The sequence below is a fragment of the Myxococcus sp. NMCA1 genome (assembly GCF_026810205.1).
Taxonomy (GTDB): Bacteria; Myxococcota; Myxococcia; order Myxococcales; family Myxococcaceae; genus Myxococcus; species Myxococcus xanthus_A.
Map to the genome: position 1 here is coordinate 6,090,392 of NZ_CP113950.1, position 111,755 is coordinate 6,202,146.

Below are 111,755 nucleotides of genomic sequence, written 5' to 3' on the forward strand. Positions count from 1 at the left end.
CCCCTCGGTTCCACGCCCAGGACGTGGTCCAGCAGTCCCCCACCCCGCCGCCCGGGCTGCTGGACCTGCTGAGCGACTTCCTGACCACCATGGCCGCGACGCCGCGCAACCCGTACCCGACTGAGGACGACCCGCGCGCGGCGGGCTGGGCGGACGCACTGGCCGCCATGCGCGAGGGGGCCAACGCCCTGACTGGCGCGCTCAACGCGGCCCGTGCCTCTCGCCTGTCTGCGCCGCCCAGGCTGCTGGAAGGAACCGATGACCGAGGACAAGCGGAGGCGGGCCCGGGACGGGCTCAAGGCGCGGATGAAGCGGCTCGCGAAGGCGCGGACGTGCCCGAAGTGCAAGCGCAAGGCAGCCGTGACACGGCACCAGCTCGACCCGTGGACAGCGGTGCGTCGGTGCCGATGGTGCAAGTGGGAGGCTCCGGCGGAGACGTGACGCCGCCCGGACTGCTGAAGGCGGTGGTGGAAAAGTACGCCGAGGGGCAGACGCGGCTCGCGGACGAAGCGGAGGCGAAGTCGGAGCGCGAGGACGACTCCCACTACGCCGATGCATGCAACCGGGAGGGGCGTGCCGCCGGAGCTCGCGAGGTGCTGCCCCTCCTCCTCGCTGCCTTCGACACCTCCCTGACGGCCACGGTTCAGCACGGGCTGCTGGCGGCGGTGGTCCCTTTCGTCGCGATGGCCTACCTCATCGGCCGCGTGGCGGACCTCCGGCGCTACGACGAGTCGCATGTGCTGGTCACGCTGTACGCCGATGACGGGCGCGTGGCGAAGGTCACGATTGGCGACTTCCGCCGCCTCCGCGACGCCTTCGATGCCGCGAGGGGCGAGTCGTTGGCTCCCCCTCTGTATGCGGTCAAACGCGCAGTGGCGGCAATGCCAAACGGCCCCGACCGCCACGCGCTTCTGGCGACGCTGGGCGGCCTGGACGCCACGTCCCACTGCGACGCGGGGAAGGGCGCGACTCCGGCCCTTGAATCCGGCCTGGCCGAGGAGCGCGGAGACACGCTGGAGGTGCTGGCGGACCTGCTCGACTGCGCCATGGACCGGGATGCCCTGGTTGCCGCCACGACGGCCGCGCAAGAGGACGCCGAGGCGTGGCGTCGGATGCACCGCCTGCTGGAGGACGCGCGCGCTGTGGAGGGAGTATTCTGGGCCGCACTGCGCGAAGCGGACCCGACGCTGGACCTGGACGGCAAGGCGCGGACGGCCGTCGAAGAGGCGCTCGCGAAGGCCATCCGATGGGCTGCGAACATCGACGGTGCGTCCGACGGAGAGTACCCCGCCGCCGACGACGACACGCCCCCGTCCGGGCCGGGAGGTGGGGAGTCCCCCTCCCGTGACGACGTGCTCAACGCCTTCGCCGTGGAGGCGGACCCCACGGGCGTGCTGGAGCGCTACCAGCGCGAGCACCCTGCCCTCGCCCAGGAACTGGCGGAGTTGGCCCGCGCCCTGGCCCAGCCCCTGGTGGAGCAGGAGGGCCCGCTGCCCGCCGACGACGAGGCGCTCATCGACGAGGCGTGGAAGCGGCACGCCGCCATCGGCACTCCATCCCGCGCCCGCATCGCCCCGACGCCCACGGCGGAGGTGCCGGCGCTCACGGCTGGCGCCGAGCCCGTCGACACGGGCGCTCTGCTGGAGCTGGACGGTGTGCGCTTCCTGTCCGATGGCACGCCGCAACTCAACGACGGCGGAACGTGGCGCCCGGCCGTCGACTTCCTCCGCCTGGACGTGCAGACGCTGACGAACATCGGTCGCGCGCTCGCCGACGCCCTGCGCACCCTCGACATCACCGGCCGGGCGACGTCCCAGGCCGTCCTCCACGCCGCGCGGCTCGGCGCCGAGGAGATGCGAGGGCAGGTGCAGGAACTGCTTCGCTCGCTGGCCGGTGACGAGAACATCACCGCGACCGGCAAGATGTGGCTCGTCCGGGCCGAGGTCGACGTCCGCGCCCTGCCCCTCCTCGGGAAGGCGGTGCGCCGTGGGTAAGTACGCCGCCGGCACGAAGGTGGCCGTCTCCAAGACGGAGGCCGAAATCAAGGACCTGCTCCGCAGCCGCGGGGCCACCCGCACCGCATTTGCCGAGGAAGAGGGCCGCGCGGTGGTGCTCTTCGACCTGCAGGACAGGCGCGTGAAGTTCACCATGCCCCTGCCCCTCCCCGTCCACCGCAACTTCACCCACGACAGGCGCGGGAAGCAGCGGCCCCAGGCCGCCGCCACCCGCGCATGGCAGCAGGCCTGCCGCGAGAAGTGGCGGGCTCTCTACCTCACCATGAAGGCCAAGTTCGTCAGCGTGGACAACCAGGTGGAGACGTTCGAGGAGGCATTCCTCGCGCACATCGTCACGCCCAGTGGGAAGACGGTGGGGCAGCACGCCTTGCCCGCTGTTGCCGAGGCGTACCGAACGGGCACCATGCCGCCGCTGCTGCCAGCCGGGGAGGTGGACCGTGGCTGAGACCGCCATCGAGTGGACGGACGTCGTCTGGAACGTCACCAAGGGCTGCAGCCGGAAGTCTCCCGGGTGTGGAGGTGGCACCTCGGGCCCGCGGAAGGGTGGTTGCTACGCGGAGCGGATGGCCATCCGCCTGGCCGGGCCAGGGCAGCCGTATGAGGGACTCGTGGAATCCACACCGACCGGTCCCCGGTGGACTGGCAAGGTGGTGCTCGACGAAGAGCTGCTCGACGCGCCCCTGCGCTGGAAGAAGCCGCGCCGGGTGTTCGTCAACAGCATGAGCGACCTCTTCCACGAGTCGCTGTCCTTCGAGACCATCGACCGCGTCTTCGCGACGATGCGATTGGCCGAGAGGCACACCTTCCAGGTGCTGACGAAGCGCGCGGACCGGATGCGCGAGTACGTGGAGTGGGCCCGCGCCCGGTCCATCGTCGAAGGGCTGGAAGTCGTGCCCGGCAGGCCCATCACCTGGGAGCGCGCGCACCCCAACGTGTGGCTGGGCGTGTCCGTGGAGGACCAGCGCCGCGCCGACGAGCGCATCCCCCACCTTCTGGCGACGCCCGCGGCCGTGCGGTTCCTGTCGTGTGAGCCGCTCCTCGGGCCCGTGGACTTGGAGCGCTACCTCAAGCCCACCCTGCACACGACGGGCGGCGAGCGACTCCAGCATCCCGACCCTCGCATCCCGAGCGAAGGCGGCCGGTGGGAATGGGGCGTATCCTGGGTCATCACCGGCGGCGAATCGGGCCCCGGTGCACGCCCCATGCACCCTGAATGGGCGCGTCGCCTGCGGGACCAGTGTGTCTCGGCTGGGGTGCCCTTCTTCTTCAAGCAGTGGGGAGCGTGGGCTGTCAGGGACTACCTCGTCCACGGCGACATACCGAAGGAGCCCGTCATGCGTCTCGGTGAACACGGCCGGGACACGCGCGACCTCGCCAACGTCCTGGACGCAGGCGCCGAGGTGTACATGCAGTGCGTCGGGAAGAAAGCCGCCGGCCGCGTCCTAGACGGGCGCACCTGGGACGAGTTCCCCGGGGAGGTGGCCAGTGGCTGAGCCGACCGTCTACCAGTACCGGCTGCGCACCCCGGAGGGCTATTGGCTCGCGGACGTCGTCATGCGCAGCGACGGCTACTTCTCCACCGTGTCCGACTGGGGGAACTACGCCTTCCGCTGGACGAACCCGGGCTGTGAGTTCCGCGCCTTCGTCGCACGCCTGGAGAAGGACCCCGGCTACGTGTGCAGCAAGCTCGGGCGCAGCGACTGGTGGGATGGCAAGAGAACGTTAAAGGCCATCCGCGAGCACATCATCGAGTATCGCCGCGACGGCTCGTACTCGAAGGAGGAGGCGAAGGAGGCGTGGGAGTCCGTCGTGAAGGCGCTCGGCTGCTGGCACCGCCGCGACGCGCGCTCCATTGACGAGATTGACATTGGCCAGTTCGCGGTGTGGTGCGCCGGCACTGAGGTCGAAATGCCATACGAGTTCGCTCGGAACGACTACCCGCCCGACGTGCGGAGCTTCGCCCGCGAGGTGATGCCAGTCCTGGCCGCCGCCATCCGCGAGCAGCTCAAGGCCGAGGCCGCCGCAGTCCCTGCGACGGGAAGCGAGGCGGCCCATGGCTGAGAGCACTTCCCCGTTCACCATCAAGAGCGCAGCGCCCAGGAAGACGCGCATCCGCGACCTCGTCAACGTCTACAGCAAGGCGTCATGCCGGGTGTGGCTCACGCTGGACCGTCGCACGTTGGAGTTGGTGGAGGCCGATTCGCTGGGCAAGCCGATGGACGTGGGCACCCCTCCTGAGTGGCTGACCTACGAGTTGGAGCAGGACGGCTGGGACAACCTGGTGGACTACCCCTATCGCGAGGCGGAGCGCGTCGGGTGGGCACTGGCGCGCGGCATCGCGCCTGGCCAACCCTTCCTCGTCGAGGTGGACCCGCCTGTGCACAGCAATCACTGGACGGACTGTGGCTACGAGTACGACACGGACTACAGCTCCGAGCTCGTCCGCGTGACGCCGCTGCCACCGGAGGACGTGGCCAGGCGCTGGGAGGTGTGGCTGTGGTGGGCGGCGCTGGACTGCGACGCGCGCGAGCGCGCCGCCGCAGCCCAGAAGGCGACGACGGAGGCACAGCGCGCGCTCGCACTCGCGGACCCGTCCGCGCTCTTCATCACCTCTGACGTCTACTTCGGCCCCCGCGATTCCATCGACTACATGCCGAGCGGCCTTCGCATCTACCTCAACAGCGCCCACCTTGGCCGGGGTGGCGGCGTGCTCGTGTCCGGCGAGGACGACAGGGGCGACCCGGGCAAGGCATGGGCCATGTTGCTGGAGCGCGCGGCCACGGTGCTGCCCAGCGTGCGGCCCGACTATCTCCGTGCGCTGCCGTGGCACCGTCCGCATATCAACCGGGAGGAGGTGCGCAGTGGACTGGACTGATGAGTCGCACCGAAGCCCCTGCGCGAAGTGTCCGTACCGCAAGGACGCGCCCCTTCGCCTGTGGCACCGGGACCACTTCCGGAAGCTGCTGCGCGACGATGAGAACGAGGTCGGCGGCCCGCTCTACGGTTGCCACAACGACGGCAAACGCCCGCGGGATGAGGTGCGCCCTTGCGTCGGCTGGCTGCTGGACCAGCGCCGCCGGGGCACGCCTTCGATTCAACTCCGTCTCGCGCTCGCGGGGAACAAGGTGGCGCAGGACATGTATTCGCGAATCAGCAACGCGGGGCTCAGGCTGTACGCGTCCATCCAGTCGATGTGCCGCGCCAACGGAGTGCGACGCAACGGAGGTGTCAGGTGAGCGCGCGCCCCATCGAGGTGACGGTGCTATCCGCCGTGGGCGAGCCCCTCGGCACGTGGACGGGTACGCCCACCAACGCCCTCTGGCGGGCCACGCGCCAGACGCCGCGACTCACCGTGTCTGGTGCCACGCGGCCGTGCGAGCGCCACGGCGAGGGCTGGGCGCTCCGACTCCGCGAAGGGGAGCGCCCGCCCAAGAACAACGGGAGGGCCCGCTGATGAGCGCCCCCCTCGGAGGCTCGTACCGGTACACGCGTGAGGGGCGCGGCGTGTTCCACTTCCCCCTCGCGCGGCCGTGGACCTGGGCCCTCACCCACCACGGCATGTGGTCGGTGTTCGTGGCGGACGTCGAGCCCGCCCGCCAAGGAGTCCCTGCCCGGCGCCACCCGCTGCACCCGCCCGCCGAGCTCATGGGCTGCTGGCTGGCCATCTACGCGACGCGGGAGTACGACGCCGAAGCGGTCCGCTGGCTGCGCGCAGCCCATGGCTTGGAGGTGCCCGCCGGTGACGTGCTGCCGGCCGACAGCTACGTGGCGGTGGCCCGGCTCGCCGAGGTGTCCACGGTGGGCAATGACTACCGGGCATTCGGCCGCGACCCGTGGTGGGCGCCGCGCAACGCACCGTTCTGTCGGGGCACCATCGCATGGTGGCTGGAGGAGATTCAGTACGTGGAGCCGCTGCCGTCCGCGCCCGCGAAGCGCCTGGCGCCAGTGGACCCGGGGCTGGTGCCGGAACTGCGCGAGCGGATGCGCTTGGCTCGGGACAAGCTGTGGCGCCCGGAGGTGTACGCGGTACCGGCATCCCTTCCCATCCCCCCGCCAGCGCGGGTGGAGGAACCAGTCCCGGCTCCGCCCCCTCAGCCGCCCATCCTCCCGGCACCGCCGCCGCGAGCCATCATCGACGACAGGCCGGTACCGCCCATGCTCGCCGAGCCGGAGCAGCTCGGCCTGTTCGGCGAGGCGCCCCGGCGCGAGGAGTCCACCACCAGCACGCCCCTCATGCAGGAAGCCCCACCGGCGGAAGCCGTGTCCGAGGCAGCCACACACCAGGACGTCCTGGACACCCTGCACCAACTGCAGCCGCACTGTCGCACGCCGCCAGCGGTGCTGATGGAGGGCGCTCGGCGCGTCCGGGCGCTCCTCTCGGACGGCAAACCGCACGAGTGGCGCGAGCTGTGGGCGGCGGCCACCATCGACCCGGCACGGGGCAGCCTCGCCTATCGGGTGACGGAGACGCTCGCCGTGCACGGCCCGCTGCTCCCCTGGAGGGTGCGCACCACCGGCACCTGTAAGAGCGACGGCTATGCGTGGTTCACGCTCGCGGAGGACGTCTCGTGCTCCGCCACACCCTGACGCACGCGCTTGAGTCTCTGCGCCACCGGGTGGCCGCGGGCTCGCCCAGCCTGACGGCGGCGCTCCGCTACGTGCAGCTGTCGGACAGGGCCCGCGTCGAGTTGGACAAGCTGCTCGACGCCACTCGCTTTGAGGTGCCGTGCGAGCAACTCGCGTCCCCCTTCGCCGGCCGCGAGGGCCAGGTGCCCACGCGCCAGTTCGTGAACTGGGTGGAGGCCAAGAAGGCCGTCTCCCACTGCGAGGGGCCGCGTTCCGCCGGAGGCCTCGGGCTCAAGGGCTGGGAAGACGTGGGCGGGCTGACGCGCCTGGAGGCGGTGGGCCTGCTGACGATGGCCCTGGAGCGGCTGGAGCGCACGCCAGAGGTGGGCGCAGGTCCGCTGTTCCCAGGTCTGACATCGTCGAGGCGCTAACCGGCCACGCGCTCCTCACGGGTGCCCACCTTGCACAACGTCACCTCCCGCCTGCTGTAGTACACGATGCCGGCGTAGTAGGTGCCATGCCCACAACAGACCTTCGCGGTTTCCACCTCGACGGCAGAGCGCGGAGTTCTCCACCGCTTCATGTTCGCATCGTGATGGCGCCCCGCCTCATGGGCAATCACCCGCACCTGCGCTTCAACATGCTCGCGGGTGGTTGGCGAGAGGGACTCGAAGTGCTTCTGCACTTCATCGCTCATAGCGATGCCGTATGCAGCCACGTCATTCATTTGATGTTCCTTGGCTCGCCCTGGGCACGAGCGCCCGTGGGCTGAGCCAATACACATATAGGCCAGCTCCTCGACGTGCAAATCCGTCTGTCTTTCCTCGAAACCGGAGGAAACAGGCGGAGAGGTTCAGCCGCACACCGAGTGAGAACCGGCCACGCTACCCCTCCAGCACCAGCCAGTCGCCGCGGCAGGTGGAGCACTCACGCCTGGTGAGTCCTGGCACGGCCACCACTGTGGTGATGCGCGCCTCATAGGGCGAGCACTTCCCGCAGCCCTCCGCCATGGTGCGCACCGGAAGCGTGTGCTCGTGCGGCGGCAGGCGGAGCATCTTGAGCCACTCCTCCACCCAAGCTGCGCTCACCTTGAGGTCCAGCGTGTGCTCCGGGCCCTCCACCACCAGGTTGTGCTGGAGCGCCAGCCAGTACAGGCGGAACAGGTCCGTGACGCCCTTGAGCGCCGGCCCGTGGGCTGCTGCCTCGCGACCCAACTGCTCCAGGTGCTGCTTCAGCTGCTCGCGTGTCACGGCCGCGGAGAGTGCCACGGGGCGGCAGGTGGCGCGAGCAGACGCCCGTGACCACCTTCCCGGCAGGAGGCCCCATGCCCTGCCTGCCCTCACGCCTGCCAGTCGTCCGCCAGCACCTTACCGCCGCCGTGTCCCTCTTCGCGGAGGCGGCCCAGGCCAACGGAATGCCACCCGCTCGCGTCCAGCGCGTGGCCTTGCTGGTGGACGAGTCCCTGGCGGAGCTCGACGCTCCCGCGCAACCAGTGGACGTGCGCGGGCTGGCGCCCGAGGACTGGCACGCGACCAGGTAACAACCGCGACGGAGCCTCCCGCTCACTCGCGCACCAGAGCCGCCTGACGCCCGTTGTCCCGATCATCCCGACTCGCTTACGGTGGGGGAATGGATTCACCGATGACGCTCTACCTGATTGGAGTCGGCGTCTCCCTCTGCTTCACGGTTGTGCGCTACGCGCACGCCGTCCTCGTCCGTACGTTCTCCACGTACCACCTCAACCTGAGGAAGATCGGCGTGCGGCTGAGCTTCATTCCCGGCGTGAGTTGGACACGCACTGGAGAGTGGAGGGAGGAACTCCCCGTCGCTCTTTTCTTCAGCGCCGTGCTGGTGGCGCTGAGTTGGATTGGCGTCGTGCTCCCTCTCATTGAGGGAGTCGCGTCATGGTGGAAACGCATGACAATGCCGCCGCGGCTCAAAGAGATCGACTGGCGCATGCACAACGTGGACCTGGATGCCGCAGAGGTCGAGCGGCTCGACTTCGAGATAATCGAACTAACGCTCGGCGCAGAGGCTGCAGCGCGCGTGCGCGCCGATCTTGCCGAATGGAAGTCAGCAAGAGCGAATCGCTAACTTGCGACCAGGGCCGCCGAAGCGCTCATTTGGCCGAGGTCTTCTCGTGGTCGGTTGCGAGGCGGGTGCGCGGAGACGCGCTGGCGCCCTTGCGGGCGACCTCTGCCGCATCTTTCTTCGCCTCGCTCTGTCGCTGGAACTCAAGGAGGCGGCGCCAATACACCTCAAGTGGCACGACCTCCACATCGACGGAGGGGTCATAGTTACGTAAGAACAACTGGTATCTCGTCTCCAGGGTCGCGGCGATGTCACTTCGGACGGGCATCCAATTCCCGCCCGTGACAATTGCCCGCTGCTCCGCCAAACGCTCTGGATCCGCGAACGGCTTGCGTGCGTCGCGCTCTAGGTCCTTGAGCGCCTCCGGCACAGCGTCCGAATGGAAGCGCATCTCCCATGTTGGACCATCGCGCCGCCGAAGCGCGAACAGGTTGTAGCCATCTATCCCCGGCCAGTCGTTCACGTGGTACGCATAGACCACCAGCATCTCTACGAAGTCGAACGTCCACGACCAGTGGAATACGTCCTTGCGCTCGTCAATCTCGACTCGGCGGATGGCGACCAATCGCTCGTTGCGACGATTCTTCCACACGGAGCGCGCCCACAGCAGAGCGAAGGCCCCCGCGACCACATAGCCGAGTTCCATGTAGGCCATCGTCGCCCAGTGGGTTGGGTAGTACCACTGAGCGGCGGTTCAGGCACTGGAAGCGACAGGTCCACAGCCAGGGACCGGTGCCCGAGGACTGGCCGGTGGCGAGGTAACAACTGCCGCGCCTCGCGTCCTACTGGCGTGAGCACTACCACCTACCGATGCCCTGGCTGCGGCGCCCAGCTCGAGCGCCGTGGCACCCTCCTCCTCCTCTGCTCCAACGACGGCGCGCACCCGCGGGACCGCACCACCCGTGCCTACCACGCCGGCCGCCACGGGCGACTCGTGCCCGCCTCCCGCGCAGCCATGCCCGCCTGGCGCGCCGCCGTCGCCCGGCTGACGGGTGAGCACGAATAGTCGCCCGTCCGTCAATCCCTCTCGGGAGGGATGGCCGCCCCTGCGCTCCACTGGTAGCGTCCGTGTCGTGCCCAGTACGGGCGCACCTGGCCTCGCAGTGACGCCTCCGAGCGTTGAGCATTTGGTGTCTGCCCAGGTGCGGTTGAGGAGTTGCAGCCTCCCTCGCAGTGATGCCGCAAGGCGTTGGGCCGGGCCTCTTACGGGGCCCGGCCCTTGTAGTTTCAGATTGTTACGACGCCACTCCGGAAATAGACCCATGCCTATTTACTCCAGATAGGACTGGGCCTATAACTCATACCATCGACAGCGGCACTCACGCCGCGGCGAGCCCAGGAACCGTCATGTACGACGTCGAAGACATCTCGCCGAACTGCATTGCCCCTCCGCACGAGGTCCGAGACGAAGCGAAGCTGGCCGCGATCCGGGAGTCGATGCGCGCCAGCGGGTGGCAGGGGCGCCCGCTCCTCGTGCTGGACCTCCAGGACGGCCAGTACGTCGCGCTGACGGGCTCGCACCGGACGGCGGCGGCCCGGGGCACGCTGGACACGGTGCCCTGCGTGGTGGTGGCGCTCTCCGAGCGCCTGACGGCGGACAACAATCTGCACTGGGGCGGATACGACGTGTGCCTCGACGGCGTCCGTCTGCACGAGGATGAGGCCCGGCTCGCGGCGATGCAGGAGTTGGGGTTGGACGAGGCTGCGGACCTGCTGGCCGCTGAAGTCGAGTCGAACGACGCTGCGTAGGTTGCGGAGGCCCACCCCGGGCCTCATCGGGGCCGACTACCGGGCGATACCCGGTACCAAGCAGCACACACCACGCAGTACGCAGGGGGACACCATGGCCACCGTCACCACCATTATCGCTGAGAACCTGGAGGCGATTGTCTCGCCCAGTCTCCACACCGTCGCGAAGCTCGCCCTGGCCCAGGGGCAGTCGGTGGAGTTGTACCGCGGAAAGTGGCGGCACTCGCAAGCTGTGGAGACCCTGGTTGTGGACGGGGACCGGGCCGGGCAGTGGGCGGGCGGCGACGCCTCGTGGGGGGACTGGAACGAGGCGACCAAGACGGTCGCGCTCGACGAGACCGCCCACGTCATGAACCTGGACGGGGAGGACGTGAGCGAGGGCGCCTGAGAATCGATACCCGGCCGCGCTGGAGTTTCCGCGCGGCGGACGTCTCTTACAGTGATGCCTTCGGGCGATTTCTCGCAGTCCCCCCGGCGCGGACGGGAGGAGTCGAAGATGAAGCGCACGACAATCGCTGCGTATGTAGGGAAGGACCTGTACGGCGCGGACGTCTGGCTGCCGCTTGTGGAAGAGGACCAGAACGGCGTCAGGCGCGCGGTCGTGAGCGCCTCGTCCCGCTGGGAGCTCATCCCCACTGGGCGCCTCCAGGACGCGCAGCAGGCGCACGAGACGGCTGTTGAGTTGTTCGGCGCGCCGCCAGAGCCCCCTGCCAAGCCGTTGGCGAGAAAGGCACGCCTCGACGCGATGGATGAGCTTTCGCGGCGCGTCGAAGAGTGGGCGCTCGCGGACTATCGCGCTCGGCAGGGCTCGAACTAGCAGTCTCACTCGCTGTCTCCGGCTGAGCCGGGAGGGAGTTCCGATGCCTACTGTGCGGGACACGTTTCGAGGTGCTGAGGTTGAGTGGGCCGGGCGCCTGCTTCAGGCCATCCCACTGGGGAGCCACGGGGACAGGGAGTTGCTGTGGCTGCGCCGCGCCGATGATGGGCTGTCGCTGGGTGTCGTCGCGTATGACGGTGCAGACTTCCTGGATTGCGGCCCTCGGGCCGTGGAACTCCCCAACACCCCCGTGGCGTGGGCTGACTGCGCCCAACCTGCCTGGGCCACCGCGCTGCTTGGGGCGTTGGCCGCGGCCAACCCGCCGCCGCCCATGCTGAACGAGGACTTCGAACGGGCGGTCCAGCAGGTCCACGCTGACGCCCAGCGCCAGCGTGAAGCGGTCTACCGCTAGCCGCCGTCTCCTCGCGGGCCGCTGGCCCGATGCCGCAAGGCGATACCGTCCACACCCTGACGGCGTGACGGGCTCCCTTCCTCACTCCCGGCTGGGACGTCCAGCCGGGCCACCTGGACTCCATGGCACGACACGACTCCTCGAAGACGCCTCCCTCCCTCCGTCGGACGCCCAAGGGCGAAGTAGCCCACCGGGTGGAGGTGGGGCTCACCGCACGCAGCGAGAGCGCGCGGAAGTACCTGGTTGCGCACCTCGCCCGCGAGCCGCTGGAGGGCGTCCCCGCCAACGGTACCGGGGCCGTCAACCTCGCGCTGGAGGAAGCGGCGAAGGCCCGTGGGTGGACGCCGCCGAAGCCGGAGGGCGAGTCCTAATGCAGGCCCTTGACTGGCCAGGACCGCCGCCCGCGGCACGCGGCTACTGGCGGCGTGGCGGACTGGAAGCAGCACTCGCAGCTCTTGAGGAGGACGCGGCCGCCGGCCGCATCCCCACGACACAGGCGGACTTGGTGTTTGGCTCCCTCCCCTTCCTTGCGTTGGAGGACGCGGTACGGCGCCACGGGCCCACGCGAGTCAACGACGCCATCACCGACGCCGAAGTCCAGCGCGCCCTGGCGCGTGTCACAGGGGGGCCCGACCACCGCGAGAACTACAAGCTGCTCTGCATGGAGCGCTGGTTCGGCCTGGTGTACGTGGCCCACGGGCGCCACGACTACGAAGTGTCGCCAGGACTGGCGCAGCGCCTGCGACACACGGAGTTGCGCGGGCTGTCCTGCGATGACCTACACCTCCCGCACCCGTGCATCCAGTTGAGGGTGCCCATCGAGGCCGGCATCACCCTGCCCGACACAGCCGGGCCCGACCTGCCGGTGACGGGGCTTCTCCTCGCTGAGGAGCCCGAGCCTGGGCGCTGCTGGCGCCTCTGCGTGGAGGCCTCGCGGCCCGACGGCCAACGCACGCTCAACCTTATCTCCGTGTCCCTGCCGGCCGGGCAGGACCTGGACACAGCACTCGACTCCCACGAGAGCAAGGCTCAGCACGCCGGCGAGCATTGGCGCGCCATTTGGGCTTGGGCGATGAACGTCGTCCTCTACGCCACCAGCGGAGGCGTGCGCGATGAGGTGTGGCGCAACCGCGAGGCTCGGCAACTCCGTGACCGGCTGGAGAAGCTCCCTAAGGGCCCGAAGCGGGACAAGCTGCGTGAGCAACTCAAGGCCATGGACGTGCAGCGGCGCGTCGTCCTTGGCCCCGGTGCCGTCCCGCTTGAGACCCCACCGCAAGGCACCACCGGCCGCCCATTGGTGGTGCGGACGCGCGTGTCCGGCCATTGGAAGCGCCAGCCTCACGGCCAGGCACTGGCGGAGCGGAAGCTCATCTGGGTCCAGCCCTACTGGCGTGGACCAGAGGATGCCGCCGCGCCGATCGGCACGACTCACGGGCTGGTGTGACACGCGGCGCGCAGACGCCCACCGCCCAACACTCGCCCCGCGGGGGCACGCCACCCTCCGCGCAGCGTGGTGCAATGCCGGGACGTTCGCAGCCAGGGGGGACCATGCTGCTCGCCGCGCTCAATGACTACGCCCGCCGTCGAAAGCTCGTAGACGCGGTGCTCTGGCCAGAGAAGCCTGTTCACTTCCGCCTGCACATCACCACGGAGGGGAAATTCCGCGCCCTCGTGCCCACGTCCACGGATGGCGCCGGTGTGCCGATGAGCATCCCCCGCCCGCCGCAGCGCGCGTCGAACGTCGCAGCCGGGTTCCTGGTGGACAATCCCAAGTACGTGCTGGGCCTGGCTGACGGCAGGGAGGCACAAAGGGTGAAGGCCGACGCTCGCGTCGCTGCATTCCGTACGCTCGCCTCTGAGTCCGCTGAAACCACGCGCTCACCCGTGGCCGGCGCTGTGGCCGCGTTCGTCGCGGACGCCAGCGCGCGGACCCAGGCGCTCGCCGCGCATCCAACCGGTGCATGGACAGGTGGGGAACTGATTGCCTTCGTCGTCGGCGACGACACCGCGCACGCCCATGAGTCGCCGCCCCTCCGAGCATGGTGGGAAAGCCGCGGGGAGGAAGAAGCAGCCCAGGGCAACGTGGGGCAGTGCCTGGTATCGGGCGACGTGACGGTGCTGGCTCGGCTGCACGAGCGCGTCCGGGGTGTCCCTGGGACGCTGGCCATGGGCGGGCGCCTAGTTTCAGCCAGCAACGACGCGTTCACGTCCCACGGCCTGGAGCAGGGAGGAAACGCGCCCATCGGCAAGCAGCCCGCCCTCGCCTACGTCCTTGCGTTGAACCACCTGCTGGAACCGACGGCGACACGCAACTACCGCCACGGGATTCGCCTCGCCTCGGACACCGTGCTGGTGCTGTGGACGGACGGGCCTCCCGAAGAAGCGGAGCAGTTACTCACCCTCCTCGACCCGACCACGCCGGAGTTGAAGCGCATCCCCCCGGATGGACCACAGGTGCCCGAGGTGCGCCCGGGAGCGCGGCTATTCACCGTGACGCTCTCGGGCAACTTGGGGCGTATCGCCACCCGGGACATGCTGGAGATGCCGCTCGCCGTCGCCTTCGCGAACATCCGGCGTTTCCTTGAGGAGGTGCGCCTGCCCAACTCCCCCGCCCGGCCGCTGCCGGTGTGGCGGCTGCTCAGCGCACTGGAGGACGGTGCAGAGAATGGCGTCCCCCCGGACCTGGCGACGCGCATGGTCCGCGCCATCCTCACCGGCAGCGCCTTCCCGCAAGCGCTCCTCACCGCTGCGGTGAAAGCCATGGGCGTCCAGCGGCCTGGTGATGGCGTCGACGGGCTGCACGTCACGACACGTGCGCAGCTCATCCAGGCATGCCTCCGTCGCACAGGAGGCACCGTAGCGGCCGCGCTCGCCGCCTCTCCGACGGTGGGACCGCCTACGTCCCTTGTACTGGGACGCATTCTCGCCGTCCTTGAGAGGTTCGACGCCGGCGAGGGGTTCCGCGCGCGCCACTTCACCCGGTTCTCGCATTCTCCCGCCACCGCCTTCCCTCCCCTGCTCCGACGGGCGATGGCACAGGAGAGGAAGCACCCACGCCTCATCAGGCTCGTGGGGGAGCTCGTAGCAGCGCTCCCAGGTTCGGGCTTTCCAGGCGCACTCGGGCTTGAGGACCGGGCGCTCGTTGCGGTCGGGTACGCACAGCAACGCGGTGCAATGTAAAGGACGCCTCGTTACGCGCCTGCTGGTACGCCTCCTGCTGTGCACGGCGGGCATGACCAGGAAACAGCGGGAGGCGCTCGCGCAGCGCCTGGGAGCGGCGGAGAGGGAACTGCAGGCGGCAGTAGCGGGGCTGGACGGGAGTCCGAAGGCAAGGACGAGATACGCCCACGCACGCGCGGAACACCAAGCAGCCGCCGCGCTGACCATCCAGGAACTACAAGGCCCGGCGCCTCGATGGTTGCGCCGGGCCCGTGCACTTACACAGCGGACTCAGGCCGCGTCACGAATCCCCTCTCGGGCTGCCGCCTCCAGTCGGCGGGCGGCGGCCTCGCAGTAGCGCTCCTCGAGCTCCACGCCCACGGCGCGGCGGCCGAGCTGCTGCGCAGCGACGAGGGTGGCGCCGGTGCCGGCGAACGGGTCCAGCACCAGACCGCCCTCGGGGCACGCGCGGGACACCAGGAAGGCCATCAATTCGACGGGCTTCTCGGTGGGGTGCGTCCGCTTCTTCGGGGTGACGGGCGCGAAGGCGGGCAAGACTGCGCCGTGTCGCTTCCCCATCAGCGGGCGGCGCTTCGCCCCGCAGGCGTGAAGCACCACCTCGTAGTCGGGCGCGAAGCTTCCCGTGCAGTCACCGGTACCACCACGGTTCTTCCACCAGATGAGCGCGCCCTTTGAATTCAGGTGCGGAGCCATCGCGTCGTGGAAATCCGGCCATGAGGCCCAGTGGCAGAAGACGAATGCATGCGCATCGTCGGCCAGCATGGGCGTCGCCGCGGTGAGTGCCTGGCGGAACACCCGCATCCCCTGGCGTGCGCCGTCAGCGCGGACGGGCGCTGCACCCTTTGTCTTGGGCTGCCATGCCATTCCGTAGGGCGGGTCGGTGAGGAGCAGGTCCGCGGACTGAGATGGGAGGTCCAGGAGCTGCTCGCGGCAGTCGGCGTGGTACAGCTTGACGGTGTCGTTCTCGTAGTAGGGCTTCACGTTGTCGTGCTCGTTGCGCTGAGGGTAGGACTGCAACTTCAAGCGCAATGCACGTGCGGTGCCGACATGCCGTCCCGTCACCTGTCAGCCGAGGGCACTCCGAAATGCAGACCAATCTGGATGACGCGGCCCTTGAAGGGCTTCTTGCGTGGTACCGCCAATCGGGAACGCCCTTCGTCCCGCACGACTTCCGCCACGAAGGGAAGGAAGTCTGGCGCACCCTCAAAGCCCTGCTCTGGCGCATCGCGAACACGCAGAGCGTCGCGCCTCACATCGTGGAGACCTTGAGGTCCATCCACTGCCCTCTCACCGAGGACGAGTACGTCTTCGAGCGGAACTTCCACCGCCTGCTCTGGTACGCCCGCGCTACCCGAGGTGCCGCGATGCCGAAGTCTTCCGACCTCGGCAGGTGGGTGACGACGTTTCAGACGCTGGACGGGGTGCCACCGCGAAAGCTACCTCCTGAACTCCGCGCTCGATTTGAAGCCGTCCCGGGCTGGACGTGGCAAGGGACACCGAAGCACCACCGCTCCAGCTCCAGGTAGGAGGAACTGCGGCCCGCTCCAGCGCACTGGAGCGGGCCGCCATGCCTCACCAGCCGAACGTGTAGCGTGCGCCGACGCCTGCCATCCGCTCTCGCTGGTTGGCTTCTGCGAACCCGAAGAGGCCCACGTGCTGCGTCAGCCGCGCGCCCAGCTCGCCGCGCACGTAGGCGCCAGAGAGGCTGGACACGCCGGCCTGTGCTTCGAGATAGCCGGTACGGACGGGGACGCGAGACAGCACCCCGTCCAGCCCCGCAGCCACGGCTCGCCGCGGGGCATCTAGGGGCCCGACGCCACAACCTCGACGCTCAGCTTGCTCGACGCAATGAGCGCCGCGGCGGCGGCATTCGCGCGCACCTTCTCCTCAGCCTTCTGCGCGCCGTGCATGGCGGAGAACTCCATCTTCGCGAGCGCCTGCTCGTGCGGCTTCAGCGGGCGCCAACCGTTGGCCTTCAGCCAGTCATCGGCCATCTTCAGCCCCTTCGCCGCCTTGTCCGCGAAGTTCTCCTTCGGGTCCTCTGCCGCGACGTCCTCAACGATGTTGTACGCATGGTGGAAGGCCAGGGCGATGCGGCGCTTGCGCGTGGCCGTCAGCCACGTGCCGGCGCCGAAGAGTCCGACCGCCCCAACGAGGACGCCCAACGCGGTGCCGATGGCGGAGGGGGTGAGCAGCGAGTCGAGGATGGAGACGGACGTGCCCGGCTCCGCGGTGGTGGCCAGGGCAACGGCGGGCCCGGACAGCACCAGCGCCACGGTGGCGATGGCGAGCAGCTTCAGTTTCTGTTTCATGGAGCACTCCTGGGACTGCGGGGGAAGCCCAGCGCCGAGACGCCGGGCGGGGAGACATGTGCGGGCGCTCAGGCGCCAGACGCAGCGGGCGTGGGCGCGGAGCCAGCGAAGCGCTCGCGCCGCGAGAGGACGTCTCTGGCGTAGTCCTGCCCGGTAGTGACGCTGTCCACCATGGCCAGGCGGTGTGCATCTGTGGCATCGGCCGGGAGGCGTGCGAGCACGGAGCGCACCCGGCCCAGGCCAGCGTTGTAGGCCGCGAGAGCGCCGACCACGTAGCCGTCCAGGGCGTCCAGATTGCGACGAAGGAGGCGGCAGCCGTACAGCACGTTGACGGCAGGGTCCTGCCACAGCGGCCGGCCCAGGTCGTCCACGGCCGCGACGAAGCCCTTGTGGGCCCTGTCATCTACCTGCATCAGCCCGCGCCCGTGGCCGTGGTCCCCAGTGCCGCTGGGTCCCTTGGGCGTGAGCGCGTCGCCACCCAGGGACTCCCTATCCATGACGGCGAACACCAGCAGCGGGTCCAGGTTGTACAGCGCGGCGATGGGCTCCACGGTGGGGAGCCAACGCGAGAGACGAGCGGGGAGCTGAAACATGGGGACTCCAGGGGAAGAGGACGCCAGGGACGACGAGGGCTACGCGCCGACGGCGGAGCGGCCGATGGCCGGCCCCTTCGCGCCGGGGAGGTACCAACGGTGGGCAAAGGCGTCCCAGACGTGCTCCGGGGTCGGCTGGGGCGGACGCTCCGACGTCGACACGTCCGTGGCCAGGACCGCACGCGCCACGGCAATCCAGCCCGCGCGCACCAGCACCGAGCAGGCGGAGAACTGGGGCAGCGGCGCGCCCGTCACCGCGGAGCGGCCACCCGTCACTCCGCCGTAGACGACGTACAGGCGTTCGGCTTGGGCCATGTCCTCGGGGCTCGCGCCGGCCACGTCCCGCTCGGCGGAAGAAACGAGTTCAGGCGGCGGGGTGTAGGGCGGCGGAGTGGATGGCTGAGACATGCGGTGCTCCTGGGGTGCTGCGAGTGAAAGGGAAGCGCGGTGCGCAACCACGGCGAGCGTGGCGACGAGAGCGCGCGGAGGGCGCAGGCTCACGGCGTGGACCTCGCCGCCTTCTGCGGGTCCACGAGGTTGGCCGTGTGCTGGACACGGAGCGCGTTGCGCTCGCCCATCAGCGTGTGCGAATCGTGGGCTGCGCGAGCGAGCTGCGGGCGGGCCTCGGCCTGCCACGTCTCCAGTGCCTTAAGGCGCAGGTCCACCAGCCGCAGTGCGGACTCGTGCTCGCCCACCCGGCGCAGGTCCGCCTTGATGTCCTTCACGTCTGCGGCAACGGCCCCCATTTGCTGGACGAGGATGGGCACCTGACCGGCGTCCAGCCGCTCCTGCTCCAGCGCCTTGAGCCGCTGCTCATGTACGGGCACCTGCTCGACAGCCGCCTCGTGCTTGGCATGCCGGCGGGACAGCAGCGCATTGAGCAACGGCGCAGCGATGTTGCTGGCCGCGAACATGGCGAACGCGGCCTCGGGGGTAAGCTCCATGAAGCCGCATCGTCACGGGATGCGAGGACGCCGTCCGGTGAGCCCGGAGAATCGACGAAACGCCGCTCTATCCGGTCTCGGTGTCGCGAACTGCGCTCCGGTGGGGCTCGTCAGCGGAACGCCGACGAGTCTCCCCACTCCGCCACGGGGATGAAGCGCAGCCCTTCCGGCGGCGGCGACAGGGCGAGCACCCGCTCAACCACCGTCCGGTGAAAGACGTGGACCACGGACTCGGCGAGCCGAAACGCCAGTCGCTCTTCGAGCGGCACCTCACCGAGCACGGACTCGTCGAGGAACAGCTTGTCGAGGCTCAGCAGGAGGTCGCCGTCCTCGTCGAACTCGAAGCGCGAGCGCACCCTGTCCATGCAGGGAAGCCGTCGCCACATGTGGACCAGCCAGTAGCGCAACACGGAGTCGCCCACCTGCACGTCCGCGGGAACGAGCTGGACTCCTGGCAGAGCCGCCGCCTCGAAGGAATCCTTCAGCCGCGTGGAGACGACAGGCGCCGGCAGGCTGTGAAAGTCAGCCATGACGGGCCGGGGCGGGACCGGCTCGCCCAGCTTCAGCTTGACGGGCGCTGCAACCTTCACAGGACTGGGCCGAAAAAACGGAAGGCACTCCTGGTCCCACGACAGCAGGGGATGCTGCTGGGAACGCGCGCGCTCGAGGACGAAGTAGTCGTCTTGCATGGCTACTCTCCCACCTGAAGCGCCCGCCGCTGGAGTGCCGTCCCAGTGCCTGGGTGCATCGTCCGATGCCTCCGGCCGGCAGGACACGGCCGACGTGGCTTGTCCTGAATAGACATCGAGCCCGCGCACCCCTGCCCTCCAGGAAGGTAGTCCAACCCATCCGTCGTGAGGGTCCACTTCCCGCTGGCCACCTTCCCCAGAATCGTGCGGCTTATTCGGTCCATCTTGGCCGTAAGCCCCTCGGGCTTCGGGCAGAAACTGCCACTCACGGCCTTCTCGATAACGCCCGCCAGCAGCCGCTTCACGGCATCTGGGTACGCGAGGTTCATGTCGAAGGCCCAGCCCCCTGCATGGGGGCCTTTGTGAATCGGCACGTGGAGTTCGCAGGCGACGGCCATCACCATCGGCAGCATGACGCCATTCTCTCGCCGGTTGATGTCATACCCGAAGTCCCGGCAGAGCGGCGCCCACGGAGCATCCTCAGCCATGGCCTCGGAGCAGATGAGGTGGTGAGCGGCGATGGACCAGCGCCCCGTGTACCAGGGGTGCTCCTTCGCCTTGCGGCCCGCGAGGATGTTTTCCCGCAGCTCCGTGGGGTTCCCCAGGTGCTCGCCCCATCGCCTTGCGAGCGTGTGCCACGGCCCCCCGCAGTACTCGCAAGGTGGCAAGTCCAAATGCTGCGGCCATTCCTTGGGCTCGGAACCGAACGGCCGAAGTGGTACGCAACGAGAGAGGGCGGGCATGCCCGGAAGCACACACCCAGCGCGCCGACTATTGAATGGCACGAGAGCGCAGGCGAACGCGCACTTTCCTACAGGACACCGCAGCTCACGTACCGGCGCCGATGCTCTCGCGCTGCCTCACCGCGCGGAGGAACTGCAAGAGAGGAGTCGGCGCCCCCAGCACCTCGAGGATTTCCTCCCGAGTGGCGAAGCCGCGCAGGTGGATGCCGTTGAGGCACCCGTCGCAGATGAAGTCAGCGTCCGGAACGAGCCCCCAGGACTCGCGCGTCGCGGGCGGCACCATGGACACGTCCGCCATCATGTCCGCCTGCTGCCGCCGCCCGCATGGGCATGGCCGCAATGGGTTCTCCGGCTCCTCCACCTCCGTGGGCCGCAGAATCTCCCCGGCGGGCCCACGCGCCGGCTCGCCCGTCATGGCGCGGAGAGACGCGGGCGCCGAGCGGGTACGCCGAGCGTCGAGGTGGTCCTTCAGCGTCTTCAGCTTCCAGCTCATGCGTCCAAGGCCTCCCAATAGAGCATGTCGCCCACGTCCGGCGTCTTCGACGCGTATTGGTCCGTCGAGGTGCTGTAGGTGACGCCCGCCCCAGCATCCACGCTGGAGTGCCAGACGTGCGCGGTGGGCTGGTTACTTCCCGGCGGCACGGACACGGACTTGATGCGCAGGCGCAGCCGGTCCGCTGCGCCCAGGCCCGGAGCCGCCGCCGTCAGTACCTCGCCGATGTGCGTGTTCACGGACTGCACCCAGTTGACGGTGTTGTTGTTGGAGTTGGCCCACAGGGTGGTTGTCGCGCGTTCCACCCAGGACTGCCCCACGTCCAGGCTGTCCAGCGCCACGACGATGCTTCCCTGGGCGGAGCCCGGCTCCCAGCTCCCGCCCGCCCCCATCTCGCCGGTGCGCGGCGGCGTGAGCAGGTAGATGATGGCGTTGAAACGGAGCGCGTACTGGTCGTTCGTCGCCGGGGCGTTGCTGAGCACCACCTCCACCGTGGAGCCAATGCCGGTGGCAAGGTTGGAGGAGCTGGCGGGGTTGTTAGTCCGGGCAGTGACGGTGCCGCCGCGCTGGCGCAGCCGAGCGCGCAGCGTGAAGCCGCTGCCCCCATTCATGATTGCCTGGGTGTCGTCATACGTCGGCAGAGCCGTGTTGTAGGCCCCCGTCTCGCTGCCGCTGCCCGTTGCTCCCCACTTCGCCCGCGGCTCGTGCGTGAGTCCACCGCGCAGCAGCACCATGGGCGTGTTCTGAAACGGCGGGTTGAAGGCCACGTAGGCCCCGTGCGCGGCGAGCTGCGCCTGGCGGCCCTTCGCGATGGTGCGCGGCGCCCCGCTCCCGTCGGAGATGCCGACGTTGTAGGAGATGCTGCCGTCCGGATTGAGGGCCGTGTACACGCGCGGCGTGGCCGACTCGTCGAAGACGTCCACCACTGCGGAGTCGAAGTCCGTCACGCCGTTGCCGGCGTCCAAGTTGGCGATGAGCACCAGAGACACGTAGCGCGTGGCCTGGTGCATGGGCCGGGGGTTGCGCGGGTCCTGCGAGGGCCAGTTCTCCGTGACGTTGGCCGACAGCCCCTTCACCCAGCCGGTGAATTCGCTGTACCCGGTGGACGCGGGCAGCACCGCCCCGGAGATGCAGTAGTAGTGCTGGCTGCCCAAGTCATTGAGGCCGGCTGCGTTCACCATGGTGACGCCGTCCGCCGCCCAACCCACCAGTCCGCAGTACACCGCCTTCCCGCCGGACGTGGGCTCCTGGAACTGCCGCACGCGGCAGCGCAGGCGGTACAGCTTCGTCGGGTCGTACGGCAGCTTCACCGTGGAGTAAATCCACACCGCGTTGGTGCACCGCAGGACGTTGCCCCCGGAATAGCCCTGGCCGGAGACGAGGGACGCCGCCGGCGGCGCCAGCAAGGGGTTGCGCTCCCAGTTGCCCAAGTCGAAGGGCGAGCGCTCGAAGGACTCGGTGAAGGCGCCCACGGCATTCCGGGACGCCTCCTGCGCGGCCGCAGCGGGGACATTCTTCAAATCCGCGGTGGCCAGCTTCACCATGTCCGGGTCCGCCGCCACCGCGCCCCCGAGGACGCGCCAGCTGCTCTGCGTGCCGTTGGAGTACAGGGCCTGGACGGCGCACTTCACCTCCACCGTGGTGGCCACGCGCAGCGACACCACCGCGCGGCGCTCCGAGGGCCCCACGCGCACTGGCTCCAGGAGGTAGGCGTCCGTGTTGTTGGGGTCATCCCCTTCGTAGACGGCCACGCTGAAGCCCAGCAGGAGGTGCGTGGGCAGCGTCTCGACGTGCGTCCAGCGGATGTCGAAGTACCGCGGCTTGAGGAGACGGGGGTTCGGCTCGCCCGGCGTGACGTCCACGTCGATGCCGCCCTGAAGCTCTTTTTCGCGTGAGCGCATGCTTTCTCTCTACGGCGGAGGGGTGGAGGACACCGTCATGGTGACGGACGCGGGCGTAGTGGGCGCCGCGCGGACGGTGACGGTGGTGTCGTTGGTGGAGGGATTGCCCGTGGTGTCGATGGCCTTCACGCGCACGACGTGGTCCGCAGGCCCAGGCACGGGCCATTCGTGCGCGGTGGCGCGCACCTTCGAGATGGGGGTGGCGTTGTTCCAATTCGTCCCGCCGTAGCGCAGCTCGTAGGTGTCCCGGTCCAGGTCCGGGATTTCCGTCCACCGCAGCGTGGCCGTGTTGCCGTTGAGTGTGTAGCCGAAGCCCACGACGTCCGAGGGTGGCGCCCGCTTGCCTCGCACGTTGAGGGAGGCCTCGGAATAGGCGGTGACGAAGCCGTTGAGGACGGCCGCCACCTGCACGGAGTACGCGCCGGGGTTGATGTCCAGCAACTCCCAGAAGTGCGACTGCACCCCCGTCACCGTCGTCCAGTTGCCCCCGTCCACCCGCCAGCGCACCACGTACTCGGTGGCGCTGGGGCGCTGCGCCCACCGGGCGTTGAGCGACACCTTCAGTCCGCCGTTCGTCGTCTTGTAGAGGCTCTCCCCCAGCACGAGGTCCGCGGGTGGCGCCGAGGAAGGCAGCACGGAGGTGGGCACCGGCTGCAGCTTCACGCCGAGCTCCACCTCGTCGTACTTGCCCGGGTGGTGGCGCAGCGCCGTGACTTCGTAGAGGTGCGGCTCCACCTCGGCCACGCTGAGAATGCGCCACGTCGTGGGCGCCAAGTCGGACGCCGCGAGCACCCAGACGGCATTCCGGGCGGGCGCCACGGGGAAGGGCGTGGCGACGGTGAGGGCCCGGTACGGCGCCGGCGCCGCGGGCGCCAGCTCGCGCTCCACCGCCGCCCCGTCCGGCATCACCACGGAGAGGGAGTACGTCTTCCCCGCCTCAAGGGTGACGTCCGCGTCCAGCTCTACCTGGGTGGCGGTGGCGGCCACCACCCGCCCACCCCAGCGGCGGCCGGCCCGGTACGGGTCCTGAAGCTTCACCACCGCGCCCGGGTTGCGCAGGGCGCCCTCGAGGCCCGTGCGGAACACCACCGTCTCCGTCTCCAGCCTCTCGGTGAAGAGGAGCCACCGCCCCACCCGCTGCGCCTGGCCGCGCGAGGTGCAGCCCAGCGCCACCACCTCGGTGGGGTTGTAGCCGTACTCGCGCAGGCCGTCCTCGTCCGTCACGTACTCCTTCGCGGACTTGTAGTGGTTGGCCGGGTCGTTCCAGGTGACGAGCGCGACGGTGTGGCGCGCACGCCGGCCGCTGCTGGAGTACGTGAAGAGGCCGTCCACCACGTTGGCCGGGGTGAAGAGGTACTCGGCGTCCCGGGGCGCGTCCTGGGCGACGTACACCGCGCCGCTGGCCCAGTACGTCATGCCTCGGAAGACGGAGGCGAGGTTGTTCACCACCTGGTACGCGTCCGCCTGCGTCTGGAGGTAGAGGTTGCAGCGGAAGCGCGGCTCCTGGCCGCCCTTCCCGTCCGGTACCAACTCGTCGCAGTAGCGGCCGATGGTGTACAGCCCCCACTTGTCGACGTGGGACTCATTGAGGAAGCGGCCCAGGCCGTAACGGCGCGTCGTCAGCAAGTCGTAGAAGCACCAGGCCGGGTTGTCCGTCCACTCCACCTTGAAGGTGCCGTCCCAGGTGCCCGAGTACTCCCGCGTCAGCGGGTTGTAGTTGCTGGGCACCCGCACCTTCAGCCCCCGAATTCGGTACGAGCGCGTGGGCACCGTCTGAAACTGGTGCGCGGACACCTGGAGGGCGCACAGCGCGCTGTTGGGGTAGCTGAGCTTCTCGTCGATGAGGGTGGCGTAGGACTTCCACAGCGTCTTGTTCTGCAGGTTGGCCTGCGTGCTGTCCGCGGTGAGGCGCCGCACGCGGATGTCCCACGGCGCGCTGCCGGTGAGCTCCACACGGTACGTCCGCTCGTAGGGGCTGGTGCACTTGCCGGCGATGACACCCGCTCCCTCCAGGTCCTGCTCAACGAAGCCGCCGCCGTTGCTTTGCACGTCGATGCCGATGAGCACCATGGATGGCATCAAGTCGCCGGTGAGCGCACTCTGGAAGGTGAGCTGCGGCACCTGCACGGTGATGCGCACCGCGTCCACGTTGGCGTCGCTGACAGTGCGGACGACGGGCTCGTAGCGCTTCACCTCCGTGTTGACGGAGAACTCCGCCTCCGCGGAGGGAAAGCCGGGGATGTACTCCTGCCCCTGCGTCCCCTGCACGTCGTAGAGGGTGACGTCGCGGAAGTTGTAGGTGTCGTTGGGATTCTGGACGACGACGCCGTCCAGGTAGACGGACTTCAGCTTGTCCACGAGCCCGACAATTTCCCCCTCGCAGAGGAGGTCCAGCACGCGGGCGTAGTTGGTGGACTTCAGCGTGTCCGGGAGCTCCACGGGCGTGCGCTGCGCGCCGCCACCGCCCTTGCCCCCATTTGCCCCGCCGTAGCCGATGAGGGGGGCCGGCTCAGATTTCGACTTCATGCGGCGCCTCCGGGTCTGCGCGCTTGGCGTTGTGCGAGAGGAAGCTCAGCGTCTGGTACGTGTGCGCTCCCTCCACGGTGATGCGCACCACGGGCCCGCGGCCGCACGCCGCCACCTCCCGCACCACGCCGGGCTGAGCGCCCAGCAGCAGCGTCCCGGGCACCAGGTGCCGCAGTTCCACCCAGTCCGCCTCGGCGCGCACGCGGTGGTTGTACGTGCCGACGAATACGCGCCCGTCCTCCAGCTCCAACCGCCAGCACTCCGCCTCCAAGAGGGCCACGTCGGTGACGAGGTACGCGCCCCACCGCAGCGTCGTCTCGTGCTGGGTGAGGACGCGCATGCCCACCTCCACCTCGCCGGCGGGCACCTCCCGCCCGTCGGCAAGGAGAACGGGCACCCACGGCGCCGGGCACCCGCCGCCCGAGGGCCCCTGCCCGCCCGGCCCCGTCTGCCCGCTGCCGTACTTGCCGCCGAAGCCGCCGCCCTCGCTCCACTCGGTGACGATGCCCGCGGAGATGACGCAGCTGCCCACCTCCAGCTCGCCGTAGCAGATGGGCACCGGATGTCCCTGGGCCAGGGTGTTAACGGGGCCGTTGAAGGCGTAGTTGGGCTTGTTCTTCGGCTCCTCGTCCGGGGCCGCAGGTGCGGGCGGTGCGAAGAGCATCTGCGACACGCCGCCCACCACCAGGGACGCGCCCATGGTGATGAGGGGTGTGCCGACGCCGAAGCCGTAGGCTGAGAGCACCGCGCCGCCTGCGATGAGGACGGCCCCCATGACCACCTGGAAGACGCCCGCCTTCGCCCCAGCCAACGCGGGCATGACGGTGATGACGGGCGCGTCAGCCGGGCGCGACAGCTCGTCCTGGCCCACGTCGCGCTTGCCGACGAAGACGTGAAAGCCCGGCTCGCTGTGCGTCACCAGGTAGCGCGCGAAGCCCTCGCACACCGCAGAGAGAGCGCGAACGGCCTCGGCGGGCGAAGGCACGCTCAAGTCCAACCGCCAGACGCGGCCGAAGCGCCGGCCCAGCGGACCTCCGAGTACCACCGTCGTCAGCATAGGGTGCGGTGTCGGACGACCTTCCGGGTGATTCGCTCCCAGAAGCCCGAGTACGTCTCCCTTCCAGACAGGCGATTCTGGAGGTGGTGGAGGACGACGTCCGCCCCCAGGTAGACGCCCGCGTGGTTGGGCACCTGCGCGCGCAGCTGCATGAGGAGGACGTCGTGCTCGCGCAGCGCCTGGCCGGTGACGTCCACGAAGCCCGCCTGGGCGTACCCCTCCAGGTAGAGGTTGCCGCCCTTGTCCCACCAGCCGTCCGGCCGGTGGAAGTCAGGCAGCTCGAGGCCCAGCCGCTCCTGGAAGTAGTCGCGGATGAGGCTGAAGCAGTCCAGGACGCCGTGGCTGAAGGGGCGGCCCACCAGCGGCGGCCGGTACCCGGTGGGGTGCCACACGCGCCAGTGGCCCACGGGCACGTTGATGATGAGCCAGGGCAGGCCCCAGCGCTCCATGCTGACGCGGTCCGCCTCGCTCGGCTCCGGGGCGGCGTTGGGGTGGGAGTGCACCACCGCCAGCACCTCCCCTTCCGCCTCCGCCCGTGCGTAGTCCTCCGGGTGGAGAATGAAGTGGGCCTGCCCTTCGGCCTGGTTGCGACAGGGCACGTACCGCTGCTCGCCGGATGCGGCCACCACGAGTCCGCACGCCTCGCGGGGATACTCGCTCCGGGCGTGAACGAGTGCGCCTTCAACAATGAGGTCGAGAGGGCCCAGCGACGGTGGCACGCGCATGCACACGATGGTCGCGCGTGCCGTGGACAACATCCGGTCCGGGCCTTCTGACTCCTGGAATCACCTGCGCCGGGGCGCACACCCTGGCGCCCCGGCGATTGGGGTTAACTGAACCCATACCTCGCAGGTGGTATTGAAATGCCCCCACAAGCTTCGCCCTAATTCAGGAGTTTCGCTGTTTCGGACTCATCTCAATGGGGGGAACCATGGCATTGGTGAAGTGCAAGCAGTGTGGAAGCGACGTCGCGAGCAACGCAGCCGCATGCCCGAAGTGCGGCGCACCTCCACCGCGCGGGCCATCCGCGCTCAAGGTCACATTCCTCGTCCTGGGTGGGCTCTTCTCTCTCTGCTTCTTCGGCACCTGCATGGCGGGCGCGATTGGCTCTGCGAACAAGGGCGCGAGCCGAACGGGTGCCACCTCGGGGAGCTCGCCTTCAGCGGCAAGCCGCCCGCCTCCGAAGGACGTAGAAATCCGGTCCCTTCTGTCCGAGTACGCCGACAACGAAGTGCGCGCGGATGCGAACTTCAAGAACCACGTCATCCAAACGGCCGGCGTCGTGGACGACGTGAAGAAGGACATCATGAACTCCGTCTACATCACCGTCGGAACCGGCCGGCAGTTCGAGATTCCCCAGGTCCAGTGCTTCGTCGCCGACAACCAACTGAACAAGGCAGCGAACCTCTCCAAAGGCTCGCGCGTCAGGGTCCGCGGCCGGGTGCAGGGACTCATGATGAACGTCCTGGTGAAGGACTGCGAAATCGTCGACCTCTGAGTCCTGGTGCGGCTGCTATCGGCACCGAGAGCCATCGAACTGGTCAACTCCGGGAATCCTCCGTGCAGCATTACGGAGGCCTCCCGTCGCGAAGCCGGCTGATTCCCGCTTGCTCCATCCAGCAACCCAACGCGTCGCGAAGACCGCGCTGCACGCCATGAGGAATATGATGACCGACAACGCCCCCACCGACGTTCAGGCTCAGCCTACCCCCAACTTCGACCCACGGTTTACCAACGACGCAACGGCGCTCGCGCCGTACCCTTGCGCGCGATGTGGCGAGACCATTCCACAGTTGCGCCGAGCGCACACGTCCTGGGCGGACCGCAGCAAGTACATCTGCGAGCTCTGCGCCAGCGACGAGTCCACATCACTTCAAATTGCCCACCGGCTGATTGAAAAATACGGGACCATCCTCTTCACCGAACGGACGCTACGCCCCGAGTGGATTCCAGAAGACGCTCCTCCCATCCATGGGCTTCGCAAGTTCACGCAACTGCAAGTCGACCGCGCACTGCGCCGGATAAAGGCTGGGGAGGGCACGGAAAGCGACCGACAGCTCGTTCATACCTCTGCAATGGAGAAGTTGCCGACCGCTGTTGGCCGTCCGAAGAAGCGGCGCTGAACGGGGGCAACTCCGGGGACTTCATCGCAAGAGTCCAACGCCGGGGAAGCCTCCGAAGGGCAAAACGGCGGTTTCTCCGTAGCGCAGCTTGCAGCTCCCCAGCCGCTTCCCGCACCGGTCCTCCGCTGGCGACGTCGTCGGGCTGTCGTCTACCCTCGCCACCGGAGGGCCCGCGTACCCGCACCCCTCCTTCCGGTACTCCCACCCGCACATCTGCGTGATGACGCGCAGCGGGATGCGGATGCCGTCCAAGTCACACCGCGCCGCGAGCGCGAACTCGATGAAGTGCTTCGACTCGGACGTCTTCTGGTCCACCACGAACTCGTCATCGGGGAATGCCTCCACCGGGCTGGCGGTGGGGTTGACGCCTCCAGGGAAGTTCACCGCGTCGAGGTAGCGGACGAAGGTGCGCTTGCGGAGGACTCGCGCGCCCAGCAAGTCATTGAAGTCCCGGGCCAGCGCGCCAATGGTGCCCGCCACGTTGGCCATGGTGAGCGTGGGCCGCGGTAGTCGCCCCGTCCCAGACTTCTCGAAGCCGCGCGCCTCCACGGGCCAGGGCTGGTACTCCGCGCCCTGCCACACTACCGGCCCGCCCAGCCCGTTGGTGCCCGCGTGGAAGTAGCTGATGCCCCCGCCAGGTATCGACGTGGCGTCGAGGACGAAGAGCTCCACGAGGGCGCCCGGCTCCAGCTTCTGAATGTCCTCGGCGATGCTCACTGAGTGCCCCCGCGCGAATCGGGCGGAGCACCCAGGGGCAGCATGGCGTTGGCGAGGAACCGCGCGATGAGGACAGGGGCGCCGTGGAGCATGCCCCTGTCTTCACACGCGCGGTGGACGTCGTCCGGGATTCATCCCACCTGCGAAAGTTGAGCGGCTTCGGGCGCCCGGGGAGCAGTTGCAGCCGCATCGGCAGCTCGCCGCGTGTTCGCCTCGATGGCCACCTGGCACAGCGCCGACTGCGCTTGAAGCTGGAGGGCGAACGCCCTCCCCCGGCCGATGCTGAGTAACAGCTCGCCTCGCCCCGTCTAGACGGGGCGAGGATAAGCCCCCGCCCGGCTTCGATGGGCGCGGTGGCGTCAGTCGGAGCTGGCCGGGAGCGCGACGGTACCGGGAGTCTCGATGGCGGCAAGGGCGGCGCGCAGCAGGTAGCATCCCGGGTCTTCACCGCGCAGGCGAGCCGTTTCCCCCAAGCAGGGGCGAGGCCGGAGCCGGAGGAAGAGAGCCCGCCCTTTGCCGCGACGAGGGAGGAGCCGAAGAGGGAGCACACACCACGATTGGACTCTCGCCAAGCTGCTACGCAGGACGGAAAGCGCTGGACGTGTTCGCTTGCTCGAAGTGTGGAAACAGGAGATGCGCTCATCCAGCGCGCCTTCGCCGCCCTTTCAAAATGTCTCGAGGAAGGTCTTCATCTCGCGCAGCACCTCGTCATGGTTGGTGAGCCAGACGTAGTGCCGCGCGTGCTCGAGCTTGATGCCCTTCCAGTTCGGCATGCTCATCACGCTCAGCATTTCGGCGTCCCGCTGGAGCGCCCTGGCGCTCAGGGTCCTCAACTTCTCCTGCACGGGAAGGTCCATTTGGGAGAAGCCTGGGATGTCCTCCACCCGCCCGAACCGAGGCTGATCCACGTAGAGGAAGAGCACGGGCGCCGTCACGGCCGCGAAGTCCACCTTCGAGAAACCCTTCATCACCCGCGCCTCCGCGTGCGGCCACTTGCGGTCGCGCAGGTAGTGCCCGGTCTTCGGATCGAACTCGCTCGCCTCGTCGATCTCGTGCGCGGGGAACGCTCCTCCGACGTCACGCGCGACCGCGGCGGCGACCGCGGCGCGTGAGGCCACGTCCTCGGGAGCGGGCTCGCTCGGAGGAGGCATGGGCAGGACCGAAAGGAGCTCCGCCAGCAGGTCACCGTTGGTCCTCACGTCCAGGTAGACCACCTTCTCCACGCGCTCCGGGTGATGGGTTGCCACCCAGGTGAGCTCTGGCCCGGCGGCGGAGTGGCCCACGAATGACGCCTTCGCGATTCCCAGCCCTTCCAGCACCCGAACGACGTCCTCGCCCAGGGTGGCGGTGTCGTAGCCCTGCTCGGGCCAGCTCGACGAGCCAAACCCCCGGCGGGTGACGGCGTAGACGTGATGGGCCGCGGTGAACTCCGGCGCGAAGGTGTCGAACACGTGGCCCGTGTTGCCCAGGCCCGACAGGAAGACGAGCGCGGGTCCCTGGCCTCCGAAGTCGAGCAGCTCGAGCTCGACCCCCTCGGCCACCTTCACCCGCTTCACCTGATGCAACGCGCTGGAGTCGGCAGAAGCCGGGACCGGGACGGACTTCGTCGTCACACAAGCGAACAGCGGCAAGCAGAGGAGGAGGAGTTTTCGCATGGACTGACTCAACTACAGGAATGCGGAGACCACCAGGGAAGCCCATGGGTCACGAGCGCGGCCCACCAGACTAGAGAGGCAACCTGCCCCCGCCTGGGTGCGCCATACCTCCCAGGGGGGATGCTGCTACTCCCTCACCCTGCCTCCTCCTGAAACTCGGCGGAGACGTCGTAGGCGTTGAAGCCCTTCAGGGTGCTCGTCCACCGCTCGCAGACGACACGCAGCACCTGGGCGCCCGCCGCAGTGAAGGTGAGCTGGGCGCCTGCGGGCGGCGCTGTCGCGAAGGTGACGAGCCCGGAAGCGGCGAGGGAGTAGTCGGCCCCCTCCGCCAGCAACACCCCGTCGCGGCACAGGAGCGGCGCAGCCTCCCACCCCACGGCGGGCACCAGCTCGCCCACCGTCGCGTCCGGGGCCAAGGGGCGCTGCAAGAAGAACTGCGTCCTGGCCCCGTCCCCGGCGCCAAACGGCTGCCCAGTGACGCCCCAGGCGCTGTCCGGCACCACGAACTCGAAGGCGGCCACTCCGCGGTGCGCGCGGAGGAAGGCGTCCACCCCGTCTGCCTCTTCCTTTCGGCGCGCGGTGAACTGGAGAGACCAACGCTGGAGGAGTCCTCGAGCTCCGTCCTCCGAGCGCTGGGAGTAGCCGTCGCCGAACTGTGCCTTCCTCACCCGAGGCTGGCTCTCAAGCTGGGCGCCCCAACTCGGCGTGAAGGGGAAGCGTTCCATTCCACCAAGCCTCTCCGAGGGTGCGGACGGCGTCCGCACACTTCACATGCGAGCGCTGTTTCAAGGGGGACCGCGCGGCCGAGTCACGCCTCGTCCCAAAGGTCCGCGACGTTGCGGTGGCGCACGGAATCATCATGCTCCTTGAGCTTGCTGTGCAGTCCGCGCAGCGCGCGCACCTGCGTGGTGTACGCAGTAACTTTTTTGAATGTCTCCTCCGTCCACATGCGGGGCGGCATCGGGTGTGTGTAGCCGTACCGTGAGAGGATTGAACTGATGTGCTGGATGACAGGGATGTCCACAACCCCCGCAAATGCCGCCGGCGGTACACTGTCGCCATTGGGGAGTATGCACATGCCGTCGGTGAATGAGCGATGCTCGACTCCCAAGCGATGCGGCCAAAAGCTCAAAGTATCGAGAGAGTCCCGCACCATCTGCGTGAGCTCAACGGTAGCAACTTCCAATTCTCGCTTGAGCAGAGACAGTCGCCCCTGCTCGTGTAGACGCCGCGTATTGTCAGGCTCCAAGTTGACGGAGACTGCCTTGGAGCCCTTGGCGATACCCAGCTTAATGCCGTCCACAACCGCGTCACGGAGCTCGATGGCCCTCGCCTCTGCGAGCTCATGCGCCTGGTGAATCTCTGCCTCTATCTTCCGACGCGCCTCGTCCACTTTCATCCCGTACACCCACAGGTAAGGCCAAATGGCCACGGCATCGTAGGTGTGCTCGGGTCGGATCAGCAACTCAACCTTATCGTCGCTTCCTCTCGTTGGCGTTGTAGATGACGCCGCCGGGCTGGAGCTGCTCCACCATCAGCTTGAGTACGGTGGCCTGGAGCTGCCGGGCCATCGCCCTCGACTCTTCCTTCGCGCCTGGCGCCTGGACGTTCGTGGACACCGAGCCGTCCTGATTGAAGGTGAAGTGGAAGGACATGGCCGGTACACCGCCGGCCGCGGGCGCGCTCGGCATCGGTGGAGTAACCAGCTTCGGCGCACCGTCCGCGTAGGGTGCACCGCTCTTCATGACGGCGGGCGCGGACATGTCGAACGCGGACTTGCCCGCCGCGACGCCTGCCCCTGCAGTGGCTCCTCCCGCGCTGAAGCTCGCCCCCGTTATGCCGCCCAGGAGAGCCGTGGTTCCGATGTCCACCAGGGCCACGAAGGCCTTGTGGGCCAGGAGCCGCGACAGGTCCTTGAGCATTCCATCAATCATGCCGCGCCAGGTGAACTGCGTGGAGGTGGCGAAGGTGGTGATGGCGTCTTCCATATGCTGGGCGGCGAACGACACCGCGTCCTGGGCAATGGAGAAGCCGTCGCTCATCTGACTGTGCAGCCGCACCATCTCCTTCTGGTACGCCTCCATGCTGATGCGCTCGTCCTGCAACAGCTTGTTCAACAACGCGACGCGCTTCCGCACCTCCTCCAGTGGGTTGAGCTGCTTCTGGAGCAACTCCATGTCCTTCACCAGCTGGGCTTCCTCCTTCCCCTCCTTCGTCCAGAGGGTGCGGGCCTTGGCGAGCTTTGCTCCATACTCCTCCGCCTTGATGGTGCCCGCAGCCAAGCCGGCGTTCAGTGCCTCCACGGCCTTCGCCATCCGGTCCGCGTCAGCGTCCCCGAGTTGTTGATTCAGTTGCTCAAGGGCGCGCGCGTGCTCCTCCGCCCTTTTCTTGGCTTCCTCGTCGGCCTTCTTCTTCGCCTCAAACGCTGCAATTTTCTCAAGTGCAGCGTCTGCGACTAGCCGCTGCGCGTAGTTCAGAGATTTGTACTCAGCCGTGAGCTTCTCGGCCCCCTCTCGCGCGAGCCCCAGCGTAGCCGCCTCTTCCTCGAGCTTCGCTAGATACCTCGCAGCGGATTTCGCCAGTTCCGCCCTGGCCTTTTCCTCGTTCTGGAGGCGCTCCGCCTCCTGTTCGCGAGCACGCGCGGTGGCCGCAGCGGCATCCGCCGCTCGCTGTTCGCCCTCCGGGTCCTTCGCGGCTGCCTCCCTGACGCGCGCGAGCGCCTTCTCCAGTTCCGCCGAATCCTGCATGGCGGCCTGTAGGTCTTCCCGGAGGGTCTTGATGATTTTTGGTGCCCATCCGCCCATTTCATAGCCCTTCACGACCTTGTCGAGGCGTGGATCGTCCTCGTCCATCCGCACCTTGTTCCGAATTTTCGTGCGGAATTCCGCCTCCTCGGCTTGGAGCCGCTCCTTGATGCTCTTCACACGAGTCTGATTGAGCTCCGTTTCGCGCTTGGCCACCTTCTCGAAGACAGCCAGCGCCTGATCCGCCGTCTTGACCTCATCGGTCATCATGGTCTGGTAGTCGCCACCAAGCGCCGCCAGTTCCTTCCGTGCGATGGACAGCACTTGAGCAGCCTTCGCTGCATCTGTTGTCGCACGCGTCTGTTGGAGCAGGTCGGACACAATCGAGGCGCTCTTCCCGACGCTGGTAGCAGCAGCCGTTCCAAGCTCCCGGGCCTTCACTGCGGCTTCATCCGCCCTGGCGATGTACGCGGAGACGCCAGCCGTGAGGAGGCCAATCGCGGTGATGGCGACGCCGATGGGCCCACCGAGCGCGGCCATGGCCCCCTGGAGTACTCGACCGGCCCCCGCAGCTCCGTACATCGCTTGCGCGGCCCGCACCTGCGCCAGCGCATTGTCATTCGCGGCAATCGCGGCCTGGGCATGCGCGGCCCGCATGAAGGGCGCCGTCTGCTGGAGGGATGACTGGCGAGCCTCAAGCTGGACGGCCGCGTTCCGCAACGCAGCCCGGGAGCTCTCGTTGACTGCCTTGACGTAGCCCGCTTCGGCGAGCGCCGCATTCGTTGTCGCCTGCCGGCTCTGGACCAGCGCGGATGCCTTCGCGGCGGCGCTCTTCACCCATTCAGCCGCCCATGCGCCGCCTCTGGCTGCCAGGAGAATCCCCACGGCCTGGGCCGTCGCGCCAGCTGAACTCGACAGCGTGGTGAAGTTACTGGAGAGCAATTCGATGCCGGGCATCAACTGCGCCAGGAGCCCCTGCCCCACCGCGATTTCGAGGTCGTCGAACTTCGCTTTCAGTTGGTCCAGGGCGAACTGAGGCGTCTGGGCCATCTTGCTGAAGGCGACCTCGGTGCGTCCTGCTGCCGACTCCATGTTCTTCAACGACGTTGCGAAGTCGCCAGCGCTGGACCCGGTCAGCGTCATCGCAGGGAGCAACGCTTCCACGCCACCTACGAGCTTGGCCAGCAACTCCGTGCTCCCCCCCGTCTGGACCTTGAGGTGCTCCAGGAACCCTGCGAGTCCCCGCGCCTTCAGCCCTGCCGTGTTGAATTCGATGCCGAGGGCGCGCGCCAGGTCCCGAGCTTCATTCGAGGGCTTCGCCACCTGGGCAAGGATGGCGCGCATGCCCTCCATGGCCGTCTCGGTCTTGATGCCGGCCTTCGTGAGCGCAGCGTTCGCGGCAAGCAGTTCCTGGAGCGACACGCCCGTCTGCGCGGCGATGGGCGCGATTTTACCGATGTGCCGAGCAATGGCCTCAATGGACGTTTTGCCATCCGCAGCGGACACGAACATCGCGTCGGCGGCCTCCGTGGCATCCCGGAGCTGGGAGCCGTAGCTGGCCATGATGGATGTGAGTCCGTCAGCAGCAACCCCCACCTCGGTGACGCCGCCAATGGCCAGCTTGTTTGAGACGCGAAGCAAATCCGTTGCCTGAGAAGCATCGCTCGCACCGGCGCTCATGATTTCGTAGAGCGCCTTCACCTGCTCCGTAGGGGCTCGTCCAAACTCCACCCCCAATTCGCGCGCGCGGTCGGCGAGGGCCCCCATCATGTTGACCTGGTCGCCCTCCAGCAGGGTGCTCACCTGGGCCATGGCCGTGTCGAAGGCAAGCGCCTCTGAAGCGGCACTCGTGAGCGAGGCGATTACCGTGGCGATGACAGCGGCAAGCCCGAGGAACGACTTCACTAGGCCGCCGAGTTCCTGCGAGAGCCGATTGACCGGTTTCTCGACTCCTTCAACTGAGCGTTTGACGTCCTGCACAGACGTCGCGGCTTGGGAGGACTCGACCTGCATCCGTGAGAGATGGGTGCTGGCCTTCCCCAACTCCCCCATAAAGCGGCTCACAGCAGAGGTGTCCGCGAAGGACGCGTGGAGTTTGACCGCGGCGGCATCCAGTGCCCCGATCCGCGTCTTGAAGCCATCCAGACCAGAGGCGTCCTTCAACGCGCCCTGGAACGCGGTCGCTGCGGCCCCCATCGCCTCCATGTCCTTGATGGAGGTCCTCATTCGGGCCAGCGCCTGGTTCGTTTCGTTCGCCTCCTTGACCATCCGCGCCAAGCTCTTCGAGTACTGCTCGGTCGCGGTCTCGGTTTTCTTGGTGGCCGTCTCCGTCTTCTCGGCCGCCGCGCTAAATTTCGTCAGCTCGACGGAGCCCGCCTTCGCGTCGGACGTGTCGATACGGACTGAAAGCGTTGCGAGGTCCGTCCCACTAGACATAGGGGTTCCTCTTCACCACCACGTGGTGGCGTAGTACGGCGCTGTAACAGCCTGAACTAACGAGTAGTGGCAGGTCATGGCCTAGATGTGCTGGCCTGCGGGGCCATGCGTATGCTGCTCGCCATGATGGCCACCGTCGTAAGTACGACCTCCCTCGGCGCTGACTACCGCCCCCTGGCGGCGCTTGCAGGAGTAGAGGGAGTTGCGGTTTACGTCAGCCTTCCAAGTGCCTTCGCCGAGAAGGGTGAAGCGTCGTTGATGTGGAAGGAGCGCACCGAGAAGCTTCTCGAATCGCGTGACGTCCCGCTCGTTCACCCCCGTGAGGGAGTTGACGATCCACCTGTTCTCAACGTTGTCGTAAATGCTGAACCCAACCTCGACGACACCGTAGTGTCGCTTAATCTCTCGCTGACCCGGCTCATCCCACTCAAGAGCGCAGGCGCCACAGTTCGCATGGAGGCGTGGCGACAGCATCTGTTATTTCGCGTGCCAACGGCTAGGTCTGGCGAAGCAACGTGGGAAACAACCAGTCTATGGGTCCATAAATTCATCACCGACCTCCACGAAGCTCGGAAATTGGCTGATGCATTCGACCCCAAACGCACCTCACGCGAAGGAAGGGCTGTGAGTGGCAATAAAGTGAAAGCCAAGCCAGCGACAGGCGAGAACCAACCGGAGAGCACTGATGGGCCTCCTATCAAGTACAAGAAGGCGTTTCTAAATGGATGTTCCACGGCAATAGGGATCACTTGCTGCTCCTACCTTGGAGAGAGCTGTGCGTACACGCTGTGCCAGGACAAGCCGGGACAGGATTGGCGCCAGCAAAACTGGTCCTGCATGTAGCCTTCGACGTACCACCCGTTCGGCCTCCCTCACTTCTTCGGCGTCATCTCCACGCGGAACGCGTCGTCGAGTTGCCGGAGGAGTCCCACCTCGGAGGGCGTGGGCTGTGCCCCGGTGAGGCGCGCCCACGCCTCCATGTCCTGGTAGCTGATGGGTGCCAGGGCGAAGGCCCCAGGCGCCCTGGCGTTGCTCAACTCGCAGAACCACTCCCAGACGTGGGCGAGTGCTTCAGGTAGCTCGTCCTCTCCCACCAACTCGGCCGGCACCTCGCCGGTGGACTTGACCACCTGCTCCAGGTGCGCCCTGAGAGAAACCCCGGACGCGTCCTGTCGGCTCAGTCGGAACTGGTGCTGGGCGAAGCCGAGGAGCTGCTCGGCGACGAGGCGAAAAAACTGGCGGCGTCCGTGACGGCCGTGTCCACCTGGCGGCGCAGCCAGGGGTGCTCCTCGTACACCCGGCGAGCGTTCTCCTTCGAGAAGGGCAGCGGCTGGCCATTCTCCGTGAAGCCCTCCCAGGAGGCCGTGCAGCGCACCAGCAACTCGAGCCCGTCCGCGTCGGTGCCCTCCGCGGTGATTTTCGTATTGCGGCCGGAGTGCTGCAGCTTGTGGAGGCGGCGGTTGCGCAGCGCGCGGTCCACTTCACGGTAGGTGGGCGAGTCCACGCCGTGCACCACCACCTTCATTCCCGTCGCGTCGCCGGAGACGGGGTGGAGAATCTCCACGATGGTGGTGTCGCTGCGCTGGAGGCTTCCGATGTCGAAAGCGGCGGTAGTCATAGGGGGTTACTCCTTCTGGGAAGTGAGTGGAGGCGCGGGAGCGCCGGTTACGGGTTGCTGCGCTGGTAGAGGATGGTGGCGCCGCTGGTGGCATCCAGCAGCGCGGTGAAGGGCATGCTGACGGTGACGGGGCCCGAGTTCGGGTTGTCGACGTCGCCGCCCGTGTACTTGATGCGTGGCAGGTAAATGCGGTGGAAGTCCGTCCCGTTGACGTCCTCCAGGAGCAACTCCAGGCTGGACTCTTCCTCGTTGATGAAGCGGTTGAGCAGCACCGCGTCCTTGAAGTAGGCGGAGATGCTGCCGGTGACGACGAAGGCGCCCTCGTGAACCTCCTGGGGGCTCTTGTGGCCGACGACGCCCTCGACGCTGCGCCCGTTGGCAATCTCCAGCTCCACGGCCGTCACGTTGGCCACCCGTTGCCCGCCCTCGTACAGCGCCCCGGTGAAGGCGTCGAAGGGGCTGCCGGTGCCAGCCGGAGTCAGCGTCACCGCGTGGGTGGCCGTGGCCTGCACCATGTCCTTGCCGAGGAAGCCCATGGTGCCCGTGACAATTTCGCCGGGGGACACGGAGAGGGAGAGGCTGTCCACCGCGCAGCCCCGGTACAGGAGGAACTGGCTGATGTCGGTGAAGGCCCGCTCCAGCCCGAAGCTGACGAGCTCGGTGCCGTTGGCCAGGCGCTGGCCCACCAGGGCCACCTGCGCAGGGCCAACCCCGGAGGGTTCCGCAATGAGGGCCCTGTCCACCTCAAGGCGCAGCGCGGACACGGCCACCACCTTCGCCCGGCCATTGTTGCCCGCCTCGTCGAAGCCGGAGCCCGCCACCACGTCCCCGGGCAGGAAGCCGTCCTCGAGGAAGCTGCCGGCGCCGCGGACGTAGGCATCCACTTCAGCCCCCACGGGCGCTCCGCCTGTCGTCACCGCGCGCCATGTGCCGCTGAGGGCGGCAGCGAGGAGGACGTCGAAGGTGCCGCGGGAGAGCTCGAAGGAGAAGTCGCCGCCCACGCTGCGCATGCCGTGGCGCAAGTCGGCCGTCTGCCTGTCGTCCCGAACCTCGTTGGACTGGTACGTCTCCTTCGCCAGGTTGAGGCTGGTGTCGGTGAAGCGGAGCACCGAGTAAGCCGTGCTGGGCACGCCGTACTCAGTCTCCGGTGCGAAGCGCAGCGCGGTCCGCTGCCCAGAAGCTGAAGCCATGTTTCTTCTCCTGCCGCCCGCAAGGGGCAGCTCAGTCCAACGAGTGCACCAACCAAAAAATGCTGACGGGCGTGGCCCACCAGGGCTCGTCTCGCAGCGCGGGGCCGACAGAGGCGGAGTGGATGCTCACCACCGTGTCGTTGCGCCCCAGCCGCGTCCCCCGCTTGAAGGCGTCGCACAGCGCCTGGGCCACGGTGAGGCTGGCCGCCGTCCCCTCGCCCACCGGGTGGAAGAGCAGCACCTGGAAGACACCCGGGCGCCGCGTGTGCGAGTCCACCCCGGCGCCGGCGGGCGACGTCCGCGCGGGGAGGCAGTCCAGCCGGGCCCAGGGCACGCCCGGCGTGGGGGTGAAGACGACGTTGGGGTAGGCGAGGTTGCCCTCGCCCAGCAGCGGCGCCAGCACCTCCCGCGCGCGCAGCTCCAGCGCCTGGGGGATGTCGAGGAGGGGCGGACTCACGGCGCACCGTCCCCCTTCCCTGCCTCCTGCTTCGCCTCGCCCACGGCCTCCCCGAGAATCTCCTTCAGGTTGGCGAGGGTGCCGCGCACCATGCCGCTGGGCGCCTGCTGGCTGTGGCCGAACTCCAGCCGGCGCGCGTACGGCAGGTTGTTGGCGACGTACACCGTGTCGCCCAGCTTCGCGGCATCCAGCGCAGACGCAGCCGCGGTAATGGTAGCGCCGCCGTCCTTGTCCATGGCCTCCACGGTGCCGTCTGGCCGAGCGCCCACGCCCGCGCGCCAGTTGCCCCGGAAGTGTCCGGTGTCCACGGGCGAGGCGGTGACGACGTTGGCCAGGATGCCCAGCGCCGTCTTCCGCACCACCTCGTTGGCGCGCTCCTCCGTCGTCTGGACGAAGGCCTGCACCTGCCGCGTGAAGCTGGCACCACGCCGTACGCGCGCGTCCGTCTTCTTCAGACTCATGCGACCACCCGAAGTACGTAGATGATGGGGGTGCCCTGCAACTGCACCGGCGGGTCCGTCCGGAGCACCCTCCAGGAGAGTCCGTCCAACGCGATCCCCACTTCGTCACCGGGGCCCGGCGTCACCGGCAGCCCAGCCGCGGCCACCAGCAGCTTGCGCCGGCCAACCTTCACCGTGCCTGAGGGCACCAACTCCTGCCCCTCACCCCGCCCGCTGTCGGCCTGCACCAGCACCTGCACCGGATGCGTGGTGATGGTTGTCGGCGCCGTGGAGAGAGCCGGGTCGTACACCCCTGCCGTGCACCGCAGGAGGGTGGCGGCCTGGCCGTAGCGATGAAGCAGCGCGAGGGCCTTGCGGGCCAGTCTGTCTGCCTGGGCGCTCATCCCCGGAGGAGCCCCACTGTGCCAATGCCGCCCACGCGGGCCCCACGGAGGAAGGGGCGCAGCAGCGTGGCCACCTGCTCCGGAATCGGCACGTGCCGCTCCGGAGACGTCTCCAGCGGCCCCACCTTCACCCCCTCGTCCACAATGGGCCCGAGTCCAGCCGTCCAGTCCTCCCCCATGAGGCGGAAGGCGAACTCCGCCGTGGCGCCGCGCACGCGCAGCGGCACCGCGGTGGCGGGCAGCGTCACCCCGTCCAGCACGACGCCGCGCCGGGGCCAGGCCAGGGCCTGTTCCGCCTCGGCCCGGCTGCCCACGTAGCCGAAGTGGGTGTCCAGCAGGCTAGTGGCCCACATGAGGTGCCGCTCCTTCGCATCCTGCGTGGCGGACTCCCACGCGGCGTTGTGGCCGCGCGCAGAGTGGTAGGCGTCCGCCTCCACCACCGTGCAGTACGAGTTCGCGGACGGGCCGCTGGGCGTTGCGTCGAAGGGCATGGGGCGTCCTCCAGGGGCTGCCGGCTACTCGGCCTTCGCCTTGGCCCTGCCCTTCGGGGCGGGCGGCTCCTCGGCGGGGGCAGGCACAGGCGCCGGAGTCGGCGTGGGGGCCGGGGTCACAACCGTCGCGTCGCGCAGCTGCGCCTGCGCGGTGCGCAGTTCGGCCCTCACGCGGTCCAGTTCGGACGTCACCTCCTCGAAGGCCTGCCGTTGCTCCTGCCACAGGGCGTCCACCTGCGGGTACTCCGGCTGGGTGGCCCCCCGCGAGTGGTGCGCGTCGTCGGCGCCGCCCATTCGTGCCCGCTCGTAGCTTGCCGCCGCCTTCCGTCCCTCGATGCTGCCCTCCGGGTACGCGCTGTAGTAGCGCGAGAGGAGGCGCTGCGCGGGCCCGCTGCTGCGCGGCGGCAGCACCAGCGCGCCGCCCTTGAAGGTGAAACCCCCGAGGGTGATGTCCTTGCCCTCGTTGGGGCCCACCAGAATCATCCGAATGCCGTCCATGACTGCTCCTGCGTAGAAAGAGGGAGCGAGGAGGCACCACGCCTCCCCGCGAAACGTGAAGGGACGTGGCTCAGGGAGGCAGCGGCGCCGTGCGGACGCCCTTCACCACGGCGAGCGCGTGGTCGTTGAAGACGGCCGTGCCGCAGTACCAGACGACGCGGGTGATGCGCTCGTCCCGCTCCTGGTGCTCGCCCACTTCCTTGATGTGGATGCCCGCCGCCTCACCCGGCGCCGTCAACCCGGCGATGCCCACGCTGCGGCTGCCATCGTCGAAGCACCCAGCGGCGATGCTCGTGCAGTCCGTCGCCGTCCCCTCCGTCTGGTTGGTGGGGATGTAGTCATTCACGAAGATGGGGATGCCGCGGTACGCCGGCACCGTCTTCCCGCTCGGCAGGGTGATGACCTCGCTGATGCTCGCGCCGCCCAGCTTGCGCAGGTACGCGTAGTGCCGGTTGAGCAGCACCTCCGCCATGGTGATGAAATCCACCTCGCCATCCTTGGCCTTCACCTTGGAGATGAGGTCGTCCAGGAAGCCAACGTCGTAGAGGGCACCATTCTCGCCCGCCACCAGCGTCTGCCCCGCGGCAACCTGAGCCAGCAGCCCGGGGAACTCGTTGCTGAGCCCCGTGCCGTTGATGAACATGCTGCGGAACTTGCGCCCGGCGGACTTGGCCTTGGAGACAATCTGGTAGCCCTCCTGGTCATTGACGTTGGAGCGCGTGGCCTGGATGAGTCCGTCCACCTCGGCGTCGCCGATGATGCGCGTCAGCGTCGCGGTGTCCTGCTCGACGGTGGCCGGGTTCTTCGCACTGATGGTGCCGCCGACACCCAGCACCTGGACGTCGCCCATCACCGTCTCGCGGTTGAACGTGAAGGAGTTGCCCTCCAGCTCATCGAAGGGCAGCCGCTCAAAGAGCCGGTCCGTGGTGACGATGGTTTCGATGACGCCGGAGACAAGGGCGTCGGTGGACAGCTTTGCGGATTCAGCCAGAGTGATTGAAGCCATGGGGTGTCGCTCCTCCTCGGTGAGAGGGAGACTGAGAGGGATTGCGGACGCGCCAAGGGCGGAGAGCAGCGTCAGCCCTGGAGCGCACGTGTAGTGTGGAGTCGAGAGAGGACAGCGGCCGAGCATCCCGCTCGGTTTGCCTCCGGCCGCATCCCGCGCACCGAGGGCTACTTGTTGCGTCGAGCTGCCAGGGCCGCCGCGATGCGCTGCGGAGCATTGAGCTGCTCGGTACCGCCGGGCTTCCCGCCCGTTTTGCCCCCCGTAGGCGTCCCGCCACCGGAGGAACCCGAAGCCTCGAAGGCCCGAGCGAAGTTGGTGTCCTTCTTGAGCTCCGTGACGAACTCCCGAATCGTCATGAAGCCGCCCTTGCCGTTGCCGCGAGGATCCCCCTCTGCGTCAACAACCCGAGCCAAGAAGTTGCCACCTTCCTCAATCACTTTCACATGCTTCTGGACGTGAGGCAAGAGGAGCACTGCACTCCCTTTCAGCTCGGCGATGGCGGCCGTCGCCTCCGCCTCCACCAGGTGCTTGTGGAGGCTGCCCCGCATGCGCTCGACGACGGTGTCACGCTCCTTGAGCGCGTTCGCGTGGCCGGACTCGAGGTCGGCCTTCAGCTTCTCGAAGTTGGCCGCGCCGTCCTTCCCCTCCTGCGCCTTGGCGAGTGCAGCCTTCAGCTCTCCGAGTGACTTCTCCACCTCCTCGGGGGCCTTGCCCAGCTTCGTCCAGGCCTTCTGCGCCTCCGCGAGCACCTTGTTGTTCTTCCGCTCCTTCTCCAGGGCGGTGTTGAGTCCCGTGGTGTCCATGCGCTTCGCCACGTCGGCGTCGAGCGCGAACTTCCCGCTGTCCCCCTTCGCGTACAGGTTGCGGAACTTCTCGGGGACGATGTCCACCGCGTCCAACTCCGTCTGCCACTCGAAATCCATACCGCTTCCCTTCTCGGCCCAGTGGGCCGGTTACAACTTCGCCTTCTTGAAAGCCTCGGCCTCCGCCTCGCGGAGCGCCTCCAACGTCAACGTCTTGCCGCTCGCGTCGGTGAATCGGTCCACGCTGAGCCCGCCGTTGCGGAAGAGCTGCCCGCGCGTGGGGCCCAGCACCTCGTCCTGGAAGCTGGCGGACTGACGGCGCAGCCAGTCCTCGTAGGACAGCCCCTTGGGCACCTGGCCGATGTTCTCCCGCGCCCACTTCTCACGGACGCGGGCGATGGCACCGCGCCGCTCCTTCTCGGACATGTCCTTCCACGCGGCCCCGGCCTTCGCCTTCGCCTCCGCGCGGAAGTCGATTTCCCGCTGGCGCCGGGTGCGCGCGTCGGTGACGGCCGGCCTGTCGCCCACCAGCTTCACCCCGTTGATGACCGGCACCGTTGAGGAGCGGCACCCGGGGTGCCTGGGCGGTCGCGGGCCTTCGCGCGTGGGGAACGTCTTGCCGTCCAGTGCGATGCAGCCCAGCGTCGTGCGGCCGTCCAGCGTGGCCACCCAGCGCACCTCCTCGATGATGTCCTCGTTGGCCCGGTACACCTCCTCACGGGCCTGCGTGGAGGCGTGGTTGAGGGAGGTGCGCACCAGCGTCTCCGCGCTGCGCCGCGACATCTCCACCACGCCGTCCGTGTACGAGGCCCCGCGGGTGCCCACCACGCTCCGGACAATCTGCTGCGTCGTCTGCCCCTCCACGACGCCCACCTGGACGGCCCGGGAAATCCGCTCCAGGTCGGCGGGCTGAAGCGCCTCCACCCAGTGCTCGAAGACAGCGCCGGCGAAGGGGCGCTCGAAGACGGCCGCGCGCAGCACCTCCGCGGACGGGGCCACGACGCCCAACTCGACGATGAGCGTCTCTTGGAGCAGCGCCGCCTGCCACTGGGCCTCGTAGGCGGCGAAGACGGACAACTCCTCGCGGAGGAAGCCGGCCGCCGCGGCGTATGCCTCGGCGCGCACGCCGCCCACCACCTCCAGCAGTTGCTGCAGGCGTGCGGTGGTTTCCGGCCCAGCATCGAAGCCACCCGCTGCGAGGATGCGCTCCACCCGGACGGCCAGCTGCGCTTCGAGGCTCTCCTCGGTGGCGTTGAGCAGCTCCACCACCCGGCGGACGGTGCCCGCCTTGTAGCGCTCCACCTGCACGGAGTGCGCGATGGTCCGCTCGAGGATTTCCTCGTTGGCCGTGCGGCGGGTGGTGGCCACCTATGCCCCTCCCCGCTCGCGGCGGCGCACTTCGTCCACCAGGTGGTGCACCGCGCGCAGCGCCAGCTCGGCGCCCCGGACTCGCCAGGACTTGGGCTTCGGCTCCTCCGCCTGGCGCGTCACGTCCACGCTGGCCACACGCGCCCCGTCCGAGAGGGCCTTCTCGATGACGGTGTCCCGCTGCTCGTGAATGGCCGCCCAGATGTCCCGGCCCAGGGGCTCGGCCAGGGTGATGGAGGTGCGCGCGAAGCGTCCGCCATCCGGCTCTTCGCCGTAGCGGAAGTTCTCGTCCAAGACGAGGACGACGCGCCCCTCGGCGTTGCGCTGCACCTCCCAACTCCTGTCGAGGCGGACGGGCGTCACGCGGCACCTCCGCCCTTGGCGAGTACCTGCGGCACCGTGAGGGCCATGAGGAACGTCTCGCGGGTCAGCACGAGCCCCTCCCCGAACACCCACGCACGGGCATTCCTCCCCTGGAAGAGGCGAACGAGGGCGCCCTGGTGCCACTCGCGCAGGGCGCGGCGCACCTTCCGCACTCCCCTCCGGTTCCCCTGGACCACGTAGGCATCGCGGTCCATCACAGGAGCAAGGCACGTGAGTCCCTTGAATCGGGCCATGCCGCCCAGCTCTCCGTCGATGAAGACCCCATCCAGTTCCTTCACGCGGCACCTCCTGAAGCGGGAGCGGGAGTTGGAGCGGCGGCTGGCGCTCGCCCAGCGCCCAGCGCCGAGGGGGCGGGCCGGAAGGTGCCCAGGGCCGGGCCCTCCGCCTCCAGGCGCTCCGCGTCCATGGCCACGTTGAAGTCCGGCGCGAGGACGCCCCGGCGCTTGAGCTCGGCGAGGAAGGCCTCGCGGGAGACCTCCCGAGCCGCCCGAGCCTTGAAGAGGATGTCCAGGTCTTGCTTGTCCTCCGTCGTCAGCCCGAAGTCGGTGTGGACCCGCACCCTCAGGTCGGTGTCCTCCACCTGGAGACGCTGCCACCGCGCCGCGAAGTGGAAGCCCAGCTCGAGGGCGTCCCCGAAGCTCTCCGCCATGGCCTGGAGCTCGCTCTGGCTCTTCGCCTCGTTGATGGACTTCTCGGTGGCCGTGGCCGTGCCGGAGCGCTTGACGAGCAGCTCGATGCCGAGCGCCGCCATCTCGTCCTTCAAGTCCTCCAAGTCGAGGCGGCCAGCGGCGATGGCCGCCCCGCCGTGCTCGACGTAGTAGAACTTCCCTTGCGGGCTCTCCGTGGTGAGCAGCGTGTGCGGGCCGACGGTGAGCTTGTTGCTGTCCTCGCCCTGGCCCTCCCCACCCGACGGCGGCGACACACCAGACGCCGCGAGCATCGGGAAGCGCGCCACGGTGAGGACGTTGCGCTGGTCGCTGGCCGACTGCCAGTGCTCCACATTCTTGAAGGCCAGGTCCAACAACGGCGGCCGGGCCTGCATGAGCGCCTTGCGCTCGCCGGCGTACCAGGTGACGAGGGGGATGAAGCCCAGCTGGTTCTCCCCGCTCTCCACCTTCGTCCAGCCGCCGTTGCCTATGCGCTCGTGCACCTCCCACTTCGTGGGCTCCAGGACACGGATGCGCTCCACCACCACCTCGGCGTAGCCCGCCATCCGCACCTCCGTCTCCCGGAAGCGCACGTGGGTGAGGTGCTCCACGCCGTCCACCACTTCGGAGTACGCGGCAATGAGGGCTTCGGCGGGGATGTGGACGAAGTAGGGGCGGACGCCCGCGCGCTGCTCGTCCTCCAGCGTCTTCACCCTCTCCGGGTCCACCACCGGGTAGTCGACGAGGAAGTGGGTGAAGCCCTTCGCCAAGCCGTCCGCGAAGACGGGGCGGGCCCATGCCGTGAGGTCATGGCCCTGCCGGTCCACGTCATCCGCCAGGGCCTGCAGCTCTTCTGGCGCAGCGTCGCCCAGCCGCACTGGCTTGGCGAAGGGCTTGGCGGCGAGGCTCCCCAGCACCTTGGTGAAGTAGTTGAAGAGGAAGGTGCGGTTGAGTCGCGCCCGGTACTCCTTCGGCGTCTCACGGGGGTGGCGCGGCAGGTGCCTCTCTCCGGCCGCGCGCATGGCCCGGGTGCCGCCCATCAAGTCCAACACCAACTGCCAGTCCGGCAGCATGTCCCTATACGCGCTGCTCTGCGCGTTCACCTTGTTCGCCGCCATGTCAGGCCCTCCCCTCTTCCGCGTTGCCCTGGCGCCGCAGGTGGACGTAGGCCCAGGTGTCCGAGGCCAGGCGCGTCAGCCGGCGACGGTGCGGGGCCTCCAGGTGCGCGGAGAAGCGCACCACCACCCAGACGGAGTCACGCCGGGCCGCCCGAGGCAGGCCTCGGCCGCGCAGGCGCCGGCCACTCCCAGGACGGTGACGGGCGGCCTTCACTGGCCACCTCCCGTCATGCGCAGCGGGGCGTCCTCGCCGCGCACCATGGTGAAGAGGGCCACCTCAACGGACTCCATGCCCGGCGGGCCCGCCAGCAGCAGCTCCAGCAACTCCGGCCTGTCCGGCGACAGCGACTCGCGCACTGAGGCGACATCAGTGGCGGACAGCACGGCATGCCCGCCCGGGTGCGTGTGCCAGTCGCCCAGGTAGCGCAGGCGCGGCCACACGCGGTGCACCAGCCGGTTGTTGTGGGCGCCGTCCCCCTCGAAGGTGCAGCGGCCGTGCTTTGCCTGGCGCCCTGGTCCCGTCACCGCGAGGACGTGGGCCTCACCGTCCACCACCTGCCCCAGCAGCATGCCGCCCGTCTCCAGCGGTGCCGCGGCACGCGCCAGGCGGGCCGCCTTCGCCACGGCAGAAGGGGCCAGCCACGCCCGGTACCCGTCCGCCACGTACAGCGTGGCAGTACTCGCCGCCTGCTTCGCGCACGCGCCGGGCATCAGTACCTCCCCACGTTCATGGTGTTGGACGTCGTGCCAAGCATCAACTCCGTCATGGCCCACACCAGGGCGTCCATCCGGTTGGGGCTCCAGTCGGACTCGCCGGGCACCCACGTCGTCAGCTCGTCCTCAAGGGCAGGCAGGCGCCCCACTATGTGGGCCATGCCACGCTCGAAGAGGGCCGCTACCGGCTCGGCGCGCTTGGCCTTCCCGCGCGAGGCCGTCACCACCTTCACCCGGACGTGCTTCTTCATCTCCCGGGCCTTCACGCGGACGTTCGTCTCCACCATGTCGCCGCCGAAGTTCTTCTCGCCGACGATGGCGTCCGCGCTCTCCTGCTCGTAGACGGCCAGTGCCTTCGCGGCCCACGCCTCCGCCGAGTACTTCTTGGAGTCGTCCCGCCACGCATAGGCTTGGCCGTTGCTGGCCTTCCCCGCGCAGACGATGCCCACCTCGTCGTTGTTGGGCCCGTCTCCGCCTGCGGGGTCCACCGCCACCACCACGCGCAGCATGGGCAGCGGGTTGCCCTCGGTGTCGCGCGGCAGCTCGGGCCTGCGGCTGTTCTCCAGCACGTCCACCGTCCACAGGGCGCCCACCGCGGCGGCGGCAAAGGCCTCCTCCACCGTCGCCGGGTACTCGCGCCGGAAGTCGTGGACGCCCTTCTCGTAGACGGCAATCTTCCCGCGCCGCCAAGCCAGTTGCTCGTCGTCCAGCTCGTAGCCGTGGGACTCCTTGCAGAGGGCGGCGTACTTGTCCTCCTCCGAGGTGCGCTCGAAGCCCGCCGGCACCGGGGAGCGGTACTCCGGCTGCCAGAACCACGGCACGAAGATGAGCTCGTAGTCGCCCTCCCCCGCCGCTGCCGCCATGCACAGCCGGTGGAAGAGTCCCTGGGGCCCGTCGCTGGTGGACTCGAGGATGACTTCGGTGCCCGCGGCGTTGGGTACCGCCTCCAACACGCCGCGCATGTGGGTGCTGGCGTTGGGCCAGAAGGCCACCTCGGAGCCGTGGAAGTACTGGATGGTGCTGCTGCGCCCCGTCCCCTTGCTGCCCGCGGTGCCCACCTTGTAGCCCGAGGACAGCTTGTCGAAGACAATCTCCTTGGCGTTCGAGGCCCCCAGCGACGGGCGCACCAACTCCGGACAGTTGTCGTGGTACCGCTTCGCCATCTCGAAGACGTTGGCGGTGGCCGCGTCCTCGTGGGTGAGGATGAAAGCGCGCACGCCCATGCGGTGCGACACCTTCCAATAGAAACGCGCCTCCACGTAGGTGGTGCACCCCTGCTGGCGCCCCTTGAGGATGATGGCGCGCACCCTCCCCGTGCGCTTCAACTGCGCCTCCAGCCTCTCGTGGATGTAGAGCTGGGCCGGGTTCAGCTTCAGTGACGGCAACTCCCCGCCCGTCACCTCCTTGGGGCGGATGCGCAGGCACTTGGCCGCGTAGTGCTGGAAGTCGTCGCGCAGGCGCTTGCGGATGGCCTTCTCGCGCGGCGACAGCTGGGGCTTCTTCTGGGCCGACTCGTGGCGCCCCTTGCGCGCGCGGAGCTCCCGGGGCTGGCGTCCTCGCGCCACCTGCTGGTGGAGGGACGGCCGCGGGCCAGTGGGGCGCACCGCCATCATTCCAGGTCTCCCAGGGCGTCCTCGTGCGACACCCTCACGTCGCCGCCCAGCTCCACCTTGTCGGTGAGCATCTTCAGGAACTTCGCCAGCAGCTCCAGCGCCTTCTCCTTGGACCAGAGCTTCAACTTCGTCACGTCGCCAATCTCGACGCGCTCCGAGCCCTTGCCCTCGAATAGGGCCTCCACCTCGATGCTGCTGATGGCCCGGCGGGCCTGGGGCGACATGTCCTTCAGCGGCAGCACCCTGCCGTCCGGCCCCACCATGTCGCCGATGTCGGAGAATGCGATGAGGCGCAGCTCCCGCAGCACCTCGACCACCTCGACGGTGACGGCGTCCTTCACCGCCTCGTCCACCTGGGCATCGGACTCTTCGATGGCCGCCGAAACCTTGGGAATCCTTAGCAACTTCGAGGCCGTCACCTCGGCGGAGTGCTCCGAGTAGCCAGCGCGGATGGCGGCCTGCTTCCCGTTGTGGTCGACCAGGTACTCGCGCACGAAGGCCCGCTGCTTCGCCGTCAGCTCGCGCGACGACTCAGCAGGTGCCGTCTGGCCCGCGCTGGCGCTGGGCTGCCTGGGACGCTTGCTTGCCACGGGGAGGAGTCTCCCGGGCAGTGTGGACGGCGTCCGCTGGCCAGAAACTCACCGCTCCACATGGAGGAGGTATCGTCCTGCGTTCCCCTTGAAAGAGGAGTACACAGATGTTCGTCGACAAGCAGGGCATGCCCACGGACCCCACTCTCGATTTGCCGTCACAAACGTTGGTGTTCGACCGAAAGCGGCAACGCAACATCGCGTGGCTCAACGGGCTTGTGAGCCTCCCGGTGGGCACGGAGATCGAGTTGGTCAACCCCAACATCACTGCTGTCGTCACGGGTAACCGCCTGTTCCTCGGCCACCCTGGGGGGGACTCCCATGCCGCGCTCCCAACAGGCATGTGCATTGACGTGGAGGTACCAGAGGAGTGGTGGAACGAGGCCTCTTAGTCGCCGTCACTCCGGGCGGCGCCTCCCCACAGGTCAAGCTGCGCAGAGGTAGGCACCTTCCGGACCTGGGGATGCGGCTTCCGAACGGGCGGCTCCGGATTTGCGCCTGCATAGGCCAGGGCAGCCTTGCGCAGCCTGTCCCGGGCCTTGGCGAACTCCTCCTCGTCGTCGCTGGCGTCGGCGTAGGCCAGGGCAGCGGCGGTGAGTCGCTCCCAGGGGGACTCATATGCCGGCGCCAGGGGCGTCGACATTGACTGGCCCCGCGTCACCCGCTTGAGGTGCGCCCAGCACCGCTTGTGCCGGGGCGCGGCCGCGTTGCGGCAGTCTGCCTCGGAGCATTGGGCAGGAGGTTGGGAGCAGGACGGCATGGCGCCTCCAGTATCACCCGGAGCCGGGGGGCGCATGAGAGGCGCCCCGGGGCTGCGTGGCGGGTATGAAACGGCCCCACTTGGCGTGCGCTGGGGCGCGGAACAGGAACCGCGGGCAGCCACAGCCCAGAGTCCTGCCACACAAGCGGCACCGGGGCGGGCGGTGGACGTGGGGGTTCACTGGCGCGCCCTCGTCCGCTCCAGAAATGCCTGCCGCTCCTCCTCGCTCATCCGAGCCAGCGACCTACGGATGTCCGGGTCGTGGAGGATGCCCAACTCCGGCGCGTGCCGAGGCGCCACGTCCAGGCACACGCCATCCGCAGGTGTTCGGCCACGCAGGTGGGGCGGGACACCGCGTCGGACGCGGTGCGCGAGCGCCGACGTCTGGCGGATGGCCCATCTGAGGCAGGGGAACCCCTCGACGGCATCAATCAGGCCCCAGCACCAAACCACCCACATGCCAAACCCCATCATCACGATGGTGCCCGGCGTCATCGGCTCTCCCTCCTATGGCTGGGGCAGTAGTCCTTCTTCCCGATGCGCTGGGAGCACTCCGCGCACAGCGTGTTGTCGCAGGTGTGCCGAACCTTGCCCCGTTCCATCCGTGGCGGCACTGGTGCGTCACAGAGCCGCGTGGCCACACGGCCCGCGCAGAAGACGCAGACGACATGGGGGCCGTCCGCGTCATTGAAGGTGATGTCCCGGTACGCGAAGCGCCCGCCCGGGTCCTCTACTTCCACGGGTTCCGTCACCGCTCGTCCCTCCGGAGCAGGTACGCACGGCACCGCCATGCGTGGTGAAGCGCCGAGTCGTACAACTCCCAGTCCTCGTACTTCCCCGTCGCCTCCGCCTCCTGGCGCCAGCACACCGCTCCGTCCAGGGCTACCCGGTAGGCATTCCCGGCCGTGTCACCCTCCGCTCCCGGGGTACCTCCTGCCCGCAGGCCCTGGGCAGGCCGAGCCTTGGCGTCCAGGACCAGCGCCTCCCACGCCGTCCGCCCAGGACCAGCACCTGCCGCCCGAGCTCGCACCTCGCAGTCCTCCGCGAGCAGGGCCCACGCCGCGGGGGACGAGCTGGCGCCCGGGAGGGCACGAATCCCCACGTCCCCTGGCAACGTCCACACCGCCACGCGCTCTCCGCTGCCCTCCACCACCTCCGCCTTGCGGACGACGACGGCGCCCAGGCGATTCAGCGCGCACGACACCCGCGTCCGGTTCGTCACGTCGCGTCCCTTCCCGCCTGGCACCCCTCCGCAGGGCACGCACGGTCCCCGAAGAGCTGTCCCGGCTTCTCGAAGAGGCACGGCACCAACCCCGTGTCCTTGCAGGTCCTGCACTTCACGTCTCCGTAGGCCGAGCGCTCAGTGAGCGGGAATCCCTCTTCCCGACACCGCACACACCGGCCCCAGTCCTCGTCGCCGGGCACGGGCTGGACGTCGTGGTCGCAGGTGGGCTCCAGCATCTCGCCCAGGCCCGCGCCCTTCCCCTTCCTGAGCAGAGGCAGCCGGGGGACCAGCGCCCTCGCCCTCTCCACCAGTTCCTCGACGATCAGGGTTCCGTCCAGACGGTGAACCGTCCCGCCGGAGGCCTCGACGCGCGCCAGGGCCTGGGCGTACCCCGCGGCGGCGGCGCGCGCCCGCTCCAGCGTCTCGAAGGCATCCGCTCCCCGCTGGCCGGCCAGTCGAGCCAGGCCAACCTCCGGCGGGGTGTCGACGAAGAGCAGCAGGTCGGGTGCCAGCGCGTGCGCGTTCACCACCTCCACCCACTCCATCCCCAGCACCGTCCCCTGGTACGCCAGCGACGAGAGGGTGTAGCGGCTGGACAGGACCAGGAAGCCGGCCGCGAGCGCGGGCCGGACCACCGTGCGCAGGTGGTGCAGGCGGTCCGCGGCGAAGAGCAGCGCCCACTCCGCGGGAGATGTGGACTGAGCCGCCTCCGGGTCCGCGAGTAGCGCGCGCAGCTGCTGGCCGGTGGGTCCGGTGCTCGGCTCTGCCGTGAGCACCACCTGGTGGCCGTCCGCCTTGAGAGCCTGGGCCAAGCCCCGCAGGAGCTCCGACTTCCCCGCGCCGTCGCCGCCCTCCACGACGATGAACAGCCCCGTTCCTCGCGCCGCGAGCGTCATGGCCCCCTCCGCTTCGGAACACGCCGCTTCGCGCCTCGTCGCCGCGTCATCGCCGGCCCGGGAGCAGGCTCCGGCGCCGACATCCGCGACTCCACAGCCTGTGCTAGCGCCTGGCCAGCAGCAGCCCCCAAGGCAGCGAGTACTCCGCGCGCCGCCTCCATCACCAACGTGCGCACCCATGGACTCATGGTCCAATCCCTCCGAAGAAGTGCTCGGGGTCGTCACACCCGCCCGGGGCCAGGCAGTAGACGTCGCTGCACTTCGGGCAGGTGACGTCACGCTTCGTCAGCCCGCCCGCCGCTTCCAGCCGGGGGAAGAGCGTGAGCAAGGCCGCCGCCGAGACCCGTCGCTCAGGCGTCTCCACGCGGACGGTGGGCCAGAGGTAGAAGAGAGCGAGGGCCGCCTTGTCGAGCGTCTGGGCGCGCGCGTCGCCAGCGGCGACCAGCGTCCCCTCCCGCTCCTCGTACACGGCCAGCAGTTTCTCTGCCTCCGCGTATCGACGCGCCCACCAGCGCAGGCGCAGGTACACCAGCACGAGGGCCACGGCGAAGACGGCCAGAGCCAGCACAACGAAGATCCACGTCATGACGGGAACCCCCACCGCCCAGTGCCGATGCGCCGGATGAGTCCTCGGATTGCAGCGGCAAGCGCCACACAGACGACAGACTCGTGGATTTCCGCCCCAAGCGACCGCAGCAACACGAACGCCAGTGCGGCGGCAAACGCCTCCTGCCGAGCTTCACTCACGCCACACCTCCCAGCGGCCAGAGGGAGCGCCACTCGCCGAGACGCAGAAGCGCCCGGCGGACTTGCTGCCGCTCTCGTTGCATCCGTCGTCGCTCGCCGGATTGCCGGCTGATGTTGGCGTTGCTGCGCCAGTACGCGATGAGGTTCACAAAGCCCCAGTCGGCCAGGAAAAACAGGAGCCCATTCACCTGGTACCTCCCAAGGGCCACGTCGCGCGCCACCAGCCGATGTCTGCCCGGCACTCACCCATCCCGCGACGCAGCGCCGCGACACGCCACCAAAACGCGTTGCGCCGAAACATGGACCGGGTACCGCGTAGCCCGCTCCACTCCACGCGGAGTGCCAGATCTACCAGCGACCACAAGAGGCGGCTCATCGCCCCGCCGGCGTGGCGGCCATGGCCCGAAGCGCCGTCACCATCTCAGAGACGGACGACTCCCCCGGGTCCATCCCCAGGGCACGGGCAAGCGCGTCCCACGCCTCGGAGCTGCCCGCCGAGCGGTCGTCGATGTATTGGAACGCCAACAGCGCCGCCCGAGCGAGGCCTTCGAGTTTGGAGACGCGCTTCAGTAGAGCGGCGCTCTTCTTCTCGGCGTTCTCCGCGCGGCCGATGGCCAGATTGAGTTGCTGGGCGTAGGTGGGCGGTTCGTTGCCGGGCGTGCCGTTGGCGATGATTGCGGCCATCTCCGGCCAGAATCCGCGTTGCTTTGCCATGTCCTTCAGACGCTCAAGCCGGACGCCGTACCAGTACTCGGTGTGCTCCTTGCGGCTCTCCGCCCTCTCCACCCGCTCAATCAGCGCGAGGACGGCGGCGGGGTTCGCGGCGGCAATGAAGGCATTCAACAGGCGAGCAGCCTTGAGCTGGTCAGCGCAGGTCATCCCCATGGAGTAGCGGAGGAGTCCCACAGCGCAAACGGCGAATCCGCGTCAGCATCTGGTGCAGCGTGTTGAGGCGGATGCCCGTCTCCTCATGCACGACGGTGGGAGCGATTCCCTTGCGGAGGAGTTCCCTCGCGCGGTCCGCCAGGCGCCGCGCCTCGCGCCAGTCGAGCCCACCTGCACCACGGAGGCACACCCCCTCTTCGGCCCCGCGCCAGCGCCGGGGTGGCGACAAGGGCAGCTCGAGCTGGACGGGGACGCGGCACGCCATGGCTACCCTTCCGCCTCTGCGCGCAGCTCAGCCGCCCAGGTGTCGAAGGCAGGCTGGATTCGCAGCACGATTTGCCGGATAGCTTCGCGCGTGGTGAGCCCGGACTCGGACGCGAGCATCTCCAGCGTCACGCCCTCAAAGCGGTAACGGAGGAAGAGGGCGACGTCCCTCCGGACACGTGCCCGCTGGGTGCCAGTCGGCCTGTCGCTCAGCTCCGCGAGGCGGAGACGCATCAGCGCCTCGGCTGCCTGGGCCATGAGGCGCTCACCGTCCCGGGACTCCAGCCCATCCTCCGCCGGGGTGTGGGTGAACAGGTCCAGCCGCGTGGAGTCCGCCTCCTCGCCCTCCACCGCAGATGACGGCTGGTCGAGGCTCCACTCCTGGGGCGCACGCCACTTCCCCTTCAACGGCTGGGGCACTACACGCGAGCCGCGCCTGTCGTACTTGCCGAGGAAGCTCCGCACCCACCAGAGTACGTAGGTGCAGAACTTCCCCAACTCCGGCTCCCACGTCTGGGCCGCGCGCACCACGGCGAGCCGCGCCTCCTGGAGGACGTCCTCGTCCTGCCGACGGAGGTGCCTGGCCCGCGCAAGGTGCCGGCGGGCCAGCATGAGGGCGTACCCCTCCCACTGGAGACACAGCGCCTGCTGCTCGTCGGTGAGGGGCTTTGCTGCGCACGTCACGGCCTGCTCCTGTGGACATTGGGGGTTGCGAGCTGCGCCCAGGACTTCGCCGGCGCCGCCTTCCCGGGGGCCGGGGCCTGGCGCTCCTTCTTGGCCCTGGCGGCCGTCCGGGCCTTGGCCACCGTCAGCAGCGGTACGGGCGGCGGGGGCGGCTGCACCGCGTCCTTGGCGCGAATGGCCACGGCGAGCGGGTCATCCCCCCAGGCCATCTCCACCACCACCGCGGCAGGGCCCTGGACCTGCTCATAGTCCCACCGGACCAACGGCGAGGCGTCGTCCAGCCGGAGTTGGCGGGCCACCTCGTCGCGCACGGGCTTCAGGGCGGCCGGCAGGTTGTCCCCGCCGTCCAGCAGCCGCGGCGACACGCGGGTGAGTCGCACCACCAGCAGTGCCGGCGCCGTCCACCCGGGCCAGGCCTCCTCCGTCTCCTCCCGCTCGTCCCGGACGCGCCGCGCCCTCGCGTGGTGGTGCTCCCGGGTGTTGGTGGGATTGACGGTGCCGGTGGGCACAGTGAATTCGATGCGCGAGCAACTCAACGGAGCACCTCCAGCACAACGCGCACGGCCCACTTCCCGGACGCGCCCCGGTGCCCGGCGATGATTTCTGCCAGCACCTGGGCCTTCCACACATCGGACGGCAGCCACCCGCCGGCGCTTCCTGCGTTGCAGTCGTACACGTGCAGCTCTCCTCTCTCCCTGTGCAGGCCCACCCAGTGCGTGTGCCGGTACTGAACGCGCTCCGGCGCGGCGTCCCAGGTGCCCCGGAGCTGGACGAAGGCCACTCCATGCACGTCCCCCTGGGGCATCCCCTGGATAACGCGGTGTCGTGCGCCGTGCGTGGCGAGTGCGGCGGCCATGGTGGTGGGCGTCGTCCAAGGCTTCGCTGGGAAGCCAGTGAAGGCCCTGCGAACGGCGGCGAGCGGCACGCCCAGCACCGCGGCGAGCGCTGCCGGACCGCAGTTCGCCTTCCATGCGTCGTTCGCGTCCCAGAGGTCCGGCGGTGTGTAGAGGGCTCGGCACGTCACGCGTCACCGCCCGGCCGCGATGCCTCTCGCTCGACGGCGGCGAATGCCTCGCCGATGTCCCTGTAGATGCCATCCCAGACATCCTTTTCGATGACGACATCAGGCGGGAGCGGCGAGCACTCGCGCTCCATCTTCGACACGGCGCGGTCCATGGCGCGCACATACGGGTGCCGCAGGCGCCGCATGTCCTCGACGTAACTTCTGGCGACCTTGGCCACGACGGACTCGTTGCTCCCGTCATACGGCGGCTTGCAATGGCTCATGGCTTGATGCCTCCGTCCCGGATGCGCTCGTGCAGCAGGCATGTGCAGGCGCACCGGCCGTTGGTGCGCGCGAAGCGGCAGCCACGCTCGTGGCGCCCGTATCTGTCCAGGGCCGTGGCCACCTTGAGCAGCCGCGCCTCCAGCTCGGCGACGCGGTCACGCTCAAGGCGCAGCGACTCCTCCAGTTCAGGGTGCTTGCGGCACGTCATGAAACGGACTCCTCGGACACCACCTGTCCATCATGAGAGAGAATCAGGACGCGGCCCTTCCACCCCTCGGCGCGACACATGCGCACCATCCCGGCCGTGCCCTTGCCCAGACCCGGGTCCGTGTGCGCGGCCACCCAGCGAACCGTCCACCCAAGCCGGGCGTACCCGCGCGCGGCCTCGCGCATCACCTCGTTACGCAGTGGGCCTGCTATGCGCCCCTGCGTCTTCCAATGCGCCGGGAAGCGGTCCACCTCCTCCACCTGGAAGTCGGGCCACTCCACTGCGCACGCCACTTCCCACAACCGGTCCGCCCCCATGGCCGCCACGGGGTCGTCCCTGCGCCTGTCCCCCGCACCGTGGATGAGACGCGCGCACCGGATTCCCGCGAAGCGGCGCACGTAGGCGCGGAGCGCTGGCAGGTGCGCCACCGTGAGGCCGCTGCTGCCGCACGCGAGGAGGGCCAGCCGGGCACAGGCCGTCATTGGAGACCTCCGGCGTGGGCGGCGGCCTGGCCAGCGACGGTCGCCCGGAGCTCCAGCCCCAGGGTGCGGACAGCGGCATTGAGCGCCGCGCCACCGAAGTCCTCGTCCAGCAGCGTCAGGGCGAACTTGTCCGGCGCCTCCAGCACGAGACAGCCCCCGGCCAACTCGACGGCGCGGAAGCGACCTTGGAGTTGCCCTGCGGCGTAGGCGGGAGCCCCGCCAGCCTCGCGCATTGCCCCCAGGACACGGCCCCACGCGATGCCTGCGGGCGTGTCCTGCATATCGAGCGCCGGCGGCGCCTCCCCTCGTCCCACGTCGGCGCTCGCCCGGCGCCGTGCCTCCGCGGGCGTCTCCTGCGCCGGCGCTGAGCCCTCGTGCTGACCGGGGATGTGCTGCGGCCACACGCCGTCCGCGATGAACGCGCTGGCCGGGCACGGCGTCCGGAGTTTGCTCCCCCACGGGTCTGCGAACCATCGCCGGCACGTCTCGCGGAGCTTCTCGACGTCGCCGTTGATGAGCGGATGCGCGAGCGCGCGGGGAAACCACTCCGCCCACCTCGGCAGCAGCTTCGAGGGCAAGCCATCCGCCGCGTTGGGGTGGAACCGCCGTCGCTCCTCCTCGTACCAGCCGAGGAACTCCTTATCGGGGCTGGGTGTGGTGGGCTCCAGCCACTTCGGCTTCCGGCGGACGACGGGGGGCTTCGCGGCGGGGGCGGACGTGTCCCCCGGGGGGACAACCGGGGGGACATGTCCCCGGGGGACAGGGGGACAGGGGGACACCTCGCGCGCGACGTCTACAGCAGCAGCTTCTCGCTTCTTCTTGTTCGCTCTCTGTCGTCGCTTCTTCTCATTCCGCTTCCGACGTCTCTCGTCTTCCGACGTCGCTGTTGCTGATCCCCCCTTCCCCCCCTTGTTGGCACCTGTCCCCCGGGGGACAGCCGGGGTCTCGTCCCTTCGGGACGGAGGGGACAGCGGGGGGACGGCGGGGGACATGTCCCCCGGGGACAGGGGGACAGCGAGGGGAACAGGGGGACGCGCCGCCAGCGCCTCGGCCAGTGCAATGCGAAGTCCCTTGGCCATCCCTTCCGCCTCAATGCGTGCCTCCCGCTCGAGCGTTTGCAGCTCCAGTGCCTGAGCCAACTCGGCCCGGAGGCGCTCCACATCCTCCCGGGCGCACACGCACAGAGACGGTGAGTCCACCGGCTGAGACTCAGGTGCACTGCGCGGCTGGAGCCCAGCGCGCGGTGGCGGAATCACCTGGGCGGCTTGCTCTTCGGTGACGACCCGGCCGTTGCCCAGGCGGCGGTGGCCGGGAGGCACCAGATTCTCGTTGGGGGGTGGGTTCGCGCAGGGGGCCATGTCTACGGCTCCTCGGTGGTGACGGGCACGGTGGAGAGAAGGGGCGGCGGCACCAGCACGCAGGGCGGGTGCATGCAGCAGATGGGCGGGACGGGCTGGTTGCGGCACCCGGCCCGCCAGGGGTGGCCGTGACGGCAGGTGGGCCACGGGCCCGGGTAGGCGGCCTGGACGGCAGCGCCTGCGGCCGTGGCCCCGTGCGGCGCCAGCCGGCCGGACTCGGTGAGGCTGGTGCCCAGCCGGACGGCACCGCACACGTGGCAGGTGGTGGCGCGGAGACGGAGGCAGCTCAAGTGTGAGCCTCCTGGTGGCAGGCGTGGGGCCCGCAGTCCGGGCTGGCGCACCGAAAGGCCTTGCACGAGGGGCACGGCGTCATGGCCCGGCGGCAGCTGCACAGGCGCAGCAGCTTGTCCTTCAGCGTCGGCGCGGGCTCGCGTTCCAGGGCCTTCGCCGAGCGGGCGCTGAAGTCGTCCCAGAGCGCCTTCGTCGCATCCCGGGCGGCCTTGTAGCCGGCGCGCACCGCGGCACGGACGTCCTCAGGGAGTTCCCAGCACTGTGCCACTGGGCCGGGCTCAACGGGCACCAGCTCAGGCAGGCGGATGACATCGGCCAGCCACAGCCCCACCGGCCCCACGTACCAGCGAGACTCGCGGGGGACGTCCGGCCACTGGGACACGGCCGCCACCCGCGCCACCGCGAGCACCGTGCGGGTGTGGATGTCCTCTGGAGCGAAAGGCCGAATCCCCCCGTGGACGTCCATCCAGTGGGCGATGTCTTCGTCGTACTCGCCCGCGCATACCGCGACGTAGCCGCCGAGGGCCTCCGGCGGAGGGGCCACGGACAGGTTGACGACGGGCGCCGTGCCCAGCTCCACGCTTCGCGCGAGGGGCTGGGGCACGGTGACGGCGAGCAGCGGCTTGCGCGTGGTGCAGGTGCTCATCGAGGACCTCCGGAGACGCGCGCCATCGGCAGCCCGTAGAAGGGGTCCTCCGCCGGGGCCAGGCAGTGAGGGCTGAACCAGATGCGTTCGCGCAGGGCGTTCTCGTGGTTCCCCCGCGCGGCCGCGTACCCGCCCGGCGCCTTCCACGCGACACAGCGCCAGGTGGTGGGCATCTCGTGCTCGCCCTCGTAGCCGCACAGGGCGATGCGCAGGCGGGGGTTGTCCCCGTTCGCCAACGCCCACTCGCGCACGCGGTGCGCCACCTGCAGGTCCTCCTCGGCGTAGATGCTCGGGTCCCGCCCCGCGGCGTCGGAGTACGGCGGGTCCAGCAGCACGCCCGTCACGCCGATGCGCTCGGTGACGTTGGGCGAGAGGATGCGGCCCCAGTCGCCGCAGCAGACGCGCACGTAGCGCAGCCGGTCCGCCAAGGCCTGCATCCACGCGTGGAGTCCGCCCTGCTTCCCGGTGGCGTGGATGCCCATGCCCGATGCGCCACTGTCGCCCTGGACCAGCGGCATCTGGTTCGACAGGCCGTTGCCGTGCACACCCCGTCCACCGCGTCCCAGGCTCGGACGCTTCCCCCACTCCGGCGCACGCCCCAGGTCACGCAGGCGCTGCGCGTGCACTCCGATGCCGTCCGTCAGGTGTGGGCGCTGCTCGTGCTCGGACGTCGCCTTCCCGCGCACGGCGAGCTGGTGGACGCCCCGGCCGGGCTTGTCGAGCATCGGCCGCTTGGCGTACTCCGCTGTCGCGATGCCGCACGTCTTCTCGGCGCCGGCGGCGTCCTGAGCCTCCCAGGAGGGCTGGGCGCACCAGCCGCTGCCAATCCACTGGCAGAGCCCCCACACCCACCACCCGGCGACGCGCGCGTCGAAGTACTCGGCGTCCTGCCGCATGCGCTGGCGGAACTCCACCTGGGCCACCAGCCAGCGGTGCCGGGCGTGCAGGTCCGCCTCGTTGACGGGCCAGTCCGCGTGGTGAGCCACCTCGTCCGGTGCCGCCGCGAGCGCCCGCCAGAAGTTGGCGAGGTAGCAGTCCAAGTCGTTGACGGTCTCCACGCGAGGCGACGTGGGCCGGCCCAGCAGGACAGCGAGGCTGCCGGCGAACGGCTCCACGTAGTTGGCCGTGTCGCCGAATGCCGCCCACACGAGGTGGGCAGCGCGGCTCTTCCCGCCGAACCAAGGGAAAGGAGCTCGGAGCGGAGCGCAGGGCGTGGTCATGCCGCCCTCCGGTTCTTCAGGAAGGACTCGGCCAGGCGCCGGAAGCGATGGGCAGTGACGAGCGCGCGCAGGTGCGCCAGCTCTTTGAGAAGGGGCGTGCTCACGCTGCGTACCCCGCATTCAGCGAAGGCGCGTCGAACCAGTAGTCCCCGCGCAACGCCCAGCCCTCGCCGAGCTCGGAGCGCAGGAGGGACTCCAGCAGCACCCTGCCCCAGGCCAGCGCACCACCCACGGGGATGGCGTTTCCGATGTGCTCCCTCCACACGCTGTCGCTGTTGCCCGCCAGGACCAGCGGCGCGCCCCGGTGGACGTGCGGCAGCCCCTGGAGGACTGCCAGCTCCAGCGTGGTGAGGGGCCGGTGCCAGCAGCCCGACAGCGGAGAGAGGATGGCCGGCGCCAGCGTCCCCTTCGGTGGCTCCCAGCCCTCGGCCAGGAGTTGGAGCGCCAATCGGATGTCGATGGCCACGCGCGGGTGGGGCAGACGCGGGTCCGCCACCGAGCACGAGCCGTTGTCGAGTTGCATGCTCCCGGTGATGGTGCCGGCGGTGGTGTCCCAGCCGATGACGCCGTAGAAGCCGTTGCGGCCGTGGCATCCCAGGCCCAGGCGCTCCACACGCTGGTCGGCCACCGAGGCCTGAGCGTTGCCCCCGCTCACCGTGGCCTTGCCCGTCACCGTCGGGCTCGGCGCCCGCCAGTCCCCGACACCGAACAGGCCCGGACGGCCGGCGTAGCTGCCAGCTCCGTCCGCCGTCTGCCCCAGGCCGAGCAACTCAACCGCGCGCGGGTCGGCCACCGACACCGGAGAGCTGCCGCCGGACACCCAGGACGTGGCGATGACGGTGGCAGAGGGCCGGGTCCAGTGCAGCACCCCGGCAGCGCCTGGTCGGGCGTCCTTGCGCATCGCCAGGGCTTCCACCGCGCGAGCGTCCGCGACGGCAGGTCCGCCGCTCCCCACCTGCTGGGCCCCTGTTACCGTCCGCGCAGCGGCGGCCCAGTCCTGAACCGCGTACTTGCTGGTGTGACGCGCGGGGTTCTCCGCCCCCATCGCCAACGCCTCCAGCGGGCGCGGGTCCTCGACAGCGCACAAGCCCGCGCCGCCCGGCCCGGACACCGTGGGCGACGGCGCCGCCCATGCCTGGACGGGATGCCGGCGGTGGACCTCCCGCCTCTTCTGCGAGGCCTCGACAGGGTTCCCGAGCTGCTCCTCCACCAGCTCACGGAAGGCAGCCGTGTCCATGCCCGTCGGCCACAGGCCGCGTTGCTGGAGCGTCTCCACCACGTGGCCGCGCTTCGGCAAGTCCCGCCAGTCGCCGCCCGGGGGGATGAGCGCCAGGCGCACTGCGTTGAGCCAGCTCACCCGGGGGAGCCGGTGCATCCGGCCCGCATGCGGGTCATCCGGCCACGGCAGCGGCGCCAGCACCTCGCCCACGCCGCGCAGGCCCTGGTAAGGCGGCAGCGCCACCTGCACCGGGCAGCGGCGCGAGTCCCGGGCAGACAGGGTGAAGCGCTCACGCGACTGCGCCAGCCCACCCTCCTGGCCGAGGTCGTGCGTGGTGACGTTCACCTCGTAGCCCGCCTCGCGCAGGAGGCGAATCGTCTTTCCAAGCACCTCCCGGCACCGCGTGCGGAAGCTGGGCACGTTCTCCACGACGATGAGGCGCGGACGGTTGTCCCGGTCCGGGTACGCCGCGAGCACCAGCTTCGCCGCGTGGAACATGAGCTGGTTCATGTCCTGGTACTTCTGCGTCGCGGCCATTGAGGCTGGCAGCAGCTTTGAGGCGCCCTTGCACGGAGGACTCCACTTCGTCATGTCCGGTGCGCGCGGGCCCCAGAACTTGCGCAGCTTCTCAGGCGCCAGCGTGGCGATGTCCGCACAGAGGGACGGCGCCCCCGTCAGGTACGTGTAGTCCTTGCAGCACCCTTCGTCGAAGTCGACGCCGCCCAGGTTGCGCCAGGAGGCGGTGCTGCCCGCCACTTCGACGGTGGCCATGTCGTTGCCCAACGCCCCGGGCCCTGAGCCACAGAAGAGGTAACCGGCGGTGAACTCGTAGTGGTTGGTGCACGTCATGAACGGCCCCCGATGAAGCGTGCGGCGATGGCGGTGAACGCGATGGAGCAGCCCGCGGCCGTCGCCGCAGACTGGAGTTGCTGCTCGGCCAGCCGGGGCAGCACGAGCCCGGCGGCGGTGGCGCCCACGGCGAGGCAGCCGAGGGCGATGAAGGAGGCGCGCGGGCTCATGGACGCGCCTCGATGCGCACTGGCTCGAAGGGGATGGGCTGCTGGCTGTACGGCACGAAGGACTTGCCGCGCGCGAGCGGATGCTTCGGGCTCCCATCGCCCGTCAGGCCCAGGCAGTGAAGCTGCCGCCCCACCGAGCGAGCCAGGGCGACAACGCCCTCAACGCGCCCGATGTTGTTGGAGTGGTTGCCCCACGCGGCGATGACGATGGCCGTCTCCGGGGCGGACAGCAATGCGGAGAGCACCGCATCGTTGGCCGGGCCGACAGTGTCCACGCCTTCCGCAGTGCGCGCCGCGAGCTCCTTCGGGTACGGCGTCCGGTAGGCGCGAGGGTTCCCGATGACGAGCCCGGTGCAACCCCACGCCTGCGAGAACCGCACGCAGCGGGCCACGGTGTTGTCGTCTTCCTCTCCATCCGCGTCGGACGGGTTGGTCATCAGCCAGAGGGCCACGCGCGGGGCGGCGACCTGGTCCCACTCGCGCCACAGGGAATAGCGGTACGTCCCGCACGCGCTCAACAGCGCACCAGCCTCCAGATAGCGGCAGCTCATGGACGGGCCCCCCGAGCAGCAGCCCATCCGGCGTGCACGCTCTCCAGTACGGGCGCCGGCAGCATCCACAGTCCCTGGGCGCCGCGGCACGCCACTGGCGTCGGGAGCTGGACGACCTGGTCCAGCGTCCAGCCCACCGGCCCGCCGAACCAGGGCGACTCGCTGTCGCGCACCACCCCCGCGAGGCGGGCCACGGCGATGATGACGCCGGAGGGCTGCTCATTCTCGCCAGGCACCGGGACACCGAAGGTGTCGGCGATGGAGTCCGCCGCGTCCTGGTCCCACTTCTTGCCGGCGTGGATGGCGAGCCAGCCGCCCACCATCGCGCGCGGGGGCTCCCAGGTGCGGTTCTCCACGTCCTTGCCAGCACAGGCGATGGCCCAGGCCCAGGGGCGGATGAGCGTCAGGCCGCGGATGCGCTCAACCATGGGGCACCTCCCGGACGCGCAGGTCCTCGGGCCACTCGGCCATGTCGCCGCCCTTCTTGTCGTTGAGCCTCGGGACGCGGCCGTTCAGCCCATCGACGCGCCGGTGGTTCCCAAAGAGCGTCCCCTGCGGCCACTCCCTGTCGGGGATGAAGGGGTCCTCGCCCGCCGCCGGCTCGCGAAGCACCGGCACCTCGCCGAGCTGCTTGACGAAGCACGGCACCCCGGCGGCGCGGCACTGGCGCACGATGTTCCGCACCCACTCGACGTGGCACGGCCGCGCCTTGCTGCCCGACTCGCCACCGACGATGACCCAGCCGATGGAGTCCTTCAGCGGCCGGTACCAGCGCAGGACGCGTTCGCTCTTACGGTTCCGCCCCAGCCCCATGTCCACGGCCGCCACCATCGGCTCCAAGGACACGAAGAGCTGCGCGAAGCCCTCCGCCTTGGCGAGCTCGTCCGCGCCCGAGTCCCACGTGCCTTGGTCGCTCGCACTCGTGCCGAGCCACACGAAGGGGCGCACGTCCTCGGGCACCAACTCCCAGTTCTGCGGGCGCTTCGTGAGGAGCAGCCAGTCGAGTCCACCAGAGGCGGTGTTGACGCACCGGCCGTCGCGCCCCTCGCACGCCGCGCCAACGCTGGCCAGGTCGCTCAGCCGAGCCGTCCTGCCCGGGAGATCAGCGCTCATCGCGTGCGGGCGCTGGCACCCCTGGCACACGTGGGCCGTCTCCCGGATTACGTCCCAGAGCTTCGCGCGCGCCTCGTCGAGGGCTCGGCGCGCCTCGTTCACGCGCTCGCGGCGCTCCGTGGTGAGGTGCTGAAACGGCGGGTACTCGGGCACTTCCAGCACGTCCGCCAGGGACGCGCAGAACACGCGCCGGCGCACGCCAGCCTTCGCGGCCGCGCGGGCCCATGCGCGCGGATGCCTCCAGGTGCTGTCGGCCGCGATGACGCGCTGCCCGCCGGACCACACCTCGCCCCAGGCGATGCCATGGATTGCCACGCCGACGTTCTTCTCGGCATAGCAGTGGGTGCAGCCGGTGTGGATCTTGGCGCATCCCCGCCATGGGTTGAAGGTGTGGTCCGTCCACTCGATGGAAGTCGTGGCGCTCACGCGTCCTCCCGGGGCTTCCGCGCGGCGCTCACCTCGAAGATGGTGGCCTGCCTGTCCCGGTACTCGCCCTTCTGGCGGATGACCTTGGACAGCTTGCGGGCCTTGGCGGAGAGGTCGCCCTCCGTCTTCTTGAAGTCCTTCATGGCTGCGGCCTTCTCCTCGCGGACCTCATCAATCTTCTCGAGGACGCCGGCCAGTTCGTTGGACTTCTCCAGCAGCTGCTCGCGGCTGTACGGCACAAACTCCTGGGTGGACTCGCTCACGGCATGGCTCCTTCCTCGACATCGGTGGTGGCGGTGTCGCGCAGGTACTTCTCCGCGGCCTCGATGCCGGACACGGTGAGCACCAGGGAGCGCGCCGCCTTCGATTCGCGGGTGAGGCGGCGCTTGCGCTCCAGCGCAGTCAGCAAGTCATTGACGCCGTTGGTGGAGGCGACGCCCAGACGGGAGGCCAGCTCGCGCACGGTGGGCGGGAAGCCGCGCTCCTTCGTCATGACGAGGATGAGGGCCGCCACTTCCTTCTGCCGTGGAGTCAGCGGCTCAATGGAGGCATTGCCGCGCTCAAGTTCCGGGCGGCGGCGACGCGGACGAGGGTCTGGACATGGAGTCATGCGGCACCTGCCTTTCGGGTGGGACGGCGGTCCTCACGGCTCCGGCAACGCTCGCGGTAGAGCGTCGTCAGGTGCTGGGCGAGCATCCGCACGTCGTTGGGGGTGTTCTGAATGCCCTTCCACTCGCGCCGGCCGGTGGGCGCCGGGAAATCCCAGGCACCTTTCGTCCATGCGCAGTCCGCCGCCACCAGGGCGAGTTCGCGGCGGAACAACTCCTCGGTGAGTGCCTCACCGTGGCGGCGCAGCTCATCCACCGCGCCATCCATGAGCAGGCCCAGAGCCGTCACTCCCGCGCCATGGAAGAGGCGCGACTCGCTGGGGTGCTTGCCCCACGCCTCCGGCCAGGAGGCGCGCACGGCCGACCACCACGCGCTCACCAGTTGCACCATGGCGTCCACGGACTGGGGCTCGCGGCTGTAGAGCGCCCCGTCGGAGAGGCTGTACTCCAGGGTCTTGAGGAGGCTGGTGTCCTTGAGCAAACCCGTCCGCCCCTTCCATGCCGCGGGCGTGCGGCCGGTGCGCAGCGGGTTGGTGACGGTGACGACGAGGCCTCGCAGAGGGCTTGCCTCGTCCTGGTTGAGCCGCTCCACCAGCGCGGCAGGGAGCCGCTTCATCTCCAGCGCGGCGGGAAGTGCACCGTGCGTCCTGGGCAGCAGTTCGTGGATGAGCCCAGCGGGAAGCGGCTTCGTGCGGTTGACGAGGATGAACTGCTCGGCCTGCTCGCCGGGGCTGTCGGTGATGAACGCGACACACGCGATGCGGAATGCCGCCACCAACGCTTCGCGCACGGCGGCCAGGCGCTGCTGGCCATCCACGATGAAGCCAGGGGCGTTCTCCCCTTCCTCCAAGGGGATGACGAGGTGCCCGTGCTCCGCTCCTGGTGCGAGCTCCTCGAAGCCGACGCGCGAGTCGAAGGCCAGCACCACGGCGTTGGGCACCAGCGGCGACGTGCTCTCCAGGTACTCGCGGATGGCCGCAATGTGGCTCAGCGCCTCGGGACGCTGGTAGCCGGTGAGCTGCCCGTCCTCGCGGCGCACCCGGGACACGGTGGCGAATTCCGGCACCCGCTTGCCGTCCACCGAGAACAGGTAGAGGTGCCGCCCGGGCGACTGCTCCACGCGGAGCGCAGCGAGGCGCAGCACCTGGGCAGGCGGCGAGGTCCGAGCGGCCTCGCGGGCGCGGCGAGCCTCAGACGGCACGCGCAGCCTCGCGCCCTGGGTGGCCCCCTTGAGGGGCTCCACCAGCGTCCAGCCCTCGCGGGGTGACTCTTCCAGGGCAGCACGGAGCGGCGCCACGTAGGCGGCCCCGGCGTAGACGTGCAACTCCACGGAGACGGAGCTGGCCGGGTAGATGCGAGCCAGCGCATCCAGCACGGACCGGCCCCATGCGGCGCGCTCCTCCCGGGCCATGCCGTCCAGGGTGACGTCGTAGGGCTCCCGCTCGTCCGTCAACGCCAGCAGGCCGTAGAGCGCCGACACGATGTAGACGTGGCCGCAGGTCGCTTCCGCCTCGGCGAGGTGCGCACGGAACAGAGGGCCCTTGTAAAGGTCCCGGGCAGCAGCGACCTGCGTCGCCTTCTTCTTGCCGCAGCCCACGAGCGCGATGCGAAGGGCCGTGCTCATTGAGCGCCCTCCGCGTCGTCGACGTAGATGTCGAAGTCCTCGATGTCGAGCGGGTTGCCCTGGGACTCGGACGCGTCAACCAGCCGCTGCAGGCTGGCGTACGCGAGCGTTTTCGCCTCGTCGGAGTTGCGGCCGTCCTCCTTCACTTCCGGAAGGCCATCGGCGCGGATGGTGGTGCGCCAGCCCAGAGGGCCACCGGGAGCGCTTTTGAAGAAGAGCTGCGGGCGCCGGGTGCAGTTCATGACGCGAGCCTCCGCACGAAGGGCACTCCGTCGGGGTGCTTGTTCGCGATGGAGGCCAGCTTCGCGGCCGAGCGCTCCACCACGTGCCGCGCCTCGGACACGGAGGAGTCCCAGACGGACACAACAGGGTCGCCGCTCGCGTCGCGAGCAGTCACGCGGTAGCCGCTCCCGCTGCGCGCCTCGGTGCGCGAGACGATGGCTGGCGCCGTCGCCTTCTGGGGCTCCGGGTACGCGGGCGGGGCCAGGGCGGTGAAGTACAGGACGCTCACCGGGCACCGCCCTTCAGCAACCGCTCGCCCTCGACCGAGACGAAGTCGACCAGGCCCGCCGCAGCATCCTTCTTGGAGGCGTACCGCGTTGGCGCGAAGCACGCCCCGAGCGTCGAGTAGTGCCAGCACCCGTGGCTGTCACACCGGCCGACGAGCCCGATAATCCCCACGTTGACGAACGAGACGATGTACCTGCCATCCGACGTGGGCGTGAGAAGGGGCGCCGTCTCTCGGCGGCTCGGCTCCGCCTGGAGCGGCCGCCCGTCGAGCACCTGACGGATGGTGCCGCGACACACAGAGCAGAGCCCGTCCACGCCCTTCTCGCATTCGAGCGCGGCGTAGAGCAGCTCGCCCAGCGCGTCCGCCCCACCCGGCCGCTGGACCAGCGCCGTCACCTGCGCGAGCAGGAGCACCAGCAGCGGATCCACCGGCTCCGGGCGCTTCGTCACCAGCGCCTTCCGCGCCCCTGCCTTCTTCGCAGCGCGCGTCATCGCCCACCTCCCACCAGGACCACGAGGGTGGTGCAGTTGTCGGTGCTGCCCTCGTCCAGGGCCCGGCGCACCAACTCCTCGGCAGCCCACCGCGCGTTGTGCGCGGGCAACTCGCGGAGGACGGCGCGAATCTCAGGGTGGCCCAAGGTGTCCGAGACGCCGTCGGTAGCCAGCACCCAGACGTCGCCCGGCTCCGTGTCCAGGACGCGCACGTCCGGCTCCGAGGGGCAGTCCGGACTCGTGGCCCCCAGGCACCGGTTGAGGACGTGCCGGTAGATGCGGTGGTCCTGGGTGAGTTGCTCAAGAACTCCGCAGCGCAGCCGGTACACGCGGCTGTCGCCAACGTGCGCCACCACCGCGGACGAGCCCGCCAGCATCAGCAGGGCCAGGGTGGTGCTGCCTCCGGAGGCAAGGACGGACACCTCCGCCCTGGCCACGGTGCTGCGCGCCTGCGCGTCCGTCAGTTGCCCACCGGCCTGGGTGGTGAGGAGCACCGAGTCCACTGCGGCGCGGCTGGCCAGGTCCCCGTTGGGGTGCCCGCCCAGCCCGTCCGCCACGGCGAAGACGGACACGTTCGCGCCCACGTCGTAGCCGACCGCATCCTCCTGGTAGGAGCGCAGTCCGCGCTCCGTACAGGCCCCGACGTCGCCGGCCAGAGCCAGGGGCTGGACCTGGGTGGCGGCGCTCATCGTCCACCGCCCTTGCTGCCGTCCGGCGTGGTGGACGGCTGTCCGGCGGTGCGGAAGCGCTTCAACTCCGCGAGGTCGGCGAGGAGCGCCCGGCAGTCACCCGGGTCCAGGACGACGTTCCGGCCCTGGGCGGCAGCCACCACCAGCGCGGAGTGGAGGACGGTCCCGACAGGGCCCGCGGGGGCGACCGCTGATGCCCTACCGATGGCTAGAGCCGGCTGGCGCAGCGGCCGGGGACGGGCCGGGGCCGCAATAGAGCGCCTGCGGCTTGCGCCCCGACGAGCATTAGGGGCGCTCATCGCACACCCCCACCAAGGGCGCGCATTCCCGACATGCGCACACCACGCCACAACGCAGCGCGGCAAATGCGCTCAGGTGGGCAATAGGTGGGCGGTGCTCCCGGAAAGGGGGTCAGCGCCCGGGATTCATGAGGAACAACCTCAAGAATCCCGGGCACTTCCACCAGCGCGCGATGCAGGATTCGAACCTGCGGCCTTTGGCTCCGGAGGCCAACGCTCTATCCAGCTGAGCTAATCGCGCAGACAGCTCTGACGGTGGGGCACAAGTAGCCGAAGTTCCCCGCCGAAGCAAGCACGCAATCCCCCAACCGGATGCGTGCGCCGCCCCATTCCCCCCAAAGGCGGCCGGTTACGGCTGCCTCCTCCGGCGAGCGGCCAGCAGGGCGAACGCCACGAACCCCAGGGAGGCGACAGGCGCCTGGCCACTGCCACCCAATGAACAGCTCAGGCCTCCTCCTCGCGAGTCGATCTCCGTGGATGGGATGAGCGTGAAGGTCACGAGCTCGCTGGCCGCGCTCTGGTTGCGAGCCAGGTCCACCGCGTAGACGCTCACGGAGTGCTCGCCGTCGGGCAACGACCCCGTCAGGGTAAAGCGCCACTGCCCCGCTCCATCCACGGACGCCCGCCCGCGTTCGTCGCCATCCACCCTGATCACGACTTCGCTGGCCTCCCCCAGTGCGGCTCCTCGAAACTGCGGCGTGCGCGTCTCCACGAGGGCACCGGGCGTCGGGAAGCTCAGCGAAGGGACCTCTGGGGGCGTGTCATCCACCGTCCAGGTGTAGCTCTCCGGGGAGTCGTCCACGTTCTCCACGCTGTCCACAGCACGGACTTGCAGCGTGTGCGCCACCTGCGAAAGCGGAGGCAGCGTGACGGGGTTGTCGCAGGGCGCGAATGCGGCGCCATTCAGACTGCATTCGTAGCGAACCTCCTCTTCATCGGAGCCGAACAAGAACACGGAGCGCGACGAGTGGTCGAACAAGCCAGGCTTGTTGATGATGCTCGTCTCGGGCCGCTTGGAGTCGACCAACCAGGTATGGGTGGCAGGCGTCGGATCCAGATTGCCAGCAAGGTCGCGGGCGCGAACGCTGAGGAGATAGGTACCATCCTGGGGAACCATGACCTCGTAAGGCGTCGTGCAGTCCCGGTATTGCTCGTCATTGAGGCTGCACTGGAAGCCAGCGAAGTTCACCTCCTGCCGATGCTCAAACTCGAAAGTGACGGTCCGTTCGCGGCCCCGAGCAGGGGGCGCCCCGGTGATGGTGGTGTCCGGCGGCGTGACGTCCACGGTGAAGACGCGCGGCTCGGAGGCGTTCAGTGAGCCCGTGTTGGATGCCGGGTCCGTCAACGTGGCGCGAAGGGTGTACTGCCGCTCCTCCAACTGGAGGCCGCTCAGCTCCCAGGAGAGAGTGCCGCTCGTCGCCGCCTGCCCGACGTTCAGTGCCCCCAGATACACCGTCACCGTCCCGGCCTCGGGGGCGGTTCCCCGGATGACAGGCGTGGTCGTGTTGACGTACGCCGTTATGGGCTCCGTGATGAGCGGTGGCCCCGGGGCAACCGTATCCACGGACCAGGTGTAGGAGGCACCCGTCTCATCCCGGTCTCCGTTGTCCTGGTCCACGGCGTGGACATTCAGCGTGTGCCGTCCATCCGATACGTTGAAGGGGTGCTCAGTCTCCCGATCCTCTGGATCTGGCGTGATGGAGCCACAGTCGACTTCGGTCTGGTCATCCAGTTTGCACCGGAACGCCACATGCCCCTTGTTCGACGTGAAGACAAACCTGGCCACCGACTCGTTGGTGAGCTGCGGTGGCCGCGCCCTGATCTCAGTGATGACAGGACCGGAGTCGACCCGCCAGACATGCGTTGCGGGCGTGTCGTCCACGTTTCCCGCCGTGTCCACGGCGCGAATGAGCATCTTGTGCACCCCGTCGTCGACCTGGAACTCGACGCCAGAGACGCACCTCTCGAAGGGGTCTCCATCCAGGCTGCACTCGTAATAGTCGACATCCGAGTCCTGAGGTGACGCAAAGCCAAACGTCGCGACCAGGTCACTCGTCAATTCCGCAGGCGCCTGCGTAAACACCGTGTTGGGAGGGGTCACGTCCACACGCCACAAATGGCTGGCCGGCGACGCGTCACTGTTTCCCGCCCGGTCGACCGCCCTGACGTGAAGCTGGTAGGTGGTGCCATTGACGAGGTCGTTGATGACATGGGCAGAGGGACACGTCTGCCAGGTTCCCGTGGTGGACTCGGGCTCCGTCGTGTCCAGCCTGCATTCGAAACGGACTACGTCCGTCGCGGAGGAGGTGAAGCCAAATGCCGCCGAGCGGGAGTTGTTCGGGTTCCGCGGGGGGACCGGAGACGTGAGACTGATGGCGGTATCTGGCGCGGCCGTATCCACCACCCACATATGCATCACGGGCGTCGGGTCCACGTTGCCCGCTTCATCCACCGCCCTCACCTGCAACGCGTGCGTCCCGTCCGCCGGCGGAGTGACAGGCGTGAAGGGCGAGGTGCACGTCGCGAAGGGCGCCGAGTCCAGGCTGCACTCGAAGCGCACCACGTCCGTGTCGTCGCTACTGAATGCGAACGGCACGTTCTGTGACGTCACCTCCGGCAACGCAGCGGTGAACTCCGTGTCGGGCGCCACCAGGTCCACCGTCCACGAGTGCGGGACGTCCGTCCCCCGATTTTCGGCACGGTCCACCGCGCGTACCAACAACGTGTAGCGCGAGCCATGCGTCAGGTTCGAATAGAGCTTCGAGGCGGGGCACGTAGCCCACGTGCCAGTCGTCGAACTGCCCGTCGCGGGCACCTCCGCCAGTTGGCATTCGAAGCGCACGACATCCGCGGCCGTCGAATCGAAGTCGAAGCCCGCCGTCGCCTGGTTGCTGGGGTCCGGCGGGCCCAGTCGAATCGTCGCCGGAGGCCCGTCCGTGTCCACCACCCAGGTATGCATCGCGGGCGTCGGGTCCACGTTGCCCGCTTCATCCACCGCCCTCACCTGCAACGCGTGCGTCCCGTCCGCCGGCGGAGTGACAGGCGTGAAGGGCGAGGTGCACGTCGCGAAGGGCGCCGAATCCAGGCTGCACTCGAAGCGCACCACGTCCGTGTCGTCGCTGCCGAATGCGAACGGCACGTTCTGTGACGTCACCTCTGGCAACGCAGCGGTGAACTCCGTGTCGGGCGCCACCAGGTCCACCGTCCACGAGTGCGTGTCCTCCGTCCCCGGATTGTCGGCACGGTCCACCGCGCGTACCCACAACGTGTAGCGCGAGCCATGCGTCAGGTTCGAATAGAGCTTCGAGGCGGGGCATGTAGCCCACGTGCCAGTCGTCGAACTGCCCGTCGCGGGCACCTCCGCCAGTTGGCATTCGAAGCGCACGACATCCGCAGCCGTCGAATCGAAGTCGAAGCCCGCCGTCGCCTGGTTGCTGGGGTCCGGCGGGCCCAGTCGAATCGTCGCCGGAGGCCCGTCCGTGTCCACCACCCAGGTATGCATCGCGGGCGTCGGGTCCACGTTGCCCGCTTCATCCACCGCCCTCACCTGCAACGTGTGCGTCCCGTCCGCCGGCGGAGTGACAGGCGTGAAGGGCGAGGTGCACGTCGCGAAGGGCGCCGAGTCCAGGCTGCACTCGAAGCGCACCACGTCCGTGTCGTCGCTACCGAATGCGAACGGCACGTTCTGTGACGTCACCTCCGGCAACGCATCGGTGAACTCCGTGTCGGGCGCCACCAGGTCCACCGTCCACGGGTGCGTATCCTCGGGACTTTGATTCCCGGCACGGTCCACCGCGCGCACCTCCAACGTGTAGCCGTGCCCGTGCAGGAGCCCGGACAGGACATGGTTCGCCGGGCACGTCGCCCACGCGCCGTATTCCGGGTCTTCCTCGGGAGGAACCGCCACGCCCAGTCTGCACTCGAAGCGGTCCAAATCACTGGCATTCGAATCAAAACCAAACGCAGCAATGTCCAAATGAGACATGGACACAGGAGGCGCTGGATTCGTCGAGCGAATGCTCACATCCGGTGAGTCGTGGTCCACCACGAATTCAATGACGGCGGGCGTCGGGTCCTCGTTCGTCGCGGCATCGATCGCCCTCGCCTCGAACCGGTAGGTGCCGCCGGCCGCTGAGATGTCATGACTGGAAACGGACGTGCAGGGGCTGAAGGCTGGCGTGGGCTGAGAAGGCCGCGTGAGCCGGCACTGCAGCGTGCAGGGGAGGGTCGCCGCGTTATCGCATCGCTGGCCCTCTGCCTCATCTCCTTCGACGGTGAAGGTGATTTCATCGGCATTGGTCGGAAACGACAGGCTCGTAGAGGCGCGTGTATCCGGTGGGCGGGTGTCCACGGTGACAGGCAAATCCGTGCAGTAACTCCCCTGCAAACCCTGGCGCTCCACGGCCGCCTTCAGCGTGTTGCTCCCCTCTTGAAGCGGGACGTTCACGGCGTATGTGCCATTCGCACCGATGACGGTGCGCACCACGAACTCCTGCACCGAGGCCTGGCCGGGGCGGTTCCGATAGATCAATAGCCCGGCCCCAGGCGCTCCGGTTCCTGTCACCAGCGGAGACGAGGTCTTCACCAGTGCGTTCGCGATGGTCAGCTCCGGCGCGGCAATCGTCTCGGGCATACCGCCCACCAGGAAGGTGACCGAGCCGACGTAGGGAGGGAGCCGGATGGACGATGCAGGAGGCATCGCCCCCCGAGCCACCGGCGCCTCGCCATCGTCCGAGGTCAGCCCCGCCACGCCACTGTCGACCGAGATGGGACAGGTCGACGAAGCGCCCGCCTGAAGCAGGACACGTCCACCACCGCCGCCACCGCCCGGGCCCGCGGCGTTCACCGTCCCCGACTGCACACTATCGACATCACCTCCGTTGCCACCGTTCGCCACGATAGCGGTGGTGCTGCAGGTCTCCGTCAAGCGGACGGAGATGGAGCCACCCGCCCCACCACCGCCGCCACTGTCCGAACTCTCGGCGGCGGACGCGCCAGACGCATCGACCCGGCCACCTGACAGGCTGGCCGCGCGAAGGAAGACAATCCCGCCTCCCCGTCCACCGTTGGGAGCCGGAGCGGTCGCCGTGTGTCCCTGACCGCTGCCGCCTCCACCGCCGAACGTCAGGTGGTCGAGCGGTGAATAGCTCAGAGACGTGCCACCACGCCCGCCCATGCTCCGGCTGCCGTCCATCGACCTGCCCCCCAATCCGCCCATACCCGCGTTGCCGCCACCACCGCCGCCAGACTGTTTGCACACGCCGCCGCCGCCGCCATGGGTGAAGTTCCTGAGGCCTCGAAGGGCCCCGGCCCCGGTGTAGCGCGTGGTCGACAGCCCCTCCCCCTTCATCCCTAGCCGGAAGTCCCCGGCCCCGTCATCGGTTCGGTCACACCCCTCCGCAGGGTCGTCTTCGACTTCTTCACGCGTGAACACGCCGCCACGGAATCCGGCCGACGCGGCGCTGATGACGCCCGTGCCATTGAGTTGGATGCCCTCTTGAGCCAGGAACGCCACGACGCCGCCCGACGCGCCATCCCAAGGCAACGCCTCGATACGCGCGCCGTCCGCGACGGTGACGGAGGTGTACTGGGGAACGAGAATGACCTGTGTGGCGTCAGGAGCGTAGCTGTACTTGAGCGGCTGTGACAGCACCAGCGCCCCCGTGGTGCTGTTGAAGCCCGTAATCGTTCCCAACTCCCACCGGCCCACCGCGCTGTTCCCCAACTCGAGCGTGTCCTGCTCGAACGCCTCATCGGGGACCTCGGTCGGGGTGATGCCCGTTGTCTGGAGCACCATCACCAATCGGTCGTTGGCGAAGTTGGAGGCAGCGTTGCCCTGGCGCCGGTTGCCCAGCATCAGTTGAGGACGCCCCTCGCTCGTTGTCGTGATGGCAATCACCGGGGCGTAGGTATTGACCTGCACCTCCGTGGGCTGGTTCTGGGCGGACGGGACCGTCAAGCCATCGCTGCCCAATCCCAGGAAGAACGTGTCCGGCCCAGCCACCGCGACAATGGCGCTCAACAACACGCCCGCCGCGAGCGCCGCCTTGAGCCCCGTGCCCTTCATCAAGACGCCCCTCTTTGGATGGCCCATGGCTTAGCGACGGGGGGTGCCCGTCTTCTCCTTTTCGGGAACCACCAGCAGGAACTCCACGCGGCGGTTGTTCTCGCGGCCGTTGGAGGTCGCATTGCTATCGATGGGGCGGTCCTGGCCAAAGCCCACGGACTGCAGCCGGCCCGGCTCCACGCCCTTGGTGATGAGGTACTGACGCACCGACTCCGCGCGGCCCTGCGACAGCCGGCGGTTCGCGTCCGGGAAGCCACGGTCATCCGTGTGCGCGCCCACGACGACGGACGGAATCTCCGGGTGCTCATTGATGACCTTCGCCACCCAGTCCAACACTTCGAAGGAGCGGCTCTGCACGCGTGCCTGCGCGGGCTCGAAGAACACCTTGCCCATCACCACCAGGCGGTCCGGCCGCAGCTCCACCAGGGGAAGGACATGCAGCGGGCAGCCCAGGTTCTTCGCGTCGCCGGGCTCGTTGGCACAGCTGTCCACACGGTTGGGGACGCCGTCCTTGTCCGAATCCGACTCGGGGCAGCCATTGCGCTCCGCGGGCCCCGGCTCGCTGGGACACTCATCCTTGTCGTTGTCGATGCCGTCGCCGTCGGTGTCCCGAATCGGGCAACCGCGATTGTCCGCGGGTCCCGGGTCCGTGGGACAGCTGTCGATTTCGTCCGGGACCTCGTCCCTGTCCTCGTCGGGAGTGGGGCAGCCCTGCCGCGCCGCGGGTCCCGGCTCCAACGGGCAACCATCGAGCATGTCCTCGATGCCATCGCCGTCGGTGTCCTGCGCGGAGCAGCCGCTGCGCGCCACGTCACCCGCCACCAGGGGGCACTTGTCATCAGTGTTGCGCACGCCATCGCCGTCCTCGTCGAGGTCGGGGCACTCCACGACCTTCACCTCCGGCGGGAGTCCCATCTCGCACATGACGGACGACTCGCCCGGGCCGCGCGGCGGCGTCACCTGGCCGAAGGAACCGCCCACCATCAACCGGAACAGCGGCGTTCCCGGCGCGGAGCCCACGCCAATGCCTACCAGCCCGAACACCTCCAAGGAGGAGTTGACCAGGTAGCGACCGCCCGGCAGCAGCTCCACGGAGGCGGGCTGGTTGGTCAGCGGCACCATGCCCCGCACGTTGAACTCCCACCGCGTCCGCCGCCCCGTGGTCGCGAGCGCCAGGCCCACCCGGAGCTCCTCGCCCACCTCGTCTTCGAGGTCGCCTTCCTTCTCCGTCAACAACAACCGGGGCCGCCGCGTGTACCCGACCTCCGCCCCCGCCCGGATGAAGCCGAAGTGGCGCCCCACCATCACCTTCGGCGAGAAGCGCAGCGAATCTCCATCCCGTGAGAACGCATCCCGTGAGCCCAACGGCAATCCCACGCCCAGCTCCACGGCGAGGTCCACGCCACCATGCACTTCCTGCCGCAACAAGCCAAACCGCCCGCTCACCAGGGGCGTCGCCAGGGCCTGGCTCGCGGGCGCGGCGATGTTCCGCTCCTGCATGAGCAGGGTATCCCCACCTTGAAAGGCAACCAGCGGCACCTGGAGCCCGACCTGAAGCCAGGCCAACGGCGCATAGGCGGCGGCCAGATGCGCGGTGGCCCGATTCCCGACCACCGCCAGCTCACGGCCCGTATCGACGAAGAGCAGCGGGTTGTGGGCGTAGTGTGCCAGGACGGTCGCGCGGTAATGTCCCTTGGGCAGGAGCTCACCGAGCCCCACGAGGAGCGAGCCTTCCGCCCCGGGGTTCAGCTCCAAGCGCTCCAGATCGAAACCGCGCTGGAGGGGCGATGCATCCTGCGCCCCGGCGGACAGGGACGTCAGCGCGAGTGCCAGCGCGAGCCCGCGGTGCAGGAGCTCTTTTCTTCTCATGGTTCTCCCCGAAGCCGTCTGGGTACCCCGGGAAGACCCGCAGTTTCAAGCCAGCCCCCCTTTTCCACTCTACACCGAAGTCCGACCTGGAATGGGGTGGCCCCAGCGTCAGCGCACGCCGGCAATGAAAATTTCGTGTCAGGCCCCCCTGGTACGCCAATTCGTGGCATGCTGCCGCACCACAAACGGGCCCAATCCTATGGACGAGGCCCCGCGCTGGGGGTCTGTGGATGATCGCGAACGCCGCCTTGAAAGCCAACCAGGCTGAGTTCGAGTTCCAGGCAGGGTCCTTCACCGCCGGGGAGCTGGCCGTCCTTGGCTTTGAAGCCGAGGAGACGCTGTCCCAGCCCTACGCGGTGGAGGTGGCACTGGCCGCCCGGCCGGACGTGGACGTGGATGAGAAGGCGCTGCTGGGTCAGGACGCCCGGCTCACCGTCATGCTCGGAGACGGCACCGCGCGCTTCTTCCACGGCATCGTGTCGCGCATGTCTCGGTGGGATGAAGGCAGCGGCCCCGAGCGTCGCCGCTACCGCGCCACCGTGGTGCCGCGGCTGTGGACGCTCCGCCACCGCCGCAAGAGCCGCATCTACCAGGAGATGACCGTCCCGGACATCGTCCACAAGGTGCTGGACGAGGCCAAGGTGGAGCACCGGCTGGCGCTCACCGGCGAGTACCCCAAGCGCGACTACTGCGTGCAGTACCGCGAGTCCGACCTCGACTTCGTGTCCCGCCTCCTGGAGGAAGAAGGCATCTTCTACTTCTTCGAGCACGGCGAGGACGCCCACATGATGGTGATTGGCGACGGCGCCTCCGCCAATCCCGCGATGCAGGGCGAATCCAAGCTCGTCTTCCGCGAGCGCAGCCAGATGGTCGCCTCGCAGGAGTACGTCCACGAGCTGGTCTCCCGCATGGAGGTGCAGCCCGGCGCCGTGGCCCTGCGCGACTACAACTTCCTGCGCCCCGCCCAGGACCTGGGCACCAGCTCCGAGGCGGAGAACGGAGAGGCCGCGCTCGAAATCTACGACTACCCCGGCCGCTATGAAGAGCCCGCGCCCGGCCGCAGCCTGGCGAAGGTGCGCCTGGAGGAGCTGCGCGCTCGGGCGGAGACAGTGACGGGCGCCAGCTACAGCCGCCGAATCTGCGTGGGCCACTCCTTCGAACTGGCGGAGCACCCGGACGAAGCCGCCAACCGCAAGTACCTGCCCGTCTCCGTGCGGCACCTGGGCCACCAGTCGGAGGCGCTGAGCATCGAACAGGGCTCGCTGCGCAGCCGGGAGGACTACCGCAACGAGTTCCTCCTCCAGCCCGCGGAGGTGCCCTTCCGCCCGCCGCGCGTGACGCCCCGGCCGGTGATTCCCGGCGCGCAGACGGCCATCGTGGTGGGCCCCAGCGGCGAGGAGATCCACACCGACGAGCACGGCCGCATCAAGGTCCAGTTCCACTGGGACCGCGAGGGCAAGAACAACGACAAGAGCTCCTGCTGGATTCGCGTCAGCCAGGCCTGGGCGGGCCCGGGCTGGGGCGCCCTGTACCTGCCGCGCATCGGCCATGAGGTCGTCGTCGAGTTCCTCGAGGGCGACCCGGACCGGCCCATCGTCACCGGCAGCGTCTACAACGGGGCGAATCCGACGCCCATCGACCTGCCCGGCAACAAGACGCAGAGCACGCTGCGCTCCAGCTCCAGCCCCGGCGGCGCGGGCTCCAATGAGCTGCGCTTCGAGGACGCGGCCGGCAGCGAGCTCGTCTATCTGCACGCGCAGAAGGACTTCAACATCGTCGTGGAGAACGACAAGACGCAGGAGGTCCGCGGCAACGAGACGTTGCTGGTGCGCAAGGACCGCTCCCGCGTCATCGAGGGCAACCAGGCCCTGCTGGTGAAGAAGAACGACGACAGCACCGTCACCGGCAACCAGACGCTGGCCGTCACGCAGAACCGCTCCACCACCGTGGGCGGCAACCACACCGAAGCGGTGGCCGGGGATCAGTCCATCAGCGTCAGCGGCAACCAGGCCCTCACGGTGGCCATGGCCTCCGCGGAAACGGTGGCCCTGGGGAAGATGCTCAACGTGGGCGGCGCGCTCGCCGTCACCGTGGGCGCCGCCTTCAACGAACTGGTGGGCGGCCTCAAGTCCGAACAGGTGGGTGGCGCCAAGGTGGAGGTCGTCGGCGCCAAGAAGTCCGAGACGGTCAAGGGCGCCCGCACGCTCCAGGTGGGCGGGGACCTCTCCGAAGAGGTGGGTAAGTCCCGCACGCTCAAGGTAGACAAGGACATGCTGGTCAGCGTGGCCGGCAAGGTGAACCACGCCGCCAAGGACGCCTACACACTGTCCGCCAAGGAAATCTCACTGGTTGCCCAGGAGCAGTTCACCCTCAAGGTCGGCTCCGCCACGCTCCAGGTGAAGAAGAACGGGGACGTGGTCATCAAGGGCGCCAAGATCGAGGTCACCGCGTCGGGCGACGTCGTCATCAAGGGCTCCAAGATTTCCGAGAACTAGGAGCAAACAGGGAACCGCCATCTGGGGGGTGGCTTGAATCCTGTCCGTCCTGTCTGGCAGTTTACGCTTCGCACGGAAGTTGTAAGGACCCGTGCGCTCTTTCAAGGAATGCGAATCTTGGCGCTAGGACACACAGGCGCCGGTCGGGTGAAGCGTGCCGGCCGGAACCTTCGGTGGGGTGTGGTCATCGCGCTCGCGGCCGCCTTGAGCGGGAGCGCGGGCTGCGTAAAGCGTGTGCCCCAGGCGTGTGAGACGCCGCCGCCGTTCCAAGTGGTGGTGGATGCGTCGGAGCAGCTCAATCCTGACGCGCGCGGGCGCTCGCTGCCCACCGTGGTGCAGATCGTCCAGCTCAAGGACAGCGTCCGGCTGGAGCGCGCGGGCTTCAAGGACATGTGGGGCAAGCCGGAGGAGTTCCTCAAGGAGGACCTGCTCCAGGTGGCCGAGCTGGTGATTCCGCCCGGCCGCCAGGTGAAGCGCTGGGTGCAGCGTGATCCGAAGGCCCGCTTCGTCCTGGCCATGGGGCACTTCCGGCAGCCACTGGGCTATTCGTGGCGGACGGTGGCGGCGCTCCCCGTGGTGGAGGAAGCGCGCTGCGTGGAGCGCCCCGCGGGTGACCAGGGCGACCCGAAGCCGGGAGACGAGGTCTTCCGCTACCGGCTGCAAGGCTATCAGATTGACCTGATGTTCCGGCCCATGACGCAGGCGCCGGAGCCTCGACTCCAACCCCAAGCAGGCGACGGCGTGTCGCCGCGGAGAGGTGTATGAAGTCCGTGCAGCGAGTCGTGTGGTCGGAGGGCATGTTCATGAGCCCCCACCACCTCCAGCAGCAGGACCTCTACCACGAGCAACTGCTGGATCAGCGGCTGGCCTCGCTCGAACCGTATCCCTGGGGCGTCGTGGCCCTGGAGTTCGACATGGAGGCGCTGCGCGCCGGCCAGGTGCAGCTGACCCACTTCACCGGCATCCTCCCCGACGGGCTGCCGGTCTCCTTCGAGTCCGGGGACGCGGAGGCGCCGCCCGCGAGGCCCGCGGATGGCTACTTCCCGCCCGCCCAGCGCACCCTGGACGTGTACCTGGGCGTGCCGCGCGAGCGCAGCGGCGTGGAGAGCTTTGGCAGCGGGGAGCGGCTGGGCAGCAGCCCGCGCTACACGCCCGCCTCGCGCCCCGTCAGTGACTTGACGGCCTCCACCTCCATCTCGCAGGTGGCCTTCGGTCAGCGCAACGTGAGGTTGCTGTTCGGCACCGAGCCGCGCGACGACTTCGAGTCCATCAAGCTGTGCGAGCTGTCCCGCGACCGCTCCGGCAACCTGACGCTGGTGGAGTCCTTCATCCCGCCGTGCCTGCGCATCGACGCGTCCCCGTTCATCATGAACGAGCTGCGGACGATGTTGCGGCTGCTGGTGTCCAAGCAGCGGCAGCTGTCCTCGCGGCGGCGGCACCGGGACGCCTCGGCACTGGAGTTCACCGCGGGCGACGTGACGCTCTTCCTGGAGCTCAACGCGCTCAACGGCACCATCCCCTTCCTCCAGCACGCGCTGGACGCGGGCAACCTGCGGCCCAGGGACTTGTACCTGGCGCTGGCGCAGTGCGCGGGGCAATTGTGCACCTTCTCCGTCAGCGCGGACCCGTCCACGCTGCCCACCTTCCAGTTCACCAACCTGCGCGCCACCTTCGAGGAGCTGTTCCGCCGCCTCTCCGAGCTGATGCGCTCGGTGGCGCTGGAGCAGTGCCTGTCGGTGGACCTGACGGCGGGCGCAGACGGCATGTTCCGCGGCCGGCTGGAGGACGACCGGCTGGAGCGCTGCGGCCACTTCATCCTCGCGGTGCGCAGCGAGCTGCCGGAGCGGGTGGTGGCCGAGCAGCTTCCCAAGCTGTCGAAGGTGGCCGCCTGGGAGGACATCCGCGCGCTGGTGCAGGCCGCTGCGCCCGGCGTGCCGCTGGCGGTGACGTACCGGCCGCCGCCCGAAGTCCCCGTGCAGCCGGGCACCGTCTACTTCAGCCTCTCCATGAATGACGGCTACTGGAGGAACGTGATGCGGGACCGCAACCTCGCCATCTACCTCCCGCAGCCGTTCGACGCGAGCCGAACGACCGTGGAACTGCTCGCGGTTCCCACCGCCAATCGCTGACGCCCCGAGCCGCCCATGGACCGAGTCACCGAAGCCACGAAGGATTGTTTCGACGCCGCCATCCAGCTGCGCGGCTCCGAAGCCTCGGCGGTGCCCCCGCCCGAGACGCTGCACCACCGCCTGCGCGGCGTGGTGGACGAGACGCTGCGCCGCGCCGCCGTGCTGGGCTTCAGCCATCAGGATGCCCAGGACATGGCCTACGCGCTGGTGGCGCTCATCGACGAGGTCGTCCTGGGCCGCCCGGAGGAGTACCGACAGCTCTGGATGCCCCTCCAGCTCCACTACTTCAACGAGAACGTCGCCGGCGACGGCTTCTTCGCGCGCCTCAACACCGTGCGAAAGGACCCGCACCGGCATGAGGTGCTGCAGGTCTACTACCTGTGCATGCTCTTCGGCTTCCAGGGCCGCTACCGCATCCGCGGCGGCGAGCTGGAGCTGATGACGCTCATCGACACGGTGCAGAAGGACCTGGAGCGCGCGCGACCCTTCGACTTCGACGTGCTGTCGCCGCACGGGGACCGGCCCACCGAATCGCTGCTCTCCAAGCGCAAGAAAGCGTCAATGGTGGGCATCTCCGCCGGGGCGCTCGCGGTGGCCGTCCTGTTCTACGGCGTGCTGCAGTTCTTCCTCAACGACAAGGTCGGTGAGCTGAGAAGCCGCATCGAGGTCCACGCGGCCCGCAACACGGCGACGAGCGCCAGCCAGACGCAGGCGGCGGGAGGGGCGCAGTGATGGCGTACCTGTTACCGCTGTTGGGCATCGGCGCGCCGATGTTCGCCCTGATGACCTACCTGGGCTTCTCCATGCAGCAGGCGGCCATCATCGCCGCGCTCGCGGGCATGCTGGCCGCCGGCGTGGTGTGGCTGGTCAAGCGCATCCGCGCGCGCGCCGCGGCCAAGAAGCTGGAGGGCGCGCTGGCGGCGCAGGCGGATGAGCAGGCCACCACCGTGCGGCCGGACCTGCAGCCCGAAATCAAGGCCATGCAGTCGGAGTTCACCAAGGCGGTGGAGGCGCTCAAGGCCTCCAAGCTGGCGCGCGGTGGCAAGGACGCGCTGGCGGTGCTGCCCTGGTACCTCATCGTCGGTCCTCCGGGCGCCGGCAAGAGCACCGCGCTCCGCAACTCCGGGCTGAAGTTCCCCTATCTCTCCGCGCGCGGCGGCGTGCGCGGCGTGGGCGGCACGCGCAACTGCGACTGGTGGCTGACCAACGAGGCCGTGCTGCTGGACACGGCCGGCCGCTACACCAGCGCCGAGGAGGACCGGCCGGAGTGGCTGGCCTTCCTGGACACGGTGGCGAAGCACCGCCCCAGTCGTCCCATCAACGGCCTCATCGTGGCCATCAGCGTCAGCGAGCTGCTGAACGCGGACCCGCAGGCCGTGGGGGAGATGGGGCAGACCATCCGCGAGCGCCTGGATGAAATCACGACCCGGCTGAAGATGCTGGTCCCGGTGTACGTGATGATCACCAAGTGCGACCTGCTGCCCGGCTTCGTGGAGATGTTCTCCGACCTGTCGCGCGTGGAGCGCGGGCAGATCTGGGGCTTCACCGTGCCGCTGGAGCAGCAGCGCGAGGCGAGCACGGACCTGTTCCGCGAGCGCTTCGACCAGATGCTCTCCGTGCTGGAGCAGCGCTCGCTGCGCCGGCTGGGCCAGGAGCGCCGGCTGGAGACGCGCGAGAAGATCTACGGCTTCCCGCAGAAGTTCGACGCGCTCCGGAAGAACCTGGCGGAGTTCCTCCAGCCGCTCTTCCTGGAGAACGTGTTCCAGGACACGCCCGTCTTCCGCGGCCTGTACTTCAACAGCGGCACGCAGGAGCTGCGCCCGGTGGACAAGGTGTCCCCGTCCGCGGCGGAGATCTTCGGCAGCACCAACGGCCGGGCGCAGACGGATGGCGCGACGGACGGCCGCAGCTACTTCCTCTGGGACGTCTTCACCAAGGTGATGTTCCAGGACCAGCAGGTGGCGGTGCGCAGCTCGCTGGAGGAAGCGCGGGTGCGCCGCCAGCGGATGATGCTGGCCAGCGCGGCCTCCGCCGCCACGGTGCTGCTGCTGTCGCTGCCCACGGTGTCCTTCTTCAAGAACCGCAACATGGCGGAGGCCGTCACCGAGGCCATCACCAGTGTGAATCTGGACCCACGTGACGACATCCGGCGCGTCGAGGACCTGATTCCGCTGCGAAACCGGCTCCAGGAGCTGACGGAGTACGAGGAAAGCAGCGCGCCCGTGTTCATGCGCTTCGGCCTCTACCAGGGCCAGAAGCTGCTGCCGCAGGCGCGCCAGTTCTACAACGCGGCGCTGCGCCGGGTGCTGCTCGGCAAGCAGTTCGAGCTCATCCAGCAGCGCCTGGACAGCTTCGGGAAGAACCCGGACCTGCTGACGGTGCGCAGCGACGAGGACTACAGCAAGCACTTCGACGCGTACCGCCAGTACTTCGACGACTTGAAGATGTACCTGCTGGTAACGACGCCCCGCGACCCGCGCGAGCCGGAGCTGGACGAGCTGCAGCGCAAGTGGCTCCAGGACGAAATCGTCAAGCACTGGAAGCGCGTGCGGGGCGACGCGGTGGACGAGCGGGCCGTGGCGAACCACGCGGAGACGTTCCTGCTGATGCTCGCCAATGAGCAGATGCTCCCCGAGGAGCAGAAGCCGGCGCGCGAGCAGCGCATCGCCTTCGGCCGCGTCACCGGCGTAGTGCAGTCGGCGCGCCGCTCGCTCAACAACGTGCCCCTGGTGCGGCTGGAGCTGGCACAGCTGGTGGCCAACATGAGCGGCGCGTACCCGGACGTAACGCTAGAGCAGCTCGTGGGCTCGGTGCCGCAGATGAACGCCACCTCGCGCGTGCGAGGCGCCTTCACGCGCAAGGCCTACGACGACGTCATCCGCGAGCGGCTGGACCTGGCCTTCCAGGACCAGCAGTCGTGGGTGCTGGACCGCGATGAGAAGGTGGACACGGTGAGCTCGCGGCGCGAGCTGCGCACCCGCTACTTCGAGGCCTACACCCAGGAGTGGAAGGACTTCCTCGGCTCCATCCGCGTGCAGGCGCCGGAGAACCTGACGCAGATGGAGAGCCTGCTGACGAACCTGACGCGCGGCAAGCCCAAGCCCTATGGGCGGCTGTTCCGCGCGCTCACGTACAACGTGGTGCTCGACAAGCGCGACACCAAGGCAGCGGAAGCCGACACGGGCTTCCTGGCCAAGGCGGGGAAGCTGTTCGGCTCGGAGTCTGGGAAGGACGTGCCGAAGAAGCGCGAGCTGCTGAACGCCAACTCACCTTCCGGCGCCCAGGAAGTCACGGCCCGCGACCTGGAGCGTGAGTTCGCCTCGCTCATCCGCTTCGCCACGGAGGCCTCCAAGACGGAGGACGGCGAGGAGTCCCTGACGGCGCTGGATTCGTACGAGGACCAGCTGGCCACCGTCCAGACGACGCTGCTGGCGGTGAAGGACAAGCCGGCCGAGTCCGGCCTGCTGCTGGACAAGATTGAGTCCACCCGCAACAACGTGGAGATGATGGTCCGCAAGCAGACGGACAACGTCGCCATCTTCGAGCGGCTGCTGCTGCCACCCTTCCAGGAGATGCGCTCGGTGGTGTTCGTGGGCGTGGCCTGCAACAAGAGCAAGCTGTGGCAGGACCAGGTGGTGATGGCCTGGGGCAGCGCCTTCAAGGGGAAGTACCCGTTCGACCGCGCGTCGCAGGCGGACGCGCCGCTGCCCGAGGTCGCGGAGTTCCTGCGTCCCGAAGGCGGACTGGTGCGCAAGTTCGTCAAGGAGCAGCTCCTGGAGGACGTGGTGGCCACCGGACGCCGGTGGGAGTTCACCTCGTCGGGCGGGGTCATGTACCGGCCTGACCTGCTCGGCTTCCTGGAGAAGACGGGCGCGCTCTCCACCACGCTCTTCCCTGGCGGCGACACGGTGGACCCGCTGGTCCGCTTCCAGGTGCGCCTCCGCCCGGGCGTCTCCGCGGACGGCATGGCGTCGCAGATTTCATCCATCACCCTGACACTCGACGGTACGGACGAGACGTACCGCAACGGCCCGGACACGGTGTGGAAGCCGATGATCTGGCCCGGTCAGGCCGGCAAGCTCGGCGCCCGCATCACCGTGCAGAGCGCGGATGGCTCCACGGAGACGACGCTGGAGGCCGAGGGTGACTGGGGCCTGTTCCGCCTGCTGGAGCGCGTCAAGCGCATCGAGCCCAGCGCGGACGGCCGCTACTTCACCGCGACGTGGGAAATCGAGGAGATGAACGGCGCGCTGGTCTCCATCGACTTCCGTCCGGAGCGCACCGCCAACCCGTTCTTCGGGATGTCGGGCAACACGTCCAAGCTGCTGGCCATCTTCCGGGACCCGGGGTTGCAGCCACCGACGAGCATCGCGCGCAAGGGCGAGTGCGCGCCGCAGGCCATCGCGGCGGATGGAGTTCACTGACATGGCAGTGCAGTCGCCGCGCATCGGCCTGCTGGGCAAGACGCCACGACAGGCCGAGTTCATCCGCCACAACGCGGCCACCCCGCTGGCCCTCCAGCTCTACGGCTGGATGGAAGCGGGCGTGGAGCGTTCGCGAAGAGCCCGGGTGGACCTGCCCGCCGAGCCCGTCTGTTTCGTCTTCACCGCGCCCGGCCAGAAGCAGGCGCTGGTGGGGCTGATGGCGCCCAGCCAGGACAGCGTGGGCCGGACATTCCCCCTGGCTGTCTTCACCGAGGTGTCCTCGGCGGAGACGGCCTCGCGGCTCGCGTTGACACCAGAGGCGTACCAGCCCTTCCTGCGCGCCGCCGGTGCGCTGGCCCAGTCCGCCGTGGAGCTGGAGGTGCCACAGCTGCTGGAGCGCGTGGCGGCGCTGCCCCTGCCGGGGCCGGGGGACTACAGCCTCGCGAAGCGGCTGCTCAACGCCGTGCTGGCGGACCACCACACCGTGGACCTGCTGGGCCCGGTGGTGGAGGGCACGCCGGAAGGTGGGCGATACTACGCGCTGCACACCTTCCTCACCGCGTGCGCGGGCGAGCGCGGAAGGGAGCAGTCACCGGCTGGCGTCACCCTGGACTGTCCGCTGTCCACGCGCGTGGGGCCGGTGGCCTGGCTGGAGCTGTCCTCGCGGCTGCTCAAGTGGACGCACCAGCCGCCGGCCTTCTTCTGGTCCGAGGGCGAGAAGCCCCGGCTGCTCATCAGCCTGGGAGCGGCCTCCCCTGCCCTCTTCCTCGCGCTGGCCCAGCCCAGCCGTCCGGGCGCCCAGGTGTGGCCGCTGCGCACCGAGCGCCCCGCCGCCATCGACAACGCGCGCAAGGGCCTCACGGCCTCGGCGCGACAGGTCATCGACGCGCCATCCACCACCCTGGAACAGCTGTTGCAGACGCTTTCGCGCTGAAGCCCCGCCACGCCTATGCCTCCCATCCTGGAACAGCTTCGCGAGCGTGCCCTCCCCTGGGCCGAGCCCGTGCCGGGGGCGTCCCCGGCCGGCGTGCAGGCGAAGCACGAGCCCGCCTACGAGGCCGTCGCGCTGGAAGTCGCGAAGTTGGAGTCCCCGGCCAGCAACGCCGTGCGCTGGGATGACGTCGTCGAGGGCGCCAGCGAGCTGCTGAAGCACACCACCAAGGACCTCTGGCTCGCCTCGTACATGGCCTACGGCCTGTATGCCACGCGCGGCCTGGACGGCGCGGCCACCGGCACGGCCGTGCTCGCCGAGGTGACGGAGCGCTACTGGCAGGACCTCTTCCCGGAGGCGAAGCGGCTGCGCGGCCGGGCCAACGCCGTGGCCTGGTTCGTGGACCGGCTGGGTCGCATCCTGCCCACCGTGGACCAGGCCTCCGTGAGCGCGGAGCCCCTGGATGCGCTGGCGGTCGCGGTGAAGCGCCTGGCCCAGCTCTCACGCGAGCGGTTCTCCGACATGGCCCCCGCGTTCGGGCCGCTCCAGGACGCCATCGCCCGGCTCCGCGCCGGACTCCCCGAGCCTGAACCCGTGAGCGTCCCGGATGGACGCACCGCGTCCTCGGGGGACGCAGACGCCTCGCAGCCCCCGGTGGATGGGAATGCGTCGTCCCATGAGGAGGACTCCGCGTCCGGCGAGGCCGGAGAGACCGGTGTGCGCGCGGCGGACTCCGCGCATGCCACGCGGCAAGGAGCGCCTCCGGACAGCGCTGACACGTCCACCCATGGCAATGACAACCGTTCCGCTCGGGACGCGGCCAACGGCAAGCCCTCCCAAGGCAATGCCAGCGCCACCGCCAACGGCAAACCTGCTCAAGCCAACGGTGCTGGAAACAGCGCCGCCGCGGGCAAAGGCAACACCACCCAGGGCAATCCCACAGCGAAGAGCGCCCCCGCGGCAAAAGGCAACACCGCTCAGGACACCGCCCCAGGCAAAGGCAGTGCAGCCAACCCAAGCAGCGCCTCCGCGAACGGCACACAAGCCCCGCCGCGCGCCGCCGCCATCGAAGTCCCTCCCCTCCCCGAGCTTCCCTCCGCCCCGGACCTGTCCAGCGTGGACGCGGTCACGGACTTCCTGCGCACCGTGGGCGGCGCGCTGCTGGGCGCCGCGGGCGCGCTGCGCCGGGCAAGCCCCGAGGACCCGCTCTCCTACCGCCTCAACCGCATGGGCCTGTGGCTGCACCTGACCCAGCCGCCCGCCGCGGATGGAAATGGCCGCACGCAGATTCACCCACTGCCGGACCTGCTGCGCACCAAGCTGGAGACCCTGGAGCAGAACCAGCGCTGGGGCGACCTGCTGGACGAGTCCGAATCAGCCCTGGCTCGCCACCGATTCACCCTGACGCTCCACCGTTACAGCGCCATCGCCCTGGAGGGACTGGGTGCCGCGTACGCCGGGGCTCGTACCGCGCTGGTGCAGGAACTGGCCATCCAGCTCCGCCGGATGGCTGGCGTGGAGACGCGCATCTCCACCCTGGGCACCCCGCTCACGGACGACGCCACCCTAGACTGGCTGCGCGACCACGTCCTCCGCGCGAGCGCGCCCCCTCCCGCCCCGTCCGCCGCCGCGGTGTCGGTGTCCACGGCCCTGGCCCTGGGGCCCCTGGCACTGGGCCCGCCTGTCCATGCCGACAGCGCGGCGCTGGAAGCCGAAGCCCGCACGTTGCTGGAGGAAGGCCGCGTTCACGAAGCTGTCACCCGGTTGCAGGCCGCCGTCACCGCCGCCAGCACCGGCCGCGCCCGCTTCATCTCCCGGCTGGAGCTGGCGCGGCTGTGTGCCAATGCGGGCCAGTTGCCGCTCGCGCGCGCCGTCTATGACGCACTGGACGAAGAGGTCTCCGCCCACGCGCTCGACACCTGGGAGCCGGCGCTCGCCGCCGCGTGTCTGGAGGGGTGGCTGCAAACCCGAACCGACGAGGAAAAGGCGTCTGGACCGGTGGCAGTGAAATTTCGAAACCGGTATCGTCGTCTAGCGTTGCTGGACTCTTCCGCCACGCTGCGCGTCGGCGCTTGAAAGACACCCGTCGTACCGCGGCGAAGCGCTCCCTCATGCGACGCCCGCGTCTTCTACGCAGTTCTCAAGGAGAAAGCCGCAGATGAGCAAAGAGAGTTCCGTCGCCCCGACCGAGCGCGTCAACATCGTCTACAAGCCCGCCACCGGCAACGCGCAGGAGCAGGTGGAGCTGCCGCTGAAGGTGCTGATGCTGGGGGACTTCACGGGTCAGGAAGACGCCCGTCCGCTGGAGCAGCGCGCGCCCATCAACGTGGACAAGGCCAACTTCAATGAAGTCATGGCCCAGCAGAACCTCAAGGTCACCCTGACCGCCGCCGACAAGCTTTCGGCGGACCCGAACGCCACGATGAACGTGTCGCTCCAGTTCAAGAATCTGAATGACTTTTCGCCCGAGAGCGTTGTCAATCAGGTGCCGGAGCTGAAGAAGCTGCTTGAGCTGCGCAGCGCGCTCAACGCCCTCAAGGGCCCGCTGGGCAACCTGCCGGCGTTCCGCAAGAAGCTCCAGGCCCTGCTCGCCGACGAGGACGGACGCAAGGCACTCATCAAGGAATTGGGTCTGACCGAAGAGACCAAGTAGCCCTTTCCGGGGGAACCGAATCGCCATGGCCAACGAGACCCAGACCCAGAAGTCCACCGGCGTCGCCAATGACGCCTCGCTGTCCCTGCTCGACGAAATCCTGTCCGAGGCCAAGCTGAAGCCGAAGGACGAGGGTTACGACGTCGCCAAGCGCGGCGTGCAGGCCTTCATCACCGAGATGCTGGCGCCCAACCGCTCCGAGGAGCGCGTGGACAAGGCGCTCGTCGACGCGATGATCGCCGAAATCGACAAGCGCCTGTCCTCCCAGGTCAACGAAATCCTCCACGCGAAGGAGTTCCAGAAGCTGGAGGCCTCGTGGCGCTCGCTGAAGTTCATGGTGGACCGCACCGACTTCCGCGAGAACACCCGCGTGGAGATGCTGAACGCCTCCAAGGAAGACCTGCAGAAGGACTTCGAGGACGCGCCCGAGGTCACCAAGAGCGGCCTGTACAAGCTGGTGTACTCCAACGAGTACGGCGTCTTCGGTGGCAAGCCCTACGGCATCATCTCCGCCAACTACGACTTCAACGTGGGCCCGCAGGACATGGAGCTGCTTCGCAAGTGCGCCTCCGTGGCCGCCATGGCGCACGCGCCCTTCATCGGCAATGCCGCGCCGGAAGTGTTCGGCGAGGAGAGCTTCCTCAAGCTGCCCGACCTGAAGGACCTCAAGTCTCTCTTCGAGGGTCCGCAGTACGCCCGGTGGCACTCGTTCCGTGAGAGCGAGGACGCCCGCTACGTGGGCCTGGCGCTGCCGCGCTTCCTGCTGCGCCTGCCCTACGGTGAGAAGACGGTTCCGGTGAAGGCCTTCAACTTCACCGAGGACGTCGTGGGCCACCACGAGCGCTACCTGTGGGGTCACGCCTCCGTGGCGCTCACCAGCCGCGTGGCGGACTCGTTCGCCAAGTTCCGCTGGAGCCCGAACATCATCGGTCCCCAGTCCGGCGGCGCGGTGGAGAACCTGCCGCTGCACCAGTACGAGGCCATGGGGGAAATCCAGACCAAGATTCCCACCGAGGTCATGCTCACCGAGCGGCGCGAGTTCGAGCTCTCCGAGGAGGGCTTCATCGGCCTGGTGTTCCGCAAGGACTCCGACAACGCGGCCTTCTTCAGCGCCAACTCCACGCAGAAGCCCCGGTTCTTCGGCAACACCCCGGAGGGCAAGGCGGCGGAGACCAACTACCGCCTGGGCACGCAGCTCCCCTACATGTTCATCATGACCCGCCTGGCGCACTACATCAAAGTGCTCCAGCGCGAGCAGATCGGAAGCTGGAAGGAGAAGTCGGACCTGGAGCGCGAGCTCAATCACTGGCTCAGCCAGTACATCTCCGACATGGACGACCCGGCGCCCGCCGTGCGCTCGCGCCGCCCCCTGCGCGCCGCGCGCGTGGTGGTGGAGGACGTGGAGGGTCAGCCGGGCTGGTACCGCTGCAGCCTGCAGGTGCGCCCCCACTTCAAGTACATGGGTGCGTCGTTCACCTTGTCCCTCGTGGGCAAGCTGGACAAGGAGTAGAGCCCGTTTCACCCAGCGTCGGTCATTTCAGCTAGTTTAGGGGCTCCAACAAACCCAGGCTCAGGGTGAGCCTGGGTCCACCAGCGCGCGGACGCGCGCAAAGCGACGAGGTTGAAGTCATGGCTGAATCAGTACACCTGTACCTGAAGGCGAACGGCAGCGACATCAAGGGCGACAGCACGCAGACCAGCCTGGGCCGCGCGGACTCCATCGAGTGCGTCGCGTACAGCCAGAAGGTCTTCACCGCTCGCGAGGCCGGCTCCGGTCTGGCGACGGGCCGCCGCCAGTACGAGGGCATCGAAATCACCAAGCGCATCGACAAGGCGTCGCCGCTGCTGATGAAGGCCCTCTGCGAGAACCAGGTCATCGACGCGACCTTCAAGTTCTTCCGTCCGAACCCGACGGGCGACGGCACCACCGAGCAGTTCTACACGGTGTCCATCAAGAAGGCCCGCATCAACGCCATCCAGCAGACGGTGCCGAACTCCTTCGTGCCGGCGAGCACCAACCTGCCCCCGATGGAGACCCTCCAGCTGGTGTTCCACACCATCAACTGGACCATCACCCAGGGCGGCGTCACGCACGAGGACACCTGGGACACCCAGCGTTGATGTCCGTCCCTCCACCGGCCGTCCGTGCAGTGGGCTACGCGGGCGGCCGGGGGTTGGGGTACTTGCGCTGTTGAAGGAAATCCATGGGCTCCCGAGGCTTGTTGTCGCGCATCGCTGAAGGCAACGGCACGCTCGCCCCGCCTGGCGACGTCGTTGAATCCATCGCCGAGCACCTGCGCAACCTCCTCAACACGCGCAAGGGTGAGTCCGTGGCCTCACCGGGCTACGGCATCCTGGACCTGAACGACATCGTCCATTCCTACCCGTCGGCGATACCGCGGATGACGCAGTCCATCCGGCAGGCCATCCAGGAGTTCGAACCGCGCCTGAAGAGCGTGGTGGTGCACTACAACGCGGACCCGGTGGACCCGACGGCGCTGCGCTTCGACATCACCGCCCAGTTGGCCACGCGGGATCGACGAGGCATGGTGCGTTTCCATACCCAGGTGCACCCGGGCGGACGCGTGGACCTGTGGTGAGCTGGGTGAATCCAGGGGTGCGTGGCGGAGGGCGAGGATGTTCAGCAAGTATTACCTGAGCGAGCTGTCGTACCTGCGGGAGATGGGACGGGCCTTCGGGCTGGCCAACCCCTCTGTCGCGGGCCTGTTGGTGGAGCGCGGCGCGGACCCGGACGTGGAGCGGCTGCTGGAAGGCTTCGCGTTCCTCGCGGCCCGCATCCGCGAGCGCGTGGACGACGACGTGCCGGAGCTGGTGCACGGACTCACCGAGCTGCTGCTGCCGCACTACCTGCGCCCGCTGCCGGCCTCCACCATCGTCGAGTTCACCCCGCACCTGCGTGCGCTGCGCGGCCGCTCGCGGCTTGCCGCCGGGGCGGAGGTGGCGTCCCAGCCGATTGACGGCACCAGTTGCGTCTTCCGCACCACCACGGACGTGGACCTGCTGCCGGTGCAGCTCACCGACGCGCTCCTGGACCGGTCGTCCATCACCGCGCCGGTGCTGCGCCTCTATTTCCAGACGACGGAGCAGGGCCGCGCGGAGGTGTTCCGCGAGCAAGGCCTGCGCCTGTTCATCCACGCCGACCTGTCCGCCGCGTCGGTGGTGCTGCTGTGGCTGCTCCGCTACTGCCGCCAGGTGCGCGTGCGCGGCGCGTCTGGACAGGGAGACGGCATCAAGCTTCCGGTGAATGCCATCCAACCGGTGGGCTTCCACCGGGACTTCAAGCTGCTGCCCTGGCCGCGTGCCAGTGAGGGCTACCGGCACCTCCAGGAGTACCTGACGCTGCCGGAGAAGTTCCTGTTCTTCGAGGTGCGCGGGCTGGACGCCGCCGCCGGGCTGAAGGAGGACCGCTTCGAGATTGCCTTCCACCTGGAGCGGCCGCCGCCCCTGGATGCGCGCATCCACCGGGAGATGTTCCGGCTGCATTGCGCCCCCGTGGTGAACCTCTTCAGCGTGCCGGCGGACCCCATCCTCCACCGCACGCTGGACCGGGAGCACCTGCTGCGCGCGTCCGACCTGCCCCCCAACCACGCGGAGGTGTACTCGGTGGACTCGGTGACGGGCCTGAAGGCCGGGCGCAACGAGCGGCGCGTCTACCGGCCCTTCTACGAGTTCACCCACACCGCGGGCGGGGACGCCGAGCAGTCCTTCTATCGGCTGCGCCGGGCGCCTTCGCCGCTGGACGAAGGAATCGACACGTACATCACCCTGGAGACGCCGCGGAACATCGCGCCAGAGGTCAACGCCGAGGAAGCGCTGTCCATGGACCTGACGTGCACCAACCGCTCGCTGCCCTCGCGGCTGCAGGTGGGTGACTTGACGGCGTCCACCTCCGCCAGCCCCACGCAGGCGAAGTTCAAGAACATCTCCCCGGTGAGCCGGCCCGCGCGCGCGCCGCTGGGCACCGAACTGCACTGGCGGCTCCTGTCGCACCTGGCCATCAACCAGCACTCGCTAGCGGACGCGGCCGCGCTGCGGCGGCTGATGGACCTGTACAACTTCCATTCGCTCACCGACAACCTGGCGGCGCGCGCCAGTCGCCTGCGCATCAACGCCATCCGCGCGGTGGAGACGAAGCCGGTGACGCGCTTCCTGGAGGGCGCGCCGCTGCGGGGCCACCGCACCCGGGTGGACCTGGACGAAGAGAACTTCATGGGCGTGGGCGATTCGTTCCTCTTCGGCTCCGTGCTGGAGGAACTGCTCGCCTCCCACGTCACCATCAACTCCTTCAACGAGCTGAGCATCCGGCTTCACCCCTCGCAGACGGAGTTCGCGTGGCTTCCGAGGAACGGCTCCCAGACGCTTTTGTAGAGACGGCCCAGAAGCTGGCCGAGCTGGCGCCCCGGGTGAGCTTCTTTCCCCTGGTGGCGTTCCTGGAGCGGCTGACGTCGCAGGCCACCCGCGTGGGCGGCTCGGGGCCCGTCAACGAGGAGATGATTCGCTTCCGGCACGACCCGTCCCTGGGGTTCCCCTCGGGCGACGTGTCGTCCGTGACGCTGCACCACGTGCCAGTGCGGGCGGAGGACCCGTATTCGAAGCGGCCGCTCTTCGAGGTGGTGACACGCTTCCTGGGCCTGACGGGCTCGGTGAGTCCCCTGCCCCATTACCTGGCCGAGGAAGTGGCGCAGGAGGACCCGGACCACCCGGTACGGCGCGAGTTCCTGGACCTCTTCCACCACCGGCTGCTGTCGCTGCTGTACCGCATCGAGTCGAAGTACCGCGTCACCAGCGAGACAGACACCTCCTTCTCGGACCAGTGGTCCCGGCGTCTGCTGGCGCTGGGCGGGTTCGACACCTACGAGAAGCCCCTGGAGGGCACGCTGCCCACCTGGCGTCTGCTGCGGATCGCCCCGCTGCTGGCCAGCCGGGCGAGGACGTCCGAGCAGTTGGAGGTCGCGCTCGAGGACGTGCTGGGCGACGACCTGGAGGGCGCGCGGGTGTCGGTGCGCCAGTTCGTGGGCCGCTGGGTGGACATCGACGCCCGGGCGCGGCTGGGCCACTCCAACCACCAGCTGGGACGCAACATGCTGCTGGGCGGCAAGGCCTTCGACCGGACGGGGAAGATTCAAATCCACATCCGGCCGCTGCCGCCGCGCGCCTACAAGCGGCTGATGCAGGAAGGGGACCTGCTGCCGCTGGTGCGCGAGGTGGTGGCCCTCTTCGTGAGGGACCCCCTGGAGTACGATTTGGAGCTGGGGCTCACCGAAGGCGTGCAGCACCAGTTCCGGCTCTCCAGCCGGGAGCCGAGTCAGCTCGGGCGGGACACGTGGCTGGGCCTGAGTCAGCAGACGCAGATGAGTGTCCCCGTGGTGAAATGAGTCGTTAGAGCAGGCGGGCGCGAGGCGCGGGGATTTACGTCGCCGGGGCGCGCCCGATATACCGTCCACCACCGCTGTCATTTTTGGGGGCTCCCATTCGCGTCGATCCGAAAGCGCTCGTCCGTCGCCTGACGCCCACCTCTACCCGTCTGCTCGAGGCCGCCGTGGCCCGGGCCAGCGCGGGACGGTTCTATGAAATCGTCCCGGAGCACATGCTGGTGCAGATGCTGGAGCCGGAGGATTCCGACGTCGCGCGCATCCTCCAGCAGTTCGGCGTGGACCGCCGGCACCTGCTGGCCAGCATGGAGCGCGCCCTCCAGGGCCTGCGCGCGGGCAGCTCCGGCCGGCCCGTCTTCTCCGAGACGCTGTTCCAGTGGTTCGAGGAAGCGTGGCTCCTGGCCTCCGTGGAGCAGGGCGCCACGCGGCTGCGCTCGGGCCTGCTGTTCGCCCAGTTCGTCAGCCGGCGCGCGCGCTACACCGCGGAGCTGTTCCCCGAACTGGACGCCATCAGCCGCGACGAGCTGATGAGCTCGCTGGACGTGGTGCTGCGGCCCTCGCCCGAGAATGTCGAGGTCGCCTCCGCGGATGCCGCCGCCAGTGGCGCATCAGGAGGCGCGGCCGGTGGCGCTGGCGGCCGTGGGGATGAAGCCCTCAAGCGCTTCGCCACGTCCTTCACGGGCCGGGTGCGCGAGGGGAAGATTGACCCCATCTTCGGCCGGCACCGCGAAATCCGGCAGATGGTGGACATCCTCTCCCGCCGCCGGAAGAACAACCCCATCCTGGTGGGCGAGCCCGGCGTGGGCAAGACGGCGCTGGTGGAAGGCCTGGCCTGGGCCATCGTCCGGGGCGAGGTGCCCGACGCGCTGAAGAACGTGGAGCTGCTGGGGCTGGACCTGGGCCTGCTCCAGGCGGGCGCGGGCGTGCGCGGGGAGTTCGAGAACCGCCTCAAGGCCGTCATCTCCGAGGTGAAGGCCTCCCCCACCCCCATCATCCTGTTCATCGACGAGGCGCACACCATCATCGGCGCGGGCGGCTCGCAGGGCGGCACGGACGCGTCCAACCTGCTCAAGCCGGCGCTGGCGCGCGGCGAGCTGCGCACGCTCGCGGCCACCACCTGGGCCGAGTACAAGAAGTACTTCGAGAAGGACGCCGCGCTGGAGCGGCGCTTCCAGCCGGTGAAGGTGGAGGAGCCCAGCGAGGAGGACGCGGAGCTGATGCTGCGCGGCCTGCGCCCCACGTACGAAGCGGCCCACGGCGTCATCATCCGCGACGAAGCCGTCGTCGCCGCGGTGCGCCTGTCCAGCCGGTACATCTCCGGCCGGCAGCTCCCGGACAAGGCGGTGGACCTGCTCGACACGTCCGCGGCCCGCGTGAAGATTGAGCTGTCCACCCGGCCCGAGGAGCTGGTGCAGTTGGACCAGGAGATTTCGGCGCTGGAGCGCGAGCGCGACACGCGCAAGCGCGACCTCGCCGAGGGCACGGGCGGCCCGGACGAACAGACGTCCCTGGAGGCCGCCGAGGCGAAGCTGAGCGCCACGGTGGATGCACGTGCCACGCTGCATGCGCGCTGGGAGACGGAGCGCACGGCCGTCGCGGCGCTGATGGAGGCCCGCAAGGCCCTGCGCGAGGCCGCTCCGGACACGGACTCCGCGCCACTGAAGGCGGCCGTGGACGAAGCGGCGGCGAAGCTGGCGGCCACGCGCGGCGAGGTGCCGCTGGTGCACGCGGACGTGGACGCGGACATCGTCGCGCGGGTGGTGGCGGGCTGGACGGGCGTGCCCGTCGGGAAGATGCGCAGCGACCTGCTGGAGTCGGTGCTCAACCTGGAGGACAAGCTCCGGGGCCGGGTGCGGGGCCAGGAGGCGGCGCTGAAGAAGGTGGCGGAAATCATCCGCATCTCCCAGGCCGGCATCCGCAACCCGGACACGCCCATTGGCGTGATGCTCTTCGTGGGCCCCAGCGGCGTGGGCAAGACGGAGACGGCGCTGGCGCTGGCGGACGCGCTCTACGGCGGCGAGCGCTTCATGACGACGCTCAACATGAGCGAGTTCCAGGAGAAGCACACGGTGAGCCGGCTCATCGGCTCGCCGCCGGGCTACGTGGGCTACGGCGAGGGCGGCCTGCTGACGGAGGCCGTGCGTCAGCGGCCCTACTCCGTCGTGCTGCTGGACGAGTGCGAGAAGGCCGACCTGGAGGTGATGAACCTCTTCTACCAGGTGTTCGACAAGGGCTCGCTGACGGACGGCGAGGGCCGCGCGGTGGACTTCAAGAACACCGTGCTCATCCTCACCAGCAACCTGGCCTCGGACCTGGTGATGCGGATGTTCGAGGATGGCGCGCAGCCCACCTCCGAGGAGGTGCTGTCGGTGATTCGCCCCGCGCTCAGCCAGCACTTCAAGCCGGCGCTGCTGGCTCGAATGACCGTCGTCCCCTTCGGCCCGGTGCAGCGCGACGTGATGCGCCAGATTGCCGAGATGAAGCTGGCCAAGCTGGTGAGCCGGCTGCGCACGGCGCACAACGTGGAGACGACGCTGGCGCCAGAGCTGCTGGACGAGCTTGCGCGCCGCTGCACGGAGTCGGAGATGGGGGCGCGCAACATGGAGCAGATTCTCCAGGGCTCGCTGATGCCGGCGCTGTCCCGCGAGCTGCTGCAGCACCTGGTGAGCGGCGCGGTGCCCCCGAAGCTGCATGTGGCCCTGACCGAGGGAGGCGACTGGGACCTCCGGTTCGCCGAGGCCTGAGAGAACCCATGAAACGAACGCTTCAGGCCTCCGCCGTCGCGCTGTCCCTGCTGGCCGGCTGCGCCACCGTGCCCAAGCCGTCGATGTGCTTCGCCGAGGCGGGCCCCAACGCGCGCTCCTTTCCCACGCCGGACACCTGGTTCGCGCTGCTGCTCCACGGCTACGACAAGGACACGGGCGCCAACCCGCGCCCCAGCGTGGACTGCGCCGGCGCCCCGGTGTGGTGGCAGGACCCGGCCGCGGACGAGTGCGTGGAGGCCGGTCCGGACTCGCAGGCCCTGCCTCCCGCGGAGAAGCTCTCCGAGGAGGACCTGGTCCTGGAGACGCTCCAGGCGGGCCAGCGGCTGGTCTGGGTGCAGACGCGGCGCTTCACCAACGGCGAGGCCCTGGGCCCGGTGGCCCTGGTGGAGACCACCGAGCAGGGATTCCGGGTGGAGGCCCTGGGCTCGCTGCGCGCCATGGCGAAGCACACCAAGCTGCGCCTGGAGAAGGTGAAGGGCACGCAAATCCTCGTCGCGGAGGGTGACGCGTGCACCTCCGGCGACGAGGAGGTCTGCCGCCGGCACGCGCGCATCATGCCGCTGCGCACCAACCGCTTCTTCAGTGAGTCCGTCTCCAACGCGAGCCGCGCCTGCCTGGGCGCCGCGTGGTTCCCCCTCTCCAGGGAGATGACCTTCGAGCTGCCCAACGGGCTGCGCCGCAAGTTCGAGCTGACGTCCACCCTCACCTTCGCGGAGGACGGCATCAGCGTGCAGGAGCAGGTGCAGGTGAGCGACTCCGACCCGGCCCAGCCGGACGTGGCCCCGCGCCTCTACCGTCGTGCGCAGGACACGCGGGCCCTGGAGCTGGCGAACAACGCGTTGGTAGGCAACAAGGCGTCACTGTGGTCGCGCATGGTGGAGCAGCAGGTGCGCATTGGTGCCCGCGCGGTGCCAGAGGCCCCCATCTGGGCCATGCCCGCGAAGAAGGCCCCCACGGACACCGCGGCCCCGGAGGCGGCCAGCACGGCGAAGGCCCCCGCGACGGCGGGCGCGGCCAGCCCACCCGCCAAGGCGGCGGCCAAGAAGCCCGCGGGCAGCACCGCGACGTCCAGCGGCCCTTGATTCCAGGGCCTCATGGCCCCGCCACCGGCCCCCGTGAACCTTCGGTTTTCCGAAGCGCTCACGGGGGCTTTTCCTATTTGCGGCAAAAGCGTCACGACGACAGAGATAGAGGCGTGGGCCCATGGTGGGCCCCGGAAGGAGCGTCCTGGATGCGAGTCGAAATCCGAGCCCGGAACATCCCCCTCACAGAGACCCTTCGAACCTACGCCGAGCGTCGCGTGCGCTTCGCCCTGGACCGGCTGTCCGACAGGGTGAAGGAAGTCGTCGTGCGACTGGAGGATGCCAACGGCCCCAAGGGCGGCGTGGACCAGGTGTGCCGCGTGTCACTCCGGCTGGAGCACGGGCGGGAGCTGGCCATCGAGTCCTCGGATACAAACCTGCTGGCGGCCATCGACCGGACGCTGGAGCGCGCCAGCAACGCCGTCACGCGGGCGGTGGGCCGCGCGCAGCGCCAGGACGGCGCCCGGCTGCGTGACGCGGCCTGGCAGCCCGACGAGGCCGCCGCGCTGACATGATGTGACGCAGGCACGGCCGCCCCTTTCCGGGCGGCCGTGGCCTGTCCCGAATCGAAAGGATGCACATGATGGGCGGCACGGGGCTGTTGGAGAGGCTGAAATCCACCTGGGCCCGTGCCCGGGAGCGGCGATGGGTGCGCTGGGGCGTGGACCTGGCCGTGTTCGCCCTCCTCTTCTCGGCGGTGGCCGCGTGGCAGGCCCGGAACCTTCCCGGAGCGGGGACACCCGCGCCCGCCTTCGCCCTCCAGACGCTGACCGGTGACACCGTGCGGCTGGACGCGCTCCGTGGCAAGCCGGTGGTGCTGGCCTTCTGGGCCCCCTGGTGCGGCGTCTGCGGAATGGAGTCCTCCAACCTCTCGCAGCTGCGCAAGCTCGCGGGGGACTCCGCGCATGTGGTGTCCGTCGCCGTGGCCTACGAAGACGAGGAGGCCGTGCGGCGCTTCGCCCGGGAGCACGCGGTGGACTACCCGGTGCTCCTCGGGGACGACGCCATCCAGTCCGCCTTTCGCGTGAACACATTCCCCACCGTGTTCTTCCTCTCCTCGGAGGGGCGCGTGGAGCGCGCGGCGGTGGGCTACACCACCCTGGCCGGACTGTCCTGGCGGCTGGTGCTGTAGCCCTGGCTCACGCCGCGCCTAGAGGCGGATGAGCTCCACGTCATCCATGTGGATGAAGTTGGCGGAGTTGCCCGCCGTGGCGCGGGTGTGGAAGCCCAGCTCCAGATAGCCTCCCGTCACGGAGATGGGCGGCGTCTCCACCATCGTCCATGCGCCATAGTCCCCCAGGTTGGTGGACACAGGCGCGCATTCGCCACACGTCTTGGCCTGGAGGCGCGACAAGTCGAACGTGCCGCTCTTTCGCACCCACGCGCGGATCTTGTACGTGCCCGACGCGAGCCCCGACACCGGCTGGTACGTCCAGACCTCGAAGGGCGTGCCGTTCGTCCAGTGCGTCAGGTGGTAGGCGCCGGTGCGGCCCCCGTTGTACGTCTCGCTGAAGTCCGCGGCCTCGGTGCCGTTGGGGCTCCAGGTGGCCCAGCCCGTCATATCGTTCTCGAAGCTGGCGTTGGTGACGGACGCGGGCGGCGGCGTGCTCCCCGCCTGGTACCAGCGCACCCACTCCACCTCCATCGTCTTCGTCTGCCCCCAGGGCAGCCCAATGGCGTCTGGGTGCGGGTGGCCGTACCAGTTCCCGCCCAGGGCGAGGTTGAGGAGGATGTAGTGGTTCTGCTGGAAGGCGGGCTCGTTGTGGTTGAAGACGTTCCCCTGAATCTGGCCATCCAGGCGGAAGATCATCCGGTTCGCCGTCCACTCCACCTCGTAGGTGTGGAAGCTGTCCGCGATGCTGTAGCCGCGGTTGGCGCCCGTGCCCCAGCTCTGCTGCCCGCCATTGGCGAACCAGTGCGCGGCGGACTTCATCCACGAGGCCTCGTTGGAGTGCCACTCGAGAATGTCGATTTCGCCGCTTCGAGGCCACCCGACGTTGGAGATGTTCGCGCCCAGCGTCCAGAACGCGGGCCACATGCCATAGCCGGACGGCACCTTGATGCTCGCCACCAGCTTGCCGTAGCGGCGCTCCACCTTGCCCTTCGAGTGGATACGGCCCGAGTAATACGAACGCGGCCCGTAGCCCGCGCAGCGCGAGTCAAAGGGCGCATCCGCCGTTCGCTGCGCGGTGAGGATGAGTTTGCCGCCAGCGACGGTGACGTTCTGCGCGCGGGGGTACTCCAGCTCACCCGTGCCGAAGTTGCAGTTGTTGGTGACGGGGTCGAAGTTGCTCGTCAGCACCGTCCAGTTGGCGGAGTTGAGGCTGCTGCCCGTGAAGTCGTCCTGCCACACCAGGTTCCAGCCCGCCCCTGGGTCATAGGCCCGCTCACCCTGCTCCTGCGTCACCAGGGGAAGGGCCTCCGCGTCGGACAGCTCCGGCTCCGGGGAACAGCCACCAACCAACGCCAGGCTGCTCGCGGCCCACAACATCGAACGCAATGCGTGTCGTTTGTGCATGTCTCGCTCCAGGGGGTTCCCCCTGGGACATAGCCGCCCGCCTCCGTCGCGCAAACTGCTTTAGCTGAAATATTAGATTTTCCAGACATTCCACCTAAATAGAGTAGTCCCCCACGAAGACGGTGGCGGACCGGACATCGGCGCGCACGGAGTCCCCCTCCGCTACGCCCAGCGCGTCGAACTCCGAGCGCGGCACCTCCACCGTGACTTCGTCCCCGCTCGGTAGACGGAGGAACACCTTCACGTAGCCTCCCACCGGTTTGAGCCGCTCGACGCGGCCGGTGGCGGTGGATGCGCTCGACGCGCCCGCGAGCGCCTTCGCCAGTTTGATGTCATGCGGACGGACAAAGGCCTGCACCGGTTCGCCCTCGCGCGCGGCGGCGGGAGCCGCCATGGACAGCGCCCCCATGGCCGCCCTGCCCGCCTGGACATGGCCACGCAGCACACTGGCGCCTCCGATGAACGAGGCGACGAAGGGAGACGCGGGCCGGTCGTAGATGTCCGCGGGAGAGCCCGCCTGGGCAACGCGCCCCTCGCTCAGCACCACCACGTGCTGGGAAATCTCCAGGGCCTCCTGCTGGTCGTGCGTCACCAACAGCGTCGTCAGCCGCGTGCGCTCGTGCAGGGCATGGAGCCATTCCCGGAGCTCCTCGCGCACCCGCGTGTCCAGCGCGCCGAAGGGCTCGTCCAACAGCAGCACGCGAGGACGGATGGCCAGGGCGCGCGCGAAGGCCACGCGCTGTCGCTGCCCGCCGGAGAGCTGGCCGGGATACCGGCCGCCCAGGTGCTCCAGTTGCACCATGCGGAGCATCTCCTCCACACGGGCCTCGCGCTCCGCCTTGGGGACGCGCCGGACCTCCAGGCCAAAGGCCACGTTCTGCCGGACCGTGAGGTGCTTGAAGAGCGCGTAGCTCTGGAAGACCACCCCCACGCCACGCTGCTGCACGGGCATCTGCGTGCAGTCCACGCCGTCGATGAGGACACGGCCTTCGTCGGGAATCTCCAGCCCGGCGATGAGCCGCAGCAACGTGGACTTGCCCGCGCCGGACGGCCCCAGCAACGAGGTGATGGCACCCTCGGGGGCCTGGAAGGACACCCTGGACACGGCGGGACTGCCATTCCGATTGAACCGGCGGGCGAGCTGCTCGACGACGATGCTCATGACGGCGGACTCCTCCACTCCACGAACTTCTTCACCACCAACGTCACGAGCGCGAGCAGCGTCAGCAGCGACGCCACGGCGAACGCGCCGGCCAGGTCGTACTCGTTGTAGAGAATCTCCGCGTGCAGCGGCAGCGTCGTCGTCACTCCACGCACGTGGCCGGACACTACGGACACGGCGCCGAACTCCCCCATTGCTCGCGCGTTGCAAAGGATGACGCCGTACAGCACGCCCCACTTCACCTTCGGCAACGTGACAGTCAGGAAGGTGCGCCAGCCGCTCGCGCCCAGCGTCAGCGCCGCCTCTTCCTCGTCGCTGCCCTGGGCCTCCATCACGGGTAGGACCTCGCGCGCGACGAAGGGGAAGGTGACGAACACCGTGGCCAGGACGATGCCGGGCACGGCGAAGATGACGCGCACGTCGTGGTCCAGAAGCCACGGCCCCAGCCAGCCCTGCCGGCCGAAGAGCAGCACGAAGATGAGCCCCGCGATGACGGGCGACACGCTGAAGGGCAGGTCGATGAGCGTCATCAACAACGAGCGTCCCCGAAACTGGAACCGCGCGATGAGCCACGACGCGGCCAGGCCGAAGACGAGGTTGAAGGGCACGGCGATGAGCGCGGCCAGCAGCGTCAGCCGCATGGCCGCCAGCGCCGTCGGGTGCGTCAGGGCGGAGACGTAGGCCTCCCAGCCCTTCTGGAAGGCGAAGGTGAAGACGGCCACCAACGGGACGATGAGGAAGACGCCCAGCAGCAGCACCGCCGCGCCGATGAGCCCCCAACGGACGAATGCCGGGCCGCTCAGGCTGCGCGCGCTTCGGCGCAAGACAAGGGTGGACGGATGCATGGCGCTCACGCTCCCGGCCGGGCTTCCAGCCGACGCTGGCTCCAGCGATGGAGCAGGTTGACGGCCAGCAGCAGAGAGAACGACGCCCCCAGCATGACGATGGCGATGGCCGTCGCCCCCGCGTAGTCGTACTGCTCCAGCCGGGTGATGATGAGCAGCGGGACAATCTCCGTGCGCAGCGGCATGTTGCCGGAGATGAAGACGACGGAGCCGTACTCACCCAGCGCGCGGGCGAAGGCCAGCGTGAAGCCGCTGAGCAGCGCGGGGAAGAGCGCGGGAAAGAGGACGCGCCGGAAGGTCTGCCACGGAGAGGCGCCCAACGTGGCCGCGGCCTCCTCCACGTCCACGTCAATGTCCTCCAGCACGGGTTGCACGGTGCGCACCACGAAGGGCAACCCGATGAACGTCAGCGCGATGGCCACGCCCACCGACGTGTAGGCCACCTTGAGGCCCAGCGCTTCGAGGTACTGGCCGTACCACCCCTTCGAGGAGAACAACGTCGTGAGCGTGAGCCCGGCCACGGCGGTGGGCAGCGCGAAGGGCAGGTCCACCAGGGACTCCAACACGTCGTGGCCGGGGAAGCGGTAGCGCACCAGCACCCAGGCCACCAGCAGGCCGAAGACGACGTTGGCGAGCGCGGCGGCCAGCGAGGCCCCGAAGCTGAGCCGGTACGCGGCGAGCGCGCGCGGCGTCGTCACGGTGCCCCAGAACTCCTCCCAGCTCAGGGAGAAGGTCCGCAGGAAGAGGCTGGAGAGCGGAATGAGGACGATGAGGCCCAGGTAGAACCAACTGAAGCCCAGCGACAGGCGGAACCCCGGGAGCACCCGGTGGCGAGTAGGACGGGACATGGCGGGGTGTCCTCAGTCCGCGCGGGGCGCGTAGATGCGGTCGAAGAGGCCGCCGTCGGCGAAGTGCGTGGCCTGCGCCCGCCGCCAGTCGCCCGCGACTTCCGCCAGCGTGAGGCGCTTCAGGCCGGGGAAGTCGGACGCATGCCTCGCGGCCACGACCTCCGAGCGCGGCCGGAAGTGGTGCCGCGCCGCGGTCTCCTGGCCCTCGTCCGAATAGAGGTACGCCAGGTAGGCCTCCGCCACGGCCCGGGTGCCCTTGCGGTCCACGTTGTGGTCCACCACGGCAACGGGCGGCTCGGCGAGGATGCTCACCGAGGGAATGACGACCTCGAAACGCGCCTGCCCCACCTCGCGGGTGAGGAGGAAGGCCTCGTTCTCCCATGCGAGGAGCACGTCCCCCAGGCCCCGCTCGGCGAAGGTGGTGGTGGCGCCCCTCGCGCCCGAGTCGAGCACCGGCACGTTGCGGAACAGCTTCTCCACGTACGCCTGGGCCCGGGCCTCGCTACCGCCCTCGCCTCTCAGCGCCTGTCCCCACGCGGCCAGGTAGTTCCACCGCGCGCCGCCCGACGTCTTCGGGTTCGGGGTGATGACAGTGACGTCCTCGCGCACCAGGTCGTCCCAGTCACGGATGGCCTTTGGATTGCCCTGGCGCACCACGAAGACGATGGTGGACGTATACGGCGCGCTGTTGTGGGGCAGCCGTGCCTGCCAGTCCGCCGGAAGGAGCCGCGCCTTCTCGTGCAGCATGTCCACGTCGTACGCGAGCGCCAGCGTCACCACGTCCGCCCGCAATCCTTCGATGACGGACCGGGCCTGCTTGCCGGAGCCCCCGTGGGACTGCTGGATGGACACCTGCTGGCCACGCGTGGCCGCCCAGTGCTTCGCGAAGGCCGCGTTGAGGTCCTCGTAGAGCTCCCGCGTGGGGTCATAGGAGACGTTGAGCAACGTCACCATCCCGTCGGGTGGCGCATCACCGGAGGAGCGCGAACAGCCCGCCACGGACAGCAGCAGGGCCAACGGCATCCAGTTCCTGGCGCGCAACAGCGCGAGACGTTCCATGCGGGACCTCGGGGTGAAGCAGGGGGCCACGCGAGAAAGTCAAAAGCCCACTCCCTCGCGGGCAGTGGGCTTTCCGGATACAGCTCAGCCAGGGCACTCAGGCCACTGGCGGACGGACGCCCACCGCGGATGCCGGACAGCAGCAACACGTCTGGTGGGTCGAGCGCGTCATCAATCCCCACACGATGCCCCGGTGCCCGCGGCGCTGTCAACGCGACCGCCCGAGTCCTCCAGGAACTCCCCTCTTCTTTTCCACCCCGCCGCGACGGTGCCCTGGCGCTTCACCCCTGACGAATCCGACGGACTGTCAGGCCGGGCCCGCGTCGTGAGCGGGTCCGGTCAGCTCCCGAGGGCGCATGCCGTCACGCACGGCACCGTTTTCACCCGAGCCCTCACCCATGAACTTCCGATTTCAATGCTGGTTGCAGCGGCACGTCAGCGGCCGGGTGACGCTCACGCCGCTGGCGCTGCGCCGTCTCGCGGTGCACGCGGACTCGCTGGAGGCCGCCACCGAGGAGCTGACGCTCGCGCTGGATGACCAACTCTCCCGCGTCCACCCGCGGCGCGTGCCGGAGTTCATCGCCCCCACCGGAGGGACGCTCGAAACGGTGGAGCTGCCCGGGATTCCCGTCTGGGGCGCCGAGGAGAATCACTTCGCGCCGCTGACGCTGTCCGCCGTGGTGGCCCCCACGCTCAATGCCTTCCTGGGCCTCCACGCGCCACGCCTCAACAGCCACCACTGGTTCCAGGGCAAGACACTCCCCGCCGAGGCCCAGGAGTTGCTGGGAGACCGACTGGAGGGAATGTCAGACGCGGAGCGCCTTGCCCTGCGCCCCGATGGCACCGAGTCCCTGCTGGAAATCGAAGTACGGGCCACCCCTGGGGCCCTGTCGGACCTCACGCCTCGCGAGCTGCACCGGGACATCCGTCCACCGCCGCGCCCACCGGACGCGCCCGCCGACCCGGAGGACGACGCGCGGGACGACGACGAGGACGAAGACACGGAGGCGCTGGACCTGGATAGCTGGGAGCCACGCCGCCGCACCGCGCATCGGGGCCCGGGTGAGCCGCCCGCGAAGCCGCCGCCCACACCCACCCTGGACAGCGTCGGCGTGGCCTGGCACCGGCTCGCGCAGGAAGGGCAGCTCGACGCGGCCTACGAGCAGGATGCGCTGGTCACCCTGCTCCGGACCCGGCTCGCGGCCAAGGACGCCGAACCCGTGGTCCTGGTGGGGCCTTCGGGCGTGGGCAAGACGTCGGTGCTCCACGCGCTCGCCCAGTCGCTGCGCGCCCCCACCGCCACCGAGGCCGAGCGCGCCCGCCCGTTCTACTTCCTCGACGGAAGTCGGCTCATCGCGGGCGAGGGCTTCTTCGGAGACTGGCAGCAGCAAGTGCTGCGCGCCTTCCGTGAGGCCACGGAGGCCCGGGCCCTGCTGTCCCTGGGCCATGCCGTGGAGCTCCTCGACGCGGGCAAGAGCGCCCACAGTGACCAGAACGTGGCCCAGCTGCTGCTCCCACTCCTCGCGGCGCGTGATGTGACTGTCGTGGCCGAGGCCACGGAGGAGACCTGGGCCCAGGTGGAGCAGCGCAACACCAGCTTCGCCCGGCTCTTCTCGGTGGTGCGCGTCGCGGAGCCCACGGCCGACGCGCTCGGCCGCATTGTCGCCAAGGTGGCAGAGGATGACGCCTCGGCCACCGCGATGCAGGTCCAGCCCGACGCGCTCGACGAGGCGCGCTTCCTGTGCCGCCGCTTCCTGCCCTACGGCGCCCAGGTGGGCAACACCGTGGCCTTCGTGCGCCGGCTGCTGGCGTCGTGTGCCCAAGCCTCGCGCTCCTCCGTCACCCGGCTGGAGGCCATCCGCCAGTTCGCCTCGGAGTCCGGCATCCCCGAGCACCTGCTCCGGGACGACCAGCCGCTGGCGTCCGCACACGTGCGCGACTTCCTGGCCTCGCGGGTGATGGGCCAGGACGCGGCCGTGGAGCGCGCGGCGTCGGTGGTATCCGTCCTCAAGGCCGGCATGTCCGACGTGCGGCGCCCGCTGGGGGTGCTGCTCTTCGTGGGCCCCACCGGCGTGGGCAAGACGGAGCTGTCCAAGGCGCTGGCGGAGCTGCTCTTCGGTGCGAAGGAGCGCATGGTCCGCCTGGACATGGGTGAGTACGCCGGTCCGGACGCCCTGCTGCGGTTGATGGGAGACGGGGAGACGCCGGGCTACCTCACCTCGGAGGTGCGCCGGCAGCCCTTCTGCGTGGTGCTGCTGGACGAGGTGGAGAAGGCCCACCCCGCCGTTCACGATGCGCTGCTGGGCGTCTTGGGCGAAGGCCGCCTCACCGATACCTCAGGGCGCTTCACCGACTTCCGCAACGCCCTCATCATCCTCACCAGCAACCTGGGCGCGGACACCCTGCGCGCCCGCGTGGGCTTCGATGCGTCGGGCGGTGCCCCGGACATGGCCTCCCTGCGCGCGCACTACCTCTCCGAGGTGCAGCGCTTCTTCCGTCCGGAGATGTTCAACCGCATGGACGACGTGGTCGTCTTCTCGCCGCTGTCCGCCCCGCTGCTGCGCCGGCTGGTGGTCCGCGAACTCGAAGCCGTGTGCCGCCGTCCTGGCCTCTCACTCCACGATGCCCTGCTGGAGGTCACCCCCGCCGCCCAGGACTGGCTGGCCCTGCGCGGCTTCGACGCGCGCTATGGCGCCCGTCCCTTGAAGCGCGCGCTGGAGCGCGAGCTGGTGGTCCCCGTGGCGGACTGGCTCGCGGCGCATCCCCGCATGGGGCCGGCGAGCCTCACGGTGGACGCGGGCACCACGGGACTCGAACTGCGCGCCGAGTCCCTGGGCGGCGCCGCCGAGGGCGGGGGCCGGGAGGCCATCGAGCGGATCCTCGAGGAAGCGGCCACCGTGCGCGCGGAGGTCCAGCGTTGGAGCCGCTGCGCGCCCATGCACTCCCTGCGCCGCGTCCTGGCCGTCTTCGACAAGGTCTCCCGACACACCGCGTATTGGGAGGAGCGGGCCCTGGCCGAAGAAAACTCGCGCAAGTCATCGGAGGCGCGAGCGCTGGAACAGTCGCTTCGGGAGTGCGCCCAGCAGGCGGAGGCCATCGAGGACCTGCTCTTCGAGGCCCATCTGTCCAGGACCGTGGATCAGGTGGATTCCCTGAGCCGCGAGGTAAGCCAGGTGAAGGCGGCCTTCGCGCGCATCCGGCAACGCATCTACTCCTCCCTCTTTCCCCCGTCACAGGGCGCGACCCTCTACCTGGTGCCAAGTCGCGGCGCGTGGAGGCAGGCACGCATGCTCGCCACGGCTTATGAGGGGTGGGCCCAAAAAGTGTCCATGGAGAAGCGGCGAGGACTGCTCGCCGTCCCCGAGCGCAAGGCCGGCGAGAAGGCTCATCGCACCCCTCCGCCGCCGCAATGGCGGTGGGCCAACGATGAGGACTTCGACAAGCTCGTCGTACAGCCGGTCGCCTATGCGATTCAGGTCAAGGGCGGCCCCCACGCTCTGCTGCTCGCTGGCGAGCACGGCCTGCATCGCTTCATCGAAGGCAGTCAGATTTCGATGGTGCATGCGTACTTCGAGCCGCGGCCCCTCTCGCTGTTCGACCTCTCCTCGCGGGAGACGTTGCAGAAGCAGCTGCCGAAAAACGAGGTCCGCCAGGTGCGCCTGTCGGGCAGCGGTTCCGGCCAGGGGATGCTGACGGACCTTCGCACCGGGGTGCAGCAGCGCTTCGGTCTGGAGGGGCCTGACCTGGAGCCCCTGCTGGAACCCTGGATGCAGTGGCGCGTCTTCAACAACCGGGACGAGGACTGACGACATGGACCTGAAGCTTCCCTTCGTGGTGGCCCCGCTCAGCGGCCGGCTCGTCGAGGCCTGGGTGCCCGCCTTCTTCCCAGCGCTACACAAGGCGGGGCCCAGCCTCTCCATGCTGCGAGACGAACTCGCGCTCGGCGTCATGGAGCGCTTCGAGCGCGAGTCGCCCTCCCAGGTGGCGCAGTATCAGCTCCCACCCCACTTCGCCCTGAAGCGCGTCACCGTCGATGCGGAAGGGAGGGACCGGGAGAAGAACCGGCGCGTCGTCCTCCAGGGCACCATGTCCGTGCTGCTGGAGAAGTGGCCCCGTGACACCTTCTGGGTCGTCACCCCCACCCGGCTCCCCGCCGCGCGCTTCGCGCTGAATCAGCCCGCGGACCTGCCCCAGGCGCTCGCGCGACGGCTGGTGGCATGGTGCCTGGAGCACAACCTGGACTCCCTGGACGCGCACTGGACCCAGGGCCGGGAGCAACTGGAGCTCCTGGAGGTGGATGCCTATGCTCCCTCCGTCCTCCCACGCACGCCGCCGCGACCGGCTCAGCCCGCGCGACGCCGCCGGACGAAGAACCCGGAAAAGGAAGACACCGCGCCCGAAACGCCCGAGCAGCGGGAGCAACGCCGCAACCGACGCCGCCTCACCTTGGTGGAGCTCCGGGCCGTGGCGCGCAACTTGAGCCACGGAGCCCGGGACGGCACGCTGGAGCGCTGCTTCGGCCGGGAGGCCCTGGTTCGCGAGCTCGTGGAGGCGCTCGAAGGCCGCGAAGGCTCCGCGCTGGTGCTGGTGGGGCCACCTGGCGCGGGCAAGACCGCGCTGATTCACGAAGCGGTGAGCCGGCTCACCGCCCGGCAGGACGCCGCGGGCGTGCGCCGTGACATGTGGCGCGTGGACGGCAACCAGTTCATCGCCGGCATGATGTACGTGGGCCAGTGGGAGGCCCGCGCGCGGGGCGTGGTGAAGGAGCTGATGGAGGTCGGCGACCTGCTCTACGTGGACGACCTGGCCTCGCTCGTCTACGCGGGCCGCACGCGCAATGAGCGCACCAACGTCGCGCAGTTCCTGGAGCCCCACATGGCCCGGGGCGAGCTCACGGTGCTCGCCGAGTCCACGCCCGAGCGCTTCGAGCGCGTGCGGGAAGAAGCCCCAACCCTCGCCTCGCTCTTCCGGGTCATCCACGTCCCCGCACTGGATGCGCGTGCCACGCTGCCCGCGCTCCTCGGCACCGTGCGAGAATTGGAGGCGGAAAGCACGGACAGCGCGGTCCGGCTCTCGCCGCTGGCGCTGGAGACCCTGCTCTCCTTGCAGGAGCGCTTCGTGTCGCACGAGGCGTTCCCGGGCAAGGCCGTCCGTCTGCTCCGCCGAGTCATGGCCCGACAGGGCGTCAGCACCTCAGGCACCCGGCGCTTTTCGTCGGGGGACGTCATCGACGCGATGCGGGAGCAGACGGGCCTACCGGACTTCATCCTGGGCAGCGCCCAGCCGAAGAAGCGCGAAGCGCTGACGTGGGAGATGCAGCGGCAGGTGGCGGGCCAGCCCGAAGCCGTGGAAGCCGTGGTGGACGCCATCCTCACGTTGCAGTCCGCACTCCAGCCGTCCGACAAGCCCCTGGCCACCTACCTCTTCGTGGGTCCCACGGGCGTGGGAAAGACGGAGACGGCGAAGGCGCTCGCGCGGACGCTCTTCGGCGGAGAGCAGCGGCTCATCCGCTTCGACATGTCGGAGTTCGTCACGTCCTCCAGCATCACCCGGCTGCTCGGGCGGCCCGGCGCGCCTGACGGTGAGCTGACCACCGCGCTGCGCACCCAGCCCTTCTGCGTGGTGCTGTTCGACGAGGTAGAGAAGGCCCATCCCCGCGTGTTCGACGCCCTCCTCCAGTTCCTTGGTGAGGGACGGCTGACGGACGGAGCGGGACGCACGGTGGATGCCCGGCAGTCCGTCGTCGTGCTCACGAGCAACCTCGGCGTGCGCGAGGCCGCCACCCACACCGGCTTCCACCGCACCGCGGACAGCGCGGAGGCGCACTACCTCTCAGCCGTGCGTGCCTGGTTCCGCCCGGAGTTCTTCAACCGGCTGGACCGGGTGGTGCCCTTCCGTCCGCTCACGCCCGCCGCGCTGCGCGTGGTGGTGGACCACGCGCTCGAAGGCCTGCTGTCGCGCCATGGCATCCGGCAGGGCAACGTGCTGGTGGAGGTCGAGCCGCGCCTGCTGGACCTGCTGGTGGAGGAGGCCTACGACCCACGCTTCGGAGCCCGCCCCCTCAAGCGCGCCCTGGAGAAGCGCCTCACGTTGCCCCTGGCTCACCACCTGGTGCGGCGGAGCGCGGACGACCTGGCGCGCGTGGAGCTGCTGCGGGAGGGCAACGACATGCGCGTGTCGGTGGAGCTGCTGGTCAACGCGCCTGCGTGGGCCCCCGAGCGGCCGGCCTCTGCATGGAGCCTGGCGGAGGTTTCCCGCCTGATCGAGGAGACCGGCTCGCGGCTGGAGGCGTTGATGACGACGGAGGAGGTGCCCGAGGCGGGAGAACTGGCGGAGCGACTGCATCGGCTGGCACTCGAGGCCACGGACATCCGCGACTACGAGCTGGTCCCGCGCGACTTCCAGGACGCGCCGTCGCCTGAGTCCACCGTGAAGCAGATGCTGACTTCGCACTCGAGTCATGTGGGCCACCTGGGCCTGCGGCAGCGCCCTGCGTATGAGGAGCGCCCGCTGCACGTCTCGAACGAAGAACAGCTCCGCCGCGCACAGCCCCGCGTGTTGGCCCTTCGCGACGAGACCGCCTGGGTCGAACATCAGCTCACGCACCTGGCACGGGGGACGGACGTCGTGACGGTGTTGGTGGAGGGGCTCGGCGACGCGACGCCATCCGCGGTGTGGACCGTGGCCCACTCCCTCCCCAGCGCGCTCGGGGAGACGGCGATGTACCTGGAAGCCGTCCATGCCGACGGGCGCACCGAGTGGTTCCGTTCCGGAGACGAGCGGTCCGAGGACCTAGTGCTTCGGCGTGTCGCCGTGCGGATGTCGGCCATCGGCCTGCGTGAGGTGCTGGCGCCCCTTCGAGGCTATGCGCTGGTGGACCTCGTCCATGGCGATGGGCCGCGCCAGG

120 protein-coding genes and 1 tRNA gene (2 of these 121 running past the window's edge) are annotated in these 111,755 nt (G+C 69.1%); 42 read left to right on the top strand and 79 right to left on the bottom strand.

The window, feature by feature from the left end:
- The 9 genes in view from OZ403_RS24880 to OZ403_RS24920 are tightly spaced (each overlapping or abutting the next) and all read left to right on the top strand, a layout consistent with a single transcriptional unit that may run on beyond the window.
- Positions 1-1,994 carry the 3' portion of a hypothetical protein gene (locus OZ403_RS24880; protein ID WP_268781893.1) on the top strand. Its footprint begins 1,255 nt before the window's first position, so only the last 1,994 of its 3,249 coding nucleotides appear in the window; the start codon falls outside the window, past its left edge; it ends in the stop codon at positions 1,992-1,994.
- Positions 1,987-2,460, top strand: coding sequence for a hypothetical protein (locus OZ403_RS24885; RefSeq protein ID WP_268781894.1), 474 nt, complete (start codon positions 1,987-1,989; stop codon positions 2,458-2,460). Before OZ403_RS24880 ends, OZ403_RS24885 begins: the two co-directional genes overlap by 8 nt.
- Entirely contained in the window at positions 2,453-3,508 is a 1,056-nt protein-coding gene (locus OZ403_RS24890) for a phage Gp37/Gp68 family protein (protein WP_268781895.1), read from the top strand. The genes OZ403_RS24885 and OZ403_RS24890 overlap by 8 nt, the downstream gene beginning before the upstream one ends.
- On the top strand, positions 3,501-4,076 hold the full coding sequence (locus tag OZ403_RS24895) for a hypothetical protein (protein ID WP_268781896.1): 576 nt from the start codon (positions 3,501-3,503) through the stop codon (positions 4,074-4,076). Before OZ403_RS24890 ends, OZ403_RS24895 begins: the two co-directional genes overlap by 8 nt.
- On the top strand, positions 4,069-4,890 hold the full coding sequence (locus OZ403_RS24900) for a hypothetical protein (RefSeq protein ID WP_268781897.1): 822 nt from the start codon (positions 4,069-4,071) through the stop codon (positions 4,888-4,890). The genes OZ403_RS24895 and OZ403_RS24900 overlap by 8 nt, the downstream gene beginning before the upstream one ends.
- Positions 4,877-5,251 (top strand): DUF6283 family protein, encoded by a 375-nt coding sequence (locus OZ403_RS24905; protein ID WP_268781898.1) that lies wholly within the window; start codon positions 4,877-4,879, stop codon positions 5,249-5,251. The genes OZ403_RS24900 and OZ403_RS24905 overlap by 14 nt, the downstream gene beginning before the upstream one ends.
- Positions 5,248-5,469 carry a hypothetical protein gene (locus tag OZ403_RS24910; RefSeq protein WP_268781899.1) on the top strand — a complete coding sequence of 74 codons (222 nt, stop codon included), beginning with the start codon at positions 5,248-5,250 and terminating at the stop codon, positions 5,467-5,469. Before OZ403_RS24905 ends, OZ403_RS24910 begins: the two co-directional genes overlap by 4 nt.
- Positions 5,469-6,602: a hypothetical protein gene (locus OZ403_RS24915; RefSeq protein ID WP_268781900.1), complete on the top strand. Its 1,134-nt coding sequence runs from the start codon at positions 5,469-5,471 to the stop codon at positions 6,600-6,602. Before OZ403_RS24910 ends, OZ403_RS24915 begins: the two co-directional genes overlap by 1 nt.
- Entirely contained in the window at positions 6,584-7,012 is a 429-nt protein-coding gene (locus OZ403_RS24920; RefSeq protein WP_268781901.1) for a hypothetical protein, read from the top strand. Before OZ403_RS24915 ends, OZ403_RS24920 begins: the two co-directional genes overlap by 19 nt.
- Here the strand turns inward: OZ403_RS24920 and OZ403_RS24925 are convergent.
- Both OZ403_RS24925 and OZ403_RS24930 read right to left on the bottom strand, forming a co-directional pair.
- Positions 7,009-7,308 carry a hypothetical protein gene (locus OZ403_RS24925; RefSeq protein WP_268781902.1) on the bottom strand — a complete coding sequence of 100 codons (300 nt, stop codon included), beginning with the start codon at positions 7,306-7,308 and terminating at the stop codon, positions 7,009-7,011. The genes OZ403_RS24920 and OZ403_RS24925 overlap by 4 nt on opposite strands.
- A 157-nt stretch (positions 7,309-7,465) precedes the next feature.
- Positions 7,466-7,831, bottom strand: coding sequence for a hypothetical protein (locus OZ403_RS24930; protein ID WP_268781903.1), 366 nt, complete (start codon positions 7,829-7,831; stop codon positions 7,466-7,468).
- A gap of 74 nt (positions 7,832-7,905) precedes the next feature.
- Between OZ403_RS24930 and OZ403_RS24935 the strand changes: the two genes are divergently transcribed.
- Both OZ403_RS24935 and OZ403_RS24940 read left to right on the top strand, forming a co-directional pair.
- Entirely contained in the window at positions 7,906-8,121 is a 216-nt protein-coding gene (locus tag OZ403_RS24935; RefSeq protein ID WP_268781904.1) for a hypothetical protein, read from the top strand.
- A gap of 101 nt (positions 8,122-8,222) precedes the next feature.
- Positions 8,223-8,675: a hypothetical protein gene (locus OZ403_RS24940; protein WP_268781905.1), complete on the top strand. Its 453-nt coding sequence runs from the start codon at positions 8,223-8,225 to the stop codon at positions 8,673-8,675.
- 25 nt (positions 8,676-8,700) lie between these two features.
- Here the strand turns inward: OZ403_RS24940 and OZ403_RS24945 are convergent, their stop codons facing one another.
- Complete coding sequence (locus OZ403_RS24945) at positions 8,701-9,318, bottom strand: hypothetical protein (RefSeq protein ID WP_268781906.1); 618 nt, start codon at positions 9,316-9,318, stop codon at positions 8,701-8,703.
- A gap of 701 nt (positions 9,319-10,019) precedes the next feature.
- On the opposite strand from OZ403_RS24945, the gene OZ403_RS24950 reads away from it, so the two are divergent.
- From OZ403_RS24950 to cas8c, 7 genes are all read left to right on the top strand, one after another.
- Entirely contained in the window at positions 10,020-10,421 is a 402-nt protein-coding gene (locus OZ403_RS24950) for a ParB N-terminal domain-containing protein (RefSeq protein WP_268781907.1), read from the top strand.
- A 94-nt stretch (positions 10,422-10,515) separates the two neighbouring features.
- On the top strand, positions 10,516-10,809 hold the full coding sequence (locus OZ403_RS24955) for a hypothetical protein (protein WP_268781908.1): 294 nt from the start codon (positions 10,516-10,518) through the stop codon (positions 10,807-10,809).
- 108 nt (positions 10,810-10,917) lie between these two features.
- The gene (locus OZ403_RS24960; RefSeq protein ID WP_268781909.1) at positions 10,918-11,238 is read left to right on the top strand and encodes a hypothetical protein; all 321 of its coding nucleotides are present in this window, start codon (positions 10,918-10,920) and stop codon (positions 11,236-11,238) included.
- A gap of 43 nt (positions 11,239-11,281) precedes the next feature.
- Entirely contained in the window at positions 11,282-11,650 is a 369-nt protein-coding gene (locus OZ403_RS24965; protein WP_268781910.1) for a hypothetical protein, read from the top strand.
- A gap of 122 nt (positions 11,651-11,772) precedes the next feature.
- A complete protein-coding gene (locus tag OZ403_RS24970) occupies positions 11,773-12,021 on the top strand; it encodes a hypothetical protein (RefSeq protein WP_268781911.1) in 249 nt (82 codons plus the stop codon).
- A 134-nt stretch (positions 12,022-12,155) separates the two neighbouring features.
- Positions 12,156-13,094: a hypothetical protein gene (locus OZ403_RS24975; protein ID WP_268781912.1), complete on the top strand. Its 939-nt coding sequence runs from the start codon at positions 12,156-12,158 to the stop codon at positions 13,092-13,094.
- A gap of 104 nt (positions 13,095-13,198) precedes the next feature.
- Positions 13,199-14,830 (top strand): type I-C CRISPR-associated protein Cas8c/Csd1, encoded by a 1,632-nt coding sequence (gene cas8c / locus OZ403_RS24980; RefSeq protein WP_268781913.1) that lies wholly within the window; start codon positions 13,199-13,201, stop codon positions 14,828-14,830.
- A gap of 270 nt (positions 14,831-15,100) precedes the next feature.
- On the opposite strand, the gene OZ403_RS24985 is transcribed toward cas8c, so the two are convergent.
- Positions 15,101-15,853, bottom strand: coding sequence for a DNA-methyltransferase (locus OZ403_RS24985; protein WP_268781914.1), 753 nt, complete (start codon positions 15,851-15,853; stop codon positions 15,101-15,103).
- Between the two features lie 62 nt (positions 15,854-15,915).
- Between OZ403_RS24985 and OZ403_RS24990 the strand changes: the two genes are divergently transcribed.
- Complete coding sequence (locus tag OZ403_RS24990) at positions 15,916-16,356, top strand: hypothetical protein (RefSeq protein ID WP_268781915.1); 441 nt, start codon at positions 15,916-15,918, stop codon at positions 16,354-16,356.
- A 46-nt stretch (positions 16,357-16,402) separates the two neighbouring features.
- On the opposite strand, the gene OZ403_RS24995 is transcribed toward OZ403_RS24990, so the two are convergent.
- The 12 genes from OZ403_RS24995 to OZ403_RS25050 form a co-directional block, all read right to left on the bottom strand.
- Complete coding sequence (locus tag OZ403_RS24995) at positions 16,403-16,615, bottom strand: hypothetical protein (protein ID WP_268781916.1); 213 nt, start codon at positions 16,613-16,615, stop codon at positions 16,403-16,405.
- A 17-nt stretch (positions 16,616-16,632) separates the two neighbouring features.
- Positions 16,633-17,142 (bottom strand): hypothetical protein, encoded by a 510-nt coding sequence (locus OZ403_RS25000; RefSeq protein WP_268781917.1) that lies wholly within the window; start codon positions 17,140-17,142, stop codon positions 16,633-16,635.
- 68 nt (positions 17,143-17,210) lie between these two features.
- Positions 17,211-17,735, bottom strand: coding sequence for a transglycosylase SLT domain-containing protein (locus OZ403_RS25005; RefSeq protein WP_268781918.1), 525 nt, complete (start codon positions 17,733-17,735; stop codon positions 17,211-17,213).
- A 39-nt stretch (positions 17,736-17,774) separates the two neighbouring features.
- Positions 17,775-18,143 (bottom strand): hypothetical protein, encoded by a 369-nt coding sequence (locus tag OZ403_RS25010; protein WP_268781919.1) that lies wholly within the window; start codon positions 18,141-18,143, stop codon positions 17,775-17,777.
- A gap of 89 nt (positions 18,144-18,232) precedes the next feature.
- Entirely contained in the window at positions 18,233-18,679 is a 447-nt protein-coding gene (locus OZ403_RS25015; RefSeq protein ID WP_268781920.1) for a hypothetical protein, read from the bottom strand.
- Between the two features lie 110 nt (positions 18,680-18,789).
- Positions 18,790-19,368, bottom strand: coding sequence for an imm11 family protein (locus OZ403_RS25020; RefSeq protein WP_268781921.1), 579 nt, complete (start codon positions 19,366-19,368; stop codon positions 18,790-18,792).
- Between the two features lie 2 nt (positions 19,369-19,370).
- Complete coding sequence (locus OZ403_RS25025; protein WP_268781922.1) at positions 19,371-20,042, bottom strand: AHH domain-containing protein; 672 nt, start codon at positions 20,040-20,042, stop codon at positions 19,371-19,373.
- A gap of 154 nt (positions 20,043-20,196) precedes the next feature.
- Positions 20,197-20,604, bottom strand: a complete 408-nt coding sequence (locus tag OZ403_RS25030) for a hypothetical protein (RefSeq protein ID WP_268781923.1) — start codon at positions 20,602-20,604, stop codon at positions 20,197-20,199.
- Positions 20,601-22,505 carry a hypothetical protein gene (locus OZ403_RS25035; protein ID WP_268781924.1) on the bottom strand — a complete coding sequence of 635 codons (1,905 nt, stop codon included), beginning with the start codon at positions 22,503-22,505 and terminating at the stop codon, positions 20,601-20,603. The genes OZ403_RS25030 and OZ403_RS25035 overlap by 4 nt, the downstream gene beginning before the upstream one ends.
- 9 nt (positions 22,506-22,514) lie before the next feature.
- Entirely contained in the window at positions 22,515-25,031 is a 2,517-nt protein-coding gene (locus OZ403_RS25040; RefSeq protein ID WP_268781925.1) for a host specificity protein J, read from the bottom strand.
- Complete coding sequence (locus tag OZ403_RS25045; protein ID WP_268781926.1) at positions 25,015-26,088, bottom strand: hypothetical protein; 1,074 nt, start codon at positions 26,086-26,088, stop codon at positions 25,015-25,017. The genes OZ403_RS25040 and OZ403_RS25045 overlap by 17 nt, the downstream gene beginning before the upstream one ends.
- Positions 26,082-26,846 carry a C40 family peptidase gene (locus tag OZ403_RS25050; protein ID WP_268781927.1) on the bottom strand — a complete coding sequence of 255 codons (765 nt, stop codon included), beginning with the start codon at positions 26,844-26,846 and terminating at the stop codon, positions 26,082-26,084. Before OZ403_RS25050 ends, OZ403_RS25045 begins: the two co-directional genes overlap by 7 nt.
- Positions 26,847-27,019: 173 nt before the next feature.
- On the opposite strand from OZ403_RS25050, the gene OZ403_RS25055 reads away from it, so the two are divergent.
- Both OZ403_RS25055 and OZ403_RS25060 read left to right on the top strand, forming a co-directional pair.
- Positions 27,020-27,586: an OB-fold protein gene (locus OZ403_RS25055; protein ID WP_268781928.1), complete on the top strand. Its 567-nt coding sequence runs from the start codon at positions 27,020-27,022 to the stop codon at positions 27,584-27,586.
- A gap of 166 nt (positions 27,587-27,752) precedes the next feature.
- On the top strand, positions 27,753-28,211 hold the full coding sequence (locus OZ403_RS25060; RefSeq protein ID WP_268781929.1) for a hypothetical protein: 459 nt from the start codon (positions 27,753-27,755) through the stop codon (positions 28,209-28,211).
- Between the two features lie 21 nt (positions 28,212-28,232).
- Here the strand turns inward: OZ403_RS25060 and OZ403_RS25065 are convergent, their stop codons facing one another.
- The 5 genes from OZ403_RS25065 to OZ403_RS25085 all read right to left on the bottom strand — a co-directional run bounded on the left by OZ403_RS25065 (position 28,233) and on the right by OZ403_RS25085 (position 35,763).
- Positions 28,233-28,928 (bottom strand): phage minor tail protein L, encoded by a 696-nt coding sequence (locus OZ403_RS25065; RefSeq protein WP_268781930.1) that lies wholly within the window; start codon positions 28,926-28,928, stop codon positions 28,233-28,235.
- A 665-nt stretch (positions 28,929-29,593) separates the two neighbouring features.
- A complete protein-coding gene (locus OZ403_RS25070; protein ID WP_268781931.1) occupies positions 29,594-30,583 on the bottom strand; it encodes an alpha/beta fold hydrolase in 990 nt (329 codons plus the stop codon).
- 134 nt (positions 30,584-30,717) lie between these two features.
- Positions 30,718-31,308 (bottom strand): phage tail protein, encoded by a 591-nt coding sequence (locus OZ403_RS25075; RefSeq protein WP_268781932.1) that lies wholly within the window; start codon positions 31,306-31,308, stop codon positions 30,718-30,720.
- An 83-nt stretch (positions 31,309-31,391) separates the two neighbouring features.
- Complete coding sequence (locus OZ403_RS25080; RefSeq protein WP_268781933.1) at positions 31,392-32,048, bottom strand: hypothetical protein; 657 nt, start codon at positions 32,046-32,048, stop codon at positions 31,392-31,394.
- Between the two features lie 7 nt (positions 32,049-32,055).
- Positions 32,056-35,763 (bottom strand): phage tail tape measure protein, encoded by a 3,708-nt coding sequence (locus OZ403_RS25085; RefSeq protein ID WP_268781934.1) that lies wholly within the window; start codon positions 35,761-35,763, stop codon positions 32,056-32,058.
- 111 nt (positions 35,764-35,874) lie between these two features.
- Here OZ403_RS25085 and OZ403_RS25090 point away from each other — a divergent pair, with 111 nt between their 5' ends.
- Positions 35,875-36,606 (top strand): hypothetical protein, encoded by a 732-nt coding sequence (locus OZ403_RS25090; protein ID WP_268781935.1) that lies wholly within the window; start codon positions 35,875-35,877, stop codon positions 36,604-36,606.
- 29 nt (positions 36,607-36,635) lie between these two features.
- Here OZ403_RS25090 and OZ403_RS25095 read toward each other — a convergent pair whose 3' ends face one another.
- The 18 genes from OZ403_RS25095 to OZ403_RS25180 form a co-directional block, all read right to left on the bottom strand.
- Positions 36,636-36,893, bottom strand: a complete 258-nt coding sequence (locus OZ403_RS25095; RefSeq protein ID WP_268781936.1) for a phage tail assembly chaperone — start codon at positions 36,891-36,893, stop codon at positions 36,636-36,638.
- A 47-nt stretch (positions 36,894-36,940) separates the two neighbouring features.
- Positions 36,941-37,381 carry a hypothetical protein gene (locus OZ403_RS25100; RefSeq protein ID WP_268781937.1) on the bottom strand — a complete coding sequence of 147 codons (441 nt, stop codon included), beginning with the start codon at positions 37,379-37,381 and terminating at the stop codon, positions 36,941-36,943.
- A gap of 47 nt (positions 37,382-37,428) precedes the next feature.
- A complete protein-coding gene (locus OZ403_RS25105) occupies positions 37,429-38,571 on the bottom strand; it encodes a phage tail tube protein (RefSeq protein ID WP_268781938.1) in 1,143 nt (380 codons plus the stop codon).
- Positions 38,572-38,602: 31 nt separating this feature from the next.
- Positions 38,603-39,028, bottom strand: coding sequence for a phage tail terminator-like protein (locus OZ403_RS25110; RefSeq protein ID WP_268781939.1), 426 nt, complete (start codon positions 39,026-39,028; stop codon positions 38,603-38,605).
- Positions 39,025-39,489 carry an HK97 gp10 family phage protein gene (locus OZ403_RS25115; RefSeq protein WP_268781940.1) on the bottom strand — a complete coding sequence of 155 codons (465 nt, stop codon included), beginning with the start codon at positions 39,487-39,489 and terminating at the stop codon, positions 39,025-39,027. Before OZ403_RS25115 ends, OZ403_RS25110 begins: the two co-directional genes overlap by 4 nt.
- Positions 39,486-39,872, bottom strand: a complete 387-nt coding sequence (locus OZ403_RS25120; protein WP_268781941.1) for a hypothetical protein — start codon at positions 39,870-39,872, stop codon at positions 39,486-39,488. The genes OZ403_RS25115 and OZ403_RS25120 overlap by 4 nt, the downstream gene beginning before the upstream one ends.
- Positions 39,869-40,363: a DnaT-like ssDNA-binding protein gene (locus OZ403_RS25125; protein ID WP_268781942.1), complete on the bottom strand. Its 495-nt coding sequence runs from the start codon at positions 40,361-40,363 to the stop codon at positions 39,869-39,871. The genes OZ403_RS25120 and OZ403_RS25125 overlap by 4 nt, the downstream gene beginning before the upstream one ends.
- Positions 40,364-40,387: 24 nt before the next feature.
- The gene (locus OZ403_RS25130) at positions 40,388-40,861 is read right to left on the bottom strand and encodes a hypothetical protein (protein ID WP_268781943.1); all 474 of its coding nucleotides are present in this window, start codon (positions 40,859-40,861) and stop codon (positions 40,388-40,390) included.
- A 70-nt stretch (positions 40,862-40,931) separates the two neighbouring features.
- The gene (locus OZ403_RS25135) at positions 40,932-41,867 is read right to left on the bottom strand and encodes a major capsid protein (protein WP_268781944.1); all 936 of its coding nucleotides are present in this window, start codon (positions 41,865-41,867) and stop codon (positions 40,932-40,934) included.
- A 167-nt stretch (positions 41,868-42,034) separates the two neighbouring features.
- Positions 42,035-42,790, bottom strand: a complete 756-nt coding sequence (locus tag OZ403_RS25140) for a hypothetical protein (RefSeq protein WP_268781946.1) — start codon at positions 42,788-42,790, stop codon at positions 42,035-42,037.
- Positions 42,791-42,820: 30 nt separating this feature from the next.
- Positions 42,821-44,038, bottom strand: a complete 1,218-nt coding sequence (locus tag OZ403_RS25145; RefSeq protein ID WP_268781947.1) for a minor capsid protein — start codon at positions 44,036-44,038, stop codon at positions 42,821-42,823.
- Positions 44,039-44,401, bottom strand: a complete 363-nt coding sequence (locus tag OZ403_RS25150) for a hypothetical protein (protein ID WP_268781948.1) — start codon at positions 44,399-44,401, stop codon at positions 44,039-44,041.
- Positions 44,398-44,700, bottom strand: a complete 303-nt coding sequence (locus OZ403_RS25155) for a hypothetical protein (protein WP_268781949.1) — start codon at positions 44,698-44,700, stop codon at positions 44,398-44,400. The genes OZ403_RS25150 and OZ403_RS25155 overlap by 4 nt, the downstream gene beginning before the upstream one ends.
- Entirely contained in the window at positions 44,697-46,187 is a 1,491-nt protein-coding gene (locus OZ403_RS25160; protein WP_268781950.1) for a DUF4055 domain-containing protein, read from the bottom strand. Before OZ403_RS25160 ends, OZ403_RS25155 begins: the two co-directional genes overlap by 4 nt.
- A 1-nt stretch (position 46,188) precedes the next feature.
- On the bottom strand, positions 46,189-46,401 hold the full coding sequence (locus OZ403_RS25165; RefSeq protein WP_268781951.1) for a hypothetical protein: 213 nt from the start codon (positions 46,399-46,401) through the stop codon (positions 46,189-46,191).
- Positions 46,398-46,898: a Mov34/MPN/PAD-1 family protein gene (locus OZ403_RS25170; RefSeq protein WP_268781952.1), complete on the bottom strand. Its 501-nt coding sequence runs from the start codon at positions 46,896-46,898 to the stop codon at positions 46,398-46,400. The genes OZ403_RS25165 and OZ403_RS25170 overlap by 4 nt, the downstream gene beginning before the upstream one ends.
- The gene (locus tag OZ403_RS25175) at positions 46,898-48,514 is read right to left on the bottom strand and encodes a phage terminase large subunit family protein (protein ID WP_268781953.1); all 1,617 of its coding nucleotides are present in this window, start codon (positions 48,512-48,514) and stop codon (positions 46,898-46,900) included. The genes OZ403_RS25170 and OZ403_RS25175 overlap by 1 nt, the downstream gene beginning before the upstream one ends.
- Entirely contained in the window at positions 48,511-49,104 is a 594-nt protein-coding gene (locus OZ403_RS25180; protein ID WP_268781955.1) for a terminase small subunit, read from the bottom strand. The genes OZ403_RS25175 and OZ403_RS25180 overlap by 4 nt, the downstream gene beginning before the upstream one ends.
- 107 nt (positions 49,105-49,211) lie before the next feature.
- On the opposite strand from OZ403_RS25180, the gene OZ403_RS25185 reads away from it, so the two are divergent.
- A complete protein-coding gene (locus tag OZ403_RS25185) occupies positions 49,212-49,496 on the top strand; it encodes a hypothetical protein (protein WP_268781956.1) in 285 nt (94 codons plus the stop codon).
- On the opposite strand, the gene OZ403_RS25190 is transcribed toward OZ403_RS25185, so the two are convergent.
- The 35 genes from OZ403_RS25190 to OZ403_RS25360 all read right to left on the bottom strand — a co-directional run bounded on the left by OZ403_RS25190 (position 49,493) and on the right by OZ403_RS25360 (position 76,544).
- Complete coding sequence (locus OZ403_RS25190; protein WP_268781957.1) at positions 49,493-49,747, bottom strand: hypothetical protein; 255 nt, start codon at positions 49,745-49,747, stop codon at positions 49,493-49,495. The two genes, OZ403_RS25185 and OZ403_RS25190, sit on opposite strands and share 4 nt — an antisense overlap.
- 294 nt (positions 49,748-50,041) lie before the next feature.
- On the bottom strand, positions 50,042-50,359 hold the full coding sequence (locus OZ403_RS25195) for a hypothetical protein (RefSeq protein ID WP_268781958.1): 318 nt from the start codon (positions 50,357-50,359) through the stop codon (positions 50,042-50,044).
- Positions 50,356-50,616 carry a hypothetical protein gene (locus tag OZ403_RS25200; RefSeq protein ID WP_268781959.1) on the bottom strand — a complete coding sequence of 87 codons (261 nt, stop codon included), beginning with the start codon at positions 50,614-50,616 and terminating at the stop codon, positions 50,356-50,358. Before OZ403_RS25200 ends, OZ403_RS25195 begins: the two co-directional genes overlap by 4 nt.
- Positions 50,613-51,086, bottom strand: coding sequence for a hypothetical protein (locus OZ403_RS25205; protein ID WP_268781960.1), 474 nt, complete (start codon positions 51,084-51,086; stop codon positions 50,613-50,615). Before OZ403_RS25205 ends, OZ403_RS25200 begins: the two co-directional genes overlap by 4 nt.
- Positions 51,083-51,985, bottom strand: a complete 903-nt coding sequence (tmk, locus tag OZ403_RS25210) for a dTMP kinase (RefSeq protein WP_268781961.1) — start codon at positions 51,983-51,985, stop codon at positions 51,083-51,085. Before tmk ends, OZ403_RS25205 begins: the two co-directional genes overlap by 4 nt.
- 184 nt (positions 51,986-52,169) lie before the next feature.
- A complete protein-coding gene (locus tag OZ403_RS25215; protein ID WP_268781962.1) occupies positions 52,170-52,571 on the bottom strand; it encodes a hypothetical protein in 402 nt (133 codons plus the stop codon).
- Between the two features lie 157 nt (positions 52,572-52,728).
- Positions 52,729-52,920 carry a hypothetical protein gene (locus OZ403_RS25220; protein WP_268781963.1) on the bottom strand — a complete coding sequence of 64 codons (192 nt, stop codon included), beginning with the start codon at positions 52,918-52,920 and terminating at the stop codon, positions 52,729-52,731.
- Between the two features lie 184 nt (positions 52,921-53,104).
- The gene (locus OZ403_RS25225; RefSeq protein ID WP_268781964.1) at positions 53,105-53,575 is read right to left on the bottom strand and encodes a hypothetical protein; all 471 of its coding nucleotides are present in this window, start codon (positions 53,573-53,575) and stop codon (positions 53,105-53,107) included.
- Between the two features lie 22 nt (positions 53,576-53,597).
- Positions 53,598-53,882, bottom strand: a complete 285-nt coding sequence (locus OZ403_RS25230; RefSeq protein ID WP_268781965.1) for a hypothetical protein — start codon at positions 53,880-53,882, stop codon at positions 53,598-53,600.
- A gap of 2 nt (positions 53,883-53,884) precedes the next feature.
- Positions 53,885-54,565: a sigma factor gene (locus tag OZ403_RS25235; RefSeq protein WP_268781967.1), complete on the bottom strand. Its 681-nt coding sequence runs from the start codon at positions 54,563-54,565 to the stop codon at positions 53,885-53,887.
- Positions 54,562-55,101, bottom strand: coding sequence for a hypothetical protein (locus tag OZ403_RS25240; protein WP_268781968.1), 540 nt, complete (start codon positions 55,099-55,101; stop codon positions 54,562-54,564). The genes OZ403_RS25235 and OZ403_RS25240 overlap by 4 nt, the downstream gene beginning before the upstream one ends.
- Positions 55,098-55,589, bottom strand: a complete 492-nt coding sequence (locus OZ403_RS25245) for a hypothetical protein (RefSeq protein WP_268781969.1) — start codon at positions 55,587-55,589, stop codon at positions 55,098-55,100. Before OZ403_RS25245 ends, OZ403_RS25240 begins: the two co-directional genes overlap by 4 nt.
- Positions 55,586-55,852 (bottom strand): hypothetical protein, encoded by a 267-nt coding sequence (locus OZ403_RS25250; protein WP_140875202.1) that lies wholly within the window; start codon positions 55,850-55,852, stop codon positions 55,586-55,588. The genes OZ403_RS25245 and OZ403_RS25250 overlap by 4 nt, the downstream gene beginning before the upstream one ends.
- Positions 55,849-56,061: a hypothetical protein gene (locus OZ403_RS25255; RefSeq protein ID WP_268781970.1), complete on the bottom strand. Its 213-nt coding sequence runs from the start codon at positions 56,059-56,061 to the stop codon at positions 55,849-55,851. Before OZ403_RS25255 ends, OZ403_RS25250 begins: the two co-directional genes overlap by 4 nt.
- Positions 56,058-56,543, bottom strand: coding sequence for a hypothetical protein (locus tag OZ403_RS25260; protein WP_268781971.1), 486 nt, complete (start codon positions 56,541-56,543; stop codon positions 56,058-56,060). Before OZ403_RS25260 ends, OZ403_RS25255 begins: the two co-directional genes overlap by 4 nt.
- Positions 56,540-57,322: a hypothetical protein gene (locus OZ403_RS25265; protein ID WP_268781972.1), complete on the bottom strand. Its 783-nt coding sequence runs from the start codon at positions 57,320-57,322 to the stop codon at positions 56,540-56,542. Before OZ403_RS25265 ends, OZ403_RS25260 begins: the two co-directional genes overlap by 4 nt.
- Before the next feature lie 581 nt (positions 57,323-57,903).
- Positions 57,904-58,191, bottom strand: coding sequence for a hypothetical protein (locus OZ403_RS25270; protein ID WP_268781973.1), 288 nt, complete (start codon positions 58,189-58,191; stop codon positions 57,904-57,906).
- On the bottom strand, positions 58,188-58,838 hold the full coding sequence (locus OZ403_RS25275) for a hypothetical protein (protein WP_268781974.1): 651 nt from the start codon (positions 58,836-58,838) through the stop codon (positions 58,188-58,190). Before OZ403_RS25275 ends, OZ403_RS25270 begins: the two co-directional genes overlap by 4 nt.
- Complete coding sequence (locus OZ403_RS25280) at positions 58,835-59,986, bottom strand: hypothetical protein (RefSeq protein WP_268781975.1); 1,152 nt, start codon at positions 59,984-59,986, stop codon at positions 58,835-58,837. Before OZ403_RS25280 ends, OZ403_RS25275 begins: the two co-directional genes overlap by 4 nt.
- Positions 59,987-60,158: 172 nt before the next feature.
- Positions 60,159-62,126: a DNA cytosine methyltransferase gene (locus tag OZ403_RS25285; protein WP_268781976.1), complete on the bottom strand. Its 1,968-nt coding sequence runs from the start codon at positions 62,124-62,126 to the stop codon at positions 60,159-60,161.
- Positions 62,123-62,296, bottom strand: a complete 174-nt coding sequence (locus OZ403_RS25290) for a hypothetical protein (RefSeq protein WP_268781977.1) — start codon at positions 62,294-62,296, stop codon at positions 62,123-62,125. The genes OZ403_RS25285 and OZ403_RS25290 overlap by 4 nt, the downstream gene beginning before the upstream one ends.
- Positions 62,293-62,847, bottom strand: coding sequence for a DUF1643 domain-containing protein (locus OZ403_RS25295; RefSeq protein ID WP_268781978.1), 555 nt, complete (start codon positions 62,845-62,847; stop codon positions 62,293-62,295). Before OZ403_RS25295 ends, OZ403_RS25290 begins: the two co-directional genes overlap by 4 nt.
- The gene (locus OZ403_RS25300; RefSeq protein WP_268781979.1) at positions 62,844-63,275 is read right to left on the bottom strand and encodes a hypothetical protein; all 432 of its coding nucleotides are present in this window, start codon (positions 63,273-63,275) and stop codon (positions 62,844-62,846) included. The genes OZ403_RS25295 and OZ403_RS25300 overlap by 4 nt, the downstream gene beginning before the upstream one ends.
- Positions 63,268-64,386 (bottom strand): DUF5131 family protein, encoded by a 1,119-nt coding sequence (locus OZ403_RS25305; RefSeq protein ID WP_268781980.1) that lies wholly within the window; start codon positions 64,384-64,386, stop codon positions 63,268-63,270. The genes OZ403_RS25300 and OZ403_RS25305 overlap by 8 nt, the downstream gene beginning before the upstream one ends.
- Positions 64,383-64,649: a hypothetical protein gene (locus OZ403_RS25310; protein WP_140875174.1), complete on the bottom strand. Its 267-nt coding sequence runs from the start codon at positions 64,647-64,649 to the stop codon at positions 64,383-64,385. The genes OZ403_RS25305 and OZ403_RS25310 overlap by 4 nt, the downstream gene beginning before the upstream one ends.
- Positions 64,646-64,996 (bottom strand): LexA family protein, encoded by a 351-nt coding sequence (locus OZ403_RS25315; protein WP_268781981.1) that lies wholly within the window; start codon positions 64,994-64,996, stop codon positions 64,646-64,648. The genes OZ403_RS25310 and OZ403_RS25315 overlap by 4 nt, the downstream gene beginning before the upstream one ends.
- On the bottom strand, positions 64,993-66,618 hold the full coding sequence (gene dbpB / locus OZ403_RS25320; protein ID WP_268781982.1) for a DGQHR domain-containing protein DpdB: 1,626 nt from the start codon (positions 66,616-66,618) through the stop codon (positions 64,993-64,995). Before dbpB ends, OZ403_RS25315 begins: the two co-directional genes overlap by 4 nt.
- Positions 66,615-66,860, bottom strand: coding sequence for a hypothetical protein (locus OZ403_RS25325; protein ID WP_268781983.1), 246 nt, complete (start codon positions 66,858-66,860; stop codon positions 66,615-66,617). The genes dbpB and OZ403_RS25325 overlap by 4 nt, the downstream gene beginning before the upstream one ends.
- Entirely contained in the window at positions 66,857-67,129 is a 273-nt protein-coding gene (locus tag OZ403_RS25330) for a hypothetical protein (RefSeq protein ID WP_268781984.1), read from the bottom strand. Before OZ403_RS25330 ends, OZ403_RS25325 begins: the two co-directional genes overlap by 4 nt.
- Positions 67,126-67,620, bottom strand: coding sequence for a hypothetical protein (locus tag OZ403_RS25335; protein ID WP_268781985.1), 495 nt, complete (start codon positions 67,618-67,620; stop codon positions 67,126-67,128). Before OZ403_RS25335 ends, OZ403_RS25330 begins: the two co-directional genes overlap by 4 nt.
- On the bottom strand, positions 67,617-68,309 hold the full coding sequence (locus tag OZ403_RS25340; RefSeq protein WP_268781986.1) for a PP2C family protein-serine/threonine phosphatase: 693 nt from the start codon (positions 68,307-68,309) through the stop codon (positions 67,617-67,619). The genes OZ403_RS25335 and OZ403_RS25340 overlap by 4 nt, the downstream gene beginning before the upstream one ends.
- On the bottom strand, positions 68,306-68,449 hold the full coding sequence (locus OZ403_RS25345; protein WP_268781987.1) for a hypothetical protein: 144 nt from the start codon (positions 68,447-68,449) through the stop codon (positions 68,306-68,308). The genes OZ403_RS25340 and OZ403_RS25345 overlap by 4 nt, the downstream gene beginning before the upstream one ends.
- Before the next feature lie 326 nt (positions 68,450-68,775).
- Positions 68,776-68,849, bottom strand: a tRNA-Arg gene (locus OZ403_RS25350).
- 108 nt (positions 68,850-68,957) lie between these two features.
- Positions 68,958-74,675 carry an adventurous gliding motility protein AgmC gene (agmC, locus tag OZ403_RS25355; RefSeq protein WP_268784904.1) on the bottom strand — a complete coding sequence of 1,906 codons (5,718 nt, stop codon included), beginning with the start codon at positions 74,673-74,675 and terminating at the stop codon, positions 68,958-68,960.
- A 30-nt stretch (positions 74,676-74,705) separates the two neighbouring features.
- Positions 74,706-76,544 carry an OmpA family protein gene (locus OZ403_RS25360; protein WP_140793654.1) on the bottom strand — a complete coding sequence of 613 codons (1,839 nt, stop codon included), beginning with the start codon at positions 76,542-76,544 and terminating at the stop codon, positions 74,706-74,708.
- Positions 76,545-76,774: 230 nt separating this feature from the next.
- Here OZ403_RS25360 and tssI point away from each other — a divergent pair, with 230 nt between their 5' ends.
- The 17 genes from tssI (at position 76,775) to OZ403_RS25445 (ending at position 99,548) form a co-directional block, all read left to right on the top strand.
- A complete protein-coding gene (gene tssI / locus OZ403_RS25365) occupies positions 76,775-79,039 on the top strand; it encodes a type VI secretion system tip protein TssI/VgrG (RefSeq protein ID WP_140799202.1) in 2,265 nt (754 codons plus the stop codon).
- A 147-nt stretch (positions 79,040-79,186) separates the two neighbouring features.
- Positions 79,187-79,804, top strand: coding sequence for a type VI secretion system lipoprotein TssJ (gene tssJ, locus OZ403_RS25370; protein ID WP_140799204.1), 618 nt, complete (start codon positions 79,187-79,189; stop codon positions 79,802-79,804).
- Positions 79,805-79,842: 38 nt separating this feature from the next.
- Positions 79,843-81,168: a type VI secretion system baseplate subunit TssK gene (gene tssK / locus OZ403_RS25375; protein ID WP_268781988.1), complete on the top strand. Its 1,326-nt coding sequence runs from the start codon at positions 79,843-79,845 to the stop codon at positions 81,166-81,168.
- Between the two features lie 15 nt (positions 81,169-81,183).
- Entirely contained in the window at positions 81,184-81,900 is a 717-nt protein-coding gene (locus OZ403_RS25380; protein WP_090493012.1) for a DotU family type IV/VI secretion system protein, read from the top strand.
- Positions 81,900-85,592 (top strand): type VI secretion system membrane subunit TssM, encoded by a 3,693-nt coding sequence (tssM, locus tag OZ403_RS25385; protein ID WP_237077386.1) that lies wholly within the window; start codon positions 81,900-81,902, stop codon positions 85,590-85,592. The genes OZ403_RS25380 and tssM overlap by 1 nt, the downstream gene beginning before the upstream one ends.
- Position 85,593: 1 nt before the next feature.
- Complete coding sequence (gene tagF, locus OZ403_RS25390) at positions 85,594-86,526, top strand: type VI secretion system-associated protein TagF (protein WP_140855901.1); 933 nt, start codon at positions 85,594-85,596, stop codon at positions 86,524-86,526.
- Between the two features lie 15 nt (positions 86,527-86,541).
- Positions 86,542-88,599 (top strand): type VI secretion system protein TssA, encoded by a 2,058-nt coding sequence (gene tssA, locus OZ403_RS25395; RefSeq protein WP_268781989.1) that lies wholly within the window; start codon positions 86,542-86,544, stop codon positions 88,597-88,599.
- Positions 88,600-88,681: 82 nt separating this feature from the next.
- Positions 88,682-89,176 carry a type VI secretion system contractile sheath small subunit gene (tssB, locus tag OZ403_RS25400; RefSeq protein WP_011554793.1) on the top strand — a complete coding sequence of 165 codons (495 nt, stop codon included), beginning with the start codon at positions 88,682-88,684 and terminating at the stop codon, positions 89,174-89,176.
- A gap of 25 nt (positions 89,177-89,201) precedes the next feature.
- Complete coding sequence (gene tssC / locus OZ403_RS25405; RefSeq protein ID WP_140793670.1) at positions 89,202-90,686, top strand: type VI secretion system contractile sheath large subunit; 1,485 nt, start codon at positions 89,202-89,204, stop codon at positions 90,684-90,686.
- Between the two features lie 119 nt (positions 90,687-90,805).
- The gene (tssD, locus tag OZ403_RS25410; RefSeq protein WP_140793671.1) at positions 90,806-91,297 is read left to right on the top strand and encodes a type VI secretion system tube protein TssD; all 492 of its coding nucleotides are present in this window, start codon (positions 90,806-90,808) and stop codon (positions 91,295-91,297) included.
- 83 nt (positions 91,298-91,380) lie between these two features.
- Positions 91,381-91,776, top strand: coding sequence for a type VI secretion system baseplate subunit TssE (gene tssE, locus OZ403_RS25415; protein WP_011554796.1), 396 nt, complete (start codon positions 91,381-91,383; stop codon positions 91,774-91,776).
- A gap of 37 nt (positions 91,777-91,813) precedes the next feature.
- Positions 91,814-93,565, top strand: coding sequence for a type VI secretion system baseplate subunit TssF (gene tssF, locus OZ403_RS25420; protein WP_140793672.1), 1,752 nt, complete (start codon positions 91,814-91,816; stop codon positions 93,563-93,565).
- On the top strand, positions 93,529-94,572 hold the full coding sequence (gene tssG / locus OZ403_RS25425; RefSeq protein WP_174258882.1) for a type VI secretion system baseplate subunit TssG: 1,044 nt from the start codon (positions 93,529-93,531) through the stop codon (positions 94,570-94,572). The genes tssF and tssG overlap by 37 nt, the downstream gene beginning before the upstream one ends.
- An 83-nt stretch (positions 94,573-94,655) precedes the next feature.
- Positions 94,656-97,313 (top strand): type VI secretion system ATPase TssH, encoded by a 2,658-nt coding sequence (gene tssH / locus OZ403_RS25430; protein WP_268781990.1) that lies wholly within the window; start codon positions 94,656-94,658, stop codon positions 97,311-97,313.
- 8 nt (positions 97,314-97,321) lie between these two features.
- Positions 97,322-98,416 carry a hypothetical protein gene (locus OZ403_RS25435; protein WP_140876234.1) on the top strand — a complete coding sequence of 365 codons (1,095 nt, stop codon included), beginning with the start codon at positions 97,322-97,324 and terminating at the stop codon, positions 98,414-98,416.
- Positions 98,417-98,565: 149 nt separating this feature from the next.
- Positions 98,566-98,931, top strand: coding sequence for an HPF/RaiA family ribosome-associated protein (locus OZ403_RS25440; protein ID WP_140793678.1), 366 nt, complete (start codon positions 98,566-98,568; stop codon positions 98,929-98,931).
- Between the two features lie 59 nt (positions 98,932-98,990).
- Entirely contained in the window at positions 98,991-99,548 is a 558-nt protein-coding gene (locus OZ403_RS25445) for a TlpA family protein disulfide reductase (RefSeq protein ID WP_268781991.1), read from the top strand.
- An 18-nt stretch (positions 99,549-99,566) separates the two neighbouring features.
- Here OZ403_RS25445 and OZ403_RS25450 read toward each other — a convergent pair whose 3' ends face one another.
- The 5 genes from OZ403_RS25450 to OZ403_RS25470 all read right to left on the bottom strand — a co-directional run bounded on the left by OZ403_RS25450 (position 99,567) and on the right by OZ403_RS25470 (position 104,812).
- On the bottom strand, positions 99,567-100,934 hold the full coding sequence (locus OZ403_RS25450; RefSeq protein WP_268781992.1) for a glycoside hydrolase family 16 protein: 1,368 nt from the start codon (positions 100,932-100,934) through the stop codon (positions 99,567-99,569).
- Positions 100,935-101,028: 94 nt separating this feature from the next.
- The gene (locus OZ403_RS25455; RefSeq protein WP_140793684.1) at positions 101,029-102,096 is read right to left on the bottom strand and encodes a sulfate/molybdate ABC transporter ATP-binding protein; all 1,068 of its coding nucleotides are present in this window, start codon (positions 102,094-102,096) and stop codon (positions 101,029-101,031) included.
- Positions 102,093-102,941: a sulfate ABC transporter permease subunit CysW gene (gene cysW / locus OZ403_RS25460; RefSeq protein WP_140793686.1), complete on the bottom strand. Its 849-nt coding sequence runs from the start codon at positions 102,939-102,941 to the stop codon at positions 102,093-102,095. The genes OZ403_RS25455 and cysW overlap by 4 nt, the downstream gene beginning before the upstream one ends.
- A 5-nt stretch (positions 102,942-102,946) precedes the next feature.
- Positions 102,947-103,789, bottom strand: coding sequence for a sulfate ABC transporter permease subunit CysT (gene cysT, locus OZ403_RS25465; RefSeq protein ID WP_268781993.1), 843 nt, complete (start codon positions 103,787-103,789; stop codon positions 102,947-102,949).
- A gap of 12 nt (positions 103,790-103,801) precedes the next feature.
- Positions 103,802-104,812, bottom strand: a complete 1,011-nt coding sequence (locus tag OZ403_RS25470; protein WP_328285551.1) for a sulfate ABC transporter substrate-binding protein — start codon at positions 104,810-104,812, stop codon at positions 103,802-103,804.
- Between the two features lie 434 nt (positions 104,813-105,246).
- On the opposite strand from OZ403_RS25470, the gene OZ403_RS25475 reads away from it, so the two are divergent.
- Together OZ403_RS25475 and OZ403_RS25480 are read left to right on the top strand one after the other, a co-directional pair.
- Complete coding sequence (locus OZ403_RS25475) at positions 105,247-108,654, top strand: AAA family ATPase (protein ID WP_268781994.1); 3,408 nt, start codon at positions 105,247-105,249, stop codon at positions 108,652-108,654.
- Between the two features lie 4 nt (positions 108,655-108,658).
- On the top strand, positions 108,659-111,755 hold the 5' portion of the coding sequence (locus OZ403_RS25480; RefSeq protein WP_268781995.1) for an AAA family ATPase. The gene runs 290 nt beyond the window's last position; 3,097 of the gene's 3,387 nt are visible here — the first part of the coding sequence; the start codon lies at positions 108,659-108,661; its stop codon lies beyond the right edge, outside the window.

Coding starts and splice junctions, on each gene's coding strand:
- OZ403_RS25160 (WP_268781950.1), bottom strand. CDS start 46,187: ATGGCGGCGAACAAGGTGAACGCGCAGAGCAGCGCGTATAGGGACATG.
- tssE (WP_011554796.1), top strand. CDS start 91,381: ATGGGCTCCCGAGGCTTGTTGTCGCGCATCGCTGAAGGCAACGGCACG.
- OZ403_RS24950 (WP_268781907.1), top strand. CDS start 10,020: ATGTACGACGTCGAAGACATCTCGCCGAACTGCATTGCCCCTCCGCAC.
- OZ403_RS25075 (WP_268781932.1), bottom strand. CDS start 31,308: ATGGAACGCTTCCCCTTCACGCCGAGTTGGGGCGCCCAGCTTGAGAGC.
- OZ403_RS25125 (WP_268781942.1), bottom strand. CDS start 40,363: ATGCCCTTCGACGCAACGCCCAGCGGCCCGTCCGCGAACTCGTACTGC.
- OZ403_RS25055 (WP_268781928.1), top strand. CDS start 27,020: ATGGCATTGGTGAAGTGCAAGCAGTGTGGAAGCGACGTCGCGAGCAAC.
- OZ403_RS25120 (WP_268781941.1), bottom strand. CDS start 39,872: ATGAGCGCCCAGGCAGACAGACTGGCCCGCAAGGCCCTCGCGCTGCTT.
- OZ403_RS25295 (WP_268781978.1), bottom strand. CDS start 62,847: ATGAGCTGCCGCTATCTGGAGGCTGGTGCGCTGTTGAGCGCGTGCGGG.
- OZ403_RS25190 (WP_268781957.1), bottom strand. CDS start 49,747: ATGTCGACGCCCCTGGCGCCGGCATATGAGTCCCCCTGGGAGCGACTC.
- OZ403_RS25000 (WP_268781917.1), bottom strand. CDS start 17,142: ATGAAACAGAAACTGAAGCTGCTCGCCATCGCCACCGTGGCGCTGGTG.
- OZ403_RS25300 (WP_268781979.1), bottom strand. CDS start 63,275: ATGGTTGAGCGCATCCGCGGCCTGACGCTCATCCGCCCCTGGGCCTGG.
- OZ403_RS25340 (WP_268781986.1), bottom strand. CDS start 68,309: ATGAGCGCCGCCACCCAGGTCCAGCCCCTGGCTCTGGCCGGCGACGTC.
- OZ403_RS25440 (WP_140793678.1), top strand. CDS start 98,566: ATGCGAGTCGAAATCCGAGCCCGGAACATCCCCCTCACAGAGACCCTT.
- OZ403_RS25010 (WP_268781919.1), bottom strand. CDS start 18,143: ATGTCTCAGCCATCCACTCCGCCGCCCTACACCCCGCCGCCTGAACTC.
- cas8c (WP_268781913.1), top strand. CDS start 13,199: ATGCTGCTCGCCGCGCTCAATGACTACGCCCGCCGTCGAAAGCTCGTA.
- OZ403_RS24925 (WP_268781902.1), bottom strand. CDS start 7,308: ATGAATGACGTGGCTGCATACGGCATCGCTATGAGCGATGAAGTGCAG.
- OZ403_RS25455 (WP_140793684.1), bottom strand. CDS start 102,096: ATGAGCATCGTCGTCGAGCAGCTCGCCCGCCGGTTCAATCGGAATGGC.
- OZ403_RS25290 (WP_268781977.1), bottom strand. CDS start 62,296: ATGAGCCCGCGCGCCTCCTTCATCGCCCTCGGCTGCCTCGCCGTGGGC.
- tssA (WP_268781989.1), top strand. CDS start 86,542: ATGCCTCCCATCCTGGAACAGCTTCGCGAGCGTGCCCTCCCCTGGGCC.
- OZ403_RS25195 (WP_268781958.1), bottom strand. CDS start 50,359: ATGACGCCGGGCACCATCGTGATGATGGGGTTTGGCATGTGGGTGGTT.
- OZ403_RS25135 (WP_268781944.1), bottom strand. CDS start 41,867: ATGGCTTCAATCACTCTGGCTGAATCCGCAAAGCTGTCCACCGACGCC.
- OZ403_RS25475 (WP_268781994.1), top strand. CDS start 105,247: ATGAACTTCCGATTTCAATGCTGGTTGCAGCGGCACGTCAGCGGCCGG.
- OZ403_RS25060 (WP_268781929.1), top strand. CDS start 27,753: ATGATGACCGACAACGCCCCCACCGACGTTCAGGCTCAGCCTACCCCC.
- OZ403_RS25450 (WP_268781992.1), bottom strand. CDS start 100,934: ATGCACAAACGACACGCATTGCGTTCGATGTTGTGGGCCGCGAGCAGC.
- OZ403_RS25115 (WP_268781940.1), bottom strand. CDS start 39,489: ATGAGTCTGAAGAAGACGGACGCGCGCGTACGGCGTGGTGCCAGCTTC.
- OZ403_RS25175 (WP_268781953.1), bottom strand. CDS start 48,514: ATGATGGCGGTGCGCCCCACTGGCCCGCGGCCGTCCCTCCACCAGCAG.
- OZ403_RS25435 (WP_140876234.1), top strand. CDS start 97,322: ATGAAACGAACGCTTCAGGCCTCCGCCGTCGCGCTGTCCCTGCTGGCC.
- OZ403_RS24900 (WP_268781897.1), top strand. CDS start 4,069: ATGGCTGAGAGCACTTCCCCGTTCACCATCAAGAGCGCAGCGCCCAGG.
- OZ403_RS25445 (WP_268781991.1), top strand. CDS start 98,991: ATGCACATGATGGGCGGCACGGGGCTGTTGGAGAGGCTGAAATCCACC.
- OZ403_RS24965 (WP_268781910.1), top strand. CDS start 11,282: ATGCCTACTGTGCGGGACACGTTTCGAGGTGCTGAGGTTGAGTGGGCC.
- tssD (WP_140793671.1), top strand. CDS start 90,806: ATGGCTGAATCAGTACACCTGTACCTGAAGGCGAACGGCAGCGACATC.
- OZ403_RS25100 (WP_268781937.1), bottom strand. CDS start 37,381: ATGACTACCGCCGCTTTCGACATCGGAAGCCTCCAGCGCAGCGACACC.
- OZ403_RS25035 (WP_268781924.1), bottom strand. CDS start 22,505: ATGCGCTCACGCGAAAAAGAGCTTCAGGGCGGCATCGACGTGGACGTC.
- OZ403_RS25005 (WP_268781918.1), bottom strand. CDS start 17,735: ATGTTTCAGCTCCCCGCTCGTCTCTCGCGTTGGCTCCCCACCGTGGAG.
- OZ403_RS25140 (WP_268781946.1), bottom strand. CDS start 42,790: ATGGATTTCGAGTGGCAGACGGAGTTGGACGCGGTGGACATCGTCCCC.
- OZ403_RS25335 (WP_268781985.1), bottom strand. CDS start 67,620: ATGACGCGCGCTGCGAAGAAGGCAGGGGCGCGGAAGGCGCTGGTGACG.
- OZ403_RS25325 (WP_268781983.1), bottom strand. CDS start 66,860: ATGAACTGCACCCGGCGCCCGCAGCTCTTCTTCAAAAGCGCTCCCGGT.
- tssK (WP_268781988.1), top strand. CDS start 79,843: ATGAGCCCCCACCACCTCCAGCAGCAGGACCTCTACCACGAGCAACTG.
- tagF (WP_140855901.1), top strand. CDS start 85,594: ATGGCAGTGCAGTCGCCGCGCATCGGCCTGCTGGGCAAGACGCCACGA.
- OZ403_RS25255 (WP_268781970.1), bottom strand. CDS start 56,061: ATGACGTGCCGCAAGCACCCTGAACTGGAGGAGTCGCTGCGCCTTGAG.
- OZ403_RS24960 (WP_268781909.1), top strand. CDS start 10,918: ATGAAGCGCACGACAATCGCTGCGTATGTAGGGAAGGACCTGTACGGC.
- OZ403_RS25040 (WP_268781925.1), bottom strand. CDS start 25,031: ATGAAGTCGAAATCTGAGCCGGCCCCCCTCATCGGCTACGGCGGGGCA.
- OZ403_RS24915 (WP_268781900.1), top strand. CDS start 5,469: ATGAGCGCCCCCCTCGGAGGCTCGTACCGGTACACGCGTGAGGGGCGC.
- OZ403_RS25470 (WP_328285551.1), bottom strand. CDS start 104,812: ATGCCGTTGGCCCTGCTGCTGTCCGTGGCGGGCTGTTCGCGCTCCTCC.
- tmk (WP_268781961.1), bottom strand. CDS start 51,985: ATGACGCTCGCGGCGCGAGGAACGGGGCTGTTCATCGTCGTGGAGGGC.
- OZ403_RS25230 (WP_268781965.1), bottom strand. CDS start 53,882: ATGGCGTGCCGCGTCCCCGTCCAGCTCGAGCTGCCCTTGTCGCCACCC.
- OZ403_RS25020 (WP_268781921.1), bottom strand. CDS start 19,368: ATGCAAGACGACTACTTCGTCCTCGAGCGCGCGCGTTCCCAGCAGCAT.
- OZ403_RS24955 (WP_268781908.1), top strand. CDS start 10,516: ATGGCCACCGTCACCACCATTATCGCTGAGAACCTGGAGGCGATTGTC.
- OZ403_RS25105 (WP_268781938.1), bottom strand. CDS start 38,571: ATGGCTTCAGCTTCTGGGCAGCGGACCGCGCTGCGCTTCGCACCGGAG.
- OZ403_RS24970 (WP_268781911.1), top strand. CDS start 11,773: ATGGCACGACACGACTCCTCGAAGACGCCTCCCTCCCTCCGTCGGACG.
- OZ403_RS25085 (WP_268781934.1), bottom strand. CDS start 35,763: ATGTCTAGTGGGACGGACCTCGCAACGCTTTCAGTCCGTATCGACACG.
- OZ403_RS25285 (WP_268781976.1), bottom strand. CDS start 62,126: ATGACGTGCACCAACCACTACGAGTTCACCGCCGGTTACCTCTTCTGT.
- OZ403_RS25275 (WP_268781974.1), bottom strand. CDS start 58,838: ATGAGCACCTGCACCACGCGCAAGCCGCTGCTCGCCGTCACCGTGCCC.
- agmC (WP_268784904.1), bottom strand. CDS start 74,675: ATGAAGGGCACGGGGCTCAAGGCGGCGCTCGCGGCGGGCGTGTTGTTG.
- OZ403_RS25015 (WP_268781920.1), bottom strand. CDS start 18,679: ATGGAGCTTACCCCCGAGGCCGCGTTCGCCATGTTCGCGGCCAGCAAC.
- OZ403_RS24990 (WP_268781915.1), top strand. CDS start 15,916: ATGCAGACCAATCTGGATGACGCGGCCCTTGAAGGGCTTCTTGCGTGG.
- OZ403_RS25260 (WP_268781971.1), bottom strand. CDS start 56,543: ATGACGGCCTGTGCCCGGCTGGCCCTCCTCGCGTGCGGCAGCAGCGGC.
- OZ403_RS25215 (WP_268781962.1), bottom strand. CDS start 52,571: ATGACGTGGATCTTCGTTGTGCTGGCTCTGGCCGTCTTCGCCGTGGCC.
- tssB (WP_011554793.1), top strand. CDS start 88,682: ATGAGCAAAGAGAGTTCCGTCGCCCCGACCGAGCGCGTCAACATCGTC.
- OZ403_RS25070 (WP_268781931.1), bottom strand. CDS start 30,583: ATGCGAAAACTCCTCCTCCTCTGCTTGCCGCTGTTCGCTTGTGTGACG.
- tssI (WP_140799202.1), top strand. CDS start 76,775: ATGATCGCGAACGCCGCCTTGAAAGCCAACCAGGCTGAGTTCGAGTTC.
- OZ403_RS25360 (WP_140793654.1), bottom strand. CDS start 76,544: ATGAGAAGAAAAGAGCTCCTGCACCGCGGGCTCGCGCTGGCACTCGCG.
- OZ403_RS24935 (WP_268781904.1), top strand. CDS start 7,906: ATGCCCTGCCTGCCCTCACGCCTGCCAGTCGTCCGCCAGCACCTTACC.
- OZ403_RS25045 (WP_268781926.1), bottom strand. CDS start 26,088: ATGCTGACGACGGTGGTACTCGGAGGTCCGCTGGGCCGGCGCTTCGGC.
- tssF (WP_140793672.1), top strand. CDS start 91,814: ATGTTCAGCAAGTATTACCTGAGCGAGCTGTCGTACCTGCGGGAGATG.
- OZ403_RS24945 (WP_268781906.1), bottom strand. CDS start 9,318: ATGGAACTCGGCTATGTGGTCGCGGGGGCCTTCGCTCTGCTGTGGGCG.
- OZ403_RS25315 (WP_268781981.1), bottom strand. CDS start 64,996: ATGACTCCATGTCCAGACCCTCGTCCGCGTCGCCGCCGCCCGGAACTT.
- tssC (WP_140793670.1), top strand. CDS start 89,202: ATGGCCAACGAGACCCAGACCCAGAAGTCCACCGGCGTCGCCAATGAC.
- OZ403_RS25170 (WP_268781952.1), bottom strand. CDS start 46,898: ATGCCCGGCGCGTGCGCGAAGCAGGCGGCGAGTACTGCCACGCTGTAC.
- OZ403_RS25050 (WP_268781927.1), bottom strand. CDS start 26,846: ATGTTGTCCACGGCACGCGCGACCATCGTGTGCATGCGCGTGCCACCG.
- OZ403_RS25090 (WP_268781935.1), top strand. CDS start 35,875: ATGCTGCTCGCCATGATGGCCACCGTCGTAAGTACGACCTCCCTCGGC.
- OZ403_RS25380 (WP_090493012.1), top strand. CDS start 81,184: ATGGACCGAGTCACCGAAGCCACGAAGGATTGTTTCGACGCCGCCATC.
- OZ403_RS25030 (WP_268781923.1), bottom strand. CDS start 20,604: ATGAGCTGGAAGCTGAAGACGCTGAAGGACCACCTCGACGCTCGGCGT.
- tssM (WP_237077386.1), top strand. CDS start 81,900: ATGGCGTACCTGTTACCGCTGTTGGGCATCGGCGCGCCGATGTTCGCC.
- OZ403_RS25130 (WP_268781943.1), bottom strand. CDS start 40,861: ATGGACGGCATTCGGATGATTCTGGTGGGCCCCAACGAGGGCAAGGAC.
- OZ403_RS25185 (WP_268781956.1), top strand. CDS start 49,212: ATGTTCGTCGACAAGCAGGGCATGCCCACGGACCCCACTCTCGATTTG.
- OZ403_RS25250 (WP_140875202.1), bottom strand. CDS start 55,852: ATGAGCCATTGCAAGCCGCCGTATGACGGGAGCAACGAGTCCGTCGTG.
- dbpB (WP_268781982.1), bottom strand. CDS start 66,618: ATGAGCACGGCCCTTCGCATCGCGCTCGTGGGCTGCGGCAAGAAGAAG.
- OZ403_RS24940 (WP_268781905.1), top strand. CDS start 8,223: ATGACGCTCTACCTGATTGGAGTCGGCGTCTCCCTCTGCTTCACGGTT.
- cysT (WP_268781993.1), bottom strand. CDS start 103,789: ATGTCCCGTCCTACTCGCCACCGGGTGCTCCCGGGGTTCCGCCTGTCG.
- cysW (WP_140793686.1), bottom strand. CDS start 102,941: ATGCATCCGTCCACCCTTGTCTTGCGCCGAAGCGCGCGCAGCCTGAGC.